Source organism: Mesorhizobium sp. M1428, from assembly GCF_040317515.1.
Classification (GTDB): domain Bacteria; phylum Pseudomonadota; class Alphaproteobacteria; order Rhizobiales; family Rhizobiaceae; genus Mesorhizobium.
The window spans coordinates 1-114,713 of sequence record NZ_JAMYKT010000009.1 but is presented as its reverse complement, the minus strand read 5'-3'; the positions used below and the strand labels follow the sequence as shown (position 1 = coordinate 114,713).

The 114,713-nt window shown below is 61.8% G+C and carries 101 protein-coding genes and 3 pseudogenes (1 of these 104 running past the window's edge); 54 read left to right on the top strand and 50 right to left on the bottom strand.

Features of this window, described 5'->3' with window-relative positions; translation table 11 throughout:
- Positions 1–506, top strand: the 3' end of a protein-coding gene (locus tag NKG60_RS15110; protein ID WP_352664758.1) for an aminopeptidase. 511 nt of this gene lie to the left of the window's left edge; 506 of the gene's 1,017 nt are visible here — the last part of the coding sequence; its start codon lies beyond the left edge, outside the window; the stop codon is at positions 504–506.
- Positions 507–734: 228 nt separating this feature from the next.
- Here the strand turns inward: NKG60_RS15110 and NKG60_RS15105 are convergent, their stop codons facing one another.
- Entirely contained in the window at positions 735–1,400 is a 666-nt protein-coding gene (locus NKG60_RS15105; protein WP_352869888.1) for a hypothetical protein, read from the bottom strand.
- Positions 1,401–2,251: 851 nt separating this feature from the next.
- Here NKG60_RS15105 and NKG60_RS15100 point away from each other — a divergent pair.
- The 3 genes and pseudogenes from NKG60_RS15100 to NKG60_RS15090 form a co-directional block, all read left to right on the top strand.
- Positions 2,252–2,341, top strand: a pseudogene (locus tag NKG60_RS15100) (pentapeptide repeat-containing protein); the annotation flags it as partial.
- Between the two features lie 21 nt (positions 2,342–2,362).
- Entirely contained in the window at positions 2,363–2,896 is a 534-nt protein-coding gene (locus tag NKG60_RS15095) for a potassium channel family protein (protein ID WP_352664409.1), read from the top strand.
- The gene (locus NKG60_RS15090) at positions 2,893–3,930 is read left to right on the top strand and encodes a nucleotidyltransferase domain-containing protein (RefSeq protein ID WP_352664411.1); all 1,038 of its coding nucleotides are present in this window, start codon (positions 2,893–2,895) and stop codon (positions 3,928–3,930) included. The genes NKG60_RS15095 and NKG60_RS15090 overlap by 4 nt, the downstream gene beginning before the upstream one ends.
- 7 nt (positions 3,931–3,937) lie before the next feature.
- On the opposite strand, the gene NKG60_RS15085 is transcribed toward NKG60_RS15090, so the two are convergent.
- The 6 genes from NKG60_RS15085 to NKG60_RS15060 all read right to left on the bottom strand — a co-directional run bounded on the left by NKG60_RS15085 (position 3,938) and on the right by NKG60_RS15060 (position 10,833).
- Positions 3,938–4,183, bottom strand: coding sequence for a MoaD/ThiS family protein (locus NKG60_RS15085; RefSeq protein WP_023675441.1), 246 nt, complete (start codon positions 4,181–4,183; stop codon positions 3,938–3,940).
- Positions 4,183–6,447 carry a xanthine dehydrogenase family protein molybdopterin-binding subunit gene (locus NKG60_RS15080; protein ID WP_352975059.1) on the bottom strand — a complete coding sequence of 755 codons (2,265 nt, stop codon included), beginning with the start codon at positions 6,445–6,447 and terminating at the stop codon, positions 4,183–4,185. Before NKG60_RS15080 ends, NKG60_RS15085 begins: the two co-directional genes overlap by 1 nt.
- On the bottom strand, positions 6,444–6,926 hold the full coding sequence (locus tag NKG60_RS15075) for a (2Fe-2S)-binding protein (protein ID WP_352664415.1): 483 nt from the start codon (positions 6,924–6,926) through the stop codon (positions 6,444–6,446). Before NKG60_RS15075 ends, NKG60_RS15080 begins: the two co-directional genes overlap by 4 nt.
- Entirely contained in the window at positions 6,926–7,786 is an 861-nt protein-coding gene (locus NKG60_RS15070) for an FAD binding domain-containing protein (protein ID WP_352664417.1), read from the bottom strand. Before NKG60_RS15070 ends, NKG60_RS15075 begins: the two co-directional genes overlap by 1 nt.
- A 137-nt stretch (positions 7,787–7,923) precedes the next feature.
- The gene (locus NKG60_RS15065; protein WP_352975057.1) at positions 7,924–9,567 is read right to left on the bottom strand and encodes an MFS transporter; all 1,644 of its coding nucleotides are present in this window, start codon (positions 9,565–9,567) and stop codon (positions 7,924–7,926) included.
- A gap of 234 nt (positions 9,568–9,801) precedes the next feature.
- The gene (locus tag NKG60_RS15060; protein ID WP_352664421.1) at positions 9,802–10,833 is read right to left on the bottom strand and encodes a histone deacetylase family protein; all 1,032 of its coding nucleotides are present in this window, start codon (positions 10,831–10,833) and stop codon (positions 9,802–9,804) included.
- A 141-nt stretch (positions 10,834–10,974) separates the two neighbouring features.
- Between NKG60_RS15060 and NKG60_RS15055 the strand changes: the two genes are divergently transcribed.
- The 15 genes and pseudogenes from NKG60_RS15055 (at position 10,975) to amaB (ending at position 34,003) form a co-directional block, all read left to right on the top strand.
- The gene (locus tag NKG60_RS15055) at positions 10,975–12,642 is read left to right on the top strand and encodes an amidohydrolase (RefSeq protein WP_352975056.1); all 1,668 of its coding nucleotides are present in this window, start codon (positions 10,975–10,977) and stop codon (positions 12,640–12,642) included.
- 139 nt (positions 12,643–12,781) lie between these two features.
- A complete protein-coding gene (locus NKG60_RS15050; RefSeq protein WP_352975055.1) occupies positions 12,782–13,876 on the top strand; it encodes an ABC transporter ATP-binding protein in 1,095 nt (364 codons plus the stop codon).
- The gene (locus NKG60_RS15045; RefSeq protein WP_352863290.1) at positions 13,876–14,796 is read left to right on the top strand and encodes an ABC transporter permease; all 921 of its coding nucleotides are present in this window, start codon (positions 13,876–13,878) and stop codon (positions 14,794–14,796) included. Before NKG60_RS15050 ends, NKG60_RS15045 begins: the two co-directional genes overlap by 1 nt.
- Positions 14,789–15,589 (top strand): ABC transporter permease, encoded by an 801-nt coding sequence (locus NKG60_RS15040; RefSeq protein ID WP_352664429.1) that lies wholly within the window; start codon positions 14,789–14,791, stop codon positions 15,587–15,589. Before NKG60_RS15045 ends, NKG60_RS15040 begins: the two co-directional genes overlap by 8 nt.
- A gap of 22 nt (positions 15,590–15,611) precedes the next feature.
- Entirely contained in the window at positions 15,612–16,646 is a 1,035-nt protein-coding gene (locus NKG60_RS15035) for an ABC transporter substrate-binding protein (RefSeq protein ID WP_352664431.1), read from the top strand.
- 108 nt (positions 16,647–16,754) lie between these two features.
- Positions 16,755–17,936 carry a serine hydrolase domain-containing protein gene (locus tag NKG60_RS15030; protein ID WP_352664433.1) on the top strand — a complete coding sequence of 394 codons (1,182 nt, stop codon included), beginning with the start codon at positions 16,755–16,757 and terminating at the stop codon, positions 17,934–17,936.
- Between the two features lie 119 nt (positions 17,937–18,055).
- Positions 18,056–20,360, top strand: a pseudogene (locus NKG60_RS15025) (Tex family protein).
- A 562-nt stretch (positions 20,361–20,922) separates the two neighbouring features.
- Positions 20,923–22,113: an acyl-CoA dehydrogenase gene (locus NKG60_RS15020; protein ID WP_352664437.1), complete on the top strand. Its 1,191-nt coding sequence runs from the start codon at positions 20,923–20,925 to the stop codon at positions 22,111–22,113.
- A 438-nt stretch (positions 22,114–22,551) separates the two neighbouring features.
- Entirely contained in the window at positions 22,552–25,923 is a 3,372-nt protein-coding gene (locus tag NKG60_RS15015; RefSeq protein WP_352664439.1) for a transglutaminase family protein, read from the top strand.
- Positions 25,924–25,929: 6 nt separating this feature from the next.
- On the top strand, positions 25,930–28,341 hold the full coding sequence (locus tag NKG60_RS15010) for a circularly permuted type 2 ATP-grasp protein (protein WP_352664441.1): 2,412 nt from the start codon (positions 25,930–25,932) through the stop codon (positions 28,339–28,341).
- Positions 28,342–28,348: 7 nt separating this feature from the next.
- Positions 28,349–29,233 carry a transglutaminase family protein gene (locus NKG60_RS15005; RefSeq protein WP_352664443.1) on the top strand — a complete coding sequence of 295 codons (885 nt, stop codon included), beginning with the start codon at positions 28,349–28,351 and terminating at the stop codon, positions 29,231–29,233.
- Between the two features lie 118 nt (positions 29,234–29,351).
- Positions 29,352–30,470: a DNA topoisomerase IB gene (locus NKG60_RS15000; RefSeq protein WP_352664445.1), complete on the top strand. Its 1,119-nt coding sequence runs from the start codon at positions 29,352–29,354 to the stop codon at positions 30,468–30,470.
- Positions 30,471–30,556: 86 nt separating this feature from the next.
- Positions 30,557–30,931 carry a YciI family protein gene (locus NKG60_RS14995; protein ID WP_292663532.1) on the top strand — a complete coding sequence of 125 codons (375 nt, stop codon included), beginning with the start codon at positions 30,557–30,559 and terminating at the stop codon, positions 30,929–30,931.
- A complete protein-coding gene (locus tag NKG60_RS14990; protein WP_352664447.1) occupies positions 30,928–32,202 on the top strand; it encodes an RNA polymerase sigma factor in 1,275 nt (424 codons plus the stop codon). The genes NKG60_RS14995 and NKG60_RS14990 overlap by 4 nt, the downstream gene beginning before the upstream one ends.
- Positions 32,203–32,491: 289 nt before the next feature.
- A complete protein-coding gene (gene amaB / locus NKG60_RS14985; RefSeq protein ID WP_352863302.1) occupies positions 32,492–34,003 on the top strand; it encodes an L-piperidine-6-carboxylate dehydrogenase in 1,512 nt (503 codons plus the stop codon).
- Between the two features lie 59 nt (positions 34,004–34,062).
- Here amaB and NKG60_RS14980 read toward each other — a convergent pair whose 3' ends face one another.
- Positions 34,063–34,926, bottom strand: a complete 864-nt coding sequence (locus tag NKG60_RS14980) for a hypothetical protein (RefSeq protein ID WP_352664451.1) — start codon at positions 34,924–34,926, stop codon at positions 34,063–34,065.
- A gap of 712 nt (positions 34,927–35,638) precedes the next feature.
- Here NKG60_RS14980 and NKG60_RS14975 point away from each other — a divergent pair.
- On the top strand, positions 35,639–36,451 hold the full coding sequence (locus tag NKG60_RS14975; protein WP_352664453.1) for a nucleotidyltransferase family protein: 813 nt from the start codon (positions 35,639–35,641) through the stop codon (positions 36,449–36,451).
- On the top strand, positions 36,444–37,196 hold the full coding sequence (locus NKG60_RS14970) for a metallophosphoesterase family protein (protein ID WP_352664455.1): 753 nt from the start codon (positions 36,444–36,446) through the stop codon (positions 37,194–37,196). The genes NKG60_RS14975 and NKG60_RS14970 overlap by 8 nt, the downstream gene beginning before the upstream one ends.
- A gap of 323 nt (positions 37,197–37,519) precedes the next feature.
- Here NKG60_RS14970 and NKG60_RS14965 read toward each other — a convergent pair whose 3' ends face one another.
- Positions 37,520–39,133: a DHA2 family efflux MFS transporter permease subunit gene (locus NKG60_RS14965; RefSeq protein WP_352664459.1), complete on the bottom strand. Its 1,614-nt coding sequence runs from the start codon at positions 39,131–39,133 to the stop codon at positions 37,520–37,522.
- Entirely contained in the window at positions 39,130–40,305 is a 1,176-nt protein-coding gene (locus tag NKG60_RS14960) for an HlyD family secretion protein (protein ID WP_352664461.1), read from the bottom strand. Before NKG60_RS14960 ends, NKG60_RS14965 begins: the two co-directional genes overlap by 4 nt.
- Before the next feature lie 273 nt (positions 40,306–40,578).
- Here NKG60_RS14960 and NKG60_RS14955 point away from each other — a divergent pair, with 273 nt between their 5' ends.
- Positions 40,579–41,010 carry a hypothetical protein gene (locus tag NKG60_RS14955; RefSeq protein ID WP_352975120.1) on the top strand — a complete coding sequence of 144 codons (432 nt, stop codon included), beginning with the start codon at positions 40,579–40,581 and terminating at the stop codon, positions 41,008–41,010.
- 285 nt (positions 41,011–41,295) lie between these two features.
- On the opposite strand, the gene NKG60_RS14950 is transcribed toward NKG60_RS14955, so the two are convergent.
- The 3 genes from NKG60_RS14950 to NKG60_RS14940 form a co-directional block, all read right to left on the bottom strand.
- On the bottom strand, positions 41,296–42,486 hold the full coding sequence (locus tag NKG60_RS14950; protein ID WP_352664463.1) for an NADH-quinone oxidoreductase subunit D: 1,191 nt from the start codon (positions 42,484–42,486) through the stop codon (positions 41,296–41,298).
- A 66-nt stretch (positions 42,487–42,552) separates the two neighbouring features.
- Complete coding sequence (locus NKG60_RS14945) at positions 42,553–42,978, bottom strand: hypothetical protein (protein WP_352664465.1); 426 nt, start codon at positions 42,976–42,978, stop codon at positions 42,553–42,555.
- Positions 42,979–43,126: 148 nt separating this feature from the next.
- A complete protein-coding gene (locus tag NKG60_RS14940) occupies positions 43,127–43,801 on the bottom strand; it encodes a DUF2161 domain-containing phosphodiesterase (protein WP_352664467.1) in 675 nt (224 codons plus the stop codon).
- Positions 43,802–44,142: 341 nt separating this feature from the next.
- On the opposite strand from NKG60_RS14940, the gene NKG60_RS14935 reads away from it, so the two are divergent.
- The 7 genes from NKG60_RS14935 to apnL all read left to right on the top strand — a co-directional run bounded on the left by NKG60_RS14935 (position 44,143) and on the right by apnL (position 52,484).
- Entirely contained in the window at positions 44,143–44,970 is an 828-nt protein-coding gene (locus tag NKG60_RS14935) for a phosphogluconate dehydrogenase C-terminal domain-containing protein (RefSeq protein WP_352568083.1), read from the top strand.
- Positions 44,971–45,233: 263 nt separating this feature from the next.
- Entirely contained in the window at positions 45,234–46,175 is a 942-nt protein-coding gene (locus tag NKG60_RS14930; RefSeq protein ID WP_023675475.1) for a D-ribose ABC transporter substrate-binding protein, read from the top strand.
- Positions 46,176–46,288: 113 nt separating this feature from the next.
- Positions 46,289–46,942 carry a DUF2291 family protein gene (locus NKG60_RS14925; protein ID WP_352664469.1) on the top strand — a complete coding sequence of 218 codons (654 nt, stop codon included), beginning with the start codon at positions 46,289–46,291 and terminating at the stop codon, positions 46,940–46,942.
- Complete coding sequence (locus NKG60_RS14920; RefSeq protein WP_352975053.1) at positions 46,939–48,483, top strand: sugar ABC transporter ATP-binding protein; 1,545 nt, start codon at positions 46,939–46,941, stop codon at positions 48,481–48,483. The genes NKG60_RS14925 and NKG60_RS14920 overlap by 4 nt, the downstream gene beginning before the upstream one ends.
- Complete coding sequence (locus tag NKG60_RS14915; RefSeq protein ID WP_352664473.1) at positions 48,480–49,544, top strand: ABC transporter permease; 1,065 nt, start codon at positions 48,480–48,482, stop codon at positions 49,542–49,544. Before NKG60_RS14920 ends, NKG60_RS14915 begins: the two co-directional genes overlap by 4 nt.
- A 1-nt stretch (position 49,545) precedes the next feature.
- Positions 49,546–50,580 carry a Gfo/Idh/MocA family protein gene (locus NKG60_RS14910; RefSeq protein WP_352975052.1) on the top strand — a complete coding sequence of 345 codons (1,035 nt, stop codon included), beginning with the start codon at positions 49,546–49,548 and terminating at the stop codon, positions 50,578–50,580.
- Positions 50,577–52,484, top strand: a complete 1,908-nt coding sequence (apnL, locus tag NKG60_RS14905; protein ID WP_352975051.1) for a D-apionate lactonase — start codon at positions 50,577–50,579, stop codon at positions 52,482–52,484. Before NKG60_RS14910 ends, apnL begins: the two co-directional genes overlap by 4 nt.
- Before the next feature lie 78 nt (positions 52,485–52,562).
- Here the strand turns inward: apnL and NKG60_RS14900 are convergent, their stop codons facing one another.
- Positions 52,563–53,531 carry a GlxA family transcriptional regulator gene (locus tag NKG60_RS14900; protein WP_352975049.1) on the bottom strand — a complete coding sequence of 323 codons (969 nt, stop codon included), beginning with the start codon at positions 53,529–53,531 and terminating at the stop codon, positions 52,563–52,565.
- A gap of 154 nt (positions 53,532–53,685) precedes the next feature.
- Here NKG60_RS14900 and NKG60_RS14895 point away from each other — a divergent pair, with 154 nt between their 5' ends.
- Positions 53,686–55,173: an MFS transporter gene (locus NKG60_RS14895; protein WP_352975048.1), complete on the top strand. Its 1,488-nt coding sequence runs from the start codon at positions 53,686–53,688 to the stop codon at positions 55,171–55,173.
- 70 nt (positions 55,174–55,243) lie between these two features.
- Here NKG60_RS14895 and NKG60_RS14890 read toward each other — a convergent pair whose 3' ends face one another.
- Positions 55,244–55,957 carry a transcriptional regulator NanR gene (locus NKG60_RS14890; protein ID WP_352664482.1) on the bottom strand — a complete coding sequence of 238 codons (714 nt, stop codon included), beginning with the start codon at positions 55,955–55,957 and terminating at the stop codon, positions 55,244–55,246.
- A 182-nt stretch (positions 55,958–56,139) separates the two neighbouring features.
- Here NKG60_RS14890 and oiaX point away from each other — a divergent pair, with 182 nt between their 5' ends.
- Complete coding sequence (gene oiaX, locus NKG60_RS14885; RefSeq protein WP_352664484.1) at positions 56,140–57,411, top strand: 3-oxo-isoapionate-4-phosphate decarboxylase OiaX; 1,272 nt, start codon at positions 56,140–56,142, stop codon at positions 57,409–57,411.
- Between the two features lie 4 nt (positions 57,412–57,415).
- Complete coding sequence (locus NKG60_RS14880) at positions 57,416–58,750, top strand: four-carbon acid sugar kinase family protein (RefSeq protein WP_352863327.1); 1,335 nt, start codon at positions 57,416–57,418, stop codon at positions 58,748–58,750.
- A gap of 112 nt (positions 58,751–58,862) precedes the next feature.
- Here the strand turns inward: NKG60_RS14880 and NKG60_RS14875 are convergent, their stop codons facing one another.
- A complete protein-coding gene (locus NKG60_RS14875) occupies positions 58,863–59,360 on the bottom strand; it encodes a hypothetical protein (RefSeq protein WP_352664488.1) in 498 nt (165 codons plus the stop codon).
- A gap of 280 nt (positions 59,361–59,640) precedes the next feature.
- Between NKG60_RS14875 and NKG60_RS14870 the strand changes: the two genes are divergently transcribed.
- The 3 genes from NKG60_RS14870 to NKG60_RS14860 all read left to right on the top strand — a co-directional run bounded on the left by NKG60_RS14870 (position 59,641) and on the right by NKG60_RS14860 (position 63,420).
- Positions 59,641–61,158 carry a S10 family peptidase gene (locus NKG60_RS14870; RefSeq protein WP_352863329.1) on the top strand — a complete coding sequence of 506 codons (1,518 nt, stop codon included), beginning with the start codon at positions 59,641–59,643 and terminating at the stop codon, positions 61,156–61,158.
- A 535-nt stretch (positions 61,159–61,693) separates the two neighbouring features.
- On the top strand, positions 61,694–62,749 hold the full coding sequence (locus NKG60_RS14865; protein WP_352664492.1) for a sensor histidine kinase: 1,056 nt from the start codon (positions 61,694–61,696) through the stop codon (positions 62,747–62,749).
- On the top strand, positions 62,746–63,420 hold the full coding sequence (locus tag NKG60_RS14860; protein ID WP_352664494.1) for a response regulator: 675 nt from the start codon (positions 62,746–62,748) through the stop codon (positions 63,418–63,420). The genes NKG60_RS14865 and NKG60_RS14860 overlap by 4 nt, the downstream gene beginning before the upstream one ends.
- A gap of 39 nt (positions 63,421–63,459) precedes the next feature.
- Here the strand turns inward: NKG60_RS14860 and NKG60_RS14855 are convergent, their stop codons facing one another.
- The gene (locus NKG60_RS14855) at positions 63,460–63,924 is read right to left on the bottom strand and encodes a hypothetical protein (RefSeq protein WP_352664496.1); all 465 of its coding nucleotides are present in this window, start codon (positions 63,922–63,924) and stop codon (positions 63,460–63,462) included.
- Positions 63,925–64,821: 897 nt separating this feature from the next.
- On the opposite strand from NKG60_RS14855, the gene NKG60_RS14850 reads away from it, so the two are divergent.
- The 5 genes from NKG60_RS14850 (at position 64,822) to NKG60_RS14830 (ending at position 70,256) form a co-directional block, all read left to right on the top strand.
- Complete coding sequence (locus NKG60_RS14850; RefSeq protein WP_352664498.1) at positions 64,822–65,826, top strand: LacI family DNA-binding transcriptional regulator; 1,005 nt, start codon at positions 64,822–64,824, stop codon at positions 65,824–65,826.
- A gap of 73 nt (positions 65,827–65,899) precedes the next feature.
- Positions 65,900–67,252, top strand: a complete 1,353-nt coding sequence (locus tag NKG60_RS14845) for an ABC transporter substrate-binding protein (RefSeq protein ID WP_352664500.1) — start codon at positions 65,900–65,902, stop codon at positions 67,250–67,252.
- Between the two features lie 21 nt (positions 67,253–67,273).
- Positions 67,274–68,200 carry a carbohydrate ABC transporter permease gene (locus NKG60_RS14840; RefSeq protein ID WP_352975047.1) on the top strand — a complete coding sequence of 309 codons (927 nt, stop codon included), beginning with the start codon at positions 67,274–67,276 and terminating at the stop codon, positions 68,198–68,200.
- Positions 68,193–69,035 (top strand): carbohydrate ABC transporter permease, encoded by an 843-nt coding sequence (locus NKG60_RS14835; protein ID WP_352664504.1) that lies wholly within the window; start codon positions 68,193–68,195, stop codon positions 69,033–69,035. The genes NKG60_RS14840 and NKG60_RS14835 overlap by 8 nt, the downstream gene beginning before the upstream one ends.
- A gap of 24 nt (positions 69,036–69,059) precedes the next feature.
- Complete coding sequence (locus NKG60_RS14830; RefSeq protein ID WP_352975046.1) at positions 69,060–70,256, top strand: glycoside hydrolase family 172 protein; 1,197 nt, start codon at positions 69,060–69,062, stop codon at positions 70,254–70,256.
- 74 nt (positions 70,257–70,330) lie between these two features.
- Here NKG60_RS14830 and NKG60_RS14825 read toward each other — a convergent pair whose 3' ends face one another.
- A complete protein-coding gene (locus tag NKG60_RS14825) occupies positions 70,331–70,702 on the bottom strand; it encodes a VOC family protein (RefSeq protein WP_352664508.1) in 372 nt (123 codons plus the stop codon).
- A gap of 301 nt (positions 70,703–71,003) precedes the next feature.
- Here NKG60_RS14825 and NKG60_RS14820 point away from each other — a divergent pair, with 301 nt between their 5' ends.
- Positions 71,004–71,444, top strand: coding sequence for a DUF2267 domain-containing protein (locus NKG60_RS14820; protein WP_352664510.1), 441 nt, complete (start codon positions 71,004–71,006; stop codon positions 71,442–71,444).
- Between the two features lie 85 nt (positions 71,445–71,529).
- Here NKG60_RS14820 and NKG60_RS14815 read toward each other — a convergent pair whose 3' ends face one another.
- The 9 genes from NKG60_RS14815 to NKG60_RS14775 form a co-directional block, all read right to left on the bottom strand.
- The gene (locus tag NKG60_RS14815) at positions 71,530–71,655 is read right to left on the bottom strand and encodes a hypothetical protein (RefSeq protein ID WP_352664512.1); all 126 of its coding nucleotides are present in this window, start codon (positions 71,653–71,655) and stop codon (positions 71,530–71,532) included.
- A gap of 50 nt (positions 71,656–71,705) precedes the next feature.
- The gene (locus NKG60_RS14810; RefSeq protein ID WP_352975045.1) at positions 71,706–72,740 is read right to left on the bottom strand and encodes an NAD(P)-binding domain-containing protein; all 1,035 of its coding nucleotides are present in this window, start codon (positions 72,738–72,740) and stop codon (positions 71,706–71,708) included.
- A 250-nt stretch (positions 72,741–72,990) separates the two neighbouring features.
- Positions 72,991–73,803 carry an SDR family NAD(P)-dependent oxidoreductase gene (locus tag NKG60_RS14805; protein WP_352664516.1) on the bottom strand — a complete coding sequence of 271 codons (813 nt, stop codon included), beginning with the start codon at positions 73,801–73,803 and terminating at the stop codon, positions 72,991–72,993.
- Positions 73,800–74,801 (bottom strand): sugar phosphate isomerase/epimerase family protein, encoded by a 1,002-nt coding sequence (locus tag NKG60_RS14800; protein ID WP_352975044.1) that lies wholly within the window; start codon positions 74,799–74,801, stop codon positions 73,800–73,802. Before NKG60_RS14800 ends, NKG60_RS14805 begins: the two co-directional genes overlap by 4 nt.
- A gap of 49 nt (positions 74,802–74,850) precedes the next feature.
- Entirely contained in the window at positions 74,851–75,624 is a 774-nt protein-coding gene (locus NKG60_RS14795) for an SDR family NAD(P)-dependent oxidoreductase (RefSeq protein WP_352975043.1), read from the bottom strand.
- Positions 75,625–75,627: 3 nt separating this feature from the next.
- The gene (locus NKG60_RS14790) at positions 75,628–76,725 is read right to left on the bottom strand and encodes an ABC transporter ATP-binding protein (RefSeq protein WP_352975042.1); all 1,098 of its coding nucleotides are present in this window, start codon (positions 76,723–76,725) and stop codon (positions 75,628–75,630) included.
- Between the two features lie 10 nt (positions 76,726–76,735).
- A complete protein-coding gene (locus NKG60_RS14785) occupies positions 76,736–77,638 on the bottom strand; it encodes a carbohydrate ABC transporter permease (protein ID WP_352664524.1) in 903 nt (300 codons plus the stop codon).
- The gene (locus NKG60_RS14780; protein ID WP_352664526.1) at positions 77,631–78,569 is read right to left on the bottom strand and encodes a carbohydrate ABC transporter permease; all 939 of its coding nucleotides are present in this window, start codon (positions 78,567–78,569) and stop codon (positions 77,631–77,633) included. The genes NKG60_RS14785 and NKG60_RS14780 overlap by 8 nt, the downstream gene beginning before the upstream one ends.
- A 57-nt stretch (positions 78,570–78,626) precedes the next feature.
- The gene (locus NKG60_RS14775) at positions 78,627–79,892 is read right to left on the bottom strand and encodes an ABC transporter substrate-binding protein (RefSeq protein ID WP_352664528.1); all 1,266 of its coding nucleotides are present in this window, start codon (positions 79,890–79,892) and stop codon (positions 78,627–78,629) included.
- Positions 79,893–79,993: 101 nt separating this feature from the next.
- Between NKG60_RS14775 and NKG60_RS14770 the strand changes: the two genes are divergently transcribed.
- On the top strand, positions 79,994–81,232 hold the full coding sequence (locus tag NKG60_RS14770) for an ROK family transcriptional regulator (protein ID WP_352975041.1): 1,239 nt from the start codon (positions 79,994–79,996) through the stop codon (positions 81,230–81,232).
- 69 nt (positions 81,233–81,301) lie between these two features.
- On the opposite strand, the gene NKG60_RS14765 is transcribed toward NKG60_RS14770, so the two are convergent.
- Positions 81,302–82,261 (bottom strand): DMT family transporter, encoded by a 960-nt coding sequence (locus NKG60_RS14765; protein WP_352664762.1) that lies wholly within the window; start codon positions 82,259–82,261, stop codon positions 81,302–81,304.
- A gap of 381 nt (positions 82,262–82,642) precedes the next feature.
- On the opposite strand from NKG60_RS14765, the gene NKG60_RS14760 reads away from it, so the two are divergent.
- Positions 82,643–84,007 carry a PQQ-dependent sugar dehydrogenase gene (locus NKG60_RS14760; RefSeq protein ID WP_352975040.1) on the top strand — a complete coding sequence of 455 codons (1,365 nt, stop codon included), beginning with the start codon at positions 82,643–82,645 and terminating at the stop codon, positions 84,005–84,007.
- 281 nt (positions 84,008–84,288) lie between these two features.
- Here the strand turns inward: NKG60_RS14760 and NKG60_RS14755 are convergent, their stop codons facing one another.
- The 11 genes and pseudogenes from NKG60_RS14755 to NKG60_RS14705 all read right to left on the bottom strand — a co-directional run bounded on the left by NKG60_RS14755 (position 84,289) and on the right by NKG60_RS14705 (position 94,957).
- Entirely contained in the window at positions 84,289–84,546 is a 258-nt protein-coding gene (locus NKG60_RS14755) for a hypothetical protein (protein ID WP_352664534.1), read from the bottom strand.
- 339 nt (positions 84,547–84,885) lie between these two features.
- Positions 84,886–85,425: an NADH-quinone oxidoreductase subunit B family protein gene (locus NKG60_RS14750; RefSeq protein ID WP_352452927.1), complete on the bottom strand. Its 540-nt coding sequence runs from the start codon at positions 85,423–85,425 to the stop codon at positions 84,886–84,888.
- Between the two features lie 12 nt (positions 85,426–85,437).
- Positions 85,438–86,955: a hydrogenase large subunit gene (locus NKG60_RS14745; protein WP_352664536.1), complete on the bottom strand. Its 1,518-nt coding sequence runs from the start codon at positions 86,953–86,955 to the stop codon at positions 85,438–85,440.
- A gap of 18 nt (positions 86,956–86,973) precedes the next feature.
- Positions 86,974–88,425, bottom strand: coding sequence for a hydrogenase 4 subunit F (locus tag NKG60_RS14740; RefSeq protein WP_352975039.1), 1,452 nt, complete (start codon positions 88,423–88,425; stop codon positions 86,974–86,976).
- Positions 88,422–89,084, bottom strand: a complete 663-nt coding sequence (locus NKG60_RS14735; RefSeq protein ID WP_352488877.1) for a hydrogenase-4 component E — start codon at positions 89,082–89,084, stop codon at positions 88,422–88,424. Before NKG60_RS14735 ends, NKG60_RS14740 begins: the two co-directional genes overlap by 4 nt.
- Positions 89,084–90,040, bottom strand: a complete 957-nt coding sequence (locus tag NKG60_RS14730) for a respiratory chain complex I subunit 1 family protein (RefSeq protein ID WP_352664540.1) — start codon at positions 90,038–90,040, stop codon at positions 89,084–89,086. The genes NKG60_RS14735 and NKG60_RS14730 overlap by 1 nt, the downstream gene beginning before the upstream one ends.
- The gene (gene hyfB / locus NKG60_RS14725; RefSeq protein WP_502903379.1) at positions 90,031–92,052 is read right to left on the bottom strand and encodes a hydrogenase 4 subunit B; all 2,022 of its coding nucleotides are present in this window, start codon (positions 92,050–92,052) and stop codon (positions 90,031–90,033) included. The genes NKG60_RS14730 and hyfB overlap by 10 nt, the downstream gene beginning before the upstream one ends.
- Complete coding sequence (locus NKG60_RS14720; protein WP_023675522.1) at positions 92,049–92,363, bottom strand: helix-turn-helix domain-containing protein; 315 nt, start codon at positions 92,361–92,363, stop codon at positions 92,049–92,051. Before NKG60_RS14720 ends, hyfB begins: the two co-directional genes overlap by 4 nt.
- A 375-nt stretch (positions 92,364–92,738) precedes the next feature.
- Positions 92,739–93,500 (bottom strand): annotated as a pseudogene (locus NKG60_RS14715) (YoaK family protein); the annotation flags it as partial.
- A 115-nt stretch (positions 93,501–93,615) separates the two neighbouring features.
- Positions 93,616–93,888: a helix-turn-helix domain-containing protein gene (locus NKG60_RS14710; protein ID WP_352975038.1), complete on the bottom strand. Its 273-nt coding sequence runs from the start codon at positions 93,886–93,888 to the stop codon at positions 93,616–93,618.
- Between the two features lie 526 nt (positions 93,889–94,414).
- Entirely contained in the window at positions 94,415–94,957 is a 543-nt protein-coding gene (locus NKG60_RS14705) for a TetR/AcrR family transcriptional regulator (protein WP_352975037.1), read from the bottom strand.
- Between the two features lie 111 nt (positions 94,958–95,068).
- Here NKG60_RS14705 and NKG60_RS14700 point away from each other — a divergent pair, with 111 nt between their 5' ends.
- Positions 95,069–95,923 carry an oxidoreductase gene (locus tag NKG60_RS14700; RefSeq protein ID WP_352975036.1) on the top strand — a complete coding sequence of 285 codons (855 nt, stop codon included), beginning with the start codon at positions 95,069–95,071 and terminating at the stop codon, positions 95,921–95,923.
- Positions 95,923–96,858 (top strand): alpha/beta fold hydrolase, encoded by a 936-nt coding sequence (locus tag NKG60_RS14695; RefSeq protein ID WP_352975035.1) that lies wholly within the window; start codon positions 95,923–95,925, stop codon positions 96,856–96,858. Before NKG60_RS14700 ends, NKG60_RS14695 begins: the two co-directional genes overlap by 1 nt.
- On the opposite strand, the gene NKG60_RS14690 is transcribed toward NKG60_RS14695, so the two are convergent.
- The 7 genes from NKG60_RS14690 to NKG60_RS14660 all read right to left on the bottom strand — a co-directional run bounded on the left by NKG60_RS14690 (position 96,855) and on the right by NKG60_RS14660 (position 100,028).
- Positions 96,855–97,067: a hypothetical protein gene (locus NKG60_RS14690; protein ID WP_352975034.1), complete on the bottom strand. Its 213-nt coding sequence runs from the start codon at positions 97,065–97,067 to the stop codon at positions 96,855–96,857. The genes NKG60_RS14695 and NKG60_RS14690 overlap by 4 nt on opposite strands.
- Before the next feature lie 21 nt (positions 97,068–97,088).
- Positions 97,089–97,877, bottom strand: coding sequence for a TIGR02391 family protein (locus NKG60_RS14685; RefSeq protein ID WP_352975033.1), 789 nt, complete (start codon positions 97,875–97,877; stop codon positions 97,089–97,091).
- Positions 97,878–97,885: 8 nt separating this feature from the next.
- Entirely contained in the window at positions 97,886–98,410 is a 525-nt protein-coding gene (locus NKG60_RS14680) for a hypothetical protein (protein ID WP_352975032.1), read from the bottom strand.
- 36 nt (positions 98,411–98,446) lie between these two features.
- Positions 98,447–98,698 carry a hypothetical protein gene (locus NKG60_RS14675; RefSeq protein ID WP_352975031.1) on the bottom strand — a complete coding sequence of 84 codons (252 nt, stop codon included), beginning with the start codon at positions 98,696–98,698 and terminating at the stop codon, positions 98,447–98,449.
- A gap of 2 nt (positions 98,699–98,700) precedes the next feature.
- Complete coding sequence (locus NKG60_RS14670; protein ID WP_352975030.1) at positions 98,701–98,961, bottom strand: hypothetical protein; 261 nt, start codon at positions 98,959–98,961, stop codon at positions 98,701–98,703.
- Positions 98,962–99,159, bottom strand: coding sequence for a hypothetical protein (locus tag NKG60_RS14665; protein ID WP_352975029.1), 198 nt, complete (start codon positions 99,157–99,159; stop codon positions 98,962–98,964).
- A gap of 113 nt (positions 99,160–99,272) precedes the next feature.
- Positions 99,273–100,028, bottom strand: coding sequence for a hypothetical protein (locus NKG60_RS14660; protein WP_352975028.1), 756 nt, complete (start codon positions 100,026–100,028; stop codon positions 99,273–99,275).
- Between the two features lie 565 nt (positions 100,029–100,593).
- Here NKG60_RS14660 and NKG60_RS14655 point away from each other — a divergent pair.
- From NKG60_RS14655 to NKG60_RS14645, 3 genes are read left to right on the top strand one after another with little or no spacing between them, the layout of a single operon-like run.
- Entirely contained in the window at positions 100,594–101,358 is a 765-nt protein-coding gene (locus NKG60_RS14655) for an ImuA family protein (RefSeq protein WP_352975026.1), read from the top strand.
- Positions 101,270–102,793, top strand: a complete 1,524-nt coding sequence (locus tag NKG60_RS14650) for a DUF6504 family protein (RefSeq protein ID WP_352975025.1) — start codon at positions 101,270–101,272, stop codon at positions 102,791–102,793. Before NKG60_RS14655 ends, NKG60_RS14650 begins: the two co-directional genes overlap by 89 nt.
- The gene (locus NKG60_RS14645) at positions 102,790–106,056 is read left to right on the top strand and encodes an error-prone DNA polymerase (RefSeq protein ID WP_352975023.1); all 3,267 of its coding nucleotides are present in this window, start codon (positions 102,790–102,792) and stop codon (positions 106,054–106,056) included. The genes NKG60_RS14650 and NKG60_RS14645 overlap by 4 nt, the downstream gene beginning before the upstream one ends.
- Before the next feature lie 83 nt (positions 106,057–106,139).
- Here the strand turns inward: NKG60_RS14645 and NKG60_RS14640 are convergent, their stop codons facing one another.
- Entirely contained in the window at positions 106,140–106,970 is an 831-nt protein-coding gene (locus NKG60_RS14640) for an alpha/beta fold hydrolase (RefSeq protein WP_352975119.1), read from the bottom strand.
- On the opposite strand from NKG60_RS14640, the gene NKG60_RS14635 reads away from it, so the two are divergent.
- Entirely contained in the window at positions 106,899–107,084 is a 186-nt protein-coding gene (locus tag NKG60_RS14635; RefSeq protein ID WP_352975122.1) for a hypothetical protein, read from the top strand. The two genes, NKG60_RS14640 and NKG60_RS14635, sit on opposite strands and share 72 nt — an antisense overlap.
- A 63-nt stretch (positions 107,085–107,147) precedes the next feature.
- Here the strand turns inward: NKG60_RS14635 and NKG60_RS14630 are convergent, their stop codons facing one another.
- The 3 genes from NKG60_RS14630 to NKG60_RS14620 all read right to left on the bottom strand — a co-directional run bounded on the left by NKG60_RS14630 (position 107,148) and on the right by NKG60_RS14620 (position 108,987).
- On the bottom strand, positions 107,148–107,900 hold the full coding sequence (locus tag NKG60_RS14630; protein WP_352975022.1) for a hypothetical protein: 753 nt from the start codon (positions 107,898–107,900) through the stop codon (positions 107,148–107,150).
- Positions 107,901–107,949: 49 nt separating this feature from the next.
- Positions 107,950–108,543 carry an SOS response-associated peptidase gene (locus NKG60_RS14625; RefSeq protein ID WP_352975020.1) on the bottom strand — a complete coding sequence of 198 codons (594 nt, stop codon included), beginning with the start codon at positions 108,541–108,543 and terminating at the stop codon, positions 107,950–107,952.
- A gap of 153 nt (positions 108,544–108,696) precedes the next feature.
- Positions 108,697–108,987: a hypothetical protein gene (locus tag NKG60_RS14620; RefSeq protein WP_352975019.1), complete on the bottom strand. Its 291-nt coding sequence runs from the start codon at positions 108,985–108,987 to the stop codon at positions 108,697–108,699.
- Positions 108,988–109,792: 805 nt separating this feature from the next.
- On the opposite strand from NKG60_RS14620, the gene hxsB reads away from it, so the two are divergent.
- Genes hxsB through NKG60_RS14595 form a run of 5 tightly spaced genes read left to right on the top strand, consistent with a single transcriptional unit; the run spans position 109,793 to position 114,529 of the window.
- Positions 109,793–111,202: a His-Xaa-Ser system radical SAM maturase HxsB gene (gene hxsB, locus NKG60_RS14615; protein WP_352975017.1), complete on the top strand. Its 1,410-nt coding sequence runs from the start codon at positions 109,793–109,795 to the stop codon at positions 111,200–111,202.
- On the top strand, positions 111,199–112,299 hold the full coding sequence (gene hxsC / locus NKG60_RS14610; protein ID WP_352975016.1) for a His-Xaa-Ser system radical SAM maturase HxsC: 1,101 nt from the start codon (positions 111,199–111,201) through the stop codon (positions 112,297–112,299). The genes hxsB and hxsC overlap by 4 nt, the downstream gene beginning before the upstream one ends.
- Positions 112,296–112,841 (top strand): His-Xaa-Ser repeat protein HxsA, encoded by a 546-nt coding sequence (gene hxsA / locus NKG60_RS14605; RefSeq protein WP_352975015.1) that lies wholly within the window; start codon positions 112,296–112,298, stop codon positions 112,839–112,841. The genes hxsC and hxsA overlap by 4 nt, the downstream gene beginning before the upstream one ends.
- A gap of 34 nt (positions 112,842–112,875) precedes the next feature.
- The gene (locus NKG60_RS14600; RefSeq protein WP_352975014.1) at positions 112,876–113,499 is read left to right on the top strand and encodes a hypothetical protein; all 624 of its coding nucleotides are present in this window, start codon (positions 112,876–112,878) and stop codon (positions 113,497–113,499) included.
- A complete protein-coding gene (locus tag NKG60_RS14595; RefSeq protein ID WP_352975013.1) occupies positions 113,435–114,529 on the top strand; it encodes a phosphoadenosine phosphosulfate reductase domain-containing protein in 1,095 nt (364 codons plus the stop codon). Before NKG60_RS14600 ends, NKG60_RS14595 begins: the two co-directional genes overlap by 65 nt.
- The last annotated feature ends 184 nt before the right edge of the window (positions 114,530–114,713 follow it).

Genomic DNA, 114,713 nt, shown 5'->3' with positions numbered 1-114,713 from the left:
ATCAGCGCCTCTATGTGACTGGCGATTCCGCATTCAACGAGGCTTTCGCGGTTGCCGTCGAAACCACCGGCACAAGGAAATGGCTCCGCGCCGCCGGCGATCGGGCCGGGTTGCGCCGCTACGAAGCCGCCCGCAAGCGCAGTGCCGATTTTCTCGGGCTGGTGGCGAAGGCGCGCGAAGAGCTGGCCCAGGTCTATGGAAGTCCCCGTACCCCGCGGCAGATGGCTGCCGCCAAGGCGGCCACGATCAACAGGCTGCGGATGCGCTACCGGCACATGCGCGACAAAGGCTGGGCCGGATACCGGGGCTATGACGCCTGGTTCGATGCGCCGATTAACAACGCCAAGCTTGCCGCGACTTCCGTCTACGGCGAGCAGGTTCCGGCATTTCTTCACCTGTTCGACCTGTGTTCCGGCGACTATCCAAGGTTCTACGCGTCTGTTCGAAGGATTGCGGACAAACCGTCCCGCGCCGAAGCGCTGAAGGCTATGGAGAGCTGTGATTGAGGTGAACAGGCATGGGGGCTGAGCATCTACCACCGCGACCATCTAGTCGACCCGATCTGGATCGGGCGGGCGTTGGGGTGCATGGCGAGGTGCTGGGTGAGGAGGATGAGGCGGAAGAGGCGCTGGAGGTGAATACCGAGCCGACGATGGGGGCTTAGGGGATGCCGATCCTGCAAGCTTTGTCGGTCCATCGCCGCTTGTATTAACAAACGAGGCCCGATGCCTTTGTTAATCAAGCTTCAGACGCTCCCATTCGGTAATTATTGAAATGTAATTTTCTTGAAACACTCTCCCTTCATCTCCCCTAAGTGGAGTTATTTGCGGCGAGAAGAAGGTTCGACGAAGGATGTCGATAATGCGCACGTCATTTGGATCATATTCGGTCAACGCCTGCTGCATTGCCCACAAGCCTAACCTACCACCTTCTTCAGGCAGGGGGGGATCCTCGCTGAAGTAAGGATACACGATACGTGTATACTCACCTCTCACCCGGGCATGCAGGGCGTCATGTATACGAACGACGCCTCCTATATCTCCAAATCGCAAGTTTCCGTGGACGCTTTTCGGCACTATGTGGACCGGCTCGTTTGACCAACGCAGCTTCGCACTAAGTAAATCGACTACTCCGTCTTTTAGAAGAGGGTATAATCGCTTGAAATTCTTGTTTGATTTTATTCGACCGTTGGTCATCTCCGAAAGATCCGCGTCACCCGCAATGTGCTTTTTCACATCGGACCAAAAAGGCAGGTAGAAATCGCCACCTTGGCTTCTGCTGCCGCCTTTCTCTTTTTTCCGGTCAAGTTGAATGTCCTTTTTCAAAATTGAGCGGCGCAGCGGCTGCTGCGCATAGAACAATTGCAGAATTTTACGGAGTGGGATGTCTAGCACTGACATGCATACCTCACGATAATGGAAAATGAAAAAATGGCTTTCGCACCATTTCTATGTCAATATAAATTATTATTTTCCCACTAATCTGTCGACTTTAGAAATGGCTTAACTCGCTTTCTATCCAGCGACCCAGCCAAAGCTCCTTCGCGACGAATAGTTCCCCGCCCTCGTTCCATGGCGATGTTGAACCACGGCGACCTAAGGTATCCTCATCCACCCCAACACCACCACCCCCAGGCGTGACCATCTGGTCGACCCGATCTGGATCGGGCGGGCACTGGGGGTGCCTGGGGCGGTGCTTGGCGAGGACATGAGGCGGAAAAAGCGCTGGAGGTGATTACGGAGCCCACGGTGGGAGCATAGGGATGCCTTGGCGACCAGTTTGTATCTGCGTCACATGAGCGTAGTGGCTGGCAAGAGGCGTGCTGTCGTCTTCTCGACCTAGGCCGTTTTCAGGCGGGTAACTCGTAGTGCGAAGCGGTGAGAAGCGTTATCCGAATCTGGGGCTGGCTTGGATTTATGGTCGGCGTAAGTCATTCATTGCTTCACTCTTTTTGCGTACACATCGACGAAGCTATGCTGATCGCTAGACAAACGCCTAACCTTCAGGTCTTCTGCTTGTGATGGCCCTTCAATGCTGACGGATCTCTTTAGGCTAGACGGTATCCCTGTTGTTCATCAGCAGGGCGCACCTATGCCAGCCATGTCGCCGGACGACGTCGTGTCGAACATGCAGTTTAAGGGTACACAGTGGTACCAGTCACGCAAGATGATCAAGAAAGTCTCATTCAGGAACGTCTCCATGGCGAATATGGAGTTCTTCCAGCTGACTTTCACAGAATGCACATTCGAAGATTTGTCTCCTTATCGCTAGCCGCTTTAGAGAGGTGGAGTTTCACAGATGCCGCTTCATCAACTGTAATTTCTGGAAAGCCAAGTTCGATCAATGCTACCTTGACCCTGAATTGATCAGCTTCGATAAACGCTATCGAGTGGAGGCTGCAAACGTCGGGGTTACGTTATATCAAGCGTTGCTTTCAAACTACGCGAATGAGCGACAAGACGCTTTCTTCGCGCGTGCCGACATCCAGTTTCGGCGCTGGAAGCGCTATCAACTCGATCGAGATATCCGGAAAAAGAATGTCGGTCGATGGGCTGGCAAATGGCAGCGGTCGACAGGCCTGCTATACGATTTACTCGCCGGCTACGGCTACAAACCAGCTCGGCTGTTTTTAATAACGCTCGCAGGTTTCTTGGCGATATCGATCATCAATTACTTTGCTATTGGCACCGACCTTTTGGTCAATGGTGTGCGGCCTGCCAGTCTGACCCTGGTCGATAGCATTTATTATTCTTTTTCAGTCCTCACGGTCCTCGGTTTTTCTTCGATCGTGCCGGACGGGGCTATCGCGAAATTGCTAACTGTCTTCGAAGCGTTGGCAGCAATAGGCTGGCTGTCTATTTTCACCTCAGTGCTTGTGAAGAGGTTCTTGCGGTGACGTGGATCAAAGAATCAGCGTTCCGCGCGGCCTCCGAAGCTGCATTCGGGTCGTGCGCCCGAGGTGACGATGATAAACTGAGTGACCGCGATATCCTCATCGTGGATGATGATGTAAGCATCCTCCGCGCACGTGCAGCGATGCTTAAAGCTCAGGGCCTATCCGTCGCCTCATATACGTTTAGTAAGCTTGATAGGCTTGCGGCCTGCGGTGCTCTTTTCCTCCAGCATTTACGACTTGAGTCTGTGATCGCGGTAGATCAGGACGATCGTCTAGGAAGCCTTTTGGCGTCGTTCCGCCCGAAGGAAAAGTACGACGAGGAACTGAGGCAAAATGCGCTTCTGGCAGAGCTAGTGAGTAGTGTATCCGTAGGAAGAGTTTCGGAGCTCTGGTCCGCCGACGTGCTATATGTCACCGTGCGAAACTTCGGAGTCCTCTGGCTGGCTGGTCGGGGCGAGTACATTTTTGCGTTTGAACGCATATTAGAGGCACTCAGGGATGCGGACATGGTTAGCGACTGCGGATTGTCGAGTCTTCGGCAGCTACGCTTTCTGAAGGCGCTCTACAGAAGTGACTACAAGGCCTCAGTCGGGGTTGTACGGTCCAAGGTAGTTGCCGCTCTAGCGGAACTGCCTTGTACATACTTCCCCAAAGTATCGAGACTTGTTTCGGCAACCGAGGTTCTCCTGGCCCCGGCCCCGCGGAATGGGTCGCCAGCCTATCTGGTGCTCCGCGACTTGGAGAAGCGCGCGATAGCGGCCCGTTCTCTCTCGGGTGGAAAGCTGGACGACACAACACTCGATGCGCTGGACGGCTGGATTCGGGATCCGCGCATCTACGCGAATCTAGGCGCGGCTTTGGCCCCAGAGGTTCGCACTAAGCTTGCGTCGTATATACCTAATCATCAATTGAAGTTGCGGCTAAGTAGTGAATGTCACGTCCCGCATTGTACTACACGGTCCGTCGGAAGATCGAACGGGCTTGAAGATCCCCGAGGAGCAGGCCGTCATGGATTATGCCTGAGCTGCGGGTAGTCCCCATCTACCCCCCAGCCAACCGCGGCAGCAGAAAAATCTCCGCCCCTTCCGGCAGTTCCTTCGACCAGGTGTCGCGATAGATCGTCCCGTCGATGGCGACGGCGATGCCGCGATCGATGTATGGCTCGAGGCCGGGATACTGTTCCGCCAGTTTCCTGAACAGCTCCCGAATATCCTTCGCCTCGATCTCGACCTTGCTCTTGCCTCCGGCGATCGCGCCGAGCGATCCCCAGAGCGTTACTTCGACCATCAGCCTTCCCGTTCTGCCTCGAGCGCCGCCAGGATGCGCGGCGGCGACATCGGGATGTGCGTCATGCGCACGCCCGCGGCGTTCGACACCGCATTGGCGATCGCCGCCAGCGGCGGCACGATCGAGGTCTCGCCGACGCCGCGCACCCCGTAGGGATGGTTGGGGTTTGGGATCTCGAGGATCTGCGTGTCGATCATCGGCAGGTCCGAGCAGACCGGGATCCGGTAATCCAGGAATCCAGGGTTCTGCAGCCGCCCGTCCTTGCCGTAGATGTACTCCTCGTTGAGCGCCCAGCCGATGCCTTGCGCGGCACCCCCCTGGTACTGCCCCTCGACATAGGTCGGATGCACCGCCTTGCCGGCGTCCTGAACGACGGTGTAGCGCAGCACCCTGGTGGAGCCGGTCTCGGGATCCACCTCGATATCGCAGATATGGGTGGCGAAGGAGACGCCGGCGCCGTCGGCGACGAGCTCACTATGGCCTGCGATGGGTCCGCCCGTCTTGCCGGAAGCGGCCGCGATCTCCTTCAGCGACAGCGGCGAAAGGTTACCGTGCGTCGCGCCTTTGGCAATCGCGTGACCCTCTTCCCAGACCACATCGTCGACGGGTATATCCCACATCTGTGCGGCGCGTTCCCGCAACACCTTGATGGCATTGCGTGCCGCCGAGATCGTCGCCATCGAGGAGGAGAAGGTGCCGCGGCTGCCGTCCGTCATGTCGTTGTAGCCAAGGCTGGACGTATCGGCGACCACCGCCTTGATCTGCTCATAGGGGATACCAAGCTCCTCCGCCGCGACCAGCGACAGCGAGGCGCGCGAACCACCCACGTCAACGGTTCCGACGGCAAGCGAGACCGAACCGTCCATGCCGATGTTGAGGTCGGTGCAGGTCTGGCCACCGAAATTGAACCAGAAGCCGCAGGCCATGCCGCGGCCCTGATTCTTGCCGAGCGGCGCCTTCATATGCGGGTGGTTCTTCACCGCCTCCAGCGTCGGCCCGATGCCGATCGGGCCGTATACCGGTCCGTAGGAGGATCTGGTGCCTTCCTGCGCCGCGTTCCTGATCCGGAACTCGACGGGATCCATGCCGATCTCCTTGGCCAGTTCGTCGACCGCGCTTTCCACCGCAAACGCCGCCATCGGAGCCGACGGCGCGCGATAGGCCGCGGTCTTGGGCCGGTTGACCAGCACTTCGTAGCCGACCGTCTTGACGTTCTCGAGCTTGTAGCAGGCAAAGGCCGTCATGGCGCCGATCTCGGCCCACATGCCGGCATAGGGGCCGCAGGTATAGCGCAGCGTCGCCTCTGCCGCCGTGATCGTGCCGTCCTTGCGGGCGCCGATCCGAACATCGATCGAGGTGGCGCTGGTCGGGCCGGAGGCGCGGAACACCTCGTCGCGTGTCATGACCAGCTTGACCGGCCGGCCGGCCTTTCGCGACAGCGCCAGCGCTACCGGCTCGGCCCAGACATGGGTCTTGCCACCGAAACCGCCGCCGATCTCCGACGAGGTGACGCGGAGCTTCGAGGCTTCCATGCCAAGTAGCTGGGCGCAGTGCTGCCGGTAGACAAAATGGCCTTGCGTACAGACCCACAGGTCCGCGGTACCGTCGGAGCTGACATTGGCGACGCAGGCATGCGGCTCGATGTAACCCTGGTGTGTCTGCTCGGTCTTGAAGGAGCGTTCGACGACGAAATCGGCCTGGCCGAAACCCTGGTGGATGTCGCCATGGCCATACTGGGTGCGCTTGGTGACATTGGAAGGCTTGACGGGCTTCTCCTCGAGGCCCTCGGTGAAGATGGCGTCGTTGACCAGGGGTGCGGAGTGCTTCATCGCCTCGTCGACATCGGTGACATGCGGCAGCACCTCGTAGTCGACCTCGATCAGCTTCAGGGCCTGCCTCGCCGTGCGGGCATCGACCGCAGCGACCGCGGCCACGGCGTGGCCGTCATAGAGCGCTTTCTTGCGCGCCATGCAGTTGTCGAGGATGTCGTACATGGCGGCATCGCCGTCGGTGAGGTCGGGCAGGTCGGCCGCGGTGATCACGGCCTTGACGCCGGGAAGCATCTGCGCCTTCGACGTGTCGATCTTCCTGATCGTGGCATGCGCATGGGGGCTTCTGAGAACGCGCCCGACGAGTTGCCCGGCCATGTTGAAGTCGGCGCCATAGCGTGCGCGGCCCGTCACCTTGTCGACGCCGTCGGGACGGATGGGGCGCGTGCCGACAGAGGTGAAATTGCGCCCGGAGTAACGCGGATCGAAATTCATGCGTGCGCTCCCTTCATCACGCTGGCGGCGTCCTGAACGGCACGCACGATCTTGTCATAGCCAGTGCAGCGGCAGAGGTTCCCGGCAAGGCCGAAACGGATTTCCTCCTCGGTCGGATCGGGGTTCTTGGCCAAAAGGTCCTTGGCCGCCATGAGGAAGCCCGGCGTGCAGATGCCGCATTGGAGTGCGGCGTGTTCCAGGAACTTCTGCTGCAGCGGATGCAGCCTGTCGCCATGCGCCATGCCCTCGATGGTCTCGACGTGCCGGCCCTCGGCTTCCGCGCCGAGCACCAGGCACGAGCACACCAGCCGATCGTCGAGGATGATGCTGCAGGCCCCGCAGTCGCCGGTGCCGCAGCCTTCCTTGGCGCCCGTCAGCCCCAGGCGATCGCGCAGGACGTCAAGCAGCGTCTCGTCCGGCTGGCAAAGGAACTCGACATTGTCGCCGTTGATTGTCGTTGATACTGCCACACCAGCCATCATTTGCCTCCTGCGCGTGCATAGGCGGTCGTGGCGGCCCGCTTGGCCAGCACACCCGCAACTTTCCGTCTGAATTCGATAGTGCCCCGCTTGTCGTCGATCGGGCGGCAGGCGCCCGAGCAGACCTTGGCGAGCCTCTCCAGCGTGGCTTCATCCAGCCTGGAGCCGATGAGAACCTCGGCGGCCTCCTCGACCAGAATCACCGTCGGCGCCACGGCGCCCAGCGCCAGGCGGGCGGATTTGACGCGACCTTGCTCATCGAGCGTCAGGTTCACGCCGGCGCTTACCACGGCGATGTCCATCTCCGTGCGCGGAATGAAACGCAGATAGGCATCGCCCGAACGTGGCAGACGTTTATCGAGCAGGATTGCCTCGATGATCTCGCCCTTGGCCAGCGACGTCTTGCCCGGCCCAGTCGGTACCGCTTCCACGGCAATCGTGCGCCTGGTTCCCGGGCCGACGACCACCGCCTTGGCGCCAGCGGCTACCAGCGCCGGCACGCTGTCGGCGGCGGGCGAGGCGTTGCACAGATTGCCGACGATGGTGCAGCGTCCCTGCACCTGCTTCGAGCCGATCAGGTTCGCTGCTTCGACGACGCCGGGCCATGCGTTCTTCAGGGCCTTGCTCTCGCCCAGCACGGCGCAGGGGACCGCCGCGCCGATGCTGAAGCCCTCGGCTGTTTCCCTGATCTCGCCAAGCCCGTCGATCGCCTTGATGTCGACGATCAGGTCGGGTTCGATAAAGCCGCCTTTCATTCTCACCAAGAGGTCGCTGCCTCCGGCGAGGATGGCGGCCGTGCCGGCTGAACCGGCCAACAGGCCGGCGGCGTCTTCAATTGAAAGCGGACGTATGTAACGCATCGTCTCCCCTTAGTGGTCATAGTCACATCAACTGATATAAACCGTCTCTCCGCAATGGCCATCCCGTTCGTGCATTCGCGGATTGGGCCAGGCGGCGCAATTTCATTTGCCCGTCCAACTGGACACACCGCTAGCCATTAATGCTCGATCGGCCCCTTCGGCATCACCAGCGCCGTGCCGGCCGTTGTCGGGCGCTCGATCATGCGGCGGACACGGGGTGGCTCGTTGCCGCTGTGCAGGGCCCTTATACGCTCGCCGATGACCGCGTCGGCGTAGGTTGCGCGCCGATTGTGGCGGATATATTCGACCCAGGTCGGCGTATGGTAGTGCTCGATCCATATCGAGGGATTTTCGAGGTCGCGCGCCAGCGTCCAGTTGCGGGCGCCGTCACGCCGGCGAACGCGGCCGCGCTCGGCCATGGTGGCGAGGAATTCCGGTACGTCCTCGTTACGGATGACATATTCGATCATGATGGCAATGGGGCCGCTGCGCGGCTTGAGATCAAGCGCCAGATGCGGCTCCTGAAAACGGTTGAGCGGATCGAGGTTGAGCACAGCCTGCTGCGGCAGCGGCAGCAGCAGGCCGATCGCGCCTCCCGCCAGCATGGCGACACTGGCCGCCATCAGGGCGACTTCGGCGCCATGCGCGTCGGCGACGACACCCCAGACCCAGCTGCCGAGCGCGATGCCGCCGAAGGTCGCGGTCTGATAGACCGAAAGCAAACGGCCGACCACCCAGCGCGGCGTCGACATCTGCACGGTGACGTTGAAGTGCGACAGCGCCATCACCCAGCAGGCGCCGCCGACCAGCAGGCCGAGCGACGTCTGCCAGGCATGATTGCTGACGGCGGCGTTGAAGGCGCAGACGGCGAAACCGACGAATGCCAGGCGCACCATGGTTTCGCTGGATAGCAGCTGCCGCAGCCTGACGCTGGTCAGCGCGCCGCCGACGGCGCCGATGCCGAAAGCGCCGAGCATGATGCCGTAGCTCAGGGCATCGCCCTTGACGACGTCCCGCGCCACCAGCGGAAGCAGCGCCAGGACCGCGCCGGCGCTGAAGCCGAAAGCCGAGCTCCTGGCCAGCACCTTGCCGATATTGGGCGACATTGCGACGTAGCGCAGGCCGGCGCCCATTGCGGCGCCCAGCGTCTCGCGCGGCAAGGTCGATGCCGGCAGTTCCGGCTTCCAGCGGGCCAGCACGACGATGAGGCCGACATAGCTCAGCGTGTTGACGGCGAAGGCCGCGGCGGCGCCTGCGGCGGCAACGATGATGCCACCGATCGCCGGGCCGACGCTGCGCGTCAGGTTGAAGCCCATCGAGTTGAGCGCGATCGCCGCCGGCACCTTGGTGCGAGGCACCATGTCGCCGACCGAAGCCTGCCACGACGGACTGTTGAGCGCGGTGCCGCTGTCGATCAGGAAGGTGAAGGCGAGCAGCGTCCACGGCGTCATCAGGTCGAGATAGGTGAAGACGGTCAGAAGAGCCGAGACGATGAGCATGAAGATCTGCGCGATCAGCATGATTTTGCGCCGGTTGAAGCTGTCGGCGATGGCGCCGGCCAGCAGCGCAAAGAGCATGATCGGCAAGGTGGTCGAGGCCTGGACCAATGCCACCTGGTAGGACGAGGTGGCGATCGTCGTCATCATCCAGGCGGCGCCAACGCCCTGGATCAGGCCGCCGAAATTGGAGACGAGGCTGGCGGACCACACCGCCCGGAAGATGCCGTGCCGGAACGGCGCCAGCGCCGAGGCGCTTTCGCTTTCCGGTGTGTCGTCGTTCATAAATGCTTTCCCGGGCTCAAATGCGTTTGATCTTTCCGATGAATCGGCCCCTCAAGCCAAGGATTCAAAAAATAGAACATCATTTCGCAAAGGGCGAACGCATTCTGGAAAAACATCATGGTCCAACAACAAGATAGCGGACCGTCAGCGCGTGCCTTTGCAGGCGGAGCGGCCGGTCAGGCCGGCGGCACCGCTTGCCACGCGCTGCCATGTGATTGTCAGGCACCGCCGGTTCTAGCGGTCCTCGAAGCCGGTCAGCACGCCGACGGCGTTGATGCCGATCTCCTCGACGGCGTAGCCGCCTTCCATGACGAACAGCGTCGGCAGGCCGAGCCTGGCGATGCGGCGGCCGATCCTGGGATAGTCACCGATCTTCAGCTTGAACTGGCTGATCGGGTCCTTCTCGAATGTGTCGACGCCGAGTGAAACCACGACGACGTCGGGAGCATAAGCCGAAAGCCTCGTGCAAGCGTCCTCGAGCGAGGCGTTCCACACGTCCCAGCCGGTGCCGAAGGGCATCGGATAATTGTCGTTGAAGCCTTCGCCGTCGCCCTCGCCGCGTTCGTCGGCATGGCCGAGGAAGAAGGGATATTCGGTCATCGGATCGCCATGCAGGTTCAGCACCTGCACGTCGCCGCGGCGGTAGAAGATCTCCTGGGTGCCGTTGCCGTGGTGACAATCGACGTCGAGGATCGAAACGCGCCCGGCGCCATGGTCGCGAAACCACTGCGCGGCGACGGCGGCGTTGTTGATGAAGCAATAGCCGCCCATAAAGGCCGCCCCGGCATGGTGCCCCGGCGGGCGGCAGAGCGCGAAGGCGGACGGCTCACCGGCCTTGACCAGCGCGGCGGCGGTAAGCGCGACGTCATAGGACGACTTGATCGCGTCCCATGTGCCTTTGACGAACGTCGCGCCACCGTCGAAGGAGTAGAAGCCGAGCAGCGCATCGATGCCTTTCGGGCGCACGTCGCCGCGCAGGCCGCGCGTCGGCCAGGTGAAGGGAATGGCCGAACCGCTGCGGCCCGACGCTTCCCAGAGCGGCCACACGGTCGGCAGGAAATCGATGTAGTCGCCGGCATGCACCTTCCTGGCGGCGGCGAGGTCGTGGATTTCCGGCGGCAGGATCGGACCGAGCTTCTCGCTTTCCACCCGCGCCCTGATGAACTCGGCGCGCGAAGGCTTTTCAAAAGCCGGCACGATGGCGCCGGCGATCAGTTCGACATTGCCGGAATGGCCGGCATGGAGAGGCGAAAAAACAGTCTTCATGAAATTGTTCCGTGGTGAGACGCGGCGACCCTAACCGTCCTGCACTGCCTTTCACAAGGCGCTGGGCCAACCAGCCATGGCTTGCTGGCCCGGCAGCCGGTCGTCTAGCCTGCCGGCAGCGCAACCGAACCGCGGGTAATCATGAGTTCAAATGCCGACCTGATCGTCACCAATGCCCGTGTGCTGACCATGGACGAAGGCAATCCGACAGCCGAGGCGGTGGCGATAAAGGACGGCAACATCCTGGCGGTTGGCGATCGCCGGACGATCGAGGCGCTGAAAGGGCCGGCCACGAAGATCATCGATGCGCAAGGCGGTTCGGTGGTGCCGGGCTTCATCGAAGCGCATATGCATCTTTTCGGCGGCGCGGCCGAGCTCGACAATCTTCACCTTCAGGGCGTGCATGGCTTCGATGCGCTGAGCGACGCGATCCGCGCCTACGCTGCGGCACGGCCGAACGCCAAATTGCTGCTTGGGGCAGGCGTCGACTACACCATCCTTTCGAAGGAAGAGCCGGTCACCCGGCATCATCTCGACCGCATCATCGCCGACCGGCCGTTCGCGATGTCGGCTTCCGATCACCACACGATGTGGGCCAACACCAAGGCGCTGGAGCTGGCTGGCATCCTGCACGGCAAGCGACTCGGCCCCGGCAACGAGATCGTCATGGGCACCGACGGCCTCGCGGCCGGCGAATTGCGCGAGGGCGAGGCGTTCGGGCCTATCCTCGAGCTTTCCGGGCAGAACCGCGTGCGGCTCGGCCTTGCGACAGGCGGCGAGCCCGACCCGTACCCTTCCGCCGCCGAAGTCGCGGCCGATCGCGACCTGTTGCATCGCGGGCTGGAATGGTGCGCCCGCCACGGCATCACCTCGATCCAGAACATGGACGGTAACCTCTACCAGCTCGAACTGCTTGCCGGTCTGGAGCGGGAAGGGCGGCTGCTCTGCCGCACCAAGATACCTTTCCATTTCAAGAACTTCATGACGCTGGACATGCTGGAAAAAGCGTCGAGGATGGCTTCCGCCTACCGATCGGAATGGCTGTCGTCCGGCATGGTCAAGATGTTTTACGACGGCGTGCTGGAAGGCTGGACCGCGGTCATGGTCGGCGACTATGCCGACCGGCCGGGCTGGCGCGGTGAGCCGCTGTTCACGCCGGAGCATTTCGCCGAGGTGGCGGTGGAGGCCGACCGGCGCGGCCTGCAGATCGCCGTGCATTCGATCGGCGATGGCGCGGTGCGCGCGGTCCTCGACGGTTACGAGGCGGCGCGGCGGAAGAACGGCAGGCGCGACAGCCGGCACCGGGTCGAGCACATCGAGGTGACCACTGCCGCCGACGTGCCGCGCTTCGCCGAACTCGGCGTCATCGCCTCGATGCAGCCGCCGCACCCGCCCGGCGCCATGGACTTCCCGCTGGAGCCGACGCTTTCGCGCATCGGCCGCGAAAGATGGCCGCTGAGCTATGCCTGGCGGACGCTGAAGCAGGCGGGCGCGCATGTCGTCTTCGCTTCCGACTGGCCGGTGTCGCGGGTCGACCCGATCCTGGGCATTCAGGCGGCGGTGCTGCGCAAGCCTTGGGCAGAGGGCGACCCCGACCAGAGCTTCTCGCTGCTGGAAGCGCTTGCCGGCTATACGGTCGAAGGCGCCTATGCCGAATTCATGGAGCACCGTAAGGGCCGGCTGAAACCAGGCTATCTGGCCGATCTGGTGGTGCTGTCGGCCGATATCGAAGCAACTGAACCGGGTTTGCTACACAAGGTGCATCCGGTCAGCACCATCTGCGGCGGCAAGATCACTTATCAGGGTTGATGGTGGCGCTGACTATGGCATGGGGCTTGCGTTCTGAACCGAGGTCCAGATGCATGGTTGCCAAGCCGACCGGCATATGCTGACAATCAAATGGGAACTGGATCCGCCATCAAGAGCGGACATGAAGATGGGGTAATGCGTGCCGGATCAACCGGGTAAGAGTGCAATCGAGGTCCGCGGCGTCCGCAAGGTGTTCGGTACCGGGGACGCACAAGTCGCCGCTCTCGACACGGTTTCGGTGTCGATCCGCGAGAACGAGTTCTTCACGCTGCTGGGGCCGTCGGGCTGCGGAAAGACGACGCTGCTGCGGCTGATCGCCGGTTTCGATTTCCCCAGCGAAGGCGAAATCCTGCTGCACGGCCAGGACATCGCGACGCTGCCGCCGTTCAAGCGGCCAGTCAACACCGTCTTCCAGTCCTATGCGCTGTTCCCGCACATGACGGTGGCCGAGAATATCGGCTTCGGCCTAGAGATGCTGGGCAAGCCAAAAGCCGAAATCAAGGCGCGCGTCGCCGAGATGCTGAAGCTGGTCAAGATGGAGGCGCTGAGTGCCCGCCGCACCAGCCAGATCTCCGGCGGCCAGCAGCAGCGCGTGGCACTGGCGCGCGCGCTGGCGCCGCAGCCAAAAGTGCTGTTGCTCGACGAGCCGCTGTCGGCGCTCGACTACAAGCTGCGCAAGGAGATGCAGATCGAGCTGAAACGGCTGCAGCACCAGACCGGCATCACCTTCATCTTCGTCACCCACGACCAGGAAGAAGCGCTGACCATGTCGGACCGCATCGCGGTGATGTCGGCCGGCAAGATCCTGCAGGTCGGCACGCCCTGGGACATCTATGACAAGCCGGCCGAGCGCTTCGTCGCCGACTTCATCGGCGAAACCAATTTCCTGACCGCGGCCATCACCGGCATCGGCAACGGCAAGGCGCACGCGACACTAAAATCCGGCGCGACGATCGACGCGACGGTGGCTGAGGGCTTCCAGCCGAAGGCGAATGCCACCCTGGTGGTCAGGCCGGAACATGCAAAGCTGACCGGCGGCAAGGGCGATCTTTCCGGAACCGTCGAAAACATCGTCTATTTCGGCACCGACACGCATATTCATGTCCAACTGGACAGCGGCGAAGCCTTCACCGTGCGCCAGCAGAACACGCGCAGCGCAGGCTGCGGTTTCGAGCGCGGCGACAAGGTCGGCGTCTCGATCGGCAACGATGCCGCGCAAGTGCTGAGGGATTGATGGCGAGCGCGGAAGAAGTCGCCAAAGCGGCCGAACGGCGCGACATCCGCGACCGCTGGCTGCTGTCGGCGCCGGCCCTGCTGATCATCTTCCTGGCAGCGACCGGCCCATTGCTGATCGTGCTGGTCTATTCGTTCCTGGCGCCCGGCGCTTATGGCGATGTGAAGTGGCAATTCTCGCCGGAGGCGTGGATTTCGGTGTTCATGGAACGCGACATCTTCGACGACACGCTTTCGCTCGCCGCTGCCCATGTCACCATTTTCTGGCGCTCGATCAAGCTTGCCGTCGTGACCACACTCGCCACCCTGGCGCTTGGTTTTCCGACCGCCTATTTCATGGCAACGCGCAGCGAGAAGACGCGCGACCTCTGGCTGTTCCTGATCACCATACCGTTCTGGACCAACCTGCTGATCCGCACCTTCGCCGTGCTGCAGATCATCCGCAACGAGGGTCTGATCAACACGGTGCTGCTCAGGCTCGGCATCATCTCGGCGCCGATCCAGATACTCTTCACCGACACAGCGATCCTTATCGGCATGGCCTATGTCTATCTGCCGCTGATGGTGCTGCCGATCTATGCCAGCATGGAGAAGCTGGATTTCCGCCTGGTCGAAGCTGGCTACGATCTTTATGCGACGCGCTTTCAGGTACTGAGACGCATCATTTTCCCGCTGGTCAAGCCCGGCGTCATCGCTGGCTCGATCCTGGTCTTCATCCCAGCGCTCGGCGCCTATGTTGCGCCCATCTTGCTCGGCGGCGGCAAGACCATGATGCTCTCAAACCTGATCGAGATGCAGTTCGGGCAAGGCCGCAATTGGCCGCTCGGCTCGGCGCTGTCGATCGCCGTCATGATCATCGTCATGGTGGCGCTGCTTGCCTATGTGCGCAATGCCGGTCGGTCGGAGGTGCGCCATGGCTAGAAGCTTCGAAATCAAGCATCAGCCAGGATTCACCGCGATCGCCGCGACCTGTTTCGTCGTGCTCTACCTGCCCATCGTCATACTCGTCGTCTATGCCTTCAATGCCGCGACTTCGACATCCGAATGGGGAGGTTTCTCGCTCAAATGGTTCCAGTCGGCCTGGCAGAATACGCAGGTGATCGACGCCACGCTGCGTTCCTTCCAGATCGGCACCATCGCGGCGACCCTTGCGACCATCGCGGCGACCATGGCGGCGCTCGCGACAACTCGCACGGCAGCCTATCCGGGCCTGACTTTCAAATATGCTGCGATCAACCAGCCGCTGATGGTGCCCGAGATCGTCACCGGCGTGGCGCTGCTGATCTTCTTTTCACGCATAAAGATATTCACCGGCTATTCGGGTCTTGGCTATCTGATCGCCGCGCATACGGCGTTTTGCATTCCCTTTGCCTATCTGCCGATCCGGGCGCGGCTGGAGAATATGGATCTTACCCTGGAGCGCGCTGCTGCCGACCTCTACGCGACGCCATGGCGGACGTTCAGGCGCATCACGTTGCCGCTGCTGTGGCCCGGCATCCTGGCCGGACTTATGCTGGCCTTCGTCATCTCGCTCGACGATGTTGTCATCACCGAGTTCGTCAAGTCGGGCGGCCAGGACACCTTGCCGACCTACATGCTCGGCCAGATACGCCGAGGCATAACGCCTGAAATCAACGCGATTTCGACCGTGTTCCTGCTCTTGTCGGTCGCCATCGTGACGTTGTTTTTCTTCATCAGCAGGAAACGGGACTGAGCATGAAAATGGGAGTTAGAACATGAACTGGAAGACAACAGCGACCGCCATCGGGTTGGCGTTGCTCGCCTCGACGAGCGGCGCTTTCGCGGAGGGCGTTTTGAACATCTACAATTGGGGCAACTACACCAGCCCCGACGTGATCAAGAAGTTCGAGCAAAAATACAACGTCAAGGTGACCATCACCGATTACGATTCGAATGATACCGCGCTCGCCAAAGTGCGTCAGGGCGGCACCGGTTTCGACATCGCGGTGCCCTCGCAGACCTTTGTTCCGATCTGGATCAAGGAAGGCCTCGTCCAGGAAACCGATCCGGGCAAGATGGAGAACTTCAAGAATGTGGCGCCGGAATGGGCCAATCCCGATTTCGATCCCGGCCGCAAATATTCCGTGCCGTGGGCCTGGGGCACGGTGGGCATCGTGGTGAATACCGATGTCTACAACGGACCGTCGGACAGTTGGGGCATCATCTTCAACACGCCCGATGAACTGAAGGGCAAGGTCAACGTCGTGCCGGAAATGAACGACGTCATGTTCGCGGCGACCAAATATGTCGGCGGCGCGCAATGCGCCAGCGACAAGGAAACGTTGAAGAAGGTGCGTGACACGCTGGTTGCAGCGAAGCCAAACTGGATCGCGATGGAATACAACACCATCGAGAAGATGGGCGCCGGCGATTTCAAGGCGACGAGCGACTGGAACGGCTCGGCTCTGCGCCAGCGGCTGGCGAACCCGAAAATCCACTACTTCTATCCCAAGGAAGGTTTTGGTCTCTGGAGCGACAATGTCATGGTCCTGAAGGAAGCCAAGAACGTCGAGAACGCCAAGCTGTTCCAGAACTTCATCATGGATCCGGAGAACGCCGCCGGCCTGTCGGCCTTCCACCGCTACGCCAATGGCATTGCCGGCTCGGACAAGTACATGCCGGCCGATATGAAGGACGCACCGGAGGTCATTATCCCGGAAGCCGTCAAAGCGCGCGGCGAGCTGCAGACACTGTGTTCCCCGGAGGTGCAGGACATCTACAGCAAGATCTGGACCGAACTGCAGAAGTAACCCGGCCCAGCCCGGCGGCATTTGCCGCCGGGTTTTCCGGCGATCGGCTGTGCATGCCATCGCCGCGGCGCTCGCCTAAAACATAAAAAGAATTTGGAAGGAAGCGCCATGGCCGGCAAGACCGCGTTCGAGACCCGATACGGCTTTGCCCGAAACCAAGTGCTGCTCGGCAATTGGCGGGAAAGCCCGTTCAGCCGGTGGTCGTTCCAGAATGCCGGCGAGCTGGTGCCTAGCGCTGCCGTGGCGGCACAGCCGGGCAGCAGCGAGGCGCCGGCGCAGGATTTCGGCGGGCTACTTGGTGAAAAGGTCGCTCTTGCAGGCGGCGCGGAGATGGTCGCGGCTTTTCTCGGGCGCTCCGACACCGACGCGCTGACGATCATGAAAGGCGGTAAATTCGTCGGCGACTGGTTCGCGCCGCATATGGAGTTCGGTTCGCGCCACATCGTCTTTTCGATCAGCAAGTCGCTGACCGCCATTGTTGCCGGCATATTGGAAGGCGAGGGGATTTTCGATCCGCAGGCTCCGGTAAGTCGCTATCTGCCCGAAGCCGCCGGCTCGGCCTATGGCGATGCGAGCGTCCGGCACGTGCTCGACATGAGTGTGAGCCTCGATTTCGAAGAGGCCTATCTCGATCCGGAAAGCGCCTTCGCCCGCTATCGCCGCGCCATGCTGTGGAATCCAGGCGGGGGCACCGAGAGCCTGGCCACTTTCCTCATGACGCTGCAGGGCCTGGCCGAGCCGCATGGCCGGACGTTCCGCTACCGCTCGCCCAATTCCGACCTGCTCGGCATCCTGCTCGAACGTGCGTCGGGCCAGCGCTTCGCCGATCTGATGCGCGAAAAATTATGGGCGCCGCTCGGCGCCGTCAGCGATGCCTCCGTGACGGTCGACATGGAAGGCACGGCGCGCACCGCCGGCGGCATTTCGGTGACGCCGCGCGACCTCGCCCGGGTCGGCGAGATGATGCGGCAAGGCGGCACTGCCCATGGCCGCCGTGTCGTGCCGGAAGCCTGGGTGCGCGACACGACCGAAACAGGCGGTGACGCCGAGGCCTGGCAACGCGGCACGATGGCGTTCCTGTTTCCGCGTGGCCGCTACCGCAGCAAATGGTACCAGACGAGCGCGGCAAGCGGCGCCTTCTGCGGCATCGGCATCCACGGCCAGTGGCTTTACGTCAATCCGAAGGCCGAAATGGTAATCGCAAAGATGTCGTCGCAGCCGCTGCCGGTCGACGATCCGCTCGATCTGGATATGGTTTCGTTCTTCGAGGCGCTGAGCCGGATGGTCTGATCCGATCCAGACAGCCGACCTTTCCTGTGGACCTCTCGCCGGGTTGAAAATGGCGCAGTTGGCGCATCGGTGCTCTGCGCCTATGGTCGCTGCTCGTTTCGACCAGCGACAGGTACGACATGGCATCCGACATCAAGCGCATCGCAACCATCATAGCCGCCGAGATCGGCGCGCGGCCCGAACAGGCCGCGGCGGCGATCGGCTTGCTCGACGACGGTGCGACCGTGCCGTTCGTGGCGCGCTACCGCAAGGAGGTCACCGGCGGCCTCGACGACACGCAGCTGCGCGACCTTGCCGAGCGGCTGGCCTATCTGCGCGAGCTTGACGCGCGCCGCGACACCATCCTTGGTTCGATCCGTGAGCAAGGCAAGCTGACCGAAGAGCTCGAGGCAAAGATCGCTGCGGCCGTCACCAAGGCCGAGCTCGAAGACATCTACCTGCCTTACAAGCCGAAGCGCCGGACCAAGGCCGAGATCGCGCGCGAGCGTGGGCTGGGCCCGCTGGCGGAAGCTATTCTCGCCGACCGTACGGCCATGCCCGCCGAGCTGGCGCTGGCCTACATCAGCGAAGACGTCGTTGATACCAAGGCGGCCCTCGAGGGAGCGCGCGACATCCTGTCCGAACAGTTCGCCGAGAATGCCGATCTGGTCGGCAGATTGCGGACCTATATGAAGGAACGCGCCTTCCTGCGCTCGCGCGTCGTCGATGGCAAGCAGGAGGCCGGCGCGAAATTTTCCGACTATTTCGACCATGTCGAGCGCTGGGCCAACGTGCCCAGCCATCGCGCGCTGGCCATGCTGCGCGGCCGCAACGAGGAGGTGCTGTCGCTCGACATCGAAGTCGATGCCGACGATGCCTCTCCGGTGAAGCCGGTCGAGCGGATGATTGCAGAAGCCTACGCCATCGGCCGCCAGTTGCCGGGCGACCGCTGGCTGATGGAGGTCGCCGGCTGGACCTGGCGCATAAAGCTGTCGCTGCACCTGACGCTCGATCTGATGCGCGATCTGCGCGAGCGGGCCGAGGAAGAAGCGATCCATGTCTTCGCCCGCAATCAAGGATTTGCTGCTTGCCGCGCCTGCCGGCTCGCGGCCGACGATGGGCCTCGACCCCGGCATCCGCACCGGCGTCAAGGTGGCGGTGGTGGACGGCACCGGCAAGGTTCTGGCGACGACGACGGTCTATCCGTTTCCGCCGAAGAACGATGTCCGCGGCACGCAGGCCGAACTGGCCAAGCTCATCCGGCTGCACAAGGTCGAGCTGATTTCCATCGGCAATGGCACCGGCAGCCGCGAGACCGAAAGGCTGGTCGCCGACATGCTGGCCGATATGCCTGCCGGGTCCGGGCCGAAGCCGCTCAAGGTGATCGTCAGCGAAGCCGGCGCCTCGGTCTATTCCGCCTCGGCAACGGCGGCAGCGGAATTTCCCGGCCTCGACGTGTCGCTGCGCGGCGCGGTGTCGATTGCCCGGCGCCTGCAGGATCCGCTCGCCGAACTGGTCAAGATCGAGCCGAAGTCGATAGGCGTCGGCCAGTACCAGCACGACGTCGATCAGTACCGCCTCGGCCGCTCGCTGGAAGCGGTGGTCGAGGATGCGGTCAATGCCGTCGGCGTCGACCTCAACACGGCGTCGGCGCCGCTTCTGGCGCGGGTTTCGGGTCTCGGCGCATCGCTGGCCGAGGCGATCGTTGCGCATCGCGATGCCGCCGGCCCGTTCGCCAGCCGCCGCGAACTGTTGAAGGTCTCCCGCCTTGGACCCCGGGCGTTCGAGCAATGCGCCGGCTTCCTGCGCATTCCCAACGGCAGCGAACCGCTCGATGCCTCGGCGGTGCATCCGGAAGCCTATGGCGTGGCCAAAAAGATCGTCGCCGCCTGCGGGCGCGACGTTCGCTCGCTGATGGGCGACAGCGCCGCACTCAAGGCGCTCGATCCGCGCGTCTTCGTCGATGAGCGCTTCGGCCTGCCGACGGTGCGTGACATCCTGGCGGAGCTGGAAAAGCCCGGCCGCGATCCACGCCCCGGTTTCAAGACCGCGACCTTTGCCGATGGTGTCGACGACATCAAGGATCTGAAGCCCGGCATGCAGCTTGAAGGCACCGTCACCAATGTCGCGGCCTTCGGCGCCTTCGTCGATATCGGCGTACACCAGGACGGATTGGTGCACGTCTCGCAACTGGCCGATCGGTTCATCAAGGACGCGCATGAGGTGGTCAAGGCCGGCGACGTGGTCAAGGTGCGTGTCGTCGACGTCGATATCAAGCGCAAGCGCATCGGCCTGTCGATGCGCAAAGACGGTGACGGTGGCGCACCGCGCGACAATGGCAACAGGCCGGTGCCGCGCGCGCCGGCGCCCCAACGCCAGCCGGAGCGGCCGGCGCAGCAGGGCGCGTTCGGCGCCGCTTTGGCCGATGCGTTGAAGCGGAAGTAGCAGGCGATCGCTTCAGACAAAAGCTAAGCGCTCGACAGGGCAATTGTCGAGGCGCCGTCGGCGAAGTTGCTGATCTCCCCCCTTGCGGGGGAGATGCCCGGCAGGGCAGAGGGGGGTGCTGTCCCGCCGACCTGTCAACCAATTACAGCCACGCCCTCAGGCTTCTGGTTGGGAATGGCTGAAGTTGGCGATCCTTCCCACCCCCCTCTGTCCTGCCGGACATCTCCCCCGCAAGGGGGGAGATCGGATGTCGCTGCGGCTTTCGCCAATCGCCAACGCGGCGGGTTTTGTGTTTGAGGGTCTCTTGCTTCGAGCTCCGAAGCGAAAACATTTTAGACGCGACTGAGCAGCCAGGCGCCGCCCGACATTGATGATCCATCACCAATGCTCATGGATCGGCGACGCTATTTCGTTTGATTTTTTCAGGACGGGAGCCGATAAGCCGCGCGTTTCAAGATTTCTGTTTCGATGCATGTCGTTATCTCCAAGCTGCCGGACACCCTCGGGTCAGGCCCGCGGGCAAGCTTTGGGCGACATGCATGAGTTTGGGAGACCGAGAGCCATGGCCGCCGACAAGAACGCATTCGTCTGGGATGATCCTTTCCTGATCGAGGACCAGCTTTCGGAGGACGAGCGCATGGTGCGCGATGGCGCCGCGGCGTTTGCCGCCGACAAGCTCGCTCCGAAGATCGAGGAAGCCTATCTCGAGGAAAAGACCGACGCCGGGATCTTTCGCGAAATGGGCGAGGCGGGTCTGCTCGGCATCACCATCCCCGAGGAATATGGCGGGCTCGGCGCCAACTACGTCACCTACGGGCTGGTCGCGCGCGAGGTCGAACGCGTCGATTCCGGCTATCGCTCGATGATGAGCGTGCAGTCGTCGCTGGTGATGTATCCGATCCACGCCTATGGCTCGGAAGAACAGCGCAAGAAATACCTGCCGAAGCTGGCGTCGGGCGAATGGATCGGCTGCTTTGGCCTCACCGAGCCGGATGCCGGTTCCGACCCGGGCGGCATGAAGACACGGGCCGAAAAGACCGCGAACGGCTACAGGATCTCCGGCTCGAAGATGTGGATTTCCAACGCGCCGATCGCCGACGTGTTCGTCGTCTGGGCAAAATCGGCCGCGCATGACAACGAGATTCGCGGCTTTGTGCTGGAAAAGGGCATGAACGGGCTGTCGGCGCCGAAGATCGGCGGCAAGCTGTCGCTGCGCGCCTCGATCACCGGCGAAGTGGTGATGGAAGGCGTCGAGGTCGGCGAGGACGCGCTGCTGCCCAATGTCTCGGGTCTGAAAGGACCGTTCGGCTGCCTCAACCGCGCGCGCTACGGAATCTCCTGGGGCGCCATGGGCGCGGCGGAAGATTGCTGGCACCGCGCCCGCCAGTATGGCCTCGACCGCAAGCAGTTCGGCAAGCCGCTGGCCGGCACGCAGCTTTTCCAGAAGAAGCTCGCCGACATGCAGACCGAGATCGCGCTGGGCCTGCAGGGCAGCCTGCGCGTCGGGCGGCTGATGGATGAAGGCAAGATGGCGCCGGAGATGATCTCGCTCGTCAAGCGCAACAATTGCGGCAAGGCGCTCGACATCGCCCGCCAGGCCCGCGACATGCATGGCGGAAACGGCATCCAGATCGGCTACCACGTCATGCGCCACGCCCAGAACCTGGAAACCGTCAACACCTATGAGGGCACGCATGACGTGCATGCGCTGATCCTCGGGCGGGCGCAGACAGGGTTGCAGGCGTTCTTTTAGGGTTCAGGTGTTCTCCGCTCCAAGGTGCTGGCATCTCCTCCCGCAAAGCGGAGATCGCCAACTTTCCGTCGACCATGCCATATTTTGTTCTTGCTTTGTGCCGGCAGCTATGCTACTAATTTGGTTATAGTGCTAATTGGCACCGACGACCCGCCCACCGAGGCGGGTTTTCTTTTCAGCTCTTTTCGACCAAGCATCGCGTATGCTGCCGATCATCGATATCGGCGGGAAGCGCCCGGTGCTGACCCGCCGGCCTTCGGCTCTGCAGCGTTGCAACGTCGTGCCGCCACGCTGCGGAATCCCAGGGTCGGCGCTCCGTTTCGTGAGGCTGTGAAGCTGCTTAATTTAGGTGCAGCGCAACATCTCTGCTTGGAGAATGGTCAGCATTCGTGTCAGGGTTCAGCGAACTCCTTTTGAAACGCCGACTTCAGGGGCACCATGGCAATTCTGGCAGCCGTCTATCACCTGACCCACTACAAATACGACCGGCCGGTCATATTGGGCCCGCAAGTCATAAGGTTGCAGCCTGCGCCGCATTCCCGCACCAAGGTGCTCAGCCATTCGCTGAAGGTCGGGCCGGCAAACCACTTCGTCAATCTGCAGCAGGACCCCTACGGCAATTTCCTGGCCCGCTTCGTGTTCCCCGAACCGGTGACGGAACTGAAGATCGAAGTCGACCTCGTTGCCGACATGACCGTCTACAATCCGTTCGATTTCTTCGTCGAGCCCTCGGCCGAGACGTTTCCGTTCGAATACCCCGAAGAGATCAGAGATGATCTGACCATCTACCGTACGCCCGAACCGGCGGGGCCGCTGTTGGAGGCATTCCTGAAAACCATCGCGCGCCACCCGACCAATACCGTCAATTTTGTCGTCGACCTCAATGCGCGGCTGCAGCGCGAGATCGCCTATATCGTGCGCATGGAAACCGGCGTTTTCTCGCCCGAGGAAACGCTGGCGGCCGGCAAAGGGTCGTGCCGGGATTCCAGCTGGCTCCTGGTGCAGATACTGAGGAACCTCGGCATCGCCGCGCGCTTCGTCTCGGGCTATCTGATCCAGCTCAAACCCGACCTCGTCGCGCTCGACGGACCGGCTGGCACAGCCGTCGACTTCACCGATCTCCATGCCTGGTGCGAGGTGTATCTGCCGGGCGCCGGCTGGATCGGCTTCGATCCGACCTCCGGCCTGCTCACCGGCGAAAGCCATGTGCCGCTCGCGGCAACGCCGCATTTCCGCAATGCCGCGCCGATCTCCGGCATGGCGAGCTTCGCCAATGTCGAGTTCGGTTTCGACATGAGGGTCGACCGCATCGCCGAGCATCCGCGCATTACCAAGCCGTTCTCCGACGAGAGCTGGAAGGCGCTGGACGCGCTGGGGGTCCAGGTCGATGCCGCGCTCCAGGCCGGCGATGTGCGGCTGACCATGGGCGGCGAGCCGACCTTCGTCTCAATCGACGATTTCGAGGCTGCAGAGTGGAACACCGCCGCCGTCGGGCCAACCAAGCGCGAAAAGGCCGATGCACTGATCCGCCGGCTGCGCGAACGCTTCGCGCCGGGCGGCTTCCTGCATTATGGGCAGGGCAAATGGTACCCCGGCGAAAGCCTGCCGCGCTGGACGTTCTCGCTCTACTGGCGCACGGACGGCGAGCCGGTGTGGAGCGACCCGTCGCTGATCGCACATGAAAAGAGCGAGGCGGATGTCGGACCGAAGCAGGCCGAGAGCCTGCTGACGGCGATTGCCGACGAACTCGGCATCGACAAGACGATGGTCAGCGAAGCCTATGAGGATCCGGCTGAATGGCTGCTGAAGGAAGGCAAGCTGCCGGGGAATGTCGATCCCTCCAATTCGAAGCTGGAGGATCCGGAGGAGCGCAGCCGCATGGCGCGGGTGTTCGAACGCGGGCTGACCAAGCCGTCGGGCTATGTGCTGCCTGTCCAGCGCTGGAACAGCCAGGCGTCCGGACCGCGCTGGCGCTCGGAGAAGTGGAAGACGCGGCGCGGCAGGCTGTTCCTGGTGCCCGGCGATTCGCCGGTCGGCTACCGCCTGCCGCTCGGCACGCTGCCTTATGTGCCGCCGGCGCAGTTCCCCTATATCGTGCCGGTCGATCCATCGCTGCCGCGCGGACCATTGCCGGCGCGCGAGGCGATCTTGCCCGGTGCTGCTTCTTCGCCCGCCCCGGCCGAACTGGAAGGCGCCGACGAGATCGCGCGATGCCAGCAGGCGGTATCCTTCACGGCCGTTACCGGCCAGCAAGACCGTGTCGAACAGGAGATCACCGAGATCGGCGGCGCCGTGCGTACCGCCCTTTCGGTCGAGCCGCGCGACGGACGGCTTTGTGTGTTCATGCCGCCGGTCGAGGCGCTGGAGGACTATCTCGAACTGGTCGCGGCGGCGGAGAACGCGGCAAAGGCGATCGGCCTGCCGGTGCACATCGAGGGCTACGGCCCGCCGCACGATCCGCGCCTCAATGTCATCCGCGTCGCACCCGATCCCGGCGTCATCGAAGTCAATATCCACCCCGCCGCGAATTGGCAGGATTGCGTGGCGACGACCACGGCGATCTACGAAGAGGCGCGGCAGACGCGGCTTGGCGCCGACAAGTTCATGATCGACGGCCGCCACACCGGCACCGGCGGCGGCAACCATGTCGTCGTCGGCGGCGCCACGCCCAATGACAGTCCGTTCCTGCGCCGCCCCGACCTGTTGAAGAGCCTGGTGCTGCAATGGCAGCGGCATCCGTCACTGTCCTATCTGTTCTCCGGCCTGTTCATCGGCCCGACCAGCCAGGCGCCGCGCTTCGACGAGGCACGCCATGATTCGCTCTACGAACTCGAGATAGCGATGGCGCAGGTGCCGCATCCGGACAAGGGCGCGGCACCCCTGCCGTGGCTGGTCGACCGGCTGTTCCGCAACCTTCTGACCGACGTGACGGGCAATACCCATCGCTCGGAAATCTGCATCGACAAGCTGTTTTCTCCGGACGGGCCGACGGGCCGGCTCGGGCTGGTCGAATTCCGCGGCTTCGAGATGCCGCCCAACGCGCGCATGAGCCTGGCACAGCAATTGCTGGTGCGCGCCATTATCGCCCGGGCCTGGAAGAACCCGCTCGATGGCCGCTTCGTGCGCTGGGGCACCTCGCTGCACGACCGTTTCATGCTGCCGCATTATGTCTGGGCGGATTTTCTCGATGTGCTGGACGACCTCAAGCTGAACGGCTTTGCGTTCCGTCCGGAATGGTTCGACGCCCAGCTCGAATTCCGCTTCCCGTTCTGCGGCGAGGTCCAGCACGCCGGCGTCAAGCTGGAACTCAGGCAGGCGCTCGAGCCGTGGCATGTGATGGGCGAGCAAGGCGCGATCGGCGGTACCGTGCGCTTTGTCGATTCCTCCGTCGAAAGGCTGCAGGTGAAGACCGAGGGGCTCAACCCGGAGCGTCACGCCGTCGTCTGCAACGGCCGCGTCGTGCCGATGAAGGTGACCGACAACAGAGAAATCGCGGTGGCCGGCGTACGCTTCAAGGCCTGGCAGCCGGCGTCGGGCCTGCATCCGGCGCTGCCGGTCAACACGCCGCTGGTCTTCGACATCTATGACCGCTGGTCGGGCCGCGCGGTCGGCGGCTGCGTATACCATGTGGCACATCCCGGCGGGCGCAGCTACGACACGTTCCCGGTCAATGGCAACGAAGCGGAGGCGCGGCGGCTCGCCCGCTTCGAGCCACGTGGCCATACGCCGTCCAGCTATGTGCTGCGCCACGAAGAAGCCTCTGAAGATTTCCCGATGACCCTTGACCTTCGGCGGCCGCAAAGACTCTGATCAGCCATGGCGAAGGGGAATCACAAAAAGCTGCGCAGCAAGCCGCAGACCCACAGTCTGCTGGAGCACTATCAGCCGATCGACGGCGTCGTCGACGAGATGGTCGATGCGTCGGGCAATCCGCGGCCGGCCTGGCGGCACTTCGTCGAGGCGCTGGAGGACCTGGGTCCGGAAAAGCTTGCCCAGCGCTTTGCCCGCGCCGACCAGTACCTGCGCGATGCCGGCGTCTATTACCGCGTCTACGACAAGGCCGGCGCCAATGAGCGGGAATGGCCGCTGGCGCATGTGCCGCTGCTTATCGAGGAGCAGGAATGGGCTGACATCAGCGCTGGCCTGGTCCAGCGGGCCGATCTGTTCGAGGAGACCATCGCCGACATTTACGGGCCGAACCGGCTGGTCGAGAAAGGCATTCTGCCGGCCGGATTGATCGCGGCCAGCCCGGAATATTTGCGGCCGGTCGTCGGCACCAGGCCGGCCAGCGGCCATTTCCTGCATTTCTGCGCCTTCGAGCTCGGTCGTGGCCCGGACGGCCGCTGGTGGGTGCTTGGCGACCGCACACAGGCGCCGTCGGGCGCCGGCTTTGCACTGGAAAACCGCGTCGCCACCACAAGGGCGCTGTCCGACATTTACGGCGAGATGCATGTGCACCGCCTGGCCGGTTTCTTCCGCCGTTTTCGCGATGCGTTGATCGGCATGGCCAAGCAGGCCGGCGGCCGTGTCGCCATCCTGACACCGGGCCCGCTGAACGAAACCTATTACGAACATGCCTATATCGCCCGCTATCTCGGCATCATGCTGCTCGAGGGCGAGGACCTGACCGTCTCCGGCGGCAGGCTGATGGTGCGCACGGTTTCGGGGCTGATGCCGGTCAGCGTCCTGTGGCGGCGGCTCGACGCCGCCTTCGCCGATCCGCTCGAACTGCGGCCGGACTCGCAGATCGGCACGCCGGGGCTGGTCGAAGCGGTACGGCAAGGGGCGGTTTCGGCCGTCAATGCACTGGGCTCCGGCCTGATGGAGACACGCGCGCTGCTCGCCTTCCTCCCGAAGATTTCACGCGCCCTGCGCAACGAGGAACTGCTGCTGCCGACCGTCGCGACGTGGTGGTGCGGGCAGGAGACGGAGCGCGCGCATGTGCTCGCCAATATCGACAGCATGGTGATCGGCCCGGCGCTGTCGACGCGGCTTGCCTTCGAGGACGATGGCTCGACCAAGCTCGGGTCAGCGCTGTCGGTCGAGGAACGGGCCGAACTCGTCGCCCGGATCGAACGGGACGGCGGCGACTTCGTCGGGCAGGAAGCGGTGACGCTGTCGACCACGCCTGTCTATGTCGGCGGCTGGCTGGAGCCGCGGCCGGCAAGCCTGCGCGTCTATCTGGCGCGGACGCCGGAAGGCTGGACCGTGATGCCGGGCGGTTTTGCCCGTGTCGGCTTTTCGCTCGACCCGACGGCCATCGCCATGCAGCGCGGCGGCCAGGCGGCGGATGTGTGGGTGGTCAGTGACAGGCCGGTGGAGCGCGAGACGCTGCTGCCGCAGGAGCACGACAGCTTCACCCGCACCCTGCCGGGCAGCCTGCCCAGCCGCGCGGCGGAGAACCTGACCTGGCTCGGCCGCTATATCGAGCGGTCGGAAGACACGGTGCGCATCCTGCGCGCCTACCATGTGCGGCTGGCCGAGACATCCGACCCCGAGATGCCGCTGCTCGCCGATATCAGCGACTATCTCGCGCCGTTCGGCATCGACGTCGAGACGGCAATCCCGTTGGGACTCATCGGCACGCTGGACAGCGCCGTTTATAGTGCCGGGCAGATCCGCGACCGCTTCTCGCCTGATGGCTGGCTGGCATTGAAGGATCTGTCGAAGACCATCCATCAATTTGCCGCGACAGTGGCGCCGGGCGACGACGCGACAAGGGCAATGACGGTCATCCTGCGCAAGCTGGCCGGGTTTTCCGGCCTGCTGCACGAGAACATGTACCGCTTTGCCGGCTGGCGTTTCCTGGAAATCGGCCGCAGGCTCGAGCGCGGCATCCAGATCGCCCGCACGCTCGCCCGGCTGACCAGAGCCCAGGCGCCGGAAGGTGCGCTCGACATGATGCTGGAGATCGGCGACAGCGTCATGACCCACCGTCGGCAATATCCGGTGCAGGCGGGGCGGCGCACGGTAGTCGACCTTTTGGCGCTCGATCCGCTCAACCCGCGCTCGATCCTTTTCCAACTCGAACGGCTGAAGGCCGAAATCGCGCTGTTGCCCGCGGTCGGCGCTGAAGGCCATATGTCGCCGGCGGCCAAGGAAATCCTGCAGCTCAACACGTCGATCGCCATCAAGGAGCCTTCGGACATGACGGCCAAGGCCCTCGGCGATCTCGCCAATGAAATCGGCGGGCTCTACAACAGCCTCGCCAAAGCCTATTTCGGATAGAGACGGCATGCTCTACGACATCAGGCTTCACCTGCGTTACGACTATGATGCGGCGGCCGGCGGCGGCCGCCATCAGGTCCGCGTGCTGCCGCCGACCATCCCTGGCGTGCAGCGCGTCATCGCCGCTTCACTGTCTTTTGTGCCGGCGCCCAGCGAACGTTCCGACTTTTCCGACTTTTTCGGCACCAGTGTCACCTCGATCGCCTTTCGGGACCCGCATGATGCACTCGACATCAGGATGAGCGCGCGTGTGTCGGTGTCGCGGCCGGAGCCCGGGCTCGACGTATCGCCGGACATACGCCGGCTGAGGGAAGAACTCGGCGCGGTGCACTCGCTGGCGCCGGCTTCGCCGCATCACTTTCTGGCCGCCAGCGATCATGCCGGCATCGACGCGGCAATCACTGCCTATGCGAAAGGCAGTACCGGCAGCTCGACGGTCGGCACGGCCATGGCTCTGTGCAACCGCATTCACCGCGATTTCACCTATGACGGCGAGGCGACGACGGTGCAGACGCGGGCCAGCGACGCCTTCGGCCTGAAGCGCGGCGTCTGCCAGGATTTTTCCCACATCATGATCGCCGGCCTGCGCGGCCTGGGCATCCCTGCAGGCTATGTCAGCGGATTCCTGCGCACCATTCCGCCGCGCGGGAAGCCGCGGCTCGAAGGCGCCGACGCCATGCATGCCTGGGTCAAGGTGTGGTGCGGGCGCGATGCCGGCTGGCAGGAATTCGATCCAACCAATGGCATGCGGGCAAGCAACGACCATATCACGGTCGGCTATGGCCGCGACTACTCCGATGTGGCGCCGATCGTCGGCGTGCTGAAAACCACTGGTGGACAGGTCGGCGAGCAGGCGGTCGACGTCATTCCGGTCGTGCTCGAAAAGGTGTGACGACGCACGTCTTCGTTGCACGGCGACGTCGATAGGCCGTTCTGGAACCAAGAGATCAAGAGGCGTTGGAACCTGCAGCCGGCAAGCGGCTTATCTACGGAAATTCCGTGGAGAGGACATGCTGGACAAATCCGGGTCGTCGTCTGGCCAATCGGCTGTGAGGAAAGCTGCACCAAAAAACGGGGTGCCGCAGAACGGAGCGCCGGAGAACGGCGCGCAAGCCTCGGCCGTTCGGGCCTCGCTCAACTATGTCACCGACACTGAACCCGGTATTCGCCGGCTGCGTTCGGGCAACGGGTTCTCGTACAAAGGACCCGACGGGCGGATTGTCGACGGGGAGGCGCTGGCACGCATCAAGGCGCTTGCCATTCCACCGGCCTGGACGGATGTCTGGATCTCGCCGGATGCCGACGGTCACATCCAGGCGACCGGTCGGGACCAGCGCGGCCGCAAGCAATACCGCTATCATCAGCACTGGGCGGAGGAGCGTGACGGCGTAAAATACTCGAGCCTGATCGCCTTCGCCGAGAGCCTGCCCGAACTGCGGCGGCAGATCGACGCCGATCTGCGCCGTCACGGCCTGCCGCTGGAACGCGTCGTGGCGGCTATCGTCTGGCTGCTCGACAACACAATGATCCGTGTCGGCAATGCCGCCTATGCCCGCGACAACAAGAGTTTTGGACTGACCACGCTGCGTGACCGCCATGTCGACATCAAGGGCTCGAGCCTGCGCTTCGCCTTCATCGGCAAATCCGGCAAGGAATGGAGATTGAAGCTTGTCGATCGCCGGATTGCCAAGGTCGTGCGTGGAGCGCAGGACCTGCCGGGGCAGAAGCTGTTCCAGTATCTCGACGAGGACGCAAACAGGCATCCGGTGCGCTCAGACGACGTCAACCGCTATATCAGGGAGAACGCCGGAGCGGAGTTCAGCTCCAAGCATTTCAGAACCTGGGGCGGCACCATCCATGCGGCGTCGCTGTTTGCGCAAACCGAACGTCCGGAAAGCCAGGCGCAACAAAAAAGGGTGATGAACAATGTCATCGACAAGGTTGCCGAGCGGCTTGGCAACACACGCGCGGTTTGTCGCCAATGCTACATCCATCCGGAAGTGTTCCGCGCCTGGTCCGAAGGACGGCTGCTTGGCGAAATGGCGGATGCCAACAAAGGCAAGCGCTCGATCGCCGGGCTCGACGATGAGGAGGCCCTGGTCTTGAGATGGCTGAAGGCAAGGGAATGACGCCGGACCGGAGGCGTATTTTTTTGTCGACGCCATGTCGGCATCGGTCCTAGTGTTTCGTCCTTTGATAGAGAAAAGGACGACCCATGCTCTACGCGATCCTCTGCTATGCCTCTGAAGACGTCGTCTGCTCCTGGAGCAAGGAGCAGGACGATGCGGTCATGGAAAAGCTTATCGGCGTGCAGGAAAAATATGCCCAGGCGGGCCGCCTTGGCCCAGTGGCGCGGCTCTTGCCGACGACCGCGGCGACGACGCTGAGGAAGGTCAAGGGCGAATCGATCGTCATCGACGGCCCATTTGCCGAAACCAAGGAACAGTTCCTCGGCTTCTACACACTCGAATGCGCCGACCTCGATGAGGCCGTCGACTTCGCGCGCGAGCTTTCCGAGGTCAACCCGAGCGGCGGCTCCTATGAAATCCGGCCGGTCTCGCTCTTCAATCCCGCCAAGGTTTCCGCATGACCGAACTCGCCTGGATCAGCACGGCAATCAGCACCGCTCGCCCGCAGGTGATGGGGGCATTGCTGCGCTACTTCCGCGACCTCGACGCGGCGGAGGAAGCATTCCAGGACGCCTGCCTGAGGGCACTGAACAACTGGCCGAAAAATGGTCCGCCGCGCGATCCGGCAGCCTGGCTGATCTTCGTCGGCCGCAACAGCGGCATCGATGCGGTGCGCAAGCGCGCCAAGCAGGCGCCGCTGCCGGACGAGGACCAGATCTCCGATCTGGAGGATGCCGAGAGCGACGTCGCCGAGCGGCTGGACGGGGCGCATTACCGCGACGATATTTTACGGCTGCTGTTTATCTGCTGCCATCCCGACCTGCCGGCCACACAGCAGATCGCGGTGGCGTTACGTATCGTCTCCGGCTTGACGGTCAAGCAGATCGCCCGCGCCTTCCTCGTCGGTGAAAGCGCCATGGAGCAGCGCATCACGCGCGCCAAGTCGCGTATCGCCGACGCCGGGGTGCCATTCGAGACGCCGGGAGCGGTCGAGCGCTCCGAACGGCTCGCCGCCGTCGCCGCGATGGTCTACTTGATCTTCAACGAAGGCTATTCCAGCAACAGCGGCGAGGCTTCGGCGCGTGCGCCGCTTTGCGAAGAGGCGATCCGGCTGGCCCGCCTGCTGCTCAGGCTATTCCAGACCGAGCCGGAGATCATGGGGCTGACGGCGCTGTTGCTGCTGCAGCATGCACGCTCGCCCGCCCGCTTCGACGAGAACGGCGAGATCGTGCTGCTCGAAGACCAGGACCGCAGCCTGTGGAGCCGCAAGATGATCGATGAAGGCCTGGCGCTGGTCGACAAGGCGTTGCGCCATCGCAAGCCGGGTCCCTACCAGGTGCAAGCGGCGATCGCCGCCCTGCATGCGCGGGCGGAAAAGCCCGAGGATACGGACTGGAACGAGATCGACCTGCTCTACGGCCTGCTCGAGCAGATGCAGCCGTCGCCGGTGGTGACGCTCAACCGCGCCGTCGCGGTCTCCAAGGTGCGTGGACCGGAAGCCGCACTCGCAATGATCGAGCCGCTGGAGGGAAGGCTTTCCGGCTATTTCCATTTCTTCGGCCTCAAGGGCGGACTGCTGATGCAGCTTGGCCGCGGCGAGGAGGCGCGCGTCGCTTTCGACCGCGCCATCGCGCTTGCCAATACGGCCGCCGAGGCAGCGCATATCCGCATGCACATCGACCGGCTGATGAAAGAAAGCGCCGTGCGGGAAACCGCCAAGACGGCACACTAGAGCGCTTCACCATTTCACAGAAACGGTGAAGCGCTCTATCTCTTTGTTTTGACGCAATTCCGGACGGAAAACCGTTCACACTTTTCCTGGAATTGCTCTAATTCGCTCTATCTTGCTGGTTCAACAGTCGGACGCCGGCTTGGACCATGCCGGGGTGGCGATTTCTCCCTGAAACGCGTAATGCCACGCCACGACAGCGCCTGGTGTGCCGACCGGCAGGGAACCGGTATGGCGAAAAGCTTGGACCGACGCCATATGAGCGACGGGATCTGAAAGGGACGAAACGAAAATGACGATTGCGAAGGAAACGGCCGGGCTTCTGGCGAAACTGGGCGTTGCCGAGGGCGCGCTTACGGGCGGCGACCTCATCGTGCGCAGCCCGGTGACCGGCGAGCAGATCGCCGCGCTGAAGACCATCTCGCCGGCCGATGCGACGACGACCATCGACAATGCCCACAAGGCTTTCCTGGCGTGGCGGCAGGTGCCGGCTCCCAAGCGCGGCGAGCTGGTGCGGCTGCTCGGCGAGGAATTGCGCACACACAAGGCCGAGCTTGGCCGGTTGGTGTCGATCGAAGTCGGCAAGATCCCGTCCGAAGGCCTTGGCGAAGTGCAGGAGATGATCGACATCTGCGATTTCGCCGTCGGCCTCTCGCGGCAGTTGTACGGCCTGACCATTGCCACCGAGCGTCCCGGCCATCGCATGATGGAAACTTGGCATCCGCTGGGTGTCGTCGGCGTCATCTCGGCCTTCAATTTTCCGGTCGCGGTGTGGTCGTGGAACGCGGCACTTGCGCTGGTCTGCGGCGACGCGGTGGTGTGGAAGCCGTCCGAGAAGACACCGCTGACGGCGCTCGCCTGCGAAGCGATCTTCAAGCGTGCAGCAGAACGTTTCGGCGATGCGCCGAAGGGGCTGGCACCGGTGCTGATCGGCGATCGTGCCGTCGGCGAGATCCTGGTCGATCATCCCAAGGTGCCGCTGGTCTCGGCCACCGGCTCGACCCGCATGGGCAGGGACGTCGGACCGCGGCTGGCGAAGCGCTTTGCCCGTGCCGTGCTGGAGCTCGGCGGCAACAATGCCGGCATCGTCTGCCCGACGGCCGATCTGGACATGGCGCTCCGCGCTATCGCCTTCGGAGCCATGGGCACGGCCGGGCAGCGCTGCACGACGCTCAGGCGCCTGTTCGTGCATGAGAGCGTCTATGATGCTTTGCTGCCGCAGTTAAGGAAGGCCTATGAAAGCGTCTCGGTCGGCGATCCGCTGGAGACAAGCGCTCTGGTCGGCCCGCTGATCGACAAGGCTGCCTACGAGAATATGCAGAAGGCGCTGGAGCAGGCGGCTTCGCATGGCGGTAAGATAACCGGTGGAATGCGGGTCGAGAACGGCCATCCCGAGGCCTACTATGTGCGTCCGGCGCTGGTCGAAATGCCGCGGCAGGTTTCGCCGGTGACGGAGGAGACCTTCGCGCCGATCCTCTATGTGATGAAATATACGGACTTCGACGCCGTGCTGGAAGAACACAATGCGGTGGGAGCGGGGCTGTCATCGTCGATCTTTACCCGCGACCTGCAGGAATCCGAGCGCTTTCTTAGCGTCGACGGATCGGACTGCGGCATCGCCAACGTCAATATCGGCACGTCAGGGGCCGAGATCGGCGGTGCCTTCGGTGGCGAGAAGGAGACCGGCGGCGGCCGCGAGTCGGGGTCCGATGCCTGGAAGGCCTATATGCGGCGCGCCACCAATACGGTGAATTATTCCAAGGCGCTGCCGCTTGCGCAGGGCGTGTCGTTCGACATCGATTGAAATGCCGGACCTTCGTCGCGGTGGCGCCAACATCGCGACGAAGGCGTTCGACTCGCTGTTCAGCTTGCTTCGGAAGTTACAACACAGTTGTCGAAGGCTGCATCGATGATGGCGAGCTTGACCGCCTGGGCGGTCATGTATTCCTGATAGAACTCGCTCGACACCCACATGACCGAATGACCGCGCTGGCCCAGCCAGCCGATGCTGCCGAGTTCCTCGGCATCGCGCAATTTGCGCGACAGGTGAGTCCGGGAAAGCTTGAGCCAGTTCGCAAAATCCCGGATTGAGACGACACCGGTCGGAATTCGGTCCAGATCGGCATGATCGGGATCGACGCCGGACATCAGCCAATCCATGACGATGCCGCCATTGTCGAGCCAGGTGAACAAGGAAAAAGTCTGTCTTGGCTCGCGCACGGCATGCGACGAAAGCAGGCCGTCGGCCACCAGTGGCTGCAATTTGGCGAGCGCATCCGGTTGTGCGACGAATGCCACCAGTCGAGATCCACCGTCCAGGCTGTCCAGCGTTTTCAGATGGGCCATGACCCAGCCGGCAACCGTCTCCAGAGTGCCCGCCGTCGGCTCAAACGGGCGGATGCGCCCGTATTTGATCGGCAAATGCCGGATGAAACCGTAATGCAGCATCTCCTTCAGGAAGGCGTCGGCGGTGTTGCGGCTGGCCACCAAATGCCGGCAGGTATCGTCCATGAACCGTGCGGACGTAAGTCCCTTGCGATGATCGTCCGGCTCTCGATCGAAATACAAGCCAAGGCCGATATGGGCCATCAGCCAACGTTGTTGGGTGGCGAATACGGAGGCCAGCCGCGGGTTCGCTTCATAGGTCTGGAGCAGCGTCCGCGACTGAGCCTGGACATGCCGACGCAATGCCGGATGGCTGGCAATGTCTTCAGAAACCAGCGCCATCCCCGCCGAGCCCAACCAAATTTGCAACTGGAAATACCGGTCACAATTTCAGCCTTCGCGGACCGTGTCCAGAGCCGGCGCATCAGGATACCAGCTGAATCCCGCCGGTTAGCAATTCCGCGACTGGGTCGCCGAGGACCTGATCTCGCGAAGCGCTGATCTTGCCGCACGAGACTAGCCTGCTCGAACCCATAATGGTGGCTTCGCCTGGCCAGCCGGCGTTCCCGACGGCGACGCGGAACCAACACCAGTTTTGCTCGTTGAAGAACGCTGATTGGACCGAGACAGTGAGGAACTACAGAATGGAGAATGGCCCTTTTGCCACGCCGCCCGCAGCTTTCCGGCAAACAGCGTCGGTCTGGCCGCGTGCGCTCAAGTGGCTGCTGCGCCGGGTGCGCAGTGCCTCCGACAGCTCGGGAACCATGTTGAAGCCAATCCTGTCCGAACCCGAGGATGATAGCGGGCCTACTCCGCCTCGACGCGCCTGAGGGTGACCGCGCTGCGATCTTGACGCCAAAAATGACCGCTCACATATCCTTTTAGGGCCGCGCCGCAGCCGACGGTCATGACCGCTTCGAAGGCCTGCCACGGCGGCGTGTCCGCCTGATGCGGAAGGCAAGAGCGGCAGTGGCGCGCAACGGCGGAACCATCGGGCATGCTTGGCTATTAGATACAGGCGGCTGCTGGTCTGCCGGGCCAGGAGCCTTTACTAATGATCATCAATCCCCCACCGGAAAGCGCCATCCCGGCATCCGTTCCGTCGGTCGATCCAAAAGCCGCCCCGACGCCTCGCAATGCCGAAGCGGAGGTCTTTTATATCGAAGCGATCCGCGAACTTGTCGCGACCGGCATCCCCTTTCTCGTCGCCGGCACCTATGCCGTAAGCGCCTATACCGGGATCATCCGCCCGACCAAGGATCTCGACATTTTCTGCAAGGCCGGCGACTGCCCGCGCATCCTCGCTCATTTCAAGCGGATCGGCTACGCCGTCGTGGTCGAGGACGACCGGTGGCTCGGCAAAGTGTTCAAGGGGACGCATTTTTTCGACGTCATTTTCGCCTCAATGAACGGCACAATGCCGGTCGACGACCAGTGGCTGGAGCACGCCCGTCAGGGCGAATTGCTGGGCAGCCAGGTGCGGATCATCGGTCCCACCGAGCTTGTCTGGTCCAAATGTTTCATCCAGGACCGCGGCCGCCACGATGGCGCCGACGTTTCGCACACCATCCTCAAGACGCACGACCAGATCGACTGGCAAAGGCTGCTTTCCTACATGGAAGTCCATTGGGAAGTTCTGCTGATGCATCTCTTGAACTTCCGATGGATCTATCCGTCGGAGCGGGGCCGCGTACCCGCCTGGCTGCTCGACGAGCTGCTTGACCGGCTGGCCAGGCAGCGCGAATTGCCACCTTCCCGGATGAAAATCTGCCGTGGGCGCATGCTTTCACGAACCGACTATGAGATCGACGTCAAGGACTGGGGCTTTGCCGACGTCGGCGGTGAAGGAGAACATAGCAATGGCTGACGAGCTCGAAACTGCTTCGGCAAAGGCGGAAAACGGCGGCACACTCAAAGTCGCCGCCATTGGCGATCTGCATGTCGGCAAGGAAGACCAGGCCTCGTACCGCGATCTTTTCGGCGAGATGTCGCGTGAAGCCCAGGTTCTCGTGCTGACGGGTGACCTTACCAATCTCGGCAAGCCTCGGGAGGCCGAAATCCTTGCCGAGGAACTGCGTGCCTGCACGATCCCGGTCGTCGCCGTACTTGGCAACCACGACTATGAGTCAGGCGCCGTCGACCAGGTCACCGACATTCTGCGCCAGGCGGGCGTTCACCTGCTCGACGGTGAAGCGACAGAGATTCACGAGGTCGGGTTCGTTGGGGTCAAGGGCTTCGTTGGCGGTTTTGGATCGCGCATGCTCGGCTCCTTCGGCGAACCAGCGATCAAGTCAATGGTGGCGGAAAGCGTGAACGAAGCGATGCGGCTTGAAAACGCGATGCGGCAGGTCCGCGCCAAACGCACGCTTGTCGTTCTGCACTACGCGCCTGTCGTCGAGACGGTCGAAGGCGAGCCGCTGGAGATATTCCCGTTTCTCGGTTCGTCACGCCTGGCCGAGACAATAGACCGGTTCCAGGTCAGCGCGGTGGTGCATGGTCATGCGCATCGCGGCGCCTATGAGGGCCGCACGCCGGGCGGGGCGCCGGTCTATAACGTTGCCATGCATGTCGCCAAGCCGACCGGCCGCCCCTACGCCATGCTCGAAATCTGACAGGCGGCGCCACCGGCGCAAGCAATCGTCAGTGCACACTGCAGAATGATCACGGCAATTGCCGGGTAACAGCCATCCGCTTCGGTGGAATGTCGTTTTCATCCGGGTTGGGAACGGGATCCTCGTCGGGGAGCCTGTCGGGGTCCGGCTCACGCACGGGCTTGGGATCGGGGATGGGAGGCGGTGGCACCGGGGTCGGTGTTGGCTCGGGTGTGGGAATAGTGGCCATCGTAATCATCTCCTCTTGGCGCAGAACAACGCAATGGGCCAGCTGGTTCCCGGCTTCCTCGTTTTTGGAAAATCACACGGTCGCACTTGGCCGGTCAGCCCATCTCCGGATTCGGCTGGCTGCCGCCCGACTTGTTTGACCGCAGCAGCAGCGCCAGCGGAACGAGCAGGGCGGTTGCCACCGCGCAGTAGCGGAAGACATCGACATAGGCGAGTAGCGTGGCCTGGCGGGCGATCAACTGGCCAAGCCAGCCGATCGCCTGCTGCTTCGCCTCGACTATCGGCGAACCCTGGGCGACGAAATGATCGGTCGCCTGCCGAAGCGCCTGCTGATAGGCGGGCGACGATTGCACGGTGTGGCCGACCAGATTCGATTGATGGATCTGGGAGCTTTGCGCAATGACGGTGTTGGACAGCGAGACGCCGATGCTGCCGCCGATATTGCGGGCAACGTTGATCAGCGCCGATGCCTGGTTGGTCTTCTGCGGGGGCAAACCGACATAGGCCGCGGTCGAGATGGGAATGAACAGGAACGGCAGTCCGACCATCAGGAAAACACGGGCAAAGGCAAAGAAGCGGAAGCTGGCGTCCGGAGTAAGCGAGGTCATATGCCAAAGGGCCACTGCGACCACCGACATGCCCATCATGATCAGGTATTTAGGCTGCACGATGCTGCCTACAAATCCGGACACCGGCATCAAGATCAGCATGGCGATGCCGCCCGGCATCATCGAAAGGCCCGAGAGCGTCGCGGTGTAGGCAAATGTCGTCTGCTGCAGCTGCGGCACGATCTGGGTGGTGCTGAACAGGATAGCACCGACCGCCATCATGACCAGGAAGGCCGTGCCGAACTGGCGCGTGAACAATAGGCGCATGTCGACGACCGGATCGCTGCGACTGAGTTCCCATGGGATAAGCAGCAGGAATGCGATCGCGGAAATCACTGCGAAAGTGGTGATGAAATCCGAGGCGAACCAATCGTAGCGCTGGCCCCGGTCGAGAAATATCTCCAGGCACCCCAAGGCTATCGCCACCAGGACGAAGCCGACCCCGTCGATCTTCAGGCCGCCTTTCAGCCGTTCCTTGCGTTCGCGTTCGAGGACGTCCGGTTCGACCACCAGCCATTGCACCAGGGCCAGCGACAGGATGCCGAACGGCACGTTGATGAAGAAGATCCAGTGCCAGGAGAAATGGTCTGTCAGCCAGCCGCCGATTGTCGGCCCGACCGTCGGTGCGACGATGACGGCAATGCCGTAAAGTGCGAAGGCTTGCGAGCGCTTTTCAGGCGGAAAGGTGTCGGCAAGGATCGATTGCTCGCTTGGCGCCATGCCGCCGCCGCCGAGGCCCTGAAGGACCCTGAACAGGATGAGCAGTTCCAGGTTGGGCGCCAGTCCGCACAGCAGCGACGCGACGGTGAAGGTCGCAACGCAGAGCATGTAGTAGCGCTTGCGGCCGATGACGCTTGCCAGCCAGCCGCTGACCGGGATGATCACCGAGTTGGCGACGAGATAGGTGGTAATCACCCAGGTGCTTTCGTCCATTCCGGCCGCCAGGCTGCCGGCGATGTTGCGCAGGGCGACATTGGCGATCGAGGTGTCCAGCACCAGCATGAAAGTGGCGATGGAGACGACGACGGCGATGAGCCAGGGATTGTGCGTCCCGGCGGCGGATCGGCTTTCGCCCTGATTTCTGGCGGTTTCGCCGCTCATCGCACCTTGACCGTCGGCACCACCGACAGGCCAGGGCCGAGAAGCACATCCGGCGGCTTGTCGAAGACGATCTTGACCGGCACGCGCTGCACCACCTTGACGTAGTTGCCGGTGGCATTTTCAGCCGGCAGGAGGCTGAAGGCGGTGCCGCTGCCGGCCTGGATGCTGTCGACGCGGCCATGGAAGGACTTGTCCGGGTAGGCATCGATATCAATGTCGACCGGCTGTCCCTGCCGCATCAGGTCGAGCTGCGTCTCCTTGAAATTGGCCTTCACCCAGACCTCGTCGGGAACGAACATCATCAATACCTGGCCGGGTTGGGCGTAGGTGCCGTTAGCGGCGGAAATGCTCGTTGCCCGCCCGGCTGCGGGTGCTGCGATAGTCGTGCGCGACAGCGTCGTGCGGGCTTGCTCCTGGCTGGCCTTGGCCTGATCGAGCTGCGCCTCGGCGCTCCTGGCCTGTGCCCGCAAGACCGAAACCTGGCTTTTTGCGGAGGCGACATTGGCCTCGGCGCTGTCCAGCGCGGCCTGGTCCTGACGCAACGTCGATGCCGCCTGCTGCGCCTGCTGTTGCGTTGCTGTGCCCCTGGCCAGGAGTTCGCGATTGCGTTGATCCTCGGCCTTGGCGAAATCAAGCGCTGCCTTGGCCTGTGCAACCTGTTTCTGGGCAGCGTTCACCTTTGCGTTTTGAGCCTCGATCTGGGCGGTGACATTGACGATTTCGGCCTCGGCCGCGGCGACGCCGGCGTCGGCCTGCTTCAGGTTTGCCTGATAGTCGCTGTCGTCGATACGCAGGAGGACATCGCCCACCTGTACATGCTGATTGTCGGTAACCGCCAGCTCGGTAATGCGGCCGGCTATTTGAGCGCCGATCGTCACCGTGCGGGCGTCAATGAAGGCGTCGTCGGTCGATTCGTACTGGCGAGCGTTCAGCCACCAGATCGCGATGCCTGCCGCGACGAGCAACAGCGCAAGCGCGATCGCTGCAGCCGCATAGGGATGGCGCCTGGGAAAGCCGAGCAGACCGGCCTTTCGTTGCGAGGCGTTCCCGTCGGGTTTTTCCTGCCGCGGCTCTGCCGATCGCTCACGAGATTCTCGAACCGGGGCCGGTTGCTCCCGGGTTTCATTTACAGGCTCGACGTCTTGCTCGACGCGTTGAGGCTTCGTGTCCAACGGAATTGCTTTCAAGACTGATACTGATATTGCAGCCGCCGAAGCGGACGCAAAGCCAAACGGCAAGCTTCCGCAAAAGTTCCTGTCTGGAACCGGGTTCGGTTAACGGGTCGACATCGAACACAGGCGGGGGCGCGTCGGAATTCGAGCGCCGCTTCACCGGGCAGGTGATCCGTACGCCTCATGTTGCGGCGGTCGGCCTTGTCAGCGCTCCATGGCGCGATAATTGCTCATGTAGGCGTGGGCGAATTCACCTGTCGACAGGAGCCGACCATGAAACATCAAACACTCGACCAACTGCAGGCCGTCGCGGAAGTTGAGTCCTTCGCGGTGTATCCGGCGATGACTCGAACCCAGCGGATTGAACGTTGGGCGGAACTTCTCGAACAAAACCCGACGCGATGCCTTGGGGCGCTTCCAGGCACCGAATATATGAACAGGGAAGCGCGCGACAGATCGCGTGGGGCTGGGACGCCGCTCACTGTCGCCTTCGAGGATCCGGTTCTGCGTGCCATGGGCCTCAGCGATGATACCTATGGTGAGGCAAAGCGCTTCTTCGAACTGAGCGACCGGCAGTTGCACCAAATCGTTTGCCATTGCCATGTCGGCGCTACGATGCAAGCGAGATGGGCCGCTGCCAGGGTGCGCGGGATAGTTCGCGGCAACAGATTTGTTGCCTGGCTGAAGGGCCTGATCGTGCATTGAGGCGGTACGAGGAACGGCGGAACACGCGTTCTTTCCGCGCCGTGGAGAGCGCTTCCGAACTTGGAAGGGCTCGTGCCGCGTCGGGCCGCGCAGATTGTGAAACTCCTCGACGCTTGGCTGCGCCTTGTCGCGGCCATGCGTCTGTCTTTGATGCGAGAATTTGAGTTGGCCTGCCGCAATTGAGGGCCGTCGCCGGACGGGCGTCCGAGCGCCGTCCAGGCCTGCCTGCGCGGCTACTAACGATGATGATCCTGCGATCGGGGACGATCCTGCGACCTGGCTACACTAGCGATCGATTTCTCCGAACACGATGTCGAGCGAGCCGATGATCGCGGCAACGTCGGCGATCATATGGCCTCGGGACAGGAAATCCATCGCTTGCAGGTGGGCGAAGGAAGGTGCGCGGATCTTGCATCGGTAGGGAACATTGCCTCCGTCCGACACGAGGTAGACGCCGAACTCGCCCTTCGGTGCCTCGACGGCGGCATAGACTTCACCGATCGGCACGCGAATGCCTTCGGTATAAAGTTTGAAGTGGTGGATCGTCGCTTCCATCGAGCGCTTCATCGTGGCACGGGGCGGCGGCGTGATCTTGTGGTTCGGGATCGCGACCGGCCCCTGACCTTCTGGTGAGCGCAACTTTTCCAGACATTGCCGCATGATGCGGACCGACTGGCGCATTTCCTCCATGCGTACGAGATAGCGGTCGTAGCAGTCGCCATGCTTGCCGACCGGGATGTCGAAATCCATCTCCGAATAGCATTCGTATGGCTGCGCCTTGCGCAGGTCCCAGGACGCGCCCGATCCGCGCACCATCACGCCGGAAAAGCCCCAGGCCCAGGCATCATCGAGGCCGATCACGCCGACATCGACATTGCGCTGCTTGAAAATACGGTTCTCGGTCAACAGCTCTTCGAGATTGTCGCAGACCTTGAGGAACGGATCGCAGAACTTCCAGATGTCGTCGAGGAGTTCCGGCGGCAGATCCTGATGCACGCCGCCAACCCTGAAATAATTCGCGTGCATGCGGGCACCGGACGCGCGCTCATAAAAGACCATCAGCTTCTCGCGCTCGACGAAACCCCAGAGCGGCGGCGTCAGCGCGCCGATGTCCATGGCTTGCGTGGTGACGTTGAGGAGGTGAGATAGCAGCCGGCCTATTTCGCAGAAAAGCACGCGAATGAGCTGCCCGCGTCTCGGAACCGATATTTCGAGGAGCTTCTCGGCAGCGAGACAGAATGCATGCTCCTGGTTCATCGGCGCGACGTAGTCGAGCCGGTCGAAATAGGGCAAGGCCTGCAGGTAGTTCTTGTACTCGATGAGCTTTTCGGTGCCGCGATGCAGCAGGCCGATATGGGGATCGGCACGTTCCACGATCTCGCCGTCGAGTTCGAGCACCAGCCGCAGGACGCCGTGAGCGGAGGGATGTTGTGGCCCGAAATTGATGGTGAAGTTGCGAACTGCAGCCTCGGCCATGACAGTCCTCCGCAATCAGGCGGACTTCCGTTCCGTGCCGGAACCGGCTTGTCCGCTTTCAGCCGCTCACGTCGTCGTCTGGATGATCAGCGTGAGCGTGCCGTCGCCGTCGATATTGGCCGCCACGACCTGCGTGGAATTAAGTCCGTTCGCCGCCAGTGCCGATGCCGCCTGCGGCGATGCGTCGATCGAACTTTGCAGGATGCGCAAATCCTCGGCGCTGGTCTGGGTGACGACGGCCTCCGCCTGTGCCTTGACGTCAGGAGGCAGATCCTCCATCGCCACGATTGTCACTGCGGTGAAATTCTGGGCGGAGAAGGCTTGGTCAGGTGTAGCCTGGTCGGGAGTGGTCCCTTCGGGCGTGGCTTGCTCTGGCAGGGATTGCGGCGCCGTTGGCGGCACAGGGGCAAGCTCTGGTCCCACGGCTTGCGCATAGACCGGCGAGGCAAGCGCCAGTGCCGAAAGTGTGGCAATTGTCGTCGATAGGCGCATGGCCGTTCCTTCCGTTTTGCTCAGCGGACGATCAATTCGGTGACGACAAAACCATCGTGTCGAAATATGGTTCCGTGACCGGGGAGCTGTCTTGCCGAAAGCCGTGATTGTCGCGGAAAGCAGGGCGCGAAATCCGGCGTTGCCTGTCTCAGGCAGCGGTGTGGCTGCGATCGGGCTGCGGCCAGCGCTGCAACGCCTCACGGCCCTGAGCGGTCAGTTCGTAGATCCCGCGATCGGTGCGTGCGAACCAGCGATACACATTGTGCAGCAGGATCTTGGGCGCGTTCGGCAGGTTGGGCTTCAAGTCACGCGGTCGCTTTGGGCCGTCGGCGAGGGCTGCGGCGCATGCCAGCGCCTGCTGGCGATAAGCGGTCATGATCGGCGCACGCGAGCCGCCGCCGGCGACAGGATCGCCCTGCCGACGCCGATGTTCGTCAATTAGCTTCGAGCGGCGCCGGGGATCGCGACGCGGAGCCAATGCCGTCGGGCTGAGCAGCACCTGAACCTCGCCGTTCGTTCGCACGCCAAGCAGGCCAAAGCCGAGGCGACGGCAGAGATTGCGGTATCTCACATCGCTCTCACGGCCCTTGCCACGGGTCGACATACATGCCGCAAGCCAGACCTCGTCGCTCGCCGCCATACGGTCGACCCCTTGGAGGACCAGCTCAAGGTTGAACGTCAGCTTCAGCTCGCAGATGACGACGATCGGTGGAGAGTCGGCACTCAGCGCCAGCAGATCGCAGCCGCCGATCTCGCCCTTGACCATAAATCCCAGGCCTTCCAGGAAGGCCTTGACCGGGCTGTAGAGTGACGTTTCGAGCATGGGCCTTTGTCGGCTGCGAATCATCCCGCCGATCGGCGGTTCAACGCGATGATCGCTCCTTGCCGTTGAACAGGAGGTAAACGACGGCCGAGCAAGTGGTCAGAGCCGTGCCATGGCCGCTTGCCAATTTGGTATGCTGGTATAATGTGTACCTGAGGTAGCATGCTCCACGTAGCTGCGCTGCGCTGGACATTCGGGCGCCCGAGACATCGTCCATGGCATCGTCATTCGAGCGGCGGCTCCCCTGCGTTTTCTAATCCGCCAACCGGCGGTAATGTGCATACAAGTCAATGGGATGACGATCGGCAGGGCCGTCGTTGGAATTCAGGAGTAACGGACACATGACAACGATTGCGCTGTTTGGTGCGGGCGGCAAAATGGGTTACCGTCTGTCGACCAACTTTCGCGGATCTCCCTATACGATACGCCATGTCGAGGTCAGCGACGCCGGCCGCGAGCGGCTTAAGTCGGGCCTCGGCATCGATGCCGTCAGCGCCGATGAGGCGCTTGATGGCGCCGATGTGGTGATCCTGGCGGTGCCGGACACGCACATCGGCAAGGTTGCGGCGAGTATCGAGAGCAAGCTTGCATCAGGCACGATGGTCGTCGTGCTCGACGCCGCAGCACCTTTCGCCGGGCATTTGCCGAAGCGGCCGGACCTGACCTATTTCGTCACCCACCCGTGCCATCCGCCGATCTTCAACGACGAGACCGACATGGCGGCCAAGAAGGATTATTTCGGCGGCGTCAAGGCCAAGCAGCACATGGTCAGCGCCTTGATGCAGGGACCGGAGGAGGATTTCGCCAAGGGTGAGGCGATCGCAAAGATCATCTGGGCGCCGGTCATGCGCTCGCATCGCGTCACGGTCGATCAGATGGCGCTGCTCGAGCCCGGCCTCTCGGAGACTGTCTGCGCCTCGCTGCTCGTCGTCATGAAAGAGGCCGTCGACGAGGTGGTGGCGCGCGGGGTCGATAAGCAGGCGGCGCTCGATTTCCTGCTTGGCCATATGAACGTGCTTGGCGCCGTCATCTTCGGCGAAACCAAAGGCGTGTTCTCCGACGCCTGCAACAAGGCGATAGAGTTCGGCAAGCCGGTGCTGATGCGCGACGACTGGAAGCGGGTGTTCGAGCCGGAGGAGATTGCCGCGAGCATTCAGCGCATCACGTGAGGGCAGCGACGCGTTCACCGGAACATGTCACCTGAAATTGTCATTGACTCATTATACCAGTTGGCTTAGCTGTTCGATGGATTGGGCCGTCAAGCTTCGCAGCAGGCTCAGGGGCTGGATGAGTGGAGGATAGGGGAAGCGGTCCGTCGGGGTGAAGTCGGCCAAGGCTTGTGAATCTGACGCGACCCGCCGCCTACGCCCGCTAACGAAATCGAATGCATATAGCCTTGCGACAAGGCACGGATTTTCAACGGGAGGAATACATGAAACTGACACGCAGAATGACGCTTGCGGCTTTTGCCGGCATGCTGGCGCTTGGCACCGCCGCCCCCGCCTATGCGGCGGATTTGATCGCCATCATCACGCCCTCGCATGACAATCCGTTCTTCAAGGCGGAAGCTGTCGGCGCGGAGGCCAAGGCCAAGGAACTCGGCTACGAGGCGTTGGTGCTCGTCCATGACGACGACGCCAACAAGCAGTCCGAATTGATCGACACGGCGATCGGCCGCGGCGCCAAGGCGATCATCCTCGACAATGCCGGCGCCGACGCCACCGTCGCCGCCGTGCAGAAGGCCAAGGACGCAGGCGTTCCTTCCTTCCTGATCGATCGCGAGATCAATGCCACCGGCGTTGCCGTCGCGCAGATCGTCTCCAACAATTATCAGGGCGCCCAGCTCGGCGCGCAGGAATTCGTCAAGCTGATGGGCGAAAAGGGTAATTTCGTCGAGCTCGTCGGCAAGGAATCCGACACCAATGCCGGCATCCGCTCCAAGGGTTACCACGACGTCATCGACGACTACCCGGACCTCAAGATGGTGGCGCAGCAGTCGGCCAACTGGAGCCAGACCGAGGCCTATTCAAAGATGGAATCGATCCTTCAGGCCAATCCCGATATCAAGGGCGTGATCTCCGGCAATGACACGATGGCGATGGGCGCTTATGCGGCACTTGCCGCTGCCGGCCGCAAGGACGTGATCGTCGTCGGCTTCGACGGGTCAAACGACGTGCGCGACTCGATCACCTCCGGCGGTATCAAGGCGACGGTCCTGCAGCCGGCCTTCGCGCAGGCGCAGATGGCGGTCGAGCAGGCAAACGACTTCATCAAGAACAAGAAGTCTCCCGCCGAAGAAAAGCAGCTGATGGACTGCGTCCTGGTCAATGGCGACAATGCCGCCAAGCTGGAGACATTCGCGCTCACAAACTGAGCCGATGTAACATCAAGCAGCAAGGGACGAGCCTCCGGTTCGTCCCTTGCTGCCATTTCGCCCTTGCTTCCATTTCTCAGGGTGCTCCTGACCGCCATGCCGAACGAGCCGACATGTTCAACACGCTGACCCGGCCGATCCTTGTCGCGCCGTTCCTTGCAGCCATAGTCAGCCTGACCGCCTGCAAGATCCTGCCGACGCCGTCAGCGGAAAACGGCGGCACTGGCTCCGCGTTCAATCCCGACAAGATGGTCGAGGACGTCTGGGCGGCGAAAGTGATACCCTATCTGCAGCAGAAGGCCGGGCCGTTTGCCGAGGTTCATGCCTTGGCCAAGACCGATCCCGCCGCCGCCGGCGCCAAATACGGCAACCCGAAAAAGCAGGCGAATTCGCCGTGGACCTTCGCCGTTCGGCTCGAGGGCAAGGTCGTTGCAGCCAATACACAGTCACGCGCGGCGACGATGGACGTCGATGCCGACGGCGACGGCAAGGCGGACGCGCGGGTGCAGATCGGACCCGCCATGCGCGGAACCGCGCTGCGCGACAGCCTCGACTTCATCCAGTTCAACGATTTCACCAACCAGATCGACTTCGCCCAGTTCGGCAAGGCTTTCAACGCCTATGCCGACAAGACCGTGCTTTCCAAGCTGCCGCGCGAGGCACTCGAGGGCCGCAGCGTCGAGGTACTCGGCGCCTATACGCCGGGCAGTGGCCAGGACCTGCCGCTGGTGACGCCGGCGGAGGCAAAGATCGGACCGAAGCCATGAGCGGCGATCAAGATGTCATCCTGAAGCTGGAGGATGTCTCGAAGGTCTATTCCGGCACCGTCGCGGTCAAGCGGGCGAATTTCGAGGTGCGCAAGGGCGCGGTCAACGTGCTGGTCGGCGAAAACGGAGCCGGCAAATCGACGCTGATGAAGATCATCGCCGGTGTCGAGCAGCCGACACTCGGGCGCATCCTGCTGGACGGCGAGGAGGTTTCCTTCTCGTCATCCGGGGACGCGGTGAATCGCGGCATCGGCATGGTTTTCCAGGAGCTGAACCTGTTCGGCAACCTGACTGTCGCCGAAAATATTTTCGCCACCCGCGAGATCACCAATCGTTTCCGCAAGATCGACCGCAAAGAGCAGGAGCGCCGCGCGGCGGAATTCCTTGAACGCCTGGAAGCCGGCATCCGGCCGGACATGCTGGTCGAGGATCTGCGCATCGGCCAGCAGCAGCTGGTCGAGATCGCCAAGGCGGTTTCGCTCGATGCGCGCATCCTGATCATGGACGAGCCGACGTCGGCGCTTAGCGCGGCGGAAGTCGAGGTCCTGTTCAAGGTGATTGCCGATCTCAAGGCGCGCGGCGTGGCAATCGTCTACATCTCGCACCGGCTCGAGGAACTGATCCGCATCGGCGACACCATCACCGTGCTGCGCGATGGGCGCATCACCGGCCAGGCGGAGATGAAAGACGTCGACACCCAGTGGATCGTGCGGCAGATGATCGGCTCGGACGCCAAGGACTTCGCCAAGGCCGACGGTCATGTGCCGGGCGAGGAAATATTCCGCGCCGAGGACATCTGCTTGCCGCGCGTCACCGGCGGGCTGGCGGTCGATCACGTCTCGCTATCGCTGCGCGCCGGCGAAATCCTCGGCATCTATGGCCTGATGGGCGCCGGACGCAGCGAGCTGTTCGATTGCATCATGGGCCGCCACGGCCATTCGACCGGCACGATATTCATTGCCGGCAAAAAAGTGCACGAGCGCGACACGACGCGGCGCATCCGGCGCGGTCTGGCGCTGATCCCTGAAGACCGCCAGCGCGAAGGGCTGGTGTCGATCCTCTCCGTCGCCAGCAATCTCACGCTGGCCAGCCTGTCGCGTTTCGTGCGCCTGTTCCACATTCGCGGTGCCGCCGAACGACAGGCGGTGACCCAGACGGTGCGCGAACTGGCTATCAAGGTCGCCGATCCGGCGCAGGAAGTCTCGTCGCTATCGGGGGGCAACCAGCAGAAGGTGGTGATCGGCAAGGCGCTGCTCACCGGACCGAAGGTGCTGCTGATGGACGAGCCGAGCCGCGGCATCGACGTCGGCGCCAAGGCCGACGTGTTCCGCACCATGCGCAAGCTGTCGCGCGACGGCCTGGGGATCCTGTTTGCCACCTCGGATCTCGATGAGGTGATGGCGTTGTCCGACCGCATCGCAGTGATGAGCAATGGAAAACTGACCGGCATGTTCGACCGCGCAGAGGCGACGGAGGCCGCGCTCGTCGCTGCTTCAGCCCTCGGCCACGGACCGGTCCCGCACGGAGAGCAAGGCGCATGACTGACATTCCAGCCAAGGCGGCGGTCACCTCGATGTCGAGCGGCTCGGTCCTGCTGATGCTGATGAAGGCGAGGACGTTCATCGCGCTGATCGCCGTGCTGTTATTCTTCTCGATAGCTGCCCCCAATTTCCTATCGGCCGCCAATCTTATCCTGATGTCGAAGCACGTGGCGCTGAACGCATTCCTTGCAATGGGCATGACCTTCGTCATCATCACCGGCGGCATCGACCTGTCGGTCGGCTCGATCGTCGGCCTGTGCGGCATGGTGGCCGGCTATCTCGTGCTCAACGGCATCGACCTGCAGGTCGGCTACACCATCTATTTCAACGTCTTCGAGATCGCACTGATCACGCTTGCCGTCGGCATATTGATCGGCGCCGTCAACGGCTTGCTGATCACCAGGCTTAACGTTGCGCCGTTCATCGCCACGCTCGGCGTGCTCTATGTCGCGCGCGGCCTGGCGCTGCTGTCGTCGGACGGCCGTACCTTCCCCAATCTCGTCGGCAAGCCGGAGCTTGGTACCACCGGGTTCGGCTTCCTCGGCGCCGGCCGGTTGCTCGGCCTGCCGGTCGCGCTGTGGATTTTGCTCGTCGTTGCGCTAGGGGCGGCCTATCTCGCCAAATATACCCCGCTCGGCCGCCACATCTTCGCCGTCGGCGGCAATGAGCGGGCGGCACGGATTTCAGGCGTCCGCGTCAACATGGTGAAGATGTTCGTCTACATGTTCTCCGGCTTCTGCGCGGCGATCGTCGGGCTGATCATCTCGTCCGAACTGATGGCCTCGCATCCCGCGACTGGAGAGAGCTTCGAGTTGAATGCCATTGCCGCGGCAGTGCTCGGCGGCACCTCGATGTCGGGCGGACGTGGTACGATCGGCGGTACCATTGTCGGCGCCTTCGTCATCGGCATCCTTTCGGACGGGCTGGTGATGATGGGGGTGAGCTCGTTCTGGCAGATGGTGATCAAGGGCCTCGTCATCATCGTCGCCGTCGTCGTCGACCAGGCACAGCGCCGATTGCAGAGCCGGGTGACGCTGATGCAGATGGCAAAGGCCGGCTGATATGGCGGAACTGCGAGGAGCGCTGATCGGCTGCGGCTTCTTTGCCGTCAACCAGATGCATGCCTGGCGTGACGTCGAGGGTGCCTCGATCGCCGCCATCTGCGACCGCGATCCGGAGCGGCTGCGGATCGTCGGCGACCAGTTCGGGATTGCGCGGCGCTATACGGACGCGTCAGCGCTGTTTGCCGGCGAAAGGCTGGATTTCGTCGACATCGCCACCACCGCACCAAGCCACAGAATGCTCGTCGAGATGGCGGCGCAGCACGGCGTTCCGGCAATCTGCCAAAAACCGTTTGCGCCGACGCTTGCCGACGCCCAGGCGATGGTGACGGCCTGCGCCGACGCCGGCGTGCCGCTGATGGTGCATGAGAATTTTCGCTGGCAGTCGCCGATCCAGGCAGTGCGTACCGTGCTCGACAGCGGCGAAATCGGCGCTCCCTTCTTCGGACGGATCTCGTTCCGCTCTGCTTATGACGTGTTTTCCGGCCAGCCTTATCTGGCGACGGGAAAGCGCTTCATCATCGAGGATCTCGGGATCCACATCCTCGACGTCGCCCGCATTCTTCTGGGCGACGTCTCGACCGTCACCGCGCGAACGGCGCGCGTCAACCCTGCCATTGCCGGCGAGGACGTTGCGACGATGCTGATGGACCACATGGGCGGCGCCACTTCCGTGGTCGACTGCAGCTACGCCAGCAAGCTCGCTACCGAGCCGTTCCCCGAGACGCTGATCGAGATCGATGGCAGCGACGGCACGATCCGGCTGGCGCAGGGCTACCGGCTCACCGTCACCAGAAGAAGCGGTACAGTCGTCAGCGATGTCTCACCACCGCTGCTGGCCTGGGCATCGCGGCCGTGGCACAACATCCAGGAAAGCGTCGTCGCCATTCAAAAGCATTGGGTCGATTGCCTGACCAACGGAACCGAGCCCGCGACCTCGGGCGCGGACAACCTCAAGACATTGGCGCTGGTCGAGGCAGCGTACGCCGGCGCCGCAAGCCGGGAGCCGGTGCAGCTCGACACCTTGCTGAAATGACAGCCGACGCCTTCCTCCTCTACGGCACACGTGCCGTTGAAGCCGAGCCGGTCAGGCTGCGCGCCGGCGCGCTGACGGCGGACTTCGTCAACGGCAATCTGCGCACCATCCGCCACGGCGACACCGAAGTGCTGCGCGCCATCGCCTACATCGTCAGGGATCGCGACTGGGGCACTTACGAGCCGACGCTCACCGATTTGGAAATCGACCAGGGCGATGACGCTTTCTCCGTCAGCTATTCGGCAGGTTGTTTCGGGCCAGAGGGAAGCCGGCTCGACTTCCGTGCGACCATCAAGGGCGCCGCCGATGGCCGACTGGTCTTCGACGTGAGCGCTCGTCCCGACAGCGATTTCCAAACCAATCGCTGTGGTTTCTGCATCCTGCATCCGATCGCCGGCCTGACCGGCAGCCCGGTCACGGTCGAGCATACCGATGGCAGCGTGGTCGCGACCAGGCTTCCAGAGCTGATCGATCCCTGGCAGCCGTTCAAGGATCTGCGGGCGATCACCCATCAGGTCCGGCCCGGCGTCACCGCCGAATGCCGGATGGAAGGCGATACTTTCGAGATGGAGGACCAGCGCAACTGGTCGGATGCCTCCTACAAGACCTATGTCCGGCCGCTCGCGCTGCCATGGCCATACGTGCTGCCGGCCGGCGAGACCTTCCGTCAAACCGTCAGCTTGCGGGTAGCGGGTCGCGGGAAAGTGCCGGCCGCCGTGGCAAGCGCCGAACCGATTCGTGTCAGGCTCGGCCAAGCCGGACCGGTGCTGCCGAATGTTGGCGTCATCATCTACCCTGATCAGGTTGAGGCGGCGCTGGGCAAGCTGCCGATGCTGTCCGAGCTTGGCCCGCAGCAATTGATATTCCACTATGACCCGACGCGCGGCCACGGGCTTGCCGCCTTGCGGTCCTACGCCCGGCTCGCCGCCGCCTATCCGGTCCGGACAACGCTCGAATGTGTCATTGCCGGCGACGGCGATCTCGACGCCGAGCTTTCAGGCGTCGCCGACAGGGTGCGCCAGGCCGGACTCAAGCTTTCGGCCATTGCCGTCTCGCCCTCGATCGACCGGCAGTCGACGCCACCGGGCAGCGCGTGGCCGCAATGCCCGCCGCTCCAAGACGTCTATTCTGCCGCCCGCCGCGCCTTCCCCGATATCCGCCTCGGCGGCGGCATGTTCAGCTATTTCACTGAGTTGAACCGCAAGCGCGTCCCGGCCGGTCAGCTCGATTTCGTCACGCATTGCACCTGCCCGATCGTGCACGCCGCCGACGATCTCAGCGTCATGCAATCGCTGGAAGCACTGCCTTTCATCACGGCGTCAGTTAGGACGATCTTCGGAACAATACCTTATCGGATCGGGCCGTCGACCATTGCCATGCGCCAGAACCCTTATGGCGGCGCGACCAAGGCCAATCCCGACAATCAGCGCATCGCCATGGCCGACCGCGACCCTCGCCACGCCGGGCTATTCGGGGCCGCATGGACGATCGGCTATGCCGCACGCGTTGCGCCGGCCGGGCTCGAAATGCTGACGCTCTGCAGCTTCACCGGACAATTCGGCGTACTGGCCTCGTCGGGCGAGCCTGTCGAAGAAGGTGCAACGCGGCTGATTTTCCACGCGGTGAAAGGACTTTGCGATCTGGCCGGCCATGCGCATGTGGCGGCGACAACGACCGATGAGACGCGGGTGCTGGCACTGGCCGGCCGCTCCCAGACCGGCAAGATCATCGTCTGGCTGGCGAACCTTACCCCGGACGATTTTCCGGTCGACCTTTCTGGGCTCGGCTCAGATCAGGGTCCTCTGAAGATTTGGGATGGACGAACGTCACGCCAGATCCAGCGAAACGCGTCGGACCGAGACCGTCTTGTGATGACGCCCTACGCAATCGTCCGGATCGGCTGAAGTCATTTGCCGAGATTCATGGATAGCCGCACCTCGGCAGCCGTTGCCCGTAGCCGCAGCACTTCCGATGCCGACTTGTCACCGGATTTGCTTTCGAAACTCGCCTGGTGCCATTCCAGTTGTCTTGGAAAAAAGACGGCTGAACGAGGCGGCGTCCTGATATCCCACCCGATAGCAAATTTCTGAAACGCTCAGTTTCGTTTCCTCAAGCATGGATTTTGCCAACTCCAGCCGCCTTTCCTGGATCCATTTTCCCGGCGTTGTCTGGAGTTCGTCGAAAAATCTGCGAGACAGGGTTCGCGAAGACATGCCCAATTCGGTTGCCAGAAATTTCAGATCGATTTTCGCCATCTTGACTTTCGAGAGCTCGCGCAGCTTGTTCTCGAATGGGCTGGCCTCGTTCGAAATTTCGTCGAGAGAAAATTCGTAGGGACTCTGGAATGTGCGCGGCGGCGGGAGAACCAGAAGTTTTCGAATGATCCGCTCCTCCTTCGAGAAGCCGAGATCAATCAGCAAAGCCCTGGCGAGTTCGAGTCCGGAAAACCCACCTCCGCATGTGTAGAGGCGGTCCTGGCGAATGAGCAAGCGGGAAGCGTCCCATCGCACTTGCGGAAACCGGCGGCTTGCCTCGGCTTTCAGCCACCAGGATATCGTCGCGCGTTTACCGTCCAATAATCCCGAATTGGCGAGCAGATAACACGCGCCGCAATGTGCTGCAATGATTGCGTCCTGCTGTTGCGCGAGCGCGATCAGCGGTTTTGAATGTTCACTCTCCTCGTCGAGCGAGCGCAGAAGCTCGGGAATCTCGACACCCGGCATCGCAATGAGAATCAGGACATCCATTTTCCGGGATGGTTGAGCCTTTGTCGGGAAGAAAATTCCGGTGCTTGATGCCGACGGCGCGCCCCTTGAAACGAACTCACAGGAGAGAACCTGTGAACGGCAGACGTCATTCACAAGCTGAAACATTTCCACGAGCGTCGAGACGACGGCCGAATAGAAATTCGACGGCAGCCAGATCACGACGTGGAGGCTCCTGTCAGCCATTGCGGTTCTCCCGGTGTCGTTCCCGTAGAGTGGCAAGTCTAGCATAGTCTTTGTCAAAATTGCCAATTCCAGAACAAGCGCGGCGCCTCCAGGATGGCCGCATGCGGGCTGCCGACGAAGCGGCCTGTGGAAATCCATGGCTGGGAAGATGCAAATGCTGAAATCGCTGAATGAAAACAACGCGGCACATATACCGGATTCAGAGCGTATCATAAAACCGCAGCGCTGGTCCGGGCCCAGACTGGCGCTCCTGGCGTTCGCGCAGTTCATCATCGCCATCGATTACAACATCGTCTATGTCGCCTTGCCAGATATTGGCCGTGATGTCGGCTTTACGGTCCAGTCGCTGCAATGGGTCGTAAGCGCCTACGCGGTGGCTTTTGGTGGTTTCCTGTTGCTCGGCGGCCGCGCAGCCGACCGGCTCGGGCCACGGCGCATGTTCATCCTGGCGCTGGTGATCTATGGCGTTTCCTCATTGGCCGGCGGATTTTCTCCCGATGCCCTAACGCTGGTGGCTGCCCGGGCGGTGCAAGGCCTGGGCGGAGCGCTGCTGTTTCCAGCAACCATGGCGTTGATCAATACAAGTTTCGCGGAAGGCAGCGAACGCAACCGGGCGCTTGCTGTCTGGGGCGCGACGGGAAGCGGCGGCCTGGCAGCCGGCGCGATCATCGGCGGCGTCCTCACCAACAACTGGGGTTGGCAGGCGGTCTTCTTCTTCACCGTTCCGCTGGCCCTGTGTGCCGCGCTTATCGCTGCGCCAATTCTGCTGGCGCCAGATCCCGCGAGAACCAGCAGCCGCAGTTTTGATCTTCCGGGTGCGCTGGTCGTCACAGCAGCGGCGACCTTGTTGGTGTTCGGTCTAGCCAGTGGTCCCGAGGTGGGTTGGCAGACAGTTCGGGCCGCCGGATCACTGTCGATCGGGGCGCTGCTGCTTTGCGCCTTCGTTCTCATCGAGAGCCGCGTGCTTGATCCGCTCGCGCCACTGCGGTTGTTTGCCAATCGCAGCCTCGTCGCAGCCATGGCGGTGAGCTTCTTTCACCACATGGCGCTGAGTTCCGGTTACTACCTTCTTACGACGTATTTCCAAAATGTGCTCGGTTACAACGCGCTCGCCGCCGGCCTGGCATTCGTGCCGCTAGGGATACTTGCAATGATCGGCGGAGGGAAGACCGCGGCGCTGCTGCTCAACAATTGGGGGACGCGTGCGACGATGTTCGCCGGCATGGTCATATATGGGATCGGGCTGGCAGCGATCGCTTTTGCGATGTCGCCGGGCGGTTCGTATTGGACGGTGCTGCCCGGTATCGTCATCTATGGTTTCGGCGGCGGCATTGCCTTTACGACGCTCTTCGCCGCTGCCGCTTCCGGAGTGGCTCCCCATGAACAGGGTGTCGCGTCGGCGCTGGCGTCGACCTCCCTGCAGATCGGCGCGGCATTGGGTCTCGCCGCCATTCTTGCCGTGGCCAATGCCCGTTTAGGCGGGCAGGCCGGCGTCGCATCGGATGTCGTCAACGGGTTGCGCGTTGCCGGTTGGTTCGCCGCGGCGGCGGCTCTCCTCGGTGCGGCTCTTGCCCTAACGCTGAGGCAGCGGAATACGGTGTCGCCTCGCGATGTTGCCGCTTGCCCCGAAGCTGCATCCTGATCTGTGGTCAGTCAGAAGGCCGAGAGCAAGGTCGCGGCCGCTACGCCGGTCGGGACCTTGCTCTTGATTTTCAGCTGCCGGAGTTCATCACGTAAAGCGCACGCGAGCGTTCGAGGTGCTTGATCATCGCCTTCTCGGCGCCATCCGCATCCTTGGCTTCGATGCGTCCGATGATCTCTTCGTGCTCGGTCAGCGTGAACTTTTCCTTGCCGGTCCAGATCAGCATTTCGGTGTGGTATTCCTTTAGCCAGCCAAGCATTGCCTCGCTGACGGCGACATAGATCGGGTTGCCGGATATTGCCGCTATCTGGGTATGGAATTTCATGTCGGCGGATATGAAGGCTTCCGAGTCGCCACGATGGCTGCGCTGCTCGGCAACCGTTGCCCGCAGCTGCTGCACGTCCTCGGCGGTGGCCTTCTCCGCGGCTTCCCTGACCATGCCGCGCTCGAAGAAGATACGCGCGTTCTTGAGGTGCTCGAGCGTGTCCTTCGATGACGACAGGATGATCTTGGCTGCGCCATCGACCTGCTTGATGATCGACTTGGCGGTGAGCTGCAGCACCTTGGCACGCTCACCATGCGAGATCGCGACCAGCCCCATATTGCTCAACGCCTGCATCGCCTCGCGGATCGCCGGCCTGCCGACCTCGAAGCGCTCCATCAATTCGCGCTCCGATGGCATGTCGTCACCCGGCAGCAATTCGCCGCTGGTGATCAGGCGCTTCAGTCTCAAGAATACTTCGTCGGAAAGCTTGCGCCGGACGATCGGCTCCGAACGGTTCATCGTCGCGAATCACTCCTTTGACCGACCTATACCTAGCATTTCCGCCGTGAATTCCGGAACGCCTGTTGCCGGCTCGCCCTTACTTGCCAAGCTGGATAGGGCTTGCAATGCTTATGTACTCATTATACCAGATTTCGAGGGCCAAGGAACCTTTTTCGAACCACCCGGCAGGCCGCGCGAATATGATTATTCTCACCTATCGCATCGAAACGCCTGGCAATGTCGAGGCGCTGGCGGCCAAGATCGCAAGCGACCAGTCGACCGGAACCTTCGTCGCGCTGGCCGGCGAGACCGAAGAGCTCAAGGCCAGGGTCGCAGCGCGGGTCCTGGCGATACGGCATCTGCAGGATGCGGATCGGCCGTCTCTTCCCGAAACCGGCCCGGAAGCCGGCTCCGAAGCAAGCAATGGCCCGGTCAAGCGCGCCGACGTCGACATCGCCTTTCCGCTGGACGCCATCGGCACCGACCTGTCGGCGCTGATGACCATCGCCATCGGTGGCACCTTTTCGATCAAGGGCCTGTCCGGCATCCGGGTTGTAGACATGAGGCTACCCGAGGAATACCGGGGCGCGCATCCGGGCCCGCAATTCGGCGTCACGGGCAGCCGCAGGCTGACCGGTGTCGCGGATCGTCCGATCATCGGGACCATCGTCAAGCCGGCGCTGGGGCTCCGTCCGCACGAGACGGCCGCAATGGTGCAAGAGCTCATTGCCGCCGGCGTCGATTTCATCAAGGATGACGAGAAGCTGATGAGCCCGGCCTATTCCCCGCTGTCGGAGCGGGTGAGGGCAATCATGCCACTGATCCTCGACCACGAGCAGAAGACCGGCAAGAAAGTTATGTATGCCTTCGGCATCTCACATGCCGATCCCGACGAGATGATGCGAAACCACGACCTGGTAGCAAACGCCGGAGGCAATTGCGCCGTGGTCAACATCAATTCGATTGGTTTCGGCGGTATGGCTTACCTCCGAAAACGCTCCAGCCTGGTGCTCCATGCCCACCGCAATGGCTGGGACATTCTCACCCGTCATCCCGGCCTCGGTATGGATTTCAAGGTCTGGCAGCAGTTCTGGCGGCTGCTCGGCGTCGACCAGTTCCAGATCAACGGCATCGCCTCGAAATACTGGGAACCCGACTGGTCCTTCGTAGAATCCTTCAAGGCGGTGACCACGCCGATCTTTTCGCCGGCCGATTGCGCATTGCCGGTCGCCGGCTCCGGTCAGTGGGGCGGGCAGGCGCCTGAAACCTTCCAGCGAACCGGCCGGACGGTCGATCTTCTCTATCTCTGCGGCGGTGGCATCGTCAGCCACCCGGACGGGCCGGGCGCCGGCGTGCGCGCCGTGCAGCAGGCCTGGCAGGCGGCGGTCCAAGACATTCCGTTGGCGGATTATGCCTTGAGCCATGTCGAGCTGGCGCGATCGATCGAGAAGTTCGGCGGCGAGGCGGCTTGACGCCATGCAAAACCTGCTTCTGAGTTATTATGGCGACGACCTTACCGGCTCGACCGACGTCATGGAGGCGCTCGAGCTCGGCGGCGTGCCGACCGTCCTGTTCATGCGCCAGCCGGACGAGGCGCTGCTTTCGCAGTTCGCGCATTGCCGCGCCCTCGGGCTTGCCGGCACCAGCCGCAGCGAGACGCCGCAGTGGATGGACACGCATCTGCGAGATGCCTTCGCCTGGCTGAAGACCGTCAACGCCGAGATCTGCCACTACAAGGTCTGCTCGACCTTCGATTCCAGCCCGGCGATCGGCAGCATCGGCCGGGCGATCGAGATCGGCCGCTCGGTTTTCCGGCAAGGCGGCGTGCCGCTGGTGGTCGGCGCGCCGCAGCTGAAGCGCTACACCGCCTTCGGTCATCTGTTCGCTGCCTATCGCGAAAAATATTTCCGCATAGACCGCCATCCGGTGATGAGCCGCCATCCGATAACGCCGATGGACGAATCCGACCTGCTGATCCATCTGTCGCGCCAGACAGACCTCAGCTCGGGCCTGGTCGACCTGGCGACGCTGCAGTCTGCGTCGCGGTCGGAAGCATTCGACCGGCTTGTGGAGGATGGCAGAGGTATCGTGCTTGTCGATGTCGACAGCCTGGAAACCCAGGCGCTTGCCGGCAAGGAGATTTGGCGCGCTCGCAAGCCGGGCGGTTATTTCGTCGTCGGCTCTTCGGGCATTGAATATGCCTTGTTGGTCGAATGGGCATCGAACCGGATCGTGGATGCCAAACCTGCCTTTTCGCCGCCGGGCGCTGCCGACAGGATCGCCGTGGTCTCGGGGAGCTGCTCGCCGACGACGGAACGACAGATCCGGCATGCTCTGGCCGACGGCTTCGACGGGATCGAGCTCGACCCGGTCGAACTGGTTTCCGAGACGTCGAACGACGCTATTGCGCGCGCGGTTGCAACCGGGCGCTCCACCCTACAGGCTGGGCGCAGCGTCATCCTCTACACCGCGCTCGGACCTGCGGCCGACCGCGGTACTGAAATCGATCTCCGGGAAGGCGCCCGCCATAAGCTCGGCCGTGGCCTTGGCGAGGTTCTCCGCGAACTGACGCTTCAAGAGCAGCTGCTGCGCGTGGTCATCGCCGGCGGCGACACGTCGAGCCATGCACTTGGCCAGATGAGCGTCGACGCGCTGACTGTGCGAATGCCGCTGCCCGTATCGCCGGGCTCGCCGCTTTGTGTGGCGCATTCAAGCGTTAAGGCGATCGATGGGCTGGAAATTGCCCTCAAGGGCGGGCAGGTCGGAACCGACCGCTATTTCTCCGCTATTCGCGATGGCGTCGGCGGTTGAGAGCGGGGAATATCGGGTCAAATCGTGATGCTCAATCGAGATCTAAGGTAATAATTAGCCGGCAAACCAGAAACTTAAGGCGTTCAGGTCGGCGGCGATGCCACTCATCCCGCTATCTGCCCATTGCCCTGCTTGGACGATACCGACGGGCATAGGCGACACAGGCGTCTACCGTGCTGACACAGAGCGCATCGCGGTTGTTCGGCAGGTTGTTGTCGCCGGCGTAGGCAACCTCGGCAACATGACCGTCAACCATTCGAATTTGTGTGTTGCAATAGCCGCCGGGGGCGACGTTGACGGAACCTCCGAGCGCCGGGACGGGGCCAATGGCCACCGTCGGAACGGCAATGTTGAGATTGCCGCGTTGAACGACGCGCTGATAGGTCCAGATCTGACCGGATTTGCCGACATCGGCAGTGGCGGTCGGAAAGCCGGCGCACATTCGAACGTCCGCCTCGCTAAGGCCGACCATCTCCCTGCGGGCTGCCGCCGCCGTGGCGTCCTCCTTTGCAGTGCTCGACGTGTCGTCAGGCATGACGCAGGATGACAGGATGGCGGCGCTTGCCGATAGAAGGAGAAGGGCAAGCTTTTGGGTGTGGAAAGATGTCATACCAACTTCGGATTGCGCGGGAGGCCCGAGTGCCAACCTAGGAAGTGGGCCAATCGAGTCAACCGGCAGAAAATTCACGAAGTCGTTTGGTCCGCCATTCCGCCGCACGTATCTGCTGCAAGAAGTTGAGGCTGCCGCCGTGACCGTAGCGCCCTATCTTCCGCGGGGGCATCGGATTTCCAAACCCGACCCCTTCTTGTCAGATGTACTGGCGCACGGTGCTGTGACTTTGGTTCGGCCGACGGTGTGCTAGTTTCCAGCCAATTGGTCCGGAGACGTCATGCCTATCAAGCTGCAAGAAATCGCCCTCGCTCTTCTGCTGTTGGTTGCCGGAGTTGGGGTCGGTCACGCGGAGACGGCCCAGCGGCCGCCGCCCACAGGCGGGGTTCTCTCGCTCCTGCCACCGCCGCAGATTTCCGATCATTCGATCGTCATTGCCGGACGCACGCTCGATTACGAGGCCAAGGCCGGCACGCTGTCATTACCGTCCGGCAAAGGCGATATCACCGCCGAGATTTTCTATGTCGCCTATGCACTGCATTCCGGGAAAGAAACGGGACCGGATCCGCGCCGCCCGATCACCTTCGTGTTCAATGGCGGTCCGGGAGCAGCTTCCGCCTATCTTCATCTCGGCGCGCTCGGTCCGCGGGTCCTGGCGACGGCGGCCGATGGAAGTTTCCTGCCGCCGCCGCAGAGGCTGTTCGACAACCCCGACACCTGGCTCGACATGACCGACTTGGTCTTTGTGGACCCTGTCGGAACCGGTTACAGCCGTGAAGCGCCCGGCACGGAAGCACACAGCTTCTGGGGCGTCAGCCAGGACGCCGCGTCGATAGGCGCGTTTATCCGGCTCTATCTGGCGCAGACCAACCGTACGGCATCGCCTGTCTTCCTGGCTGGCGAAAGCTATGGCGGCTTTCGAGCAGCATTGCTCGCCAGGAAGCTTCAGGAAGACATCGGCATCAGCCCGAGCGGCGTCGTGCTGATTTCGCCGGCGCTCGAATTCACGCTGGTGCGCCCGGACGAGTTCCAGCCGCTCCACTGGGCGCTCGAACTGCCGTCGCTGGCGGCAGTGCGCCTGCATAGCGAAGGCGTTTCCGGCCCTGCTCTGCAGGAGCGGCTGGCGGAAGTCGAACGCTATGCGCTCGGCGATTATCTGGCCGCGCTGGCCGGTGGGCTGGAGCAGGGTGGACGCCTGGCGAGCCAGCGTGTCGCCGCAATCACCGGTCTGCCGCTCGATCTCGTCCAGCGGCACTTTGCACGCATTCCCATAGGGCTGTTCGCCAAGGAGTTTGCACGGGCAAAGGGCAATGTTCTCAGCGCCTATGACGGCAACATCGCGACAGCGGACGTGGCGCCAGAGAGCCTGGGAGTCGAGGGTCCCGATCCGGTGCTCGACCGAAGCGTGCCGGCGCTCACCTCCGCTTTCGTCGGCTATGTGCGTGATGAATTGAACTTCCGTACGGATATCAGCTATCGGCTTCTCAACCGTGAAGTCAGCGGCAACTGGGACTATGGGACGAGCGCGACGCGTCAGGGCTATGCGGGTGTCATGGACGACCTTCAGCAGGCGCGCACGCTGAATCCCAGCCTCGGCGTACTGATCGTCAACGGCTACAGCGACCTGGTGACGCCGTACATGGGCTCGCGCTACCTGCTTGGTCAACTTCCTTCGCTTGCCGGTGCAAAGCCCATTCGCACCGAGGTGCTGGAGGGGGGGCACATGATGTATCTGAGGCCGGATGGACGGGCGGCACTGAAGGAGGCCGCGTCCGAGCTTTACCGAACGACGCAATGAGACGGTTTGCGCAAAAAAGCGCCGGATGCGCTGTTCGCCCTCTCATCAGGCCCTAGTTCCATCGCGATTGATCGGTTACACACCTAGGATGGCGTCTTTTAGCGACGTTCGACAGCGGATTAGCCGGCTCTCCAGAATCGCGCCACTGGTGCGGCGTGCTGCCGAGCGGGCCATTCGGAATACCAGGCCACACAGGCTGACAAGCCTTGTCGACCGCTGGAATGCGCTGTCGCTGGCAACGCAGTTCCTGCTCGCGGGCGGTCTATTCTCCCTGTCGGCGATGGTGGTGGTGGGGATTTCCGTCACGAACCATATCGAAACCGTGGTCACGCAGAATTCGGCTTCCGCTACGGCTCTTTACGTGGATAGCGTTATTGCGCCGCTGCTTCCGGATATGCGCAAGAGCGAAGTCCTCGACGAGAGCGTCGCCCACGCGCTCGATGAAACGCTGGGACAAGGGGCACTCGGCACAAGGCTCGAATCCTTCAAGCTCTGGCGTCGCGACGGAACCATCCTGTATTCGACCGACAAGACATTGATCGGCAAGCGCTTTGAACCCGGCGACAATCTTCGGGCGGCATTCGCAGGCCAAATGGTTTCGGAGTTCGACAAGCTCGACGATCCGGACAGCGAGGCCGAAAGAGCCAGCGGCTTGCATCTCCTCGAGATCTACAATCCGGTGCTGCAGCCATGGTCGGGGGAAGTGGTGGCCGTTTCGGAATTCTACGAGGTCGCCACTGATTTTGAAAGAAACCTGCATCAGGCACTCATTCGAACCTGGCTGGACGTTGCCGCCGTCACGGCGGCCTTCTTTCTCGGGCTGTCGGCAATCGTGTTCCGTGGCAGCCGCACGATCAGTTCGCAGAGCCGCTCGTTGAAGCAGCGCATTGCCGAGCTTTCCGATCTGCTTGCTCAAAACAGACTGTTGAGGCTGCGGGTCCAGCGTGCCTCGCAGCGTGCCACCGCACTTAACGAACGCTATCTCAGGCGCATCGGTGCGGACTTGCACGATGGCCCCGCGCAATTGGTCGCTCTCGCGGCGCTGGGGATCGACAGCCCCGTCATTGCCGATCCCGCTACGCCGCAATCGAAGCGTGCACAGGAATTGCTGGCCATCAAAGCACATCTGGACGATGCCATGCGCGAGATCAGGAGCATCAGCAAGGGCCTTGTCCTGCCGCATATCGAGCATGCCGAGCTGGGTGAAATTCTCCAGCTAGCCGTACAGGCGCACGAAGAACGAACCGGCGTCAAAGTGAGATTATCGATGACCGGCGGCCATACCCCGTTGTCGCCGGCGGCCAAGATCTGCATCTTCCGCTTCGTCCAGGAGGCGCTGAACAATGGATTCCGTCATGCCGGAGGTGAAGGTCAGTCGGTGGAGAAACATTTCGACGGCGAGCGCGTTTGTATCGAAGTGGCCGACGCCGGCGCGGGTTTTGACCCGCGAATCGTGCGTCCCGAGAGACTGGGACTCGTTGGGCTGCGCGAGCGGGTTGAAAGCCTCGGGGGCCAGTTTACCGTGACTTCCTCACAGAGTGGCACAGTCGTAAGAATGGCCCTCAACATCGTTGAAATGGGGCAGACATGACAGTAGCCATCAAGCTCGCCATCGTCGACGACCACCCGCTGTTCAGGGAAGGCGTTGTGCGCACGCTCGATCAGATCGGCGGGTTCGAGATCGTCGGTGAAGGAAGCAGCAGAGACGATGCCCTGCGGATAATCGAAGACCAGCGGCCCGACATTCTGCTGATGGACATCTCGGTTCCTGGAGGTGGCCTTGGCGTGATCGGACCGGCCCTTGAGCGGCATCCGGCACTGAAAATTGTGATGCTGACCGTTTCGGAAGAAAACCAGCACGTGATGACCGCGTTGCAGAGCGGGGCAAGGGGCTATGTACTGAAGGGGGTCGGGTCGAGGACGTTGGCTGCGATCCTGCGCACGGTAGCGTCGGGCGAACGATATGTCTGTCCACAATTGTCGGCGCGCCTGTTGGCGGATCTGTCTGCTCAATCAAAAGAGCCGGCGAAAGCTGACGGACTTGCCGATCTCACCAGCCGCGAAAGGGAGATCCTGACGCTGGTTGCCGGGGGACTGAGCAACAAGCGGATCGGGCTTCGACTGAACCTGCACGAGAAGACGATAAAGCACCACATGACGCGAATCCTAGCCAAGCTCAACGTAAGCAACAGGACCGAAGCCGCGATGACCTTGCGCGATGCGACTGAGCGCCAGCATCCGACTGTTCGCGATCATGCTTGAGCCGAAATTGCCGCACGGCGCGGCGATGTGAACTGAGCCTCAGTTGATCATTTCAAGCAATCTGTCCCGATCGGAACGCGTCGCCAGGCGCCGAATGATGGTGCGACCCTTGGCATCCCGCATTTCATATTGGCCGCTATCAATGCGCTCGCTGAGGCCGTTCGAATGCACCACGCCAATGCTCGGCCCACTTACCTCGACCCGGTCCCCCGTGATGGCATTGATAAAGAGTCTTGGCCTGCTGTCCGGGTTTACCGCAGGGACGGGATCAGGGAGATTGTCGTCCTGCGACTTTGCTTTGCCCTTGCCGGCACCGGCGTTCGAGTTCGAATTGCCGGAGTTTCCACCCGAATTGCCCGAATTGCCGTTCCCATTCCCGTTCCCGCCCCCGTTCCCGCCATTGCCGTTGCCGCCGTCTTTGGCCCAGGCAGCCTGCAGGCCGAGCGTCGGCGACGGTCCATCGAACACGACGCGATAGGGGCTCACGACGAGAACGAAGGTCAAGACGACTACAGAAATGCCGACACGACGTCCTCGTGAAGATCCGGTCCTTCGTCTCCGGGTCGTCATCAATGAACTTGCCAGTCGCATGTCGGAAATCCCTTTAATCATACGGACCTGTCGTGCTGCCTCCTGTTCGAGTTCGTTTGATGCTTAAAACAACGGTTTGTATCCGGTAAGGTCAAGACCCACCAGTCCCACGATGGTAACTGGTGGGTCTCGCTAGCGCAGGAAGGGACTATTTACTGCGCAAGTCTTTTGCCTTCCCTTGGTTGCGTCTCTCTGCGGTAGCGCCGACTTCCACCGTCAGCCAACAATAAATCCAATGGCCGCGACCCCGAAACACAGGCCAAATAACGGAAAAAGCAGCCAACGTGCCTGGTGAATGCTCGGGTCCATGGCGGCCTCCTGTAACAGTCGGCATCGCAACGGGGCTCCTCGGAACTCAGTTCCTGAAACTCTCGCATTTCGGGCTTTTGCGATAGCAGCCTCGGACCAAAGTTTGGCTGCGCGGGTCCTTGGTCGATAGGCCTACAGACTGAAGTCCCTATCCCAGGAGCCGCCCTGCATTCGGCGACCTTTGTGTCCAACTGGCAGTTGCGATCCACCGCCCCCTTCGAATGCTTTGCGTTTCTGGCTCTATGGCAGCAACGCCGTTGGTCTACTGCCGCATCGTTGAAACGGCACCAATACAGACCCATATGCGAATTGCGTCGGATGTCTCCTCCCATTGCGTCCGGCGCGTTCCCCTCTGGAGGTTGTAGACCTTCACACTTGGCCGGGCTTAACAGTCCGGCCTTTCTTTTGGCATTTGCGCAATCCGCCTGACTGCCCTAACTTGCGAGACATCGGTAAAAATCGATTTGCAAATGCATTCACATGCTCATAACCTACCAAACCATGAGCACGATTTCCAAAGTTGCTACGCGAGCGGGCGTGTCGCGCACGACCGTGTCGCATGTCATCAACCATGCGGACCGGGTATCGAAATCGCTGCGTGAACGTGTACAAGCGGCGATCGACGAACTCGGCTACACGCCGAACCCGCAGGCGCAAAGTCTGCGCACCGGCCGCACCAACATCATCGCGATGCTGATCCCGGACATCCGCAACCCGTTCTATCCGGAACTGGTGAAAACGGCGCAGTCGACGCTCGAGGTGGTGGGCCTCGACATGCTGATCTTCAACACCGACGTGCCGGGCGGACATTCACAGGATCACGGCCGCGAATATTTACGCCAGATCGGGCGCAAGCGGGTCGACGGCGTCATCGTTGCCGACTTCGCGCTGCACGGCATGCACAGCGAACTGCTCAGCCTCGATCTGCCCGCCGTCTTCATCGGCCATCTGCCGAACCATGCTGTCGACAGCGTCCAGCTGGACGATTTCGGCGGCGGCTATCTGATGGGCGAGTATCTGGCGAAGAGGGGCCATCGCCGCGTCGCCCATGTCACCGGGCCTTCCTTTTTCAAGGAGGCGATGGCGCGTGCCGCCGGCTTCGAAAAAGGGCTCGCCGACAATGGCGTGCCAATCTCCGCCGATCTGCGGTTCGAGGGAAGCTATCTTGCTCCGTCGGGACGGGAAGCCGTTACCTGGCTTAAGGAGAAGCACGGCGGAAACCTGCCGTCGGCGATGTTCTTCGCCAATTATCTGATGGCCTCCGGTGCGCTGACCGAATTCTACGACCATGGGATCAATATCCCTCAGGATATCGCCATCGCAGTCTTCGATGACCTGCCTCAACTGGAATATGTCAGGCCGAAGCTGACCCGTGTCGGCAACAGTCCGACAATGCTTGCCAAGCTCGCCACGGAAATGCTGCTCGAACGGCTGGGTGCCAAAGTCGAGGGCGCGCCGCGCACCGAAGTGATCCCATGCGCGTTGAGCCCATTCGACAGCGCGTGACGCCAGATGCCGGCAATGGGAACGGAGGTCCCTTCGCCAACGTTCGACCGAACAACATCAAAGGGAGGAATTGATGACTGACAAAACGACCCGCGGCCGGCCATTGGCCAGCCTGAACCGCCGTCGGCTGATCCAGGCCGGCGCTACTTTCGCCGCCGGCCTCACAGGCTTCCCGTTTATCAACAGGATGGCCGTGCGCGCTCAGGAAGCGCCGCTGAAATTCTGGCAGTTCTATGCGCCTGGCGGAGACGTGAAGCCGCAGGTCCAGTGGTTCGAAAAGCTGGTGGCCGACTGGAACGACGGCCACGACCAGAAGGTCGAGCTCGAATATGTCGTCAACAGCGAATACATCTCCGGCTCCAAGCTGGCGACGGCCTTCGCGTCGGGCGAGGGCCCCGACATCTTCCTCATCAGCCCCGGCGATTTCCTGCGTTATTACAATGGCGGCGTGCTTGCCGACCTGACGCCGCATATCGAGGATGCCGCCAAAGCCGATTTCCCGGAAAGCGTCATCGCCAACCGCATGGTGGACGGCAAGATCTACGGCGTGCCGATGGAAGTCGAGCCGATGGCCTTCTACTATTCGGTCAAAGCGTTCGAGGATGCAAAGCTCAACGAGAACGACGTGCCGAAGACCTGGGACGAGCTGTTGGCGGTCGCCAAAAAACTGACGACGCCCAGCCGCTACGGCGTGCTGTTCGAAACGACTCCCGGCTATTACCAGAACTTCACCTGGTATCCGTTCCTGTGGCAGGGCGGCGGCGAATTCCAGGGCAAGGACGGCAAGAGCGCCTTCGATTCTCCGGCCACCGTCCAGGCGCTGAAACTCTGGCAGGACGCCATCAATACCGGCGTGGCGCCGCGTCAGGTGGTCGGCGGCGGCTTCGACATCGTCGCCAATCTCGGGGCGGGGCTGTGCGCCATGCAGAACTGCGGCATCTGGGGCATTTCGGCGATGGACAACAACGCCAAGGACGTGCCCTACGGCATCTTCAAATTGCCGACGCCGGCCAATGGCAAATACGTCACCGTCGGCGGCGGCTGGGCCTTCGTCGCCAATGCCGGAGGCAAGAACCCGGATGCCTCCGCCCAGTTCTGCGCCTGGGCGCTGGCCTCGATGGACCAAGCCTCGATCGACCGTGTCGTAAACTGGTGCACTGTCGCCAAGAGCGATATGCCACCGCGCAACAGCGCGCTGAAGGCCGGCGCCGATGTCTTCAGCACGGGCAAGTTCGGCACCTTCGCCAAGGAGATCCATCTGGGGACGCGCGCCGAGCCGCGGGTTCCGCCGGAAGCCTACAAGATCATCTCCGACGCCATCCAGTCGGCACAGCTTGGCGGGGTTGATGCCCAGCAGGCGGCAACGACGGCCAGTCAGCAACTCGACGCGTTCCTCGCTTCCTATTCCGGCGCGCCGATCCTTTAGGTCCTTTCCAGCATGGATCAGATGAAACCGCCAGCCGCGGGCGCGAATTCCGCCCGCGGCCTCACCGCCAAGCAAAGGGAGCGCTACGCTGCATGGCTGTTCGTCCTGCCCGATGCGCTCGGCCTGCTGGTGTTCGTCGGCGTGCCGATGCTGCTTTCGCTCGCCGTCGGGTTCTTCGAAGTCAACGGCTTCGGCGGCTATAGATTCGTCGGGCTCGGCAATTATCGGCGCATGTGGGGCGACCCGCTGTTCTGGTCGTCCGTGAAGGTGACCGTGGCCTATGCCGTCATGCTGGTGCCGGCGCTCTACGTCGCCGGACTGGGACTGGCGCTTCTGGTGCAGAAGACCAACCGCTTCAACGCGGTCATGCGCTCGATGTTCTTTGCGCCGCAGATGGTCAGTCTGGTCGTGGTGGCGCTCGTGTGGCAGCTCATGCTGGTCGAAAAGGTCGGCATCGTCAGCCGGCTGGCACCGCTCGTCGGCCTCGGCGGAATCTCGCTGCTCGGCGACCCAAACCTCGCGCTGTTCACGCTGGTGCTGGTCAGCGTCTGGTTCCTGATGGGCTTCTACATGCTGATCTTCCTCGGCGGGCTCCAGGACATCCCAGCGGAGTATTACGAAGCCGCGAAGATCGACGGCGCCGGGCCGGCGACCAGCTTCTGGTACATTACCTTGCCCCTGCTCAAGCCGACCAGCTTCTTCGTCCTCCTGGTCTCGCTGGTCGCTTCTGTCGCCGGCGGCCAGGTCTTCGACCTGATCTATGTGATGACCAAGGGCGGTCCGGTCAATTCGACCTCGGTACTGATCATCTACATCTACAAGCAGGCATTCCAGTTCGGCGCCTTCGGCTATGCGTCGGCGATGGCATCGCTGCTGGTGCTGGCGCTGATGCTGGTCACGGTCTTCTTCTTCGTGCTGACGCGCGGCGGGCGCTTCGAGCATGACTGACGGCCGAACTCCTTCCGGCCTTTCGCAGATACGGGCGGCGAGACTTGCCTGGATGCTGGCAACCGCCGCACTTGGCCTGATGACGGTATTCCCGCTTGTCTGGATGCTGGTCATCTCGCTGAAGCCAGCGAGCGACGTCTTCACGCCGAGCCTCATGCCGGAACGGCCGACGCTCGGCAATTTCCTCTATGTGCTGACCGAGGTGCCGTTCCTGCGCTATCTCTTCAATTCGTTCTTCGTGTCGGCGACGGTGACGGTCGCTGCGCTGTTCTTCCATTCGATGGCCGGCTATTCGCTCGCACGGCTGCGTTTTCCGGGCCGCGACACCCTGTTCCTCGCCATGTTCTCGACCTTCCTGGTGTCGCTTCCGGTCATCATCGTGCCGCTTTTCATCCTGACGCGGATGCTGCACATGCTGGACAGCTATGCCGGGCTGATCATTCCGGCGATCTTCAACGCATTCGGCATCTTTCTGCTCAGGCAATATTACCTGTCGCTGCCCAGGGAACTGGAAGAGGCCGCGATCATGGACGGCGCCGGCTACTGGCGCATCTATTGGAGCATCATCCTGCCGCTCAGCCGGCCGATCCTGTCGGCGCTGGCGATCCTGTTCTTCCTCGCCAACTGGAACGCTTTCCTGTGGCCGCTGACGATCACGTCGGACCTCAACCTCTGGGTGGTGCAGGTTGCGATCGCAAATTTCAAGAGCCAGTACGCCGCCGCCTGGAATTACGTCATGGCCGCCTCGACCATCGTCGCCGTGCCGATGCTGGTTCTTTTCGTGATCTTCCAACGCCAGATCATGGAATCCATCAAGACAAGCGGCCTGAAATAACCGCTGAAGCAAGAGGAGAAACACATGGACAATGCCGGCCTGTCGCCGCTTCGCGGGCTCGCCAAATTGCGCGACGCCAAAACCCGCCGGTTTTCAAGCTACGACCGCACCGGCGGCAATGACGACCGGCTGCACATAGAACCCGGCCAGACGGTGGTGATTGCCGAGCACGACGGTGCCGGCATCGTCACGCATATCTGGGCGACGCTCGCCTGCAAGAGCGAGGCATTCCTGCGCAAGATCGTGCTGCGCGCGTACTGGGATGGCGAGGAACATCCGAGCATCGAAACGCCGATCGGCGATTTCTTCGGCATAGGGCATGCTCGCACCCGCAATTTTGCCAGCCTGCCGGTGCAGGCAAGTCCAGAGGATGGCAAGGCCTTCAACTGCTATTTTCCGATGCCGTTTGCCAGCCACATGCGCTTCACCGTCACCAATGAGGCCGAGGACGACCTGCTTTTCTATTACTATGTCGATCTCGAACTGCATGAGGAACTCGAGGAAGGCCTGGGCCGCTTCCACGCCCAATACAGGCAGCAACGACCTGATGGCATAGACGAGACGGGGCTGGCCAACGAGCAGGTCCTGTTTGGCGGGGAAAACACCGACGGGAACGGCAACTACACCATCCTGGAGGCTGAAGGTCACGGCCACTATGTCGGCGTGCTCTATTCCGTCTATTCGCGCCGGCGTTCCGCACTATGGGACTGGTACGGCGAGGGCGACGACATGATCTTCGTTGACGGCGAGCCGGGCATTTCCGTGCCGGATACGGTGCGCAAGCCCGATCCGCGTATCGGACCGAAGGCCGAACTGATCGGAGATCGCGGCGAGACCAGCCCCGGCGTCAACGATGCCTGGCCGCCAACGCTGCACGGCACCGGCACGGAAGATTATTTCAACACGGCATGGTGCCCGACACAGGATTACAGCGCGCCCTATCACGGCATCATCGCTGCCGGCGGGCCGAACTGGACCGAGCCGGTTACGCTCTATCGCTGGCACATAGAGGACCCGGTCATCTTCCACAAACGCATCCGGGTGACCATCGAGCACGGTCACGCCAATCGCCGCTCGGACGACGTCTCGTCGGTCGCCTTCTGGTATCAGGCCGAACCGCACAAACCGTTCGAAGCGCTTGCCGATGTCGAGGACCGCATCCCCACCTATCGCGCGCCTTATCACAATTGGAATGCCGCCTTCGACGAGAAGAGGCGTTAGGCCGGCATGCGTTCGAATTGAGCCATGCATCCCGCGCTGTCTGCGTCGGGATCACCCTGCCGTAGCGCGCCGCCTCAGCTGCGAGGTGGAAGTTGCTGGACAGACCAGGTGTTACCGTCGGGATCCTCAAAGAAGACAAATCTGCCCCAGGGAAAATCCTTGATATCGCTGACCTCGATGCCTTGAGCGGCCAGGTACCGGTGCGCCTCGTCGATATCGGGCACGACCAGTTGCAGGCCCCTCATGGATCCCGGCGGGCTGTCGACGAGGCCCTTGCCCATGGCAATCGAACAGGCCGAACCGGGCGGCGTCAATTGCACGAAACGTATCTCGTCGCTTACGGTGTGATCGTGATCGAGATGAAAGCCGACCTTACCAACATAAAAGGCGATTGCTCTATCGACGTCCGATACGGGGACCGGGACCAGTTCCAGCTTCCAATCCATGACAGTCCTTTCGCAGCTTGATCGGTAAGTGGTGCCGGACACCGTGGGCGAAATCCCGCCATCTTCCCAATGCCATTGTCGGCGCGGGCCGCTCAGTCAGTCAAGAGATGTCCGGCAAGAGATATCCGGGTTCGGGCAACGTGAGGACTGGTCTCATTGCTGACGGCGTTCGGAACCGATGAGCGCCAACAGGCTCTCCGACCGACCGGCTCCCGCCGCTTTGCCAGGCGATTTTCATAGGACCACGAAACAATTATCTCCGGCCGCCGTTTCGCCTGCAGAACCTTTCGAGGAGGCGACGATGAGCGCAACCGGCTTAGACGTTTTTGACAAAACGCTGCAAATAACAAACATCTGGCTTGACGAGATCATGGCGGATCTTGGTCCGGATCGACACGTCGCCTGGCATACATTGGGCGCCGTTCTGCGAACCCTTCGGGACAGGCTACAGATCGGACTGGCGGCTAAATTGGGAGCGGAACTGCCGCTGCTCGTGCGGGGCGCCTACTATGATCGCTACCGGCCCGCCGACATGCCCGACAAGACACGCTCGCTCGAGGAGTTCCTGGGACACATCGCCGATGAATTGAAATCGACCCGCCCTGTCGATCCCGAGGATGCGGCACGCTCAGTGCTGCGTGTGCTTGCACGGCATATCGACCTTGGCCAGTCGGCAAAGGTGCGAGATGCGCTGCCAAAGGAAATCCAGGTGCTCTGGCCTGAAAGCGTGGGCGTCAAATAGTGGCGACCCCGCTCATGCGGACGCGCGACCGACCAACTGCCTCGAAACGCTGACGTTTAGAAACCTGCCGACGGTGTCCAGGTCGTCACGAATGCCGCACGATGTGTTCGACAAGGCGATGTGCCTCCTCGGCGATCGCCAATATTATGCCTGATTTGCGCGTGGAGGCGAAATCCAACCCGGCAAAGTAGATGCCTGGCAGGGCGGCCACGCCATCCTCGTGAACAGGCTGTCCTTCCGGGTCGAGCAGACCGGAAAGCCTCACCCAACTGAAATCGCCCTTGAAGCCGGTGCACCACACCACGGTCGTGATGCCGGACTCGGCAGAATCAAGAGAACGGACAGCCGGATTCGGCTGCTGCACTGCGACAGTCTCCGCTGGTCGGGTTCCGAAACGGGGGCATCGATTCCGGAGCGGCTGATGTATTCGTCGATATAGCGTTTGACGTTGGCGGAGGCCTCATCCGCAAAACGAACATGCTCTTCGAGATCGTCGGCGAATGACAGACGGCCGTCATCTTCGACACCTGCGAACCGCCCCAGCAGCACGACACCTTGGGCGCCGAGCCCTTGCAGGCTTATCGTGTGTTCTACCCCAAGCAGACCACGAGGTGGAATGCGCCCCGCAAGTCGAATGATCTCGTCTCGACGCACGTCGAGAAATCCGCTTTCGACGAGCCAGAGCATGATGTCGCGACCTCGGTAGCGCCGCGAGAGCCGCCCGACCCGGCTGGTGGCAAGGAAGACTCTTCGGCCTGCTTCCGCCAGTTCTTCCGCGATCTGGGCACCGGACTGGCCGCTTCCGACCACCAGCACCGCTCCAGCCGGGAGATCGGCGGCGCTGCGATAATCAGAAGCATCGATCTGGCGCAGGCCCGGCGGCAACGCAGCGACCCAAACTGGGCGCACCAGACAATTCAAGTCGCCGCTTGCGATCACCACGTTGCGTGCCAAAACTGTGCCGCGCGAGGTGGTCAACCGATAGACGCCATTCCCGTTCCCACCGGAGAGCTCGGTCACAACAGTGTCCGGTTCGACCGGTAGTTCGTTTCGCCTGGCGAAATCCTCAAGCAGGGCGACGAACTGGTCGCGCGTCAGGGCACCGAACGGATCTGAACCATCATAGAAGTCGCCTGGCATGACGGTCTGAACGTTTGGGATATTCATCCGGAAAGAATCCCACCGCTGCGTGCGCCAGGTCTCTCCGATGCGGCCTCGCTCCAATACGGCATGGTGCAAGCCTTGCCGTGCCAGCGAATAGCTGACGCCCAGGCCGGCCCAACCGGCCCCGACCACCACGCATCAAGGATGTTGGCGTCATCCGTCATTTGCCGCGGATCCGGGTGCTAGCGCCGGAGCAGCACTTCGAGGCGGCACCAACGCCATCAGCGTAACGCCTTGGCCGGCGAACAACCGCCAAACAGCAGCCGATGCTGCCTGAACCCATCTTCTGCATGGCTTCGCCCCCCGACGCGAGGGCACGATAACAGCTTTGTCGGATCACGGTACAACCAAATACTCATCCGAACCCGGCAATGGTCGCGGCTTAACCTGGAAAGATCGTGAAACCGCCGTCGACGCGGATTACCTGTCCGTTGATGAAGCGGGCGCGGGGACCGGCGAGGAAGGCCACCGCTTCGGCGATCTCTTCCGGCTCCGCATACCGGTTCAGCGATTTCTTGCGCGAATCCATGCGCTGCGGATCGACCACGCGGCTCGCCTGGAACCGTGCCGTCTTGGTGGCGCCAGGGCTCACCGCATTGACGCGTACGCCGTCCTCGATCAATTCCTTGGCGAGGCAGCGTGTATAATGGACGACGGCTGCCTTGAGCGTCGAGTAGACCACTTCGGGCGAGCATCCGATATGCGCTGCCGCCGAGGCGATGTTGATCACCGAGCCCGAGCCGCGCTTGACCATAGGCGGAACGAACGCCTGGCAGACCAGCATCGTGCCGATGAGGTTGTTCTCGGTCAGAACCTTGATGTCTTCGTAGTCGATGTCCAGTGCGTTGTTGGGACTGGGCTTTACGCCCTTGGCGCCGATGTCGCCGCCGGCGCAGTTCACCAGAATGTGCACGTCGCCGAGATCCGCCTCGATCTTCCTCTTCATTTCGGCGACAGCTTGCTTGTCGCCGATGTTGCCAGTGACCGCGGTGATGCGCGTCCCGTGCTTCTCCAAGCCCCTGGCAGAGTCGCCGAGGTCCGCGAATTCGCCATATTGAGATGGCCGGGCCCAATCGAGGTCGTGGACCGCGACGTTTGCGCCAAGTTCGGCCAAGCGGTCGGCCATCACGCGGCCGAGGCCGCGTCCCGAGCCGGTGACGAAGGCGGTCAGGCCGCTGAGTTCTCGGGCAGTCATGCTGATTTCTCCATTGCAATGAAATCGAATTTCATCATGTTGGCAGCGCTGCGCCGGATCATGTCGAGCTCGTACGAAACGAGCGCACCGTCATCGTCCCGTTCCCATGGCGTGCGGTAGTCGGCGTCGTCCGCAAGCCGGTTCAGGCGCGCCGCACTCAGGCAGGCCGCGAATTCGCGGGCGGTCTTCGGCGCATATCCGTTCCACCAGTCGTCGGTGAGACAGCGAACGTGACGGGCCTCCAGTGCGCCGGGCTCAAGCACGGCCGTCAGCGTGTCGTGGTGCTCGCCAAGGATGGCTGCCAGTTCGGCGAATGGCACGGCGCCGTCGCCGATGGCGCAGCGGACCAGGCGGTAGCCCTCATCCGTGAACTGGACGCGATAGTCCTTGAGGTGAACGTGGCGGACATGCGGCGCTATCCGGCGCGTGAAGGCAAGCGGCGCCTCGCCGACAGGAAAGGTGTTGCCGGTGTCGTAGGTGATGCCGACACCCGGCCCGCCGAGTTCGCAGAATGCAACCAGTTCGTCGCTGCCGAAGTCCTGATGGTTCTCGATGCCGAGCACCCGGCCCTCGGCCGCCGCACGCGGCCCCCATTCCGTCAAGGCAGCGCGAAGCGTTGCGTTGAACTCGCTCCATTTCGGACCCCACGCATTGCGGTCGCCGCACAGGACAGGCGTCAGTGCGATGCGGATCGTCGTCGCGTCGAGCAGGCGCGCAGCCCGAAAGGCGTTGTCCAGTGGACCTGCCACGAGCAATCCGCCGCTCACCACCGGGACGATGTCCAGCGCGGCCAGACGCCTGCGGAGCGCGACAATCTCGGCGTCAGTCAAGTCGGTCAACCAGGGTTCGTAGATCTCGAGCGTGCGCGCGCCCAGTTCCTGCGCCAGTGCTATGAAGCCATCCAGCCCTGCGCCGTCCGGATTGTGCCGCGGCGTGCCGCGGCCCTGCAGGCCGAGATAGTAGGTCAGTCCATAGGGGTTGAGGCCGAGACGAAGCATCAGCTTGGCGGTTCCAATTGAGATTCCAATTGAGAGCGGAGAGGCATCACTAGCGCAGACCGGCATCGACGGTGATGGACTGCTTGGTGATCATGCGGCTGTCGTCTGCTGCCAGGAAGAGCACGGTGCGTGCAATCTCCTCGCCCAGCAGGACGCGGCGGATCAATTGCCGCTGCACCGTCTGGTCGACTGCCTCCTGCGTCTTGAACCACAGCTCGCGCTGCCGCTCGGTCATCACGGCGCCGGGTTCGACTGCATTGACGCGGATGTTGTCGGGTCCGAACGACCGCGCCAACGCACGCGTTAGCGCCACCACGGCCCCCTTTGCGGTGGCATAGGCCACCATCTGATCCGCTCCGAACCGCCAGGCGATGGAAGAGAAGTTTACGATCGAGCCGAAGCCGAGTTCCTTCATGTGCGGATGCACAGCTTGAGCGGCGAAGAAGTGATGCCTCAGATTGACGTCGAAGCTGCGGTCCCAGTATTCGGCCGTTACCCCGTCGATGGGATGGCGCTGATCATTGGCGGCGTTATTCACCAGGACCGCAATCGGACCAAGCCGCGCGCGCACGCTTTCTACCGACGCCTTCAGCGCATCGACGTCGGTCACATCGCAATGGAGGTATAAGGGAGCCTGCCCGGCGGCACCACCGAGCTCGCGCACCAACGCCTCCGCTGGCTCATCCTGCACATCGAGAAAGGCCACCCGGGCGCCATTCGAAGCGAAGGCGCGGACCATATCGGCGCCGATGCCGGAGGCGCCGCCGGAGATCAGCACGACCCGATCGGTCAAGCTCGGATAAGTCGCGAATTGTACGGACATCGATTACAGAAGCGCCTTGGTTGTTGGATCGAACAGGCAGGCGCGCGACATGTCGATGCCCAGCGTTATCGTCTCGCCCATGACGGGAGCGTCGTCCGGCTCGAAACGGCCGGTGATCTCCAGGTCGCCCAGCCTGAGCACGGCAAGCGTCTCGGCCCCGGTCGGCTCGACCAGTTCGACCGGCGCCTGCATGGACGCCACAGCCGGTTTGCGTGACTTCAGGTCGGTCGTGAAACGGTAGATGTGTTCCGGCCGGATACCGAGCACGACGTCCTTTGGCGCACCGGCGGGCATCGGCGCGGCAAGGGCGAGGCTGGCGTCGCTGCCGTCAGCGGCGCGTACCGAGATGCTGATCGAGCCCGTAAGCCGGGCGGGGATGAAATTCATCGCCGGCGATCCCATGAAACCGGCAACGAACATGTTCGTCGGCCGGTCGTAGATCCGCTTCGGCGTGTCGAACTGCTGTACCGAGCCCTGGTTCATCACCGCAATGCGGGATGCAAGCGTCATCGCCTCGACCTGATCGTGGGTGACGTACACCGTGGTCTTGCCGACGCGATGGTGGAGCTTCTTGATTTCGGTACGCATATCGACGCGCAGCTTGGCGTCGAGGTTGGACAGGGGCTCGTCGAACAAAAACAGCTTCGGGTCGCGGACGAGGGCACGCCCCATCGCAACGCGCTGCCGCTGGCCGCCCGAGAGCTGGCCGGGCTTGCGTTTAAGCAGCTGTTCGATCTGCAAGAGTGCGGCAACCCGCTGGACAGCTTCCGCTTGCGCCGCTTTTGGCACGCCGCGGCTTTCCATGCCGAAGGTGATGTTCTGGCGCACCGTCATCGTGGGATAGAGGGCGTATGACTGGAACACCATCGCAATGTCCCGGTCCTTGGGTTGCACCGAGTTCACCAGCCGGTCGCCGATCCAGATCTCTCCCGACGTGACCGTTTCCAGGCCGGCGATCATGGCGAGCAAGGTTGACTTGCCGCAGCCTGACGGGCCGACAAGGGCGACGAATTCTCCGGTCTTAGCCTCGAGATTGATGCCGGCAAGAATCTCGAGCGAGCCGTAGCTCTTGTGAAGGTTGCGGATCATCAACGCGGACATGGGCGACGCTTCATTTGATGGCGCCCTGGGTGAGGCCGCGCACGAAGTATTTTCCACCGAACAGATAGATCAGCAGCGGAGGCAGCGCGCCGATCAGCACGGCTGCGCTCATCACATCATAAGCACGCGCGGTCGTGCCGCCGGCCGTGAGTGCTACCAACGCCGCCGTGATCGGCTGCTGCTGGCCAGATGTGAAGACGACGCCGAACAAATACTCGTTCCAGATGCCGGTGAACTGCCAGATGACGGTGACGATCAGAATGGGTGGCGACAGGGGCAGGATGATCTTGCGGAAGATCCGCCAGAAGCCGGCGCCGTCGATGCGTGCCGCCTTGATCAGGTCGTCCGGTATGCTGACGTAGAAATTGCGGCAGAACAGGGTGGTGAACGAGATGCCCTGGACGACGTGGATCAGCACCAGCCCATATGTGGAATTGGTCAGGCCGAGCTTGCCGAGCAGGAACGCCCACGGCATCAGCGAAATCTGGCCGGGCATGAATACGCCGAGCAGCATCAGATTGAAGATCAGTTCAGAGCCCCTGAAGCGCCATTTGGAGAGGATGTAGCCGTTCATGGCGCCGAGAATGGTCGAGATGATGGTGGCGGGGATCGTCATCGCCAGCGAGTTGAAAAAATTGCGCTTCATCCCCTCGCAGGTACCGCTGACGCAGTAGGATCCCCAGGCCTGCGCCCACGCATCGAACCGGAAGCTGCGCGGTACGGAGATGAGGCCGTTGCGGGCAATCTCCGACTGCTCGCGCAATGAGTTGAAGATCACCACCAGCAATGGCACGAGATAGACGACCGCGAAAAGCGTCAGCACGGCATAGACAAGGAAGCGGCTCCAGAAATGCCGGCGCGTGGCGGCGGCTTCTTCCGGATCAAAACGGGCATTGGGGGAAATTTCAGCCATTGCGGCCCTCCGCCTGCCGGCGCCAGACGATCCACAAGGAGTACGGCACCAGCACCACCGCGACCGCCGCGAGCATCATCATCGCCGCGGCGGCACCTTCGCCGATTTGGCCGCGCTGGAACATCAGGTCGTAGACATAGATGGCGGGGAAGGTGGTGGACACACCTGGCCCGCCTCGCGTCAACGCCGCAACCAGGTCGAAGGTCTTTATGGCGAATTGTATCTGAATGACCGTCACCGCCAGGAATATCGGGGCGATGGTTGGCAGGATGACCCTCCGATAGGTCCGGAAAATCGACGCGCCGTCGATTTGCGCGGCTTTGACGAGGTCCGGATCGACGGACCGCAAGCCGGCCAGGAAGAGCGCCATTGCGAAGCCGGACGACTGCCAGATACCGGTTATGATCACCGCATAGATCGCAGTGTTGCGGTTGGCCGTCAGGGCGAAGCTGAAGTCGGTCCAGCCAAGCCCTCGAACGAAGGCCTGGATGCCGTCGACAGGGTTATACAGCCAGCTCCACACCGTACCGGTGACGATGAAGGACACCGCCAACGGATAGAGGAAGATGGTGCGCCAAACCGCCTCGCCGCGGACGCGCTGGTCGATTGCGATCGCGAGCAGCAGGCCAACGGCCATCGAGCCAACGATATAGAAGCCGCTGAACAGGAAGAGATTCGTATAGGCGATGTTCCAGCGCCGGTTTGCCCAGAGCGAAGCGTAATTGTCCAGGCCGACGAACCCATAGGTCGGCAATAGCGACGAATCGGACAGCGAGATGTAGAGCGTCCAGAGCGTGAAGACGAAAACATAGATGAAACTCGCAGCTATCGACGGCGCCAGCACCAGAATGGGCACCATCGTGCCCAGGCGCTCGCGCCACGGTCGGGCCGCGGCAGCTGCAGCTGGTACAATCAGATCATGGGTGGACATCGGGCTGCTCCGGCGAGGTCTGGCCGGGAGCTTCGCCCCCGGCCATCATCGGCAGCGTCATTTCTGCGCTTCGGCCGCATCCGCCATCGCGTTGGCCGCGTCCTGCGCACTCATATCCGGCGTTGCTACAAACTCCGTGATGCTATCCATTATTGCGCCGCGGACCTTTTGCGGAACCGTCATGTTGTGCGCCATCGAACGCACGAGCGTGCCGGCGGCGATCGAGGCTTGCAGATCCTTTTGCGAGAGTTGCTGGCAGGGATTGAAGCCGTTCGAAAGATCGACGTCGAGGCGGGCCGGAATGGACCCTTTGGTCTGATTGAAAATGGTCTGGAATTCGGGCGACAGGATGATGCTGGCAAGCAGCTTCTGTCCCTCGATATAGTCCGGGTCCTTCTGTTTGAAGAACACGACCGAGTCTGAATTCAAGATGAAACCCGGCTTGCCCCAATCGGTCGGCGCCTGGGCGCAGACATAGTCGGTGCCCTCCTTGAAGCCGCCGGCCGTCAGCAGGCCGATCGTCCAGTCGCCCATGATGTGGAAGGCGGCCTCGCCGCGGCCGACGAGATGCGACATGGTATCCCAGTCACGCCCGTTCATGCCGGGGTCCATGTACTTCGAGGTCATGGTGCGGAACTGCTCGAAGGCCTTGACCATGCCATCGCTGCGCATGGCATCGACGTCGCCCTCGACGAAAGCTTTCCTGTAGAGATCGAGGTCCTGACCATACACGACCACTTCGAAGACGGTCGAGTCGGTCCAGTCGGCGGTCGAGTGCGAAATGCAGATCTTGCCGCTGGCCACGATCTTGTCGCAGGCGGCGTTGAATTCCGCCCATGTCTTCGGCATCTCGGTGACGCCCGCGTCCTTCATGACCTTCGGCGATGCCCACAGCCAGTTGATGCGGTGGATGTTCATCGGCGCGGCCACCCAATTCCCGGTCGGCTTCATCACCGGCAGTAATTCGGGAGCGACGACCTTCTCCCAATTTTCCGCCTTCGCCAGGTCGTCGAGATTGGCTGTCATGCCCGTCTCGTTCCATTCGGCGATCTCGGGGCCTTTGAGCTGCACAGCGGGAGGTGCGTTGCCGGCGATCACATCGGCACGCAGTTTGGCCAGGGTATTGGCCGTATGGCCTGCGATGGAGGTCTGCTGCCAGGTGCCACCCTTGGCGGTAAACATCTCGCCGAGCTTGGCGATAGCCTGGGCGTCCGATCCGGTGGCCCATTGATGCAAGAGGTTGGTCTTCGGCTCCGCGAGCGCTGTTCCGGTAATCAAAGTGAAGGCGGTAGCGGCCGCAAAGGCCGTCCTCAGGTATTTCATCGTTTCACTCCCATATGTGATGCACGGTTCGTATCGACCGCTTGTGGCCCGCGATTTGAGGTCGTGGCCGGCGAGATGCAGTAATCTCCGTTCTTTCCAAGATGACATATTTGGGCTATCAGTCAACGTGCTTTGTGCTCATCATGAACAAACCTTCGCTTAGAAATTGGCTGATCGACAGGCCGTCTGCGTCGCCGGAGAGCCTGATCGTTCGATGCTTGCGCGAGCGCGGCGTGCTTTCTGCGTCGCAAATTACCCGCATTACCGGTTTGGCGCGGTCGACGGTTTCAACTGCGCTCAACGGCTTGAGAAAGTCGGGGATGGTGATCGAATCCTCGGCCCATCATGACGCGGCCAGGGGTATTGGCAGGCCTGCCACGACATTGACGCTCAATCCCGCTGCGGGCACCTGCGTCGGCATCCATCTGGGCCTCGACGAAATGCGGTGTGTCGTCGCCGACGTGTCGCATTCTTTCGTTGCCGAACAAACTATCCCCATGGGTCTGGACTACCAGCCGCAACAGGCGGCCCAGCTTGCCAAGTCAGTAATTGCCCGATGCTACGAAGAGAACGGTCTGCCGATGGCGGGGCTCCTGGGGGTTGGGGTCTCCGTCTCGGGCCCAGTCAGCCGCGAAGGAGTGGTGCTGCGCGCGAGTATCGTTCCGACCTGGGCCGGGGTCAACATCCGCGATGTGTTCGGGCCGGTCCTCGAACAGCCGATCTTCGCCGACAATGAGAGCAACTGCTCGGCCATTGCCGAGCTGATGTGGGGTGCGGCCGTCGGCCAGGACGATTTCGTGCTGTTCAAGGTCGATCTGGGCGTCGGCGGGGCCATTGTCCAGCACGGCCGGCTGGTGAGCGGCATCGCCGGCGGCGCCGGCGAATTCGGGCACATCAGCATCGATCCCGGTGGCGACCTTTGCCGGTGCGGCAATCGAGGATGCCTGGAGCTCTATGCCAGCTTTGCCCGGCCGCTCGAGCAGATTTCGCGCATCGTGCGGCGGCCGGTCACGATGGACGACGTGATCATGATGGCCGAGAAGGGCGACGTGAGGGCGCTGCGGATGATCGAGGACACCGCCGAGTTCGCCGGTCGTGGCCTTGGCTTGATCGGTTCGGTGCTCAATCCGCCGCTCATCATCATCGGCGGCCGCATGGCGTTGGCGGGCGACATTCTCCTGGCACCGCTGATCGCGTCATATGAACGCCACACGCTCATCAAGTCCCGCGATGTGGCACCCGCGTTGCGCACACGGATAATCGTTGGCAAGCACACGGAGAACGATGCATTGCTCGGCGCGGTCGGCCTCGTGCTGCGCCACAACAGCCGGCTTCAGTGACCCGGCTTCGCTTCGGGTGGTGCTCTGATTTTGCGAGCTGCCTCGCCGCTCCGGCGGAGGTGAGGTTCACTACGCGACACGCACCGTGCGCTGCCTCGGCTTGATCGCGGTGGCGAGCAGCAGGCCGGCGACGATGAGGGCGGCACCGGCGAGATCGTAGTCTTGCAAGCTTTCGCCAAGGAACAGATAAGCGAGAACGGCGACGAAGGCGGTCTGGAGATAGAGCAGCATGCTGGCGCGCCCCGCGCCAAGCGTCTCGACGCTACGGTTGTAGAGATAGTACATCAGAGCGCCGCCCGGGCCAGCCACATAGGCGAGAGCCAGAAGGCCGTTCGCATGCAGCGCCGAACGATCCCCGGAAAACAGTTCCCAGAGATAGAAGGGCAGTGCGGCCAGCGCGCCGGCTCCCAGCAGCAGGACCACCATCGGCAGAAGCTCGATAGCGAATTTGGCGCGACGCAGCAGCACGGTGTAGAGGCCCCAGCAAAACGCGCTGCCGACGATCCACAACTCGCCGGGATTGAATTGCAGCTGCGTCAGCGCAGCAAGGTCGCCGCGCGCCACGATCACCACCATGCCGGCCAGAGCGACCAGCGCTCCAAGCGCTTTCCAGACACCGAGGGACTCGCCGAGCACGAAGCGGGCAAGCACCATGGTCATGATCGGCGACAGCGCCATGATGATGCCGGCAGTTGTCGCGTTGGTGTAGTTGAGGCCCGTGTAGATCATGCCCTGACACAAGGTCAGCCCGATGGCACCGATGACCAGCACCTCGATCACCCGGGATTGGATCAGCACGAGCATCGCCCCGTGATGACGATGGACGATAGGCAGCAGGATCGCGCAGGCAAGCGTCAGCCGCCAGAAGCAGAGCGCCCAAGGCGGCATCTCGGGGGCAACCCACTTGGCGGCGATATAGACGCCGGCCGACAGGAGCCAGCAGAGCGTCGCGAGGGAATAGGCGAGCGGAAGTGATGCGCCGGGTGTCGCCTTCGCTACACTTGGATGTGCTATCGGCAGCGATTGGATGTCCGTCTCCTCCAACCGCAGACTTTTAGCAGATTTGCAGCGTCTTGCTAAGCAGCAACAACAGCTGTTTGACCAACTGGTGCAATCGGTGGGTCATTGTGGGTTCCGCCGTTCATGGTCTCGTTCCATTCCAACGCATGTTGGCCCATGAGCAACTCGATACCGAAAAGCGCAAGCCGTATCGATTTCGCGCGATACGAATGTGAGATTCATATCGCGACAGATATTCGCGCGGTTGCCACAATCTCCTCGCGCCATATTTCTACCGAGAGCAGATTTGTCGCGAATTCCTGGCCCTCGGATCACGAGTGCCGCTGCTTCGAAGCAATTGGAAGAATAAGCCACTGACTTGCGTTTGCACAAAGAGCGCGACACAAATCCATGCGGAGGACGTCCGATGCCTGCCGGCTTCCGAGGAAGCGGCTCGTAGCGGTATTGGGCGCCGTCGTGGCAAGCTGCGCTGGCATTCCGGCGCAAAAAACCGGGCCGGCGCAAAAAACGGGGGCAATAACCGGCTATGGCCCCAATCCCACCTTACCGAAACCACGACCGACGCTGATCCCGACTGTTAACATCGCCGAGGCGAAAGGCTGGCAGAAAGGCGGTATGCCGACCCCGGCGAAGGGGCTGACAGTGAACGCCTTCGCCACCGGCCTCGACCATCCGCGCTGGCTACATGTGCTTCCGAACGGCGACGTGCTGGTTGCTGAAACCAATGCCCCTGCCAAGCATGACGAAGGCTTTAGTCTTAGAAAGGTCTTCATGGACCTAGCTATGAAGCGGGCTGGCGCCGCGACCAAAAGTGCCAACCGCATCACGCTCCTGCGCGACACCGATGGCGACGGCATTGCGGATGTGCGCACGACGTTCGCGGAAGGCCTCAATTCGCCCTTCGGCATGACGCTGTCCAAAGGCAAGCTCTTTGTCGCGAATACCGACGCGCTCGTCGCATTCCCCTACTCCAATGGCCAGACCCGAGTCAGCGCGTCGCCGGAAAAGATCATCGACTTGCCAGCCGGGGACCTCAACCATCATTGGACCAAGGACGTGATCGCAACTCCGGATGGACGCAAGCTCTATGTCACCGTTGGTTCCAACAGCAACGTTGGAGAAAACGGCATAGCCGCGGAGAAGAACCGCGCCGCTGTCCTTGAAGTGGATCGGTCGACCCGCCGCACTCGGGTCTTCGCCTCGGGCCTGCGCAACCCGAACGGGCTCTCCTGGAATCCTGAAACTGGGGAGCTTTGGGTCGCCGTGAACGAGCGTGACGAGATCGGCGACGACCTTGTGCCGGATTACATGACCTCAGTTCGTGACGGCGCTTTCTACGGCTGGCCTTACAGCTACTACGGACAGAACGTCGACGAACGTGCCAAGCCGCAGCGCCCCGATCTCGTGGCGACGGCGATCAAGCCCGATTACGCCCTGGGCTCTCATACCGCCTCGCTGGGACTGACCTTCTCCAAAGGCGCCCGGCTCGGTCCGAGCTACGGCAACGGCGCCTTCGTTGGCCAGCACGGCTCGTGGAATAGAAGCGTGCACAGCGGCTACAAGGTGATCTTCGTGCCGTTCCATGGTGGCAAACCGAGCGGTCCTCCGAAAGATGTGCTCACTGGCTTCATCGGGCGTAATGGCGAGGCGATGGGCCGTCCGGTCGGCGTTGCTATCGATCAGACTGGCGCACTGCTCGTCGCCGATGACGTCGGTAACGTCATCTGGCGGGTCCGCCGGGCGAATGGCCGTTGAGCGCAGGTGCCTTTCTGATTCCGACCTCACCAGCCTTCGGCTACGGCGCCACGCCCGGTATGGCTTCATTCGGCTGCGATTTCGATGCATATGCCAGATGATAACATCGCGCCTGCCGCATGTCGGCCGTTGCGGAGAGGTCTATTTTGCGCATGGCTGTGCAATGAGGCCGAGCGACGCCACCAAGCGACCAACGGTTGATTTCGCGGCAATGGCCGCGAGTCAGTCCCTGCCTTGCTCCAAAGCCTGAGCGTCGATAGACCTGCCTGCTATTTCCTCAGCTAATAGATCGATATGATTGCAGGATTAACGGTTTCATAGCCCAGGCGCGGCTCCGATTTGTCTTTCGAAATCGCGCTGGAGACAGTTCCGGTTGAACTGCAATCCACCTTTGTTTCCCTCTTTTTCTTGATCGTGCTGCCCGACAGGTCGGCGCAGGCCGACGTTACTGCTGTACTGACCACCCTCTTTTTCTCGTGCGCAACGGCGGCGGTGGATAGGGCAATCACAATTGCCGCGCAAACAATCGTCAATCTCATTGATTTTCCCCCTTAGAGCACCGCAAACGTGTGGTCGACTGCCTTGAGACGCCGGCGAAGACGGTACTCGCGCCTGGCCGGCCCATCCGGCTTTCGACGGCACAAGATTGTAACTACATTAGCTACAGCGCAAGTAACCATTTCGGACTAGGGAACGGGGCTCACCCTTCGACGGAAAGCGGCTGGGCTGCCGGCGAAAAAGCAGGCGTTTTAGCCGTTCTCGCCGCCGAGCGCCTTCCGATTTTGGGACAGAGGTTGGCTGATGCCCTTAAACTCACGGCTACGCATTGGTTGGATCTATGCAGCGACAAGGCCAATCTTGGCAAAGCCTCTGCATAGTCACCTTCGGGCAGCACCAGTCTTGGAATTCACGCCCTCAAGCAAGGCGAGCAGGCCTTTCAGAATTTCGATTGGCGGCGGCGGACAACCTGGAATGTGCAGATCGACAGGCAACGCCTCGGACACTCCGCGCACCACGGCATAGCTGCCGGCGAAACAGCCGCCATTACCTGCGCAATCTCCAAGTGCGACCACCCATTTTGGGTTGGGTGTTGCGTCGTAGGTCCGCTTCAATGCCTCGCGCATGTTTTTTGTGACCGGCCCGGTGACGAGCAGTACATCGGCATGGCGGGGTGATGCGACGAACCGGATCCCAAAACGCTCGATGTCATAGAAGGCGTTGTTCAGCGCGTGCATTTCAAGTTCGCAGCCGTTGCAGGAACCGGCATCGACCGCCCGGATCGACAGGCTTCGCCCTAATCGTTTGTGAGCAGCCCCATCGAGCGCGCGTGCGAGTTCGTCGACTGCCGTGCTGCTTGCCAACGGCGGACGCTCGGTGAGAGGGGGGCGTATCAGGCTTTCAAAAAGAAGCTTGCGCATGACAGCGTGCCTTCAGAGATCATGGCCCGAATAAGAGCAGTTGAACGATTTGTTGCACAGCGGAAAGTCGGCGACGATGTTTCCTTCGATCGCCGCTTCAAGGAGCGGCCATTGAAACCATGACGGATCACGGAGGTGACAGCGCTCGACCAAGCCGCCCTTGCCAATGCGCAGCCAGGCCAGAATGTCGCCGCGGAAACCTTCGACCAGCGCCATGCCTTCATGCGGTTGGTCTGTCTGCGCGAAATCGATACGGATCGGTCCGTCTGGCAGTTGTCGCAGGATTTGTTCGATCAGGGACAGGCTCTGTTCGACCTCGTGGATACGAATCCAGACACGGGCGTTCACGTCGCCTTCCTGGAGTAGAGGCACATCGAAAGCGAGCTCGTCATAGGGTGGATAGGCGACATTGCGGCGGGCATCGAAGTCCCGACCGGAGGCCCGGCCAACATACCCGCCGGCGCGATACTGTCGGGCGAGCTCCACCTTCAGCCGGCCAGTTGCGACTGTCCGATCCTGCAGCGACGCCGTGTTGTCGTAGAGCTCGACCAGTGCGGGAAACCGCTGCCTGATCTCTGCGATCAGGGACCTGAGCGCTGTAGTGCCCTCATCGCTCAGGAAGCTTGCCACGCCTCCGGGCACGATGCAGTCGCGCATCAAACGATGACCGAAGGCAGCATCGCTTGCCCGCAATACGCGCTCACGCAGCACCCCACAGTGGGCATGCATGAGCGCGAAGGCGGCATCATTGCAGATAGCGCCGATGTCGCCCAGATGATTGGCCAGGCGCTCCAATTCGGCCATGAGCGCTCGCAGCCAGACCGCGCGTGGGGGAACCTCGACACCCAGCGCCGCTTCGACCGCGCGGGCAAAAGCGAGGGAGTATGCCACGGTACTGTCGCCGGAAGTTCTGCCCGCCAGTTTGGCTGCACGGTCGATGTCGGACCCCGCCATCAGGCCTTCTATACCCTTGTGCGCGTAGCCGAGGCGCTCCTCCAGCCGGACGACCGTTTCGCCGCTCGCTGTAAATCGAAAATGGCCTGGCTCGATGATGCCGGCATGCACGGGTCCGACCGGGATCTGATGCAGGCTCTCCCCCTCGGCAGGCAGGAAAGGGTAGGGGGCGGCTGTCGCAGCAGACGTCCGGACGCGGGTACTCAACGGATAGCTGACACCCCAATGGCCATGATCAAGCCACCGTCTCGTATCAGGCGCGCCTTGTGGCAGGAGCCCGAACAGGTCAGCAGCCGCGCGTTCGAGCCGCAATGCGGGCGGATGCAGCCGGCCGACCGATGGGTAGCGGCCACTGGGGCATTCCAGGCTGACGACGCCGATGTCCCCGGCGCCTTCATCGAGAAGTGCCATGTGGACGGCACCTGGCTCACCCCATAGGCCGAGCAAGCTCCAGTGGCCGTCGGCCAATTGCTCGACGGCAAAGCCCCATTTTTTCGGAGTCACCACGGCGCGCGACCACGGGAAATGATTTTCGACACGTTGGCCAGCAAGGATGAGATCGATCAGCGCGGGCATGCTCTTTCTCTCCTCTGCTCACCCCAGGATACTTGCGACGTGCTGGAACCATGTGACCAGCGGTGGCGGCAGATAGACGCCGGCGGCAAACACCAACGCCAAGTGGGAATACATCGGAATGTAGGACGCCTCAGCGGGTGCCGTGCTGCCGCGCGGTTCGCCGAAAGCGACGCCGGTCAGTCGAAGCAACAGGGCGCCGAAAGCGAGCAGAATCCCGAAAACCAACGGCATCGCCAAAAGGGGGTGCCTTGCAAATGTCGAACTCACGACCAGGAATTCGCTCATGAAGATGCCGAGCGGAGGCAGGCCGGCAATGGCAACGACGCCGATGACGAGCGCCCAGCCAAGCGCAGGATGCGTTTCCGTCAGTCCCCGGATTTCGGCGATGTTCTGTGTACCCTTGACCTGGGCAATGTGGCCGACCGTGAAAAAGATCGCCGACTTGGTCAGGCTATGCATGACCATGTGCAGCAGGCCGGCAAAATTGGCGAGCGGGCCTCCTATGCCGAAAGCGAACACGATGATGCCCATGTGCTCGATCGAGGAGTACGCGAACAGGCGTTTGATGTCGCGGCGGCGGTAGAGCATGAAGGCCGCGAAGACAAGCGACGTCAGTCCCATCGTGATCATCAATGGCCCAGGTGCGATCGCTTCCGGGCTTGCCGCGAGCAACAGCTTGAAGCGCAGCACGGCATAGAGCGCAACGTTTAACAGCAAGCCCGACAGCACTGCGGAAATCGGCGTTGGACCCTCAGCATGCGCGTCTGGCAGCCAGGCATGCAAGGGCGCAAGGCCGACCTTCGTCCCGTAGCCGAGCAGCAGAAAGATGAAGGCGACATTGAGCAGAGCCGGATCGAAGCGCGCGGCGTGAGCGATGAGCACCGTCCAGACCATCGCATTCGTCCCCTCGCCAACAACCGGCTGTGCAGCCATGTAGACGAGGATGGTGCCGAACAGTGCGAGCGCGATGCCGACGCTGCCCAGAATGAAATATTTCCAGGCGGCCTCCAGCGCTTCGTGCGTGCGGTAGATGCCGACCATAAGCACGGTGGTCAGCGTGGCAAGTTCCACCGCCACCCACATCAAGCCAATATTGTTCGAGACGAACGCCAGGTTCATGCCGAACATCATGACCTGGTACATTGCGTGATAAAACCGCAAGTTCGGGACTGTCAGCCGCCCGATCTCCAGTTCGTGGGCAATGTAGGAAGCGCTGAAGACGCTGGTGGTGAAGCCGACGAATGTGTTGAGCACGATAAAGACGATATTGAGATCGTCGACGAGCAGATACTGCCCGGGCTGCGGGCGGTCGGTGACAAGAAGCGACAGTGCGGCGAGCAAGGTCAGCAAGCTCGCAGCGACATTGACGCCCGCCGATATCCGGTATTTCGGCAGCACCGCCAGGAGTGCGGCCGCGAAGACCGGTATCAGCAAAATGGCGGCCACCGCATCGAGGGAAAACGCGGTCAACGGTGTTCTCCCCTGTAGTCGTCGAGCGCGCCGACATCCACCGAGTCGAACCTCTCGCGGATGCGGAACAGGAAGACTCCGATGACGATGAAGGCGATAAGGATCGAGAAGGCGACACTGATCTCGACGACCAGGGGCATGCCCTTGGCCCCCGTGGCGGCGAGGACCAGACCGTTCTCGAGCGACATGAATCCGACAACTTGGCTGACGGCGTTGCGGCGGGTGACCATCACCAGCAGCCCCAGCAAAATGATGGACAGCGCGAAAGCCAGGTCCTCGCGGGCGAGGGGATCAGCCTCGGGAGTGACGCGCAGCATCAGGACCATGGACAGGGCCACCAGGCCTATCCCCGCAAGCATGGTCGTACCGATGCCGACGGCGGTCTCGACGTCACGATGGATGCCGAGCCGCTGAATGATGCGATGAAGCCCGACAGGAATGACGATCGCCTTGAAGACGAGGGCGATCGCCGCCGTGACGTAGAGATGATGCGCGTCCTGAATGTATGCCTGCCAAGCTACGGACAGGGCCAGCACGATTGCATGAAGCGCAAAAACGTTGATCAGCGCAAAGAGGCGATCCTGATACAGCATCATGAAACTGACCAGCACCAGGCCGCCGGCAAGCAGGTGAGCGATGTCGAAGGTGAGGCCGTTCATCAGAGGCTCCGTGAGACGAACAGCAGGAGCGTGCCGAGCAGGGCCAGCATCAGTGCTGCCCCGAGGAAATCCGGGACGCGGAAGACGCGCATCTTGGCGATGGCGGTCTCAAAAACAGCGAGGAGAACGCCACAGACGGCAAGCTTGCCGACATAGGCGACGACACCCGGAGCAAGTGATTCCAGTCCTGCCTCGGCGCTCGCCAGTCCCCAAGGTAGGAAGACGCAGGAAATCAGCGACACATAGAGCAGAAGCTTGAGGAAGGCGGCAAACTCGATCATCGCCAGATGGCGACCGGAATATTCCAGCACCATCGCCTCATGAACCATGGTGAGTTCCAGATGGGTCGATGGGTTGTCCACGGGTATGCGGGCGTTTTCGGCGATCGCCACCATCACGAGGGCGATAAGCGACATCCCGAGCGACACCCGCAAGCCAACCTCCGGTGACCCCATGAAGGCGGCGACCGTTGAGAGTTGCGTAGCACCCGCGACGAGCGCCAGGCTGAACACGATGAGCAGCATGGCGGGTTCGGCCAGCGAAGCGATCATCACCTCGCGGCTCGAGCCGATGCCGCCAAAGCTCGTGCCGACGTCCATGCCTGCCAGCGCCAGGAAGAACCGGGCGCTTCCCAGCAGTGCGACAATGGCTATGAGATCGGCGGTCCAACTGAATGTAAGGCCGGCGGCGAATGTCGGGATGAGCGCCGCGCCGACCCAGGTGGTGGCAAAGATCAGATAGGGCGTCACGCGAAACAGCCAGGATGCGTTGTCCGCCAGAACGACTTCCTTGCGCATCAGCCGCAAGAGATCGCGGTAAGGTTGGATCAGGGAAGGACCCTGGCGGCGCAAGAGCCGTGCCTTCACCTTGCGCACGAATCCGGTCAGGAGCGGCGCCAGCAAAAGCACCAGCGCCATCTGCGCGCCTTGAACGGCCAACTCGAGAATCACGGCCATAGTGCGAGCACCAGGAGCAGGACAATGAGAAAGAGAAAGACGAGGGTCAGGTAGCGCCTGATCGTCAGGAACTGCAGATGGTTGAGGTGGTCGGTCGCAAAGTCGAGGGCCCGGCCGATAGGCAGGTACAGCGTCTCCCAGATCACATCATGCATTTCGACATTCAGACGAGCCGGACCGGTCTCGCCAGGTGCCGGCATTTCGACGGTTTCCCTTGCACGGAATACAAACGTGCCGAAGACGCGGCGGATAGGCTGCGCGAAGCTGACGGCCGTATACTGCGAGCTTGGGACCACATCCGGGAAGCCACAACCCCAGGCGGGACCCCGACGGAGTGCATGTGATGCAAAGCGATGGATCACATATGTCGCAGCGGATGCGGAAAAGGCGATGAACAGGAACACCAACAGGCCGTTGTAGGAACTGCGGCTCGCTGCAATCGGCACGATAGACAGCCAGGGCTGCGCCATCTGCACAGGCATCCGGCTGCCGATCAGTGGCAGTGTCACCGATGATAGGCCGTCTATCACAAGACCGGGCAGAATGCCGGCCAGGAGACAAAGGGCAGCGAGAACGAACATTGCCGCCAGCGAGTGGCGGTCGACCTCATGCGCCAGTTCCACCGCGGCCGAGCGTGGCCGGCCGAGGAATGTAATCCCGAACGCCTTTACAAAGCAGGCCGCGGCCAGTGCCGCCGACAGCGCCAGCAGACCGCCAACGGCGGGCACCATGACCTTCAGGCCCCATTGCGGCAGATCTGGGCTCTGCAATATGGCCTGAAAGGCCAGCCATTCGGAGACAAAGCCGTTGAAGGGTGGAAGTGCCGAGATCGCGACGCAACCGACGAGAAAGGCAAAACTTGTAAAGGGCATGCGATGGATGAGACCGCCCAGCTTCTCCATATCCCGCTCTCCGGTTGCCGTCAGCACGGCGCCCGCGCCGAAAAACAGCAGGCTCTTGAAAAAGGAATGATTGAGGACGTGGAACAGCGCGGCGGTGAGCGCCAGCGCTGCAGCCGATGGCATGGCGTTCGCCTTGAACGCGAGCGCGAGACCAAGGCTTACGAAGATGACGCCGATGTTTTCAATGGTGCTATAGGCGAGCAGTCGCTTCAGGTCCTTTTCCATCAGCGCGTAGAGGATGCCGAGAACCGCCGTCAGGCCGCCAAGAAAAAGCACGGCAACGCCCGACCACCATGCCCGCTCACCGAGCAGATCGAAAATAACGCGTATGAAGCCATAGACTGCGACCTTGGTCATCACGCCGCTCATGAGAGCCGAGACGTGGCTTGGCGCAGCCGGATGAGCGAGTGGTAGCCAAACGTGCAGCGGGACGAGTCCAGCCTTGGAGCCGGCACCCAGCAGCATGAGAACCAGGACGAAAGCAGCGGCGAACGGCGTGGGGTCGGCAGCTCGCATCGCGTCGAATGTATAGGTTCCATCGGATCCGGCGAGCAGGCCGAACGCAAGCAGCAGCGCGAGTGTGCCGAAGCTCGCCATCACGAGATAGATGTAGCCCGCCCGCGCATTGTCCTGCTCGCGATGGTGCGCCATGACGAGCGCCCAGGAGGCGAGCGACATGAATTCCCAGGAAAGCAGGAAAGTGAAGGCGTCGTCGGCGACCACGACAAGGTTCATTCCGGCTAGGAAAGCCGGGAAGAACGGCAGCACCCGATGCGGCGCAGACTCATGCCTGCCATAGCCGAGGCCATAAAGACTGGCCATGGAGCCGCCGAAGTTGACGACGATGAGGAAGAAAGTCGAGAGCGCATCCAAACGGAAATGAGCGCCAATCCATGGCAATCCAAGAGGCAACACCACAGTCGACGGGGTGACGGGATTGTCGGCGATGCGGCTCGCCAGAACCATGAGCACAGCCGCCGAAATACCTAGCGTCAAGCCGTAGATCAGGCGTGTTCCCGAGTCCGATCTGCGGCTTTCCGCAATCGCAAGCACCGCAGTCCCCAGGAGCGCAGCAACGCCCCACAGGAGGACCGCGGCCCCCGAAATCACGCCACGCTCCTCACGGGGAGTTTGGCATCCGTATCGACCCCGCCCAGAATCTTGGCGGGGTCAAAATCCGCTTTCAGTCGCACGCCGCGCCCGCCGATTTGGCTGGAGGCGCCTTCAGCGATCAATTCCACGCCGGCGAGGTCAAGTGCCCCGATCAGCTTCATGAGAGAATCGACGTTACCCCGAATAATCGACTCGCTGGCTTCCATGCGTTGAATTGTCGGCACGGAAAGACCGGACAATTCGGCAAGCCTGCGCTGGTCGATGCCAAGGAGTGCCCTCGCGGCACGCAACTGTGGAGCAGTTATCACGGTCGCATCCCCTTTTTGATCAGCTTTGAGATATTATCTCTACGCCTTGCAGCATATATTAAAATGCGGCGCATTCAATTAATGATGCGTGACGCATCTGTCTTGAAGTTGTAGAAAACCGGGCGATACGTCCCGCGCCTCGAACCAAAGCATGCGACCAGTCCCGTCACGGCCAGTGTTGTCGCCAGCCATCTCGGGTTGCGCCTGATGGGGCTGGAAATGGGCCTTATCTCGGCCGGCTCTTGCCGTTGGGGCCGGTCTCATCGTGCTTCAGGATCAGCCCAACAGATAGCTGCCGAAATCTAGGAACCGCGCCTTCGCGAATGTGCTGCCAAATCTGGCATGCGGCAAAGCTCTGTAGCGCTACTGCCAAAGCCGCCTCATGCGAACGGAGACGTCCTCCAGGACTGGCATGGAGGCCAGCACGAGGAGAATGGCCGCGAGAAACAATGTCGCCGCGAAGCCGACATGCTTGAAACCCACAGCGCCGATGACGCCGCCCAGAAAGAACAATGCCACAAGCGACGCCAGCAGCCTCAGCTTTCTTCGATCCGCCTTCACGAACAGTTCGTCCGAGTCACTCCCCGAGATGTTCCAATAAAGCAGCTTGCCGAGCTCGATGTCAGTCACCAGGCCAGTGACATGCGTTGTCCGGATTCTGGCTTCCGACAGCTTGGTGATGATGGCGTTCTGCAAGCCCATGATGAAGCAAAGCAGCATCACCGTCATCGGCACAAACAGGGCTTCATGACGCGCAAGATGGCTGCCGAGCAGACCGAAGCAGATCAGCAGAACCGCTTCCAGGACAAGCGGGAACGCGTACTCGCCCTGCAGACCCTGCCGCCTTCCCCAGTTGACCAGCACCGCTGAGCAGGCGGCGCCTGCGACAAACGACAACAAGGCCCCCAATCCGGAAAGCGCCAGTTCGACATTGCCGAGTGCCAGGTGATCAGCCATCGACGAAACGATGCCTGACATGTGGGATGTATACTGTTGGACCGCCAGAAAGCCGCCAGCATTGGCGGCTCCTGCGATGAACGTCAGAAAGCGAGCGAGGTGCCGGTCGGCTCTTTCGCTACGCTCTTTTCCGGTCAGCCGGCGCAGATACAGGATCATGAGCGAACCTTGCCTTTCCATGCGGAAAAGCGGGACCGCAAGCTGACATGCCGGGAGAGGCTCATTGGGTGTTTCGGGAAGAAAGGGAAGACGAAGGACGGTGAATGCGTGGCGCCGAGGGCGTGCTTTGTATGATCTAGTCTGGCATGCCCAACAGCGTATCTGGATGCCGGAACCTGACGCCACGGCCGCCATCGTCGCTACGCATATGTTCGCTGAGAAGGTCGACACCGGCGCGGTTCAGCGCGTTGATCATTTTCATCAAACTATCGACAACGCCCCGCACATTGCCTTGGCTGGCTTCCATTCGATGGATCGTGGGCAGCGAGAGGCCTCCCATTTCCGCCGGGGTTTTCTGGTCGATGTTGAGAAGGGCGCGGGCGGTACGAAGCTGGGAAGCAGTGATCATCGAGGTGTCAGTGTCTGAATATGAGAAGTGATACTCGCGATAGTATCATTGACGTATCAGACATCAATACAAAGCGAAAAATAATGATCTGCCCTTCGCAGAGAGAACCTTGGCGATTATCGTGTCCGCATGACTCAACGCTACAGACCTTTCAGGATCCGACCGGCACCTGGACCGTCAAGGATGCTCGTACCGGGCGGCCCCCCGAGATGGGCAGCCGAACCATCGTTGGAATGGACCAGCACGATGCCGAGGAACTCGCCGATCTCCTCAACGGGCTGAATGCACAAAGGCAGGAAGCGAAATCATGAAGGAATTTGGTAGCGGGAGACCGCTACATCGCAAGACCCACTATCGAAGAGGCGTTCTTCTGCTATCGGAGGCACGCGGCTTAGTCGAGAGTTTTCCATTTTTGGCGATGGACCGACGTTCTCCGAAGGCAGAGGTTGCAGGTTCGAATCCCAACCGGGCGAGTGCGCTCGCGTCCGGTGGTTTTCGGACGTTGCCGAAGAGGGGCATCGCGGATCTATGACCTTTCGGAATATCCGCGCAGCAAGGCCTTTGCGATCTCTCGTGCATTTGGGGTCAGTTCTGCATCGGGCAGTTCGCCGGCCGTCCAGAAGGACAGAACGCCGCGAAAGGCGAAGGCAAGCTGCCGGGGCAAGCAGCGCAGCGCTTGCTCTGGCTCGGTTAGAGCCAACCCTTCGCCGGCGCCCACCGCGAGCGACCACAGGGCTGTGGAATGTGTCAGGACATCGCCTGGAGACGGGCCGGCAGAGCCGATCCATCCCATTACGGCGCGGTTCACCTCCGGTTCCTCAAGCATTACCGCAGTCGCCACGCCAATGGCGAAGAGCACCCGGTCGGCCGCGTGCGGGAGCGGCGGCGCCTCGGTGAAGTGCTTCGTCATCTTGTCGATCCGACGTCGCGACAGGGCGTGCATGATCGCCGTCTTGCTTCCGAACTGGTTGAACGGTGTCGCGAAGCTGACGCTGGCCTCGGCGGCAAGATCCCGCATCGAGAAATCAGCCTTGCCCTTGCGGAGCAGTCGTTCCGCCGCGTCGATCACACGCTGGCGGACCGGCTCGCCTCTGGCGTGGGTGGAAGGGACTGGGGTCTTGTCGTGGGCCATGCCATTGTCTATATCATGATATAGTTACGAAGATAGCGGAGAATGCTCATGACAGCGACTGCCCCGAAAACCTTTTTGATCACCGGCGTCAGCTCTGGTCTCGGACGAGCCTTTGCTTCCGGCGCGCTGGACGCTGGCCATCATGTGATTGGCACCGTGCGACGAGACGACGATGCGAAGACCTTCACAGCGCTCGCGCCCGATCATGCCAATGCGCTCGTGTTGGACGTAACTGATTTCGACGCGATCCCGGCGGCGGTGGCCGATGCGGAACGTCAGGTCGGTCCGATCGACGTGCTTGTGAACAATGCCGGCTACGGTCATGAGGGCGTTCTCGAGGAGTCCTCGATGGATGACTTGAAGCGCCAGTTCGCTGCCAACGTCTTCGGCCCTGTCGCGATGATGAAGGCGGTCCTGCCGGGCATGCGTAAACGGCGCCTCGGCCGCATCATCAACGTGACCTCCATGGGAGGATTCATCACCATGCCCGGGATCAGCTTCTACTGTGGAAGCAAGTTCGCGCTCGAAGGGATCTCCGAGGCGTTGGGCAAGGAAGTCGCGGGCTTCGGCATCCGTGTGACGGCGCTTGCTCCGGGCCAGTTCCGCACGGATTGGGCTGGCCGCTCCATGGATCGCACGCCGCGGAGCATTGCCGACTATGATGTGGTGATGGATCCGATGCGCGCCGCGCGGCAGGCCAAGAGCGGCAATCAGCCTGGTGATCCGGCCAAGGCGGCGCAGGCGCTGCTCGCTTTGGTCGAAGCGGAGAATCCGCCCGTGCGCCTGTTCTTGGGCGATGATGCGCTCGGTCTGGTTGATCAAAAGCTCGACGGGATGCGGACCGAAATCGCTGCCTGGGACGTGTTGTCCCGATCCACCAACTTCGAGAGGACGGGGGTGTGATGCATTCGCAGATCAAGGCCAACGGTATTGCCCTTCATGTGGTTGAGCTGGGCGATGGGCCGGCGGTCCTGTTCTGCCACGGCTTCCCCGACACCTGGCGCGGGTGGCGGCGACAGATGGAGGCGGTCGCCGCCGCTGGCTTTCGCGCGATCGCGCTCGACATGCGGGGCTATGGCAGGAGTGCGGCGCCTGACGATCCGAACGCTTATACGATCCTGCATACGGTCGGGGACGCGATCGGCGTCTTGGACGCGCTCGAAATCGCAACCGCGGTGATCGCCGGCCATGACTTCGGCGCCGCGACCGCATGGAACGCCGCTCTGATGCGCCCTGATCGGTTTCGGGCGGTGTTCGGAATGAGTGTTCCGTTTGCCCCGCGCGGCGAGAAGAGCTTCCTCGAAATGATGATGGCGGCCGGACGCTCCGATTTTTACATGTTCAGTCGCATGTTGCCGGGCGCCGAAGCGGCATGGACGCCCGCGCGAGAACGATTTCCCGCCAACCTCTACTGGTCGTCGGCAGCCGCTCCGAAGGCTGAACGTTGGACGATGTTCAATCGGGATCTGCCCAAATATCGAAGCCTGCCCGATTCACTACCAGAATGGGCCGATATCGCGGACATCAACTCGACCATCGAGGATTTCGAGCGTACCGGGTTTCGAGGAGCGCTGAACTATTATCGGTCACTCCAGCACGGCTTCGAACTTACGGCAGCGCTCAAGGGGGCCGTGGTCACGCAACCATCTTATTTCCTCGCGGGCGGCGAGGACGGCCTCAAAGATATCGGCGGCAATCTGACCGAAGAGAGGCTGCGCAAAGTCCTTCCAGGGTTGACGGGATGGCGGCTGATCGCCGGTGTCGGACACTGGCCCCAACTCGAGGCGTCGGACGAGACCAACTCGGCATTGATCGGCTTCCTAAGCGCTCTCGACTAGGCGCTTGGATTTTCGCCGCAAGCCGCACTCAGAGCCGCCAGCAGGCCGGCGGGTGTCGGTTCGAAGCTCAGACCGACTTTCTCATAATCGCAGCTGATATCGGTGTGATTGATGTCGTGAGCCTTGCGAGCCTCCGCGCGCTCGCAGAGCGCTTCGAACTGCTGCTCGCCGATGCGACCTATGCGATCCGAACCTAGCTCGCTTTCCATTCAACTCCTCTGGCCTGAACCTTAAACGCGTGCCGGCATATGAGCGGCGTCGAGCCGCCGACGAATCAACGACACGATCGATAGCAGGTCTTCGGTGTCCTCCTTGGCCCAGTGGATGCGCGCTTCATGAGCCGTCGGGTTGCGAAACATGCCGAACGTACCGCGCACCACGTTGGCGAAACCGTTTTGCTCGCTGCGTTCGCTGACTGTGCTGCGCGGATTGATAGCCAGGAGTGGTGGGTCGCCGGCGAGCACCCTATCGACTAAAGGCGCTCCGTCCGTCAGCCCCGTGCGCGTCCGCATCTTGTCTGCCACGCTCTTCACCGCCTCCTGGACGGCATGAAAGTAGTTGTCGGCAAGCAGCTCGGCGCGGCAAAATTTGAGCACGTCGGGATGTACCCCTCGGCCCTCGAGGTCGGCTCGAAGTTCCCGCGCCCGCCGTTGTGTCTCTGGCAATGTCTGCGCGGCTTCTGCCGATGTGAGATTCCCGGCTTGATCCACGACCAGGCCGGCGAATGCCGAGGCCTGATTGAGGAGCGCTCGCATCGGCTCGAACCGCTCTGGATCGCGACTGTATCGCGAGGGCCTCATTGCGAGGCGAATGAATTCCAGAACGTGCGTGCGGTTCTGTTTGGAGTTCTGACTCTCTACAAAGGCATTGTAGATGCGGACACGCTTCGTGCCTGGCCCCGGATCGATCATCTTGCTTGATGGGATCAGGTGCTGGATCTCCGGCCCCGTGAGCCCCTGGGTGATATCGCCCAAGGCACCGGCGATGGCTTCCAACTGGTCCTGCGAGAGGAACGCCATGTCCCGCCTCACCGACCGTAGGTGAGCCGCCGCAGGAAGGTCCTGACGGTAACAAGAACCACATGCAGGCGGAAGGTGCTGTGGTCTTCATCCGAGAGCCCTGGGTGCGACCCCTCGGTGTGCAGCATCTTGAAGAGGCCGTTGACGTAGTTCTTCCCGTCCTGGGTCCACTCGTTCCGATCCGCCGCTAGGAAGCCGATTTCTGCGAGCAGGGCGCGCCGGTTTTCAGAGCTCGGCCGTTGAGCTGCTTCCTGCGGTCGCACATTGCGGGATGCACGGAGGTTCTTGGCGGAATCCGGATTGGGCGACGCCGAAAAAGCCGCCTTTGCCCATGGCAACTGGCTTCGGCTGCTGAAAGGTAGTGGCCGAGACGCTGCAGGCGCACCCTGCCATCGCCGAGATGGATAGAATGGAGGCGGGCCGGCGCGCATGGCTGTCATGCCCCAGCTCCGCACAGGCCAGGAACCTTCTTTTGCCTGCTCCACGGTGAAATGGAAGTCCTCGAACCGCCGCGCTTCGATACGAGGCAGCATGTCCGAAAACTGCGCCCTGGTGACTTGGAGAGGGGCCTAAAGCGGTTTGCCAGCGCGTATCATGGCGCGCGCAATCGCGAGTTGGGCTTCGGTCTTTGCATTCTCTTTCTGGGTCATATTGTCGGCGGCAATAAGCCGCTTCAGCGCCCGCAATGTCTCCGCTCGGGTCCATCCCACTTCTAGCATGCAATCGGTGATCGCCTGAAAGCCGGGCTCCATGGCTTCCTCGCAATCTAGCGAGCGGTCTGCATAGTCATAGTCAAGTTTGTCTCTGGGTGGATTGATCATTTTCACTCCATATCCGCCACGTCGCCGCTGGTGAAAAGCACTGTGGGCGGCCCATAGTCGCCAAGTGCCGGATCGGCGTCGCGACTCCATGCTATGACGCCTATATGCTTGCCCGCCAGCGCCTTTGCGATGCGCACCGCGCGGTCCTCGCTTTGCTGGTCGGTCGGGCCGTATGCTGTGAACAGTTCGCCATCCTCGCCGCGGTCGAACGCCACGACAACGATCAGCTTCGGCGTTTTCGGATCTGGCGCATGGTCGGACACTCATTGCGTCCTGCCGGACCGGAGATGCATCTCGATCTTATTGATCGCCTTGGTCAGGACATCGACTGCCTGCAGATTGACAGCGACGTCGAAGTTACCTTGCGCCGTTTCAAATATCAGAACGCCGACTTTGGTCTCGTCGTCGCTCATCATGCCTATTCCAATGCCGGTGGGCATGTAGGATGGTTTTTCTGGCATGGTCTCTCCTTATGCCGGTGTGGCCTCGTCAGCCGTTCGGCCAGTTGCCCGTGCGACCTGGAGTGGCCGAGCACGATCGACATATGATGGCGCCCGCGTTATCCGGTTCACCACTATTCGAAATGCATCGACTGGCCGCGCATCATTGCCAGGGTCAGTGCGATTGCGGGATTTGCAGGCGGCTTCTCCATAAGCAAGGACCCGTCGAAATCGCGCCACGCTGCCATGCGCAGTTCGTCACCGTCCTCGCTGGCTGCAGGATCGAAAACGTGGGCATCATAGGGATCCCGGTCAATCTCGATCGTCCATTCCTTGAGCGCCTTGCGAGCCATTTTTTCAACCTGGGCAAGGTCGCTGGTGAAGAAGGGGATACGGTCGCCATCTTCCGAAAGCGGCTCAACCCGATCGAGCGTCGGCCGCTCGGGCACCCAACCGAGAACGAAGGCAATATCGAAATCGATCTGGCGGTCCGGGCCAGCTGTAACCTCCAGCCGTTTGACGACGTCCGGATAGAGTTGCTTGCGCGCCGGCCACGTCTCCGGAAGCGCCTCGGCTTGCAACCGCGTCCGGGGCACGTCGATCAGTTCCATGATCTGATGGCGCGGAACTTTGTCCTCCGGCCAGCCCGCACAACATGCAGTCGTCGCAGCCTCGTCGGCTTCCATCCAGACTGAAGCAGCCCGGTCCTCGTCCTCGGTGGGCTTGTCGTCTTCCGGAAAGCCTTTGATATCCCACCCTTCCAACGCGAACAAACCTTCCGCGCCTTGCAATGCCGTAATGCCGGCCCGTGCGAAAACTGCTTCGGCTGCCGCGACGCCGCGTGCCAGTTCTTCAGGTGTTGCATCTTCAATGTTCAAGCGAAGTTCCATGGTTCGCCTCCTGTATCAATCCTTCCGGTAGTGAACAAAATAAGAACATCGGTGTCAATAGACTCCTGACAACGGCGAAATAATCTCGTTTTTTCAGCGGGATAGAACACTCGGAAACGGTCGATGCTCCGTGCTCAATTCCCAAGGCGACTGCATCCCCGGCCGATGCTATAGGCGGACCGCCGCGGACAGGGACAGTCGGTCCCGCGTCCCGTCCTGCGGCCGGCGCTTTGCTGACGCTCCTACGGCTGTCCTGTTAACCGCCCGCGGCGAGGGCGATTTTCCTCGGTCCCGCGCGCGACAATGTCCGCATTTGCGGACGCGCGCAGGACTACGGTTTATGCGCCGTTTTTCCTTGGGGCGCCGACAGTCGCCGGCGCGGACGTCCAACCGGACAAGGCGGCCTTCGACATATCGTCCTGCCGGCCGACTCTATCGGTGCCACCGGGCGGGCGGTCGCGACAAACATTTTCTTCCGCAGCGCCACCTCACCATGCCATTGACTCTTTATTAGGAAGAGAACAAATGAGGAACATACCGCCAGCTTTTCGCGTTCAGGGGACTGATGAGTGCATCGACGCCAAACGCTGCCATTTCCGGTCTTCGAGATCGCATTGCGCGTCTCGAAGGGGGCAATGCGCGCGAACGAGCGGTTCTGCCTTTCGGTGTCGCTGCTATCGACAGCCATCTGCCGGGAGGCGGTGTGGCACTTGGCTCCCTTCATGAAGTTGCCGGTGGCGGCAATGGCGCAATCGATGGCGCTGCCGCCTCGCTTTTTGCGGCCGGAATTGCAGCGAGGACGAAAGGAAAGGTGCTGTGGTGTGTGACGCGCCAGGATCTGTTTGCCCCGGCAATCGCCCAGGCCGGACTTCACCCGGACCGCGTGATCTATGTCGAAGCAGGTGACGAGAAATCCTTGCTCGCCTGCTTCGAGGAAGGCCTGCGGCACGTGGGGCTTGGCGCTGTGGTTGCCGAAGTTGCCCGTCTGTCGATGACGGCCTCGCGCCGCTTGCAGCTTGCATCCGAGGGGTCTGGCGCGCTGGGCATCGCCATCCGCCGCTGGCGCCGCCAGACGGAAGCTGCCGATTTCGGGCAGCCGACGGCGTCTGTCACGCGCTGGCGGGTTTCTGTCTTGCCATCGCGGCCGCTTCCAGTGCCGGGCGTCGGCCGAGCACGATGGCAACTTGAACTGATCCGGTCTCGTGGAGGCGAAACGCTCGATATCGAAGTGGAGGCATGTGATGCAAAGGGTCGTCTCGCTCTTCCTTCCAAGCTGGTCGACCGACCGGCTCAGAAGGAAATTGGGCGACGTCTCGCCGCGGCCGGATAGGCCCTTGGTGCTGGTCGGGCGGCAGGGCAATCGCCGCTTGGTGACCGCCGTCGATCGCGCGGCACTGGAAGCGGGCCTGCGCGTCGGAATGCCGGCGACGAAGGCGCAGGCCCTGGTCCAGGGGCTGGCGGTCATGGATGCCGAACCCGATGCCGACGCGGAGGCATTGGAGCGGCTGGTCCTATGGGCATTGCGGCGCTATGCGCCGATCGTAGCTGCGGATCCTCCCGACGGATTGGTCATGGACACGACCGGCGCCGATCACCTTCATGGCGGTGAGCGCTTGATGCTGGCCGATATGGTCGAGCGTCTCAGCCAGGTTGGCTTCTCGGCGCGGTCAGCGATTGCCGATAGCTGGGGTGCTGCTCATGCGGTGGCGCGGTACGTCAAGCAGACCGTCAGTGTGGTTGGCGTCAACGCAACCGTCGACGCCATTCGTCCTCTGCCCATCGCGGCACTGCGGTTGCCCGATGCGATCGTCAGCGGTTTGCGAGTTCTGGGCTTCGACAGGGTGGGGGAGCTTCTGAACCAGCCACGCGCGCCGCTGACCCTGCGCTTCGGGCCGGAACTGGGCCGCCGGCTTGACCAGGCTTCTGGACGCCTTGCCGAACCGATAGAGCCGGCGCGACCAGCCGATGTGGTCGAGGTCAAACGAGCCTTTGGCGAACCCATCGGTGCGGCCGAGACTATCGCCCGCTATGTCGGCAAGCTTGTTCAAGCGCTGTGTGCCGAGCTTGAGACCAAAGGCCTTGGCGCCCGGCGCCTCGACCTGCTGCTTTTCCGCGTCGACAACCGCATCGAAGCCATTCGCGTCGGCACGGCCTTGCCTGTCCGGGATGTGAAGCGGCTGACGCGTCTCATCTGCGACAAGATCGAGAAGATCGATCCGGGCTTCGGCATCGAGTTGATGCGCTTGTCCGCGCCCCTGGCCGAACCAGTGACACCCAGGCAAACCATTTCGTCTCTGATCGGGCAACGCGACGCGGACATCTCGGACCTGATCGACATACTCGGCAACCGTGTCGGCGAGGAGAGGCTGTATCGGTTTACCCCAGTTGCCAGCGACGTGCCGGAGCGATCGTTTCGGCGCGTGGCTCCGGAATCGGTAGAAACCGGCCACGCCTGGCCAGACCACTGGCCACGCCCGGCTCGTTTGTTTGCCGTGCCGGAGCAGATCGAGGCGATAGCGCTGCTGCCGGATCACCCGCCGGCCAGCTTCACCTGGAGAGGCATTCGTCGAAGGGTGAAGCGGGCCGACGGTCCTGAGCGTGTTTTCGGCGAGTGGTGGAAGCGTGATGCCGAACTCGCCGCCGTGCGCGACTATTTTCAGGTCGAGGATGAAGCCGGCGAGCGGTTCTGGATTTTTCGCGCCGGCGACGGCGAGGATGCAGCAACAGGTTCCCATCGCTGGTTCCTGCACGGCATCTTTGGATGACCGCGCCTTACGTCGAGTTGCAATGCACCTCGCATTTCTCTTTCCTGCGCGGCGCCAGCTCCTGCGAGGAACTGTTTGCGCAAGCAGCATGCATGGACATGCCGGCCCTTGCCGTTTGCGATCGCAACAGTCTGGCCGGCATCGTGCGAGCCCATGAGGCCGCCAAGGCGACCGGCGTCAGGCTGATCGTCGGCTGCCGGCTGGATCTGGCGGAAGAGATCTCCATCCTGGTTTATCCAACCAACCGCGCATCCTACTCCCGCCTTTGTCGCTTGCTGTCGCTGGGCAAGAAACGCGGCGGCAAGGCCAAATGCGTGCTGCATTGGGCCGATCTTGTCGCCTATGGCGAGGGCCTCGTCGCGGTGTTCGTTCCCGACCAGGCCGACGATACGTGCTCACTTTGGCTGCGCCGGCTGCGCGATGCATTTGGCGATCGAACCTACATGGCGTTGACGCTGCGGCGCCGCCCCAATGACGCTTTGCGGCTGCATGATCTGTGCAACCTTGCCGGGCAGGCCGGCGTGCCGACGGTCGTCACCAACGATGTGCTCTTCCACGAGCCGTCACGGCGCATCCTGCAGGATGTCGTCACCTGCATCCGGCACAATGTCACGGTCGATGATGCCGGTTTTCGGCGCGAGCGGCATGCCGACCGTTACCTGAAACCGCCCGACGAAATGGCGCGGCTGTTCGGCCGCTATCCCGAGGCGATCGCTCGCACGGTAGAAATCGCAGAGCGCTGTCGGTTTTCGCTGGACGAACTTGCCTATCAATATCCCGAGGAGCGCATGCTGCCGGGCCTGACGCCTCAGCAGGCACTGGAAAAGCTGACATGGGAAGGCGCGACGGAGCGGTTTCCTGAAGGCGTGCCGGACAAGGTTGTTGGCACGCTCAAGCATGAATTGCAGCTCATTGAGAAGCTGCAATACGCGCCCTATTTTCTGACGGTCAATGCGATCGTTCGCTTTGCCCGCAGTCAGGACATTCTTTGCCAGGGCAGGGGGTCGGCGGCCAACAGCGCCGTCTGCTACGTGCTTGGCATCACCTCGATCGACCCCGACCGAAATGATCTCCTGTTCGAGCGCTTTGTCTCGGAAGAGCGGCGTGAGCCGCCTGACATCGATGTCGATTTCGAGCACGAGCGGCGTGAAATCGTCATGCAATGGGTGTTCGACACCTATGGCCGTGAACATGCAGCACTGTGCTCGACCGTCATTCGCTATCGCTCCAAGGGCGCTTTGCGCGACGTCGGCAAGGCGCTCGGTCTGCCCGAAGACCTGATCAAGATGCTGTCGTCGCAGGTCTGGGGCTGGTCGGACGAAGGCGTTCAGCCGAAACACGCCGAGGAGCTGAACCTCAATCTCGGCGATCGCCGTCTTCGCCTGGCGTTGGATCTCGCCAAACAGCTCATCGGCGCCCCGCGCCACTTGTCGCAACATCCCGGCGGCTTTGTTTTGACCCGCGACAGGCTGGACGATCTGGTGCCGATCGAACCGGCGGCGATGAAGGATCGTCAGGTTATCGAATGGGACAAGGATGATATCGACGCGCTGAAGTTCATGAAGGTCGACGTGCTGGCGCTGGGCATGCTGTCCTGCATGAAACGTGGCTTCGATCTCTTGGTCCAACACAAGGGCATTACGCTCGATCTCGCCACGATCCCGGCTGAGGATCCACGCACCTATGCGATGATCCGCAAGGCAGATACGCTGGGCACCTTCCAGATTGAATCCCGCGCCCAGATGTCGATGCTGCCGCGCATCAAGCCGCGCACCTTCTACGACCTGGTCATCGAGGTGGCGATCGTTCGGCCGGGGCCGATCCAGGGCGACATGGTGCATCCGTATCTGCGCCGGCGCGAAGGCAAGGAAGAGGTTGTCTATCCCAAGCCCGAGCTCGAAAAGGTGCTTGGAAAAACACTGGGCGTGCCGCTGTTCCAGGAGCAGGCGATGCGGGTGGCGATTGAATGTGCCGGCTTCACGCCTGGCGAAGCCGATCAGCTGCGTCGTGCCATGGCGACCTTCAAACACACCGGCGGCGTCTCCAGCTTCGGCGCCAAGCTGATTGGCGGCATGGTGAAGAACGGGTATCAGCGCGAATTCGCCGAAAAGACCTTCAAGCAGCTGGAAGGCTTCGGCAGCTACGGCTTTCCCGAAAGCCATGCCGCGAGCTTCGCGCTGATCGCTTACGCCTCGTCGTGGATGAAGTGCCATCACCCCGACGTGTTCTGTGCGGCCCTGTTGAACGCTCAGCCGATGGGGTTTTATGCGCCGGCGCAGATCGTTCGCGATGCCGGCGATCACGGGGTCGAGGTCCGTCCGGTCTGCGTCAACGCCTCGCGCTGGGACTGCACGCTCGAGCCCACCGACGACGAGGGTCGCTTCGCCGTTCGCCTTGGTTTGCGCATGGTGCGAGGCCTCGCCAATGCTGACGCGGCGGTCATCGTCACCGCACGTGCCGACCAGCCCTTCGGGTCGGTGGACGATCTCTGGCATCGCGCTGGTGTTCCCGCGGCCTCGCTGGCTGAACTCGCCCAGGCTGACGCGTTCCAACCGTCCCTATCGCTGGCGCGGCGTGAGGCACTGTGGGCGATCAAGGCGCTGCGCGACGAGCCGCTGCCGCTGTTTGCGGCGGCTTCGGCTCGCGCGCAAAAGACGGTGGCGGAGATCCAGGAGCCGGTCGTGACTTTGCGCGCCATGACGGCCGGCGGCGAGGTTGTTGAAGATTACGGCCATGTTGGGCTCACGTTGCGCGATCATCCCGTTTGCTTCCTGCGCGCCGACTTGCGCCGCAAGCGCATCGTCTCATGCCGCGAGGCCATGCAGGCGCGTGACGGACAATGGCTGGAGGCTGCCGGTCTTGTGCTGGTCCGGCAGCGGCCTGGCTCGGCCAAGGGCGTCATGTTCATCACACTTGAGGACGAGACGGGAATTGCCAATCTGGTCGTTTGGGTGAAGGTCTTCGAAAAATACCGCAGGGTTGTGCTGGGCGCCGGTATGATTGGCGTCTATGGACGCATCCAGCGCGAAGGCGAGGTGGTTCATCTCGTCGCTCATCGGCTCAGCGATCTCTCCGCTGATCTGGCGAGCGTTGGCGATCGCGATGCTGCCTTCCCGCTGCCGCATGGGCGTGGTGATGAATTCCATCACGGCAGCCCTACGCCCGACCCGCGCGGGCTGCCGAAAGGGCCGCGGCCGCGGAATATTATCGATCCCTATCTCCACATCGACCAGATCAAGGTGAAGACGCGGGATTTCAAATAGGTGGTGCAGCAAGGCGTTAGCCGAAAAATGGCTGAATTCGTCGATACGCATCGGCCATCGCTCAATCGGTACTTCCGCCGTTTTCAGAGAAAAGCCTTGAACGCTGCTGCGAGAGCGGCGGGATTTTCTTCGGCGACATGGTGCCCGCTCTTGATCCCAAAGCCGCCCACGTCATCGGCCCAGTGCTTCCAGATGGCAACCGGATCGCCATAGATCTGCTCCAGATCGTCGTCGAGCGACCAAAGGCAGAGCATCGGACAGCGCACCCTTCGACCGGCATCTCGATCCTCACGGTCATGGCGATGGTCGATTCTGATACCTGCGCGGTAGTCTTCGACCATCCCATGGACGACAGCGGGATCGTGGATGAACGAAACCAACTCGTCATAGGCATCGCGTCCCATCTCATCTGGCCGCAAAGGGCTGTACCATGCCGTTGGGTCTCCCAGGATGGCCCGTTCCGGCTTCTCGGGTTGAGCGAAGAAGAACCAATGGTACCAATCGCGGGCAAATTTCCAGTCGGCACGCTCGAGATGCTCGAGAACTGGCAACCCATCCACGGTAATCAGCTTTCGCACCAGGTCGGGATGGTCCATCGCCATTCTGAAAGCGACCAGGCTGCCACGGTCATGCCCGGCGACGAAGAAAGTCTGATGGCCCAGCGTTTCCATGACCTGCACCAGTGCTGAAGCCTTTGCCCGCTTGGACGAGAACCTGCTCTGCGGGTCGTCGGCCGGTATGTAGGAGCGCCCGAAGCCCGGGAGGTCGGGGCACACGATCCTGAAATCTGCCGACAGCAAGTCCGCGACCTGTCCCCAAGTCATATGCGAGCGAGGATGGCCATGGATCAGAAGCAGCGGCGGTCCAGATCCGCCATGCCGAAGCCGTATCGGCCCGCCCTCGGTTTCCATCATTTCAAGCACGAAGTTGTCGAACATCTACCATCCTCAAAAATGGGCGGTTGTCAGCTTGAAAAACTCTCTGAGCATGGCATGGTTCAGAACACGCCAATCGCGACTGCAGGCTAGCCAACCGTCCGGGAAGATTCGCTTAGCGCCTCTTCTGGACGTGTGAATGGCTGCAAGACGGATCTAACGGAGCAGTCCCTCGTCGTCGAACGCGTCCCAGCCCTTCAACTTGGGGGGAGGGTCATCTCTGGGGTTATTCCCGGCACCGCGAACCTTCTCGCAACCCTTTCCAGCCCGCGTCAGGGCGGCCTTGCCGGCACCCCGTCGCCTGTTCTCGGTAACTTGCTGCGCGTCCTCTTCGCGCCAAAGGCTTGCCAGGTCACGATCGAGGACGTCCTCGATGTGCCGAGGGTCGAAGACATGGAAAGTGACGGCCTTTGACCGTCCGCGCATCTTCACTGTGCGCGTGCCGATGCTTTGCAGCCGTCCGTCCTTGAGCCACTTGTGACGCTCGCGCGAAGAGATCGTCAGGACATCCTCCGCCTCGCGGGGCAGCACGGGCAGCACTTCGATCCCCTCAACGGTCTTCGAGACTTTCGCCGAGACGGCCTCGAACGCGCGTGCCTCAGATTCCGGCATCCGCAACACGATGCGTCCCGTTTCGGCCTTAACAAATTTCCTCACTGCCCAGGGCAGTTGGGCTCGCAATTCGCGTTCAATCCCCTTCGTGCGCACAGACGAGCCAAGTGTTGCCGCTGGTGATAGTGGCCATTCGGCAATCAGCGTCGGAGATGATGTTGTGCCTTTTTCTGACGTCTTCGGATCCGCATGGCGAGGCCCGAATTTGTGAAGCAACCTGATACCTGCTTGCGCCAATGCTTTAAGGGCCGGTGCCTTGCGGTTCCCGACGCTTTTGCGCGGTTGCGCGTTTGTCATTTCTCCTGTTTAGCCAATGGACACCTCAACGGCGGGATCGGGCTGAGCCTTAGCCGGTTCCTTCTCGTACGGTTTCGACCGCCAACGAACCGGCGGGCAGGGCCTTCAACAGCTCGGGCTCCGGTCTTGTGAGATGAATCCATGCCGCCCAGTCCTCCGGGCGGAGGACGACAACCTGGCGATTGTGGATCGGCGCGACATCCGGTCCCGGTTCCGTCGTCGGCATTGTGAATGTGGATGCCTTGTTGCCCTCGCCATCGCGCCAAAGCCCGGCGATCGCCATGAACGAAGGGCCGTTCAGCGTGAAACGATGCTTCGCCTTTGGATATTTCGTCCCGGTGAATTCGAAGAAGGCCGATGCCGGGATGAGGCACCGCTTGCTGTTGCCGAAATTCCGACCCTCAGAGCGGAAGTTGAAGACCGGCCCGCCTTTGGGGCCGGATGGAGGGAAGGCAAACGTCATCCGTGTGAGTTCGATCGTGTTGCCGGCGGCGCGCATGATTGGAGCAGGGTCATTGATGCGGATGTCATCCGCCTGCGGCAAATCCAGTTCGGTTTGATGGCTGGGAATGTCGAGCGCGAGCGATTGCATCATCCGGCAATATTCGGCCCAGGCGATATGCTGCTCGTAATCATTGCACATGGCTGCCCCACGCGTTCCGTCAGTTGCAGAGTTATGCCAAATAGCGCGGCTTGACGGCCGCGCCAGCGTCCATCGCCTGCACTCATCGAACTATCGATTCCGGCCCCGGCATCAATCCTGTGGCTGAAGGGCAGCGATGGAGCTCGTCCACGGCTAAGCGCTGCCGTCTGTGTCGCTCTCCTCGTCGACCGCACGTACCGGCAGATAAGCGTTCGTCTCCAGCCACTCGCGCAACACAATCTGTATGACGTCCGATTGGCCCACTTTCATCTCGGCCGCTATAGCGTTGAGTGCATCCTCAGTCGCCGGCTCCAGGGACACGCCGGCAACATTCCTGAGCATCAACGCCGCGCGGCGAAGAATGATCTGCAGATCCGGCCGCGACATGTCCGCTATGCGATCCGCGGTGCTTTCAAGCTCTTCAGCAAAGGATATGCGCGTCATTGTCGACTGTGGCGCCGTTCTCTGCGCCTTTTTGCTTTTTCCAACTCAGCGGCGATAAAGGCTATGGCGTGTTCGGTCGCTCGCCTCGTGTTCTCACGCAGCCGTTCCAACTTCTCTGGCGGGTAGTACACCTCAGGGACAGTAGCGGCCGTCGACAGCGGTATCCATTCCTCCGTCCCGGCGGAAGACTTTCGAGCCAACCACATTTTTGCCAAGGCCAGCACAAATCCAAGAGGCGAACGTCTCATCTTGTCAGGATTGCGGAAACCGTAGGCAAGCGCAAGCCTCGCGGCCTCGATGCTTGTTCGCCCGTCAGACGGTTGCCAAAGCGACTCCATCAGCCTTCGGCGCACCGATTATCAAGACGTCGAGCGCTCAGCAGCCAATCTCAGCCGCCCAAGTTGAATGAGGTTGGGTCTTCGCAGCATATGGGCCAATTTCGTCAAATGCGATCGACTGGCAAATCCGCCCCAGTCGGATTGCATCGATAGTCAAACCGAAAATTTAAAGTATAGTCCCGACGGGCGGGAGGGCCGGTCGGGGTGGGAGAGCGCAATCTAGAGCGGGTTACAATCGAATTTCCACAAAACTTTCGAAGTTTTGTGGAAGGCGCATTGCTTCGCATTCAGGTCCAGTATCCGTCGCTTCGCTTTTCAGTGTCAGCCGAGGGCATAGAGGTAGCTTCTCTTCCGCCGGACCAGTTGGACGATGTGCGCAAGAGCATCCTGCATTCGGTTTATCGAGAAAAGATTTATGTCGAGACCCTTCCACTTCGACAAGCGCTGATCACTGCGGTCACTGCGAAATGAACGTTTGGCCGCTTAAGTTTCGAGAGCGTTCAAACGGCGAATTTCTGTTCACCGATGATGCCGGTGGATTCTTCGTGGGAAGTCGTGACTTTCTAGAGAGGTACACAGGCGACACTCTGTCGGTTGTCGATCGCCATTTTCTCCGCGAAAACGGTCACACGTTCGAACGCGAAGGGGATCCCGACTGGATGTCATTTGCCTATCGGTGGGCACGGAGGCAGTCGAAGCAGCAAGATCTCTCCTATCTTATCCTGGTCCCCACACTTCGCTGCAATTTGACGTGCGGCTATTGCCAGGTTTCGCGCGCCCCTGAGTCCGCACGAGGCTTTGACTGGAATGATGAAACATTGCAGGCCGTGCTCGGCTTCATCGACACGATGAAAGGTCCGGAGATCAAAATCGAGTTTCAGGGCGGAGAACCACTGCTGCGGATCGATCTGCTTGAGCAGGTGCGCGCTTTCACCCGCTCAAAGTTTCCGAACAGCCAGTTTGTTGTCTGTACAAATCTGCAGCGCTTGGGTGACCGAGAGTGGGCCTTCCTTGACCAGCCGGACACGTTTGTCAGCACCTCGCTGGACGGAAACCACGAGACGCACACTCGTCAGCGCACGCATGATCCTCTGGCTACTGACACATTCTTTGGCAACCTGGCAGAGGCCGTGCGGCGCCTTGGCCCCGGCAAAGTTTCAGCGCTGCCGACGATAGACGTCGACCGACCGCCAGATTTCACAGACCTCGTCGACAATTTCGAGCTTCACGGAATACGATCGATCTATCTCCGCCCCATAAATCATCAAGGTTTTGCGCGATGCCGAAAGAGCGATCCGCATTCAATAGCCAAATGGAATGCTCTTCACTCCGATTTCATCGACTACCTCATCGATCGAAATCACCGCACCGGCCGATACGTCGAAGAGTACTATTTCAGCCAGTGTTTGCGCCGGTTTCTCAGATCGGGAGCCGATGACCACGTCGACCTTCGCAATCCCAATTTCTTCGCCTCGGACTACATCGTTGTCGATCACGATGGGCAGTTGTATCCGACGGACGAAGCTCGGATGCTTTCGCGCATAGGACGCGTTGATCTGTCGATTGGTACGATAGCCGAGGGTGTTGATCAGACGAAAGTGCAGCTTCTGAACCACGCGTCGATCAACAATTTCGACGCCGACTGCATTAACTGCGTTTATCAACCTTTCTGCGGAACAGACGTTGTCGACGAGCTGTCCCGAGACGGACGCGTTGATCTGGCTCGCAGCGAGACTTGGTTCTGCAGGAGACATATCTCCCTTTTCGACAAGGTCGTCGAGGTAGTCAGTCGCCGCGATGATGCGGCAACGCAATCGGTAGCCAGGTGGGCCCGCGCGCCATCGTGGGGAGATCATATGATCCCTGTGCATGTATGATCCCGCTTCGTCTCAAGGTCGAAACCAATGTCGTGGATCCGTACGTTGTACGCCTCAGGTCGTTCGAAGGATTGTCGGAGGACCGCAGCGACGTCAGTTCGCTGGACGCAGCGTTGGAGAGCGCCAGTGCGGAAAACGCGGACTTCAACGGAGCGACGGGCAAACTCCGCCTGTTTGGGATCGATCCGAGCGAGGTGAATGGTGATGTGATGTTTGTCGTGCCTCGACGAGGTATGGCGCATCGCCTGATCCGAGCGAATTCCCGACACAACACCCTCTTGATCACGGAACGGTGCGATCAGCTCTGTGTGATGTGCTCGCAGCCTCCGAAAGAGCGGCACATAGACATGTTTCCATTTTTCAAAACAGCCGTGCTCCTTTCGCCAGAAAACTCAACCATTGGCATATCGGGAGGAGAGCCTACGCTCTTCAAATCGGAGCTGTTCGAGTTCCTCGAGAGATCGATGTCGGCCCGCCGCGATATCGTTTTTCACGTCCTGACCAATGCCCAGCATTTTGATCGCGACGATCTCGTGAAGCTTGGTCGCCTGGATCTGACCCGCATCCTTTGGGGCATCCCCGTTTACTCGAGCGATCGTGATATCCATGATCGCATCGTGGCGAAACCAGGTGCGTTCGACCAGGTTAGAGAAAGCCTGTCGCTCCTTTCTGAGGCTGGCGCAAAGATTGAACTGCGCACAGTGCTTATGAAACCGAATGCTCCCAGGCTTTTTGACCTGGCGAAATTTGTGACGACCGCGCTGCCGTTCGTCAACAAATGGGCAATCATGCAGCTCGAAAACATCGGCTACGGCCGACAGAATTGGAACTCCCTATTCTACGACAGTTCCATGGGCTTCGACGTGGTCGGCAAGGCACTGGATTTTGCCATCAGCCGCGGGATCGAGACCAAGCTCTACAATTTTCCGCTCTGCACAGTTCCGCCCGACTATCGGATGTTTGCACCTTCGACGATCTCGGACTGGAAAAGAGCCTACGTCCCAGATTGCGCCGATTGCAGCCTCCGGAATGAGTGCGGCGGTTTCTTCGAATGGCATCCGAAGGCACACGGATACGAAAGGTTTGGCGTCGCATGAAAAAGCGGCTTTTCACGATTCCATCTTTGCTCGCTGCCGGGTTCATGCCCCTTGAGAGCATTGCAATGCCGATTGGATTTCATGCGGGGGATGGGGGCAAGTCGAAATCACTGTTTGATATTTTCAAGCTCGACCACAAGTTCACGCTGGCGGGCCATAGATCACATAGCAGCCACAGCAGTCATAGCTCCCACAGTAGCCACCGATCGTCGGCCGGCGGCACCTACTACCCGCCCCCAGCGCCCGTCTATCAGGCACCGGCACCGGTCTATCAAGCACCGACCTATCAGGCGCCCACAACTGCGCCGTCGGGTCCGGCGCCTTTAGTGGTGCTCCCCGGTAACGCCAACAAATTCAAGGAAATCGTTCTCCAGGTCCAGTTCGCCATGCTCTCGTTCGGGTACTACAACGGCGAACTGGACGGCAAGATGAGCCCAGAGATGCGGGCTGGTCTCGTAAAAATGCAGTCCGACTACAACCTGAAAGTCACAGGTACTATTACGCCCGAGACTTTGAACGCGTTGCGGATTACCGCAGAGTGATGTGCGGCCACGTTTCATTGGATCGTAGGAACCCATGACCCTTAACACCATGCAGATCTGGCGCCTGCTCGTACCCGCAGGGCTCATCATCGTCTACGGCGCTGCAGCGTGGTGCATTCTAATGGGAAGATTTCTGCAAACGCCGGATTTTTCGAAAGCGCCCTATCTAGTCGGCGTCGTTGTACCGGCTGCACTCTACTACGTCACACCGCTTAGAACGTGGGTCAACAAGGGTCAGCATGAGCGGATCGCCGAAAACCTGCGAGCCGGCATGGTGAGAATTGCCGGCTACGAGGACAAGCCCGACAAATACACATGGGCCAATCTGCGGTCATTGTTCTTCAAGTTGGTGGATGACGACAAGAGTCTATCGACGAAGGCATCGATCGCTTATTTCAATGGCCTCTTGTGGACGGGATTCGCCGATTCGATGATAATCGCCGCCGGATACAGCCTCGTGTCCATCGGATTGCTATATTTTGGCACGCCCCACGCGGCGATCGCGCTGATTTCTTTCGTCACCATTCTGATCGTCTCATATTTTGGAAACAAGGTAACGACCGGTCGCCAGATCACGATCGGAAACGAACAGCTTGAGCACATCAGATTCGACCATCAGGCGGCGATCGAAAGGCGCCTCAATCAGCTTGACAAATGACCGGGTGCTGACAGCAATCGAAAGGTCGGTCGCTGCACTTCGGGCGCGTCCACACGCACATTGGTTGCTTGCCTTCTCCGGCGGCAAGGACTCAACATCCGCCCTGAAAATTATCTTGGCAGCCTATCGAAGGTCTGGGCTCACTAGCCTCAACCTCACGGTGGTATATTGCGATACGGGGGTCGAGAATCCTATCCTTGACGCCTATGTTAAGTCGATTTTGGCGGCCATTGGCGCGGAATTCGAGAGCGAAGGAGAAAGATTCGCAACGAAGATCTTGCGCGCTCCAGTGCAGGACCGGTTTTTCGTGCGCATCATTGGACGCGGATATCCTCCGCCCACTAACAGTTTTCGGTGGTGCACGCCCGGTCTGCGAATTCGTCCAGTTTCCCGTTTTATCGAGGAGCAGGATCCCAAAAACACCGTGGTGGTACTGGGACTCCGTCGGGCTGAAAGCCAGCAACGTGACCGGAGTCTTGCGAAAACACCGGAGGGGCATTGGCAGAAGCAGCGTGAAGGCAATCGCGACTACGACCTGTTCCTGCCAATTCTTGATCTCCACGTCCCCGAAGTGTGGGATTCCATTTTCTGGCTGTCCGGACCGAGGGCGATCCCACCCAAGGTCCTACAAGATCTATATCGAGACGCGTCCGGAGAGTGTCCTGTAATAAAGGCGCCCACTGCCCCACCATGCGCTTCTGGCCGGTTCGGATGTTGGACGTGCACTGTCGTTCGACACGACAAGTCTGCGAGCAAGCTGATCGAGGCAGGGTACGACGAGCTGCGGCCGTACTTTGAGTTCAGAAATTGGCTGTCGGAAATCCGCAACGATCCAAGCATGCGTTGGCCGCAGAGGCGTAGCGGATCAGTCGGCATGGGTCCGTTCACACTTGATGCACGCAAGGCCATTCTGCACCGCATAGACCGGCTCGAGGAGATTACGAAGTCTGAAATCCTTGACGCATCCGAACGCGGTACGATCGCGAGTCTGTGGCGCCTTGATGAGTACAAGAGACTGAGTTTCAGGTAGCGCGATTTCGTCGGCGTGTAGATTCCACACACGGGTGGGGTGAAACCGTCGTCTTCGGCGTGTCCCGAGAAGTATACGCTGCCCACGGCTGGCTTAAATGTAAGCGGTGTTCTCAGGCCACGGCCTTGAGCTCGAGCTTGTTGATGTAGACCCAAGGCAGGAGATCGTCGATCTGGCTGTTGGG

Coding starts and splice junctions, on each gene's coding strand:
- NKG60_RS15105 (WP_352869888.1), bottom strand. CDS start 1,400: ATGTCAGTGCTAGACATCCCACTCCGTAAAATTCTGCAATTGTTCTAT.
- NKG60_RS15085 (WP_023675441.1), bottom strand. CDS start 4,183: ATGGTCGAAGTAACGCTCTGGGGATCGCTCGGCGCGATCGCCGGAGGC.
- NKG60_RS15080 (WP_352975059.1), bottom strand. CDS start 6,447: ATGAATTTCGATCCGCGTTACTCCGGGCGCAATTTCACCTCTGTCGGC.
- NKG60_RS15075 (WP_352664415.1), bottom strand. CDS start 6,926: ATGGCTGGTGTGGCAGTATCAACGACAATCAACGGCGACAATGTCGAG.
- NKG60_RS15070 (WP_352664417.1), bottom strand. CDS start 7,786: ATGCGTTACATACGTCCGCTTTCAATTGAAGACGCCGCCGGCCTGTTG.
- NKG60_RS15065 (WP_352975057.1), bottom strand. CDS start 9,567: ATGAACGACGACACACCGGAAAGCGAAAGCGCCTCGGCGCTGGCGCCG.
- NKG60_RS15060 (WP_352664421.1), bottom strand. CDS start 10,833: ATGAAGACTGTTTTTTCGCCTCTCCATGCCGGCCATTCCGGCAATGTC.
- NKG60_RS15055 (WP_352975056.1), top strand. CDS start 10,975: ATGAGTTCAAATGCCGACCTGATCGTCACCAATGCCCGTGTGCTGACC.
- NKG60_RS15045 (WP_352863290.1), top strand. CDS start 13,876: ATGGCGAGCGCGGAAGAAGTCGCCAAAGCGGCCGAACGGCGCGACATC.
- NKG60_RS15040 (WP_352664429.1), top strand. CDS start 14,789: ATGGCTAGAAGCTTCGAAATCAAGCATCAGCCAGGATTCACCGCGATC.
- NKG60_RS15035 (WP_352664431.1), top strand. CDS start 15,612: ATGAACTGGAAGACAACAGCGACCGCCATCGGGTTGGCGTTGCTCGCC.
- NKG60_RS15030 (WP_352664433.1), top strand. CDS start 16,755: ATGGCCGGCAAGACCGCGTTCGAGACCCGATACGGCTTTGCCCGAAAC.
- NKG60_RS15020 (WP_352664437.1), top strand. CDS start 20,923: ATGGCCGCCGACAAGAACGCATTCGTCTGGGATGATCCTTTCCTGATC.
- NKG60_RS15015 (WP_352664439.1), top strand. CDS start 22,552: ATGGCAATTCTGGCAGCCGTCTATCACCTGACCCACTACAAATACGAC.
- NKG60_RS15010 (WP_352664441.1), top strand. CDS start 25,930: ATGGCGAAGGGGAATCACAAAAAGCTGCGCAGCAAGCCGCAGACCCAC.
- NKG60_RS15005 (WP_352664443.1), top strand. CDS start 28,349: ATGCTCTACGACATCAGGCTTCACCTGCGTTACGACTATGATGCGGCG.
- NKG60_RS15000 (WP_352664445.1), top strand. CDS start 29,352: ATGCTGGACAAATCCGGGTCGTCGTCTGGCCAATCGGCTGTGAGGAAA.
- NKG60_RS14995 (WP_292663532.1), top strand. CDS start 30,557: ATGCTCTACGCGATCCTCTGCTATGCCTCTGAAGACGTCGTCTGCTCC.
- NKG60_RS14990 (WP_352664447.1), top strand. CDS start 30,928: ATGACCGAACTCGCCTGGATCAGCACGGCAATCAGCACCGCTCGCCCG.
- amaB (WP_352863302.1), top strand. CDS start 32,492: ATGACGATTGCGAAGGAAACGGCCGGGCTTCTGGCGAAACTGGGCGTT.
- NKG60_RS14980 (WP_352664451.1), bottom strand. CDS start 34,926: ATGGCGCTGGTTTCTGAAGACATTGCCAGCCATCCGGCATTGCGTCGG.
- NKG60_RS14975 (WP_352664453.1), top strand. CDS start 35,639: ATGATCATCAATCCCCCACCGGAAAGCGCCATCCCGGCATCCGTTCCG.
- NKG60_RS14970 (WP_352664455.1), top strand. CDS start 36,444: ATGGCTGACGAGCTCGAAACTGCTTCGGCAAAGGCGGAAAACGGCGGC.
- NKG60_RS14965 (WP_352664459.1), bottom strand. CDS start 39,133: ATGAGCGGCGAAACCGCCAGAAATCAGGGCGAAAGCCGATCCGCCGCC.
- NKG60_RS14955 (WP_352975120.1), top strand. CDS start 40,579: ATGAAACATCAAACACTCGACCAACTGCAGGCCGTCGCGGAAGTTGAG.
- NKG60_RS14950 (WP_352664463.1), bottom strand. CDS start 42,486: ATGGCCGAGGCTGCAGTTCGCAACTTCACCATCAATTTCGGGCCACAA.
- NKG60_RS14945 (WP_352664465.1), bottom strand. CDS start 42,978: ATGCGCCTATCGACGACAATTGCCACACTTTCGGCACTGGCGCTTGCC.
- NKG60_RS14940 (WP_352664467.1), bottom strand. CDS start 43,801: ATGCTCGAAACGTCACTCTACAGCCCGGTCAAGGCCTTCCTGGAAGGC.
- NKG60_RS14935 (WP_352568083.1), top strand. CDS start 44,143: ATGACAACGATTGCGCTGTTTGGTGCGGGCGGCAAAATGGGTTACCGT.
- NKG60_RS14930 (WP_023675475.1), top strand. CDS start 45,234: ATGAAACTGACACGCAGAATGACGCTTGCGGCTTTTGCCGGCATGCTG.
- NKG60_RS14925 (WP_352664469.1), top strand. CDS start 46,289: ATGTTCAACACGCTGACCCGGCCGATCCTTGTCGCGCCGTTCCTTGCA.
- NKG60_RS14920 (WP_352975053.1), top strand. CDS start 46,939: ATGAGCGGCGATCAAGATGTCATCCTGAAGCTGGAGGATGTCTCGAAG.
- NKG60_RS14915 (WP_352664473.1), top strand. CDS start 48,480: ATGACTGACATTCCAGCCAAGGCGGCGGTCACCTCGATGTCGAGCGGC.
- NKG60_RS14910 (WP_352975052.1), top strand. CDS start 49,546: ATGGCGGAACTGCGAGGAGCGCTGATCGGCTGCGGCTTCTTTGCCGTC.
- apnL (WP_352975051.1), top strand. CDS start 50,577: ATGACAGCCGACGCCTTCCTCCTCTACGGCACACGTGCCGTTGAAGCC.
- NKG60_RS14900 (WP_352975049.1), bottom strand. CDS start 53,531: ATGGCTGACAGGAGCCTCCACGTCGTGATCTGGCTGCCGTCGAATTTC.
- NKG60_RS14895 (WP_352975048.1), top strand. CDS start 53,686: ATGCTGAAATCGCTGAATGAAAACAACGCGGCACATATACCGGATTCA.
- NKG60_RS14890 (WP_352664482.1), bottom strand. CDS start 55,957: ATGAACCGTTCGGAGCCGATCGTCCGGCGCAAGCTTTCCGACGAAGTA.
- oiaX (WP_352664484.1), top strand. CDS start 56,140: ATGATTATTCTCACCTATCGCATCGAAACGCCTGGCAATGTCGAGGCG.
- NKG60_RS14880 (WP_352863327.1), top strand. CDS start 57,416: ATGCAAAACCTGCTTCTGAGTTATTATGGCGACGACCTTACCGGCTCG.
- NKG60_RS14875 (WP_352664488.1), bottom strand. CDS start 59,360: ATGACATCTTTCCACACCCAAAAGCTTGCCCTTCTCCTTCTATCGGCA.
- NKG60_RS14870 (WP_352863329.1), top strand. CDS start 59,641: ATGCCTATCAAGCTGCAAGAAATCGCCCTCGCTCTTCTGCTGTTGGTT.
- NKG60_RS14860 (WP_352664494.1), top strand. CDS start 62,746: ATGACAGTAGCCATCAAGCTCGCCATCGTCGACGACCACCCGCTGTTC.
- NKG60_RS14850 (WP_352664498.1), top strand. CDS start 64,822: ATGAGCACGATTTCCAAAGTTGCTACGCGAGCGGGCGTGTCGCGCACG.
- NKG60_RS14845 (WP_352664500.1), top strand. CDS start 65,900: ATGACTGACAAAACGACCCGCGGCCGGCCATTGGCCAGCCTGAACCGC.
- NKG60_RS14840 (WP_352975047.1), top strand. CDS start 67,274: ATGAAACCGCCAGCCGCGGGCGCGAATTCCGCCCGCGGCCTCACCGCC.
- NKG60_RS14835 (WP_352664504.1), top strand. CDS start 68,193: ATGACTGACGGCCGAACTCCTTCCGGCCTTTCGCAGATACGGGCGGCG.
- NKG60_RS14830 (WP_352975046.1), top strand. CDS start 69,060: ATGGACAATGCCGGCCTGTCGCCGCTTCGCGGGCTCGCCAAATTGCGC.
- NKG60_RS14825 (WP_352664508.1), bottom strand. CDS start 70,702: ATGGATTGGAAGCTGGAACTGGTCCCGGTCCCCGTATCGGACGTCGAT.
- NKG60_RS14820 (WP_352664510.1), top strand. CDS start 71,004: ATGAGCGCAACCGGCTTAGACGTTTTTGACAAAACGCTGCAAATAACA.
- NKG60_RS14805 (WP_352664516.1), bottom strand. CDS start 73,803: ATGACTGCCCGAGAACTCAGCGGCCTGACCGCCTTCGTCACCGGCTCG.
- NKG60_RS14800 (WP_352975044.1), bottom strand. CDS start 74,801: ATGCTTCGTCTCGGCCTCAACCCCTATGGACTGACCTACTATCTCGGC.
- NKG60_RS14795 (WP_352975043.1), bottom strand. CDS start 75,624: ATGTCCGTACAATTCGCGACTTATCCGAGCTTGACCGATCGGGTCGTG.
- NKG60_RS14790 (WP_352975042.1), bottom strand. CDS start 76,725: ATGTCCGCGTTGATGATCCGCAACCTTCACAAGAGCTACGGCTCGCTC.
- NKG60_RS14785 (WP_352664524.1), bottom strand. CDS start 77,638: ATGGCTGAAATTTCCCCCAATGCCCGTTTTGATCCGGAAGAAGCCGCC.
- NKG60_RS14780 (WP_352664526.1), bottom strand. CDS start 78,569: ATGTCCACCCATGATCTGATTGTACCAGCTGCAGCTGCCGCGGCCCGA.
- NKG60_RS14775 (WP_352664528.1), bottom strand. CDS start 79,892: ATGAAATACCTGAGGACGGCCTTTGCGGCCGCTACCGCCTTCACTTTG.
- NKG60_RS14770 (WP_352975041.1), top strand. CDS start 79,994: ATGACATATTTGGGCTATCAGTCAACGTGCTTTGTGCTCATCATGAAC.
- NKG60_RS14760 (WP_352975040.1), top strand. CDS start 82,643: ATGCGGAGGACGTCCGATGCCTGCCGGCTTCCGAGGAAGCGGCTCGTA.
- NKG60_RS14755 (WP_352664534.1), bottom strand. CDS start 84,546: ATGAGATTGACGATTGTTTGCGCGGCAATTGTGATTGCCCTATCCACC.
- NKG60_RS14750 (WP_352452927.1), bottom strand. CDS start 85,425: ATGCGCAAGCTTCTTTTTGAAAGCCTGATACGCCCCCCTCTCACCGAG.
- NKG60_RS14745 (WP_352664536.1), bottom strand. CDS start 86,955: ATGCCCGCGCTGATCGATCTCATCCTTGCTGGCCAACGTGTCGAAAAT.
- NKG60_RS14735 (WP_352488877.1), bottom strand. CDS start 89,084: ATGAACGGCCTCACCTTCGACATCGCTCACCTGCTTGCCGGCGGCCTG.
- NKG60_RS14730 (WP_352664540.1), bottom strand. CDS start 90,040: ATGGCCGTGATTCTCGAGTTGGCCGTTCAAGGCGCGCAGATGGCGCTG.
- NKG60_RS14710 (WP_352975038.1), bottom strand. CDS start 93,888: ATGATCACTGCTTCCCAGCTTCGTACCGCCCGCGCCCTTCTCAACATC.
- NKG60_RS14700 (WP_352975036.1), top strand. CDS start 95,069: ATGACAGCGACTGCCCCGAAAACCTTTTTGATCACCGGCGTCAGCTCT.
- NKG60_RS14695 (WP_352975035.1), top strand. CDS start 95,923: ATGCATTCGCAGATCAAGGCCAACGGTATTGCCCTTCATGTGGTTGAG.
- NKG60_RS14690 (WP_352975034.1), bottom strand. CDS start 97,067: ATGGAAAGCGAGCTAGGTTCGGATCGCATAGGTCGCATCGGCGAGCAG.
- NKG60_RS14685 (WP_352975033.1), bottom strand. CDS start 97,877: ATGGCGTTCCTCTCGCAGGACCAGTTGGAAGCCATCGCCGGTGCCTTG.
- NKG60_RS14680 (WP_352975032.1), bottom strand. CDS start 98,410: ATGCTGCCTCGTATCGAAGCGCGGCGGTTCGAGGACTTCCATTTCACC.
- NKG60_RS14675 (WP_352975031.1), bottom strand. CDS start 98,698: ATGATCAATCCACCCAGAGACAAACTTGACTATGACTATGCAGACCGC.
- NKG60_RS14665 (WP_352975029.1), bottom strand. CDS start 99,159: ATGCCAGAAAAACCATCCTACATGCCCACCGGCATTGGAATAGGCATG.
- NKG60_RS14660 (WP_352975028.1), bottom strand. CDS start 100,028: ATGGAACTTCGCTTGAACATTGAAGATGCAACACCTGAAGAACTGGCA.
- NKG60_RS14655 (WP_352975026.1), top strand. CDS start 100,594: ATGAGTGCATCGACGCCAAACGCTGCCATTTCCGGTCTTCGAGATCGC.
- NKG60_RS14650 (WP_352975025.1), top strand. CDS start 101,270: ATGCAAAGGGTCGTCTCGCTCTTCCTTCCAAGCTGGTCGACCGACCGG.
- NKG60_RS14645 (WP_352975023.1), top strand. CDS start 102,790: ATGACCGCGCCTTACGTCGAGTTGCAATGCACCTCGCATTTCTCTTTC.
- NKG60_RS14635 (WP_352975122.1), top strand. CDS start 106,899: ATGGATCAGAAGCAGCGGCGGTCCAGATCCGCCATGCCGAAGCCGTAT.
- NKG60_RS14640 (WP_352975119.1), bottom strand. CDS start 106,970: ATGATGGAAACCGAGGGCGGGCCGATACGGCTTCGGCATGGCGGATCT.
- NKG60_RS14630 (WP_352975022.1), bottom strand. CDS start 107,900: ATGACAAACGCGCAACCGCGCAAAAGCGTCGGGAACCGCAAGGCACCG.
- NKG60_RS14625 (WP_352975020.1), bottom strand. CDS start 108,543: ATGTGCAATGATTACGAGCAGCATATCGCCTGGGCCGAATATTGCCGG.
- NKG60_RS14620 (WP_352975019.1), bottom strand. CDS start 108,987: ATGACGCGCATATCCTTTGCTGAAGAGCTTGAAAGCACCGCGGATCGC.
- hxsB (WP_352975017.1), top strand. CDS start 109,793: ATGAACGTTTGGCCGCTTAAGTTTCGAGAGCGTTCAAACGGCGAATTT.
- hxsC (WP_352975016.1), top strand. CDS start 111,199: ATGATCCCGCTTCGTCTCAAGGTCGAAACCAATGTCGTGGATCCGTAC.
- hxsA (WP_352975015.1), top strand. CDS start 112,296: ATGAAAAAGCGGCTTTTCACGATTCCATCTTTGCTCGCTGCCGGGTTC.
- NKG60_RS14600 (WP_352975014.1), top strand. CDS start 112,876: ATGACCCTTAACACCATGCAGATCTGGCGCCTGCTCGTACCCGCAGGG.